This window comes from Corynebacterium sp. HMSC05D03 (assembly GCF_001807205.1).
In the GTDB taxonomy this organism is placed as follows: domain Bacteria; phylum Actinomycetota; class Actinomycetes; order Mycobacteriales; family Mycobacteriaceae; genus Corynebacterium; species Corynebacterium aurimucosum.
The window spans coordinates 1-115343 of sequence record NZ_KV788177.1; the positions used below are offsets into that span (position 1 = coordinate 1).

The following is a 115343-nucleotide window of genomic DNA, read 5'->3' on the forward strand; positions in this document are numbered from 1 at the left end:
AGCGGGGGCAGGATTCGAACCTACGACCTCTGGGTTATGAGCCCAGCGAGCTACCGAGCTGCTCCACCCCGCGTCGAGATGTACTTCCAAACATCAAGCGCTCTGCACACTGTCCCGTGTGCTGGCGACGGATGTAACTATACAGACACCTTGGCGCCTACCCAAATCCCCTGGGCAGGCGCCATTTCATAGGTGAGGCGCCGAGTTTTCGCCGGCACCTATCCGGACTTACTGAGACTGCAGGGAGCGGTAGTCCTCCACTGCCTTATCGAGCTCGTCCAGGGCCTTGCCATACTCCTCAAAGGAGCCGTTCTTGGCCTTGTCTACACCATCGAGAGCCTTGTTGATGGCGTCGATAGCCTCACCCTCGTCAGATGCCTTCGGAGCGGAGGCCGGTGCGGAAGACTCAGAGTCCTTCTCTTCGTCCTTCTTATCGGCGGCATTGGCCTCCTCGTCATCCTTCTCCGTCTGCTTACCGGAGTCACCCTCAATTTCGGTGATGTCCTGGGCGGCCTTCGGGTCGATGCCGACCTGCTCTAGGGCCTCACCAATCGTCGGCGCATAGCCCACCCGCCCCTTGTAGGACACCAGCACGCGCAGCAGCTTCGGGAACGCAGACTCCTGGCCCTTGCGCTGCGAGTAGATCGGCTCCAAGTAGAGGATCTCTCCCCCACCCACTGGCAGGGCCAGCAGGTTACCGTTCTTCAGGTCATTCGAGCCCTGCCACAGTGTGCGGTCACGAGCCACCTGATCAGAAGACATCATGGCGTCCTGCGCCTGCTTAGGGCCTTGGGTCTGGGTATTCGTCGGCAGCACGCGCACGGTGATATCACCGTAGGTCTCCGGATCAGAAGACACCGCCATGTGTGCAGAGAGGAACTGACGGTTCAGACCGCGGTAGGAGGTGATGAGTTGGAAGCTCGGCTTGTTGGCCTCCGGGTCGGAAGCCAGCACGTAGTACGGCGGCTGGTTCAGCCCCTGGGATTCACCGGCAGTCGGATCCTCCGGCACGGACCAGAAGGCGTCGTTGTTGAAGAAGACGCCCGGGTCATCTACGTGGTACTTGGCCAGCAGGTTGCGCTGCACCTTGAACATGTCCTCCGGGTAGCGCATGTGCTGACGCAGCTCGTCGGAGATCTCCGACTCGGGCTTGACGACGCCCGGGAAGACACCCTCCCATGCCTTAAGCACGGGGTCTTCGGTGTCGAACTCATAGAGATCGACGGTGCCATCGTAAGCGTCGACAGTCGCCTTCACCGAGTTACGGATATAGCCCACCTGATCGTTGACCAAGCGCTGCGTCGTGCCCGTCGGGTTCTGTGCGTCCTGGGTGGTCTCCGTCAGGGAGGTGCGCTGCGAATACGGCAGGGAATCCAAGGTGGTGTAGCCATCGACAATCCACTTGATGCGGCCGTCGATGACCGCCGGGTAGGTGGAGGAATCCGTCGTCAGCCAGGGAGCAACCTTCTCCACGCGCTCGCGCGGGTCGCGGTCATAGAGCAGCTTGGACTCCGGCCCCACGCGGTCCGAGAGCAGGAAGTTGAGTTCCTGGTACTTCAGCGCAAAGGCAGTGCGGTCAACAATGTTGCCGATGTCGACGCCACCCTTGCCGTCATAGGTGTAGGTGGAGGTATCGGTGTCGTATTCGACGGACTCATCACCCGTCTTGCCCACGATGGCGTAGTCCATCCCATCCTGGGCGCTAGCGATCACCGGGCCGAAGTAGGTTCGCGGCTGGTCCACCTTGATACCGAGGGATTCTTCAGCATTCTGGGTTTCGCCCTCACCCTCGGCGTCCTTGCCCGCCTGGGTCTGCAGGTCCGCCACCGTGAAGATGGGGAAACCACCACGGGCCGAACCGGCATCACGAGCTACCTCATCGACTGTGTTGGCCTGCGCCGCAATGAAACCATTGCCGTGGGTATACACGGTGTGGCGGTTAATCCAGTTCTGCTGGTTCTCCTGCAGCTCGTTCGGGTCCAGCTCGCGGGCTGCGACCACGAAGTCACGGAGTTCGCCGTCGATCTCATAACGATCCATCGCCAGCGTCTCTGGGAAACCGTAGAAGTTCTTTAGCTGCTGCATCTGAGTAAACGTCGGCGCCAAGATGTCCGGGTCCAGCAGGCGCAGGTTGGAGATGGTGGAGTCATCCGAGGCAACCTTGTCATCGGCGACGTCCTCCGCGCCCCAGTTCTCCTCGTAGGTCACCTTGTCGTCTGTGAGGCCATAGGCAAAGCGAGTGGACTCGATGTTGCGGGAGATCGACTCCGCCTCTTTAGCCTGGCGGTTCGGGTTCACGGAGAAGCGTTCCATGATGAGCGGCCAGCCTTGGCCAATGACCAAGGAGGACAGCACCATGAGCACCACAGCAAGGCCGGGGATGCGCAGGTCCTTAATGACCACTGCAGAAAAGATCGCCACGGCCACGAACACGCCGATGATCATGAGGATGATCTTTGCCGGCAGGTAGGCATTGATGTCCGTGTAGGAACCACCCGTAAACAGCGAGTGCTGGTTGTACAGCAACTCGTAGCGCCCCAGCCAGTAGCCAGCCACCTGGAGCAGCATCCAAATGCCACCGGTGACGGCGAGCTGCGTGCGCGCTGCTTTCGACAGCGAACCACGCACGCCTGCGGCGCGATTGCCCAAGCGAATGCCGCCAAGAATGTAGTGCCCCACAAGTGCGATGAGGAAGCACACTGCGACCAGCATGGAAGCAGCGCTGACCAGCATTGACCACACCGGCAAACGGAAAGCGTAGAAGCCAAGGTCGTGGTTGAACTGCGGGTCGGCCACCCCAAAGTCATGAGAATTGAGGAAGAGCATGACGGTCCGCCAGTTGGCTTGCCCCAACAGGCCGGAAACGACGCCGACGAGCACCGGGATGACCTTGAGGAAGACACTCATCGTGCTCTCAATGGACTTGCGGTACTGATAAACGGGGGAATTGAAGTCCGCCATGTCCATCGAGTCACCGCGCCCCCGCCACACAATCAGGCCCGCAACGTACGTAACAGCCGCTGCTACGAGGCCGAAGAGGATGAAGAGGACGATGCGCGTCACCAGGGTCTTGGTGAAGACCCCACGGTACTCAATCGCGCCGAACCACTTCCAATCCGTGTAGAAGCCCACCAACATGGGGCCAATGAACAAGAGGACCGCGATGATGGCGACAACCCACGAGAGAAATTTGGGCGGACGTTTCATCGGGGCGGCGGGTCGGTTGAGTCCGGAAGCCAACTCCAGCTCCAATCAAGTGTCGTGCGAATATAGAGGTATCAAGCTTCTAGTCTAGAGAAGCACTATGACCGTCAACGAACAAGGACGCTTATGAGTTCCCAACCTTCCTCCCAGCCCGCTGTACACCGCGCGCTCAACAAGGCGATGCGCGAGGCCGTGGATTTCATCCACGCCGAAGGCTGGGATGCGCCTCCTACCCTTTTTGCTCTCGTCCCTACTGAGCTGGTGGCCGCCCAGCTTGGGGACGTCGATGACTCCTCTCCCCTCACCCTCGTGGTGCAAGAGTTGCCGGAAGGCATCGAACCGGGATCGGAGCACCTCGCGGACTACGTCTCGCGGCTAGCATGGCCGCGGGAGATCGCCGGCGTCATCCTAGCCCAGGAGATCATGTTTAAGGACACCTCAGACGCCGCGCTTGGCGACGCCCGCCCCGCCCGCCTCTTCTCCGGAGTCCTGCGGGCTACCGCCCTGGACGGAAGCTCCACAGCCGATGCAGAGAGTGTCGACAACGATGGCGCGGAGCTCACCCTGCTGCAATTGCGTCCGACCGAGGAGGAACTAGCGGAGGCCGGCCCCTTCGCAGAAGACGATATCCAATTGCGTGGCGGACCGAATGTGGCACCGGGGGTCATCGCTGCGCTGCGCTACGGGTTGGAGCAAGATCCGGAGGAAATGCTCTAATCGACTAAACTCAGAATGCAGTGGCCATTAGTGCTCAGCTCTCGGGGCTGGGCACGCAATTGATAGAGGAGTCTCTCGTGCGCTTGACATCCCGCTTCACCGCCGCAGCTTCGGCCGTGCTTGCCACCGGCTGCCTGCTCTCCGCATGTGGGAAGGACGATGCCCCCTCCCCTGACCCAGCGCCTGCGAGCGAAACAACCACCGCCGCCGCGGAGAAGACCAGCGCGCCGGCCCCGGCCACGTCCGCCGAGGAATCCGAGACGACCTCTCCTGCCGCCTCTGAGTCTGAGACCAGCTCAGACGCGAAGGATGAATCCTCAGCCCACAGCTCCGCCGACCGCAAAGACAAAGACAAGGACGCCAGCGAGTCCGCGGAGCCCAGCGGGGCGTTTAATGCTTCCGTGGAGCAAGCTTATGAGATCTTCGGCGGGCTCGTACCGGAGGGGATCTTCGCGCAATTCGACCGCTGCGATCCCAATGGCGTGACGGATTCTTTCAACTGCTCTGGCTCGGAGGTAGGCCAGTTCCAGTTCTTCAAGTCCAAGACCAAGGCTTCCCAAACCACCCAGGTGCTCACCGAGCTGCGCAGCTCCCGCGTCATCGAGGACAGCGGCAACCGCGTCGTGGGCTGGTCTATGCTGGGCAACACGGCCATCCTCACCGTCGTTGACAACGATGAGGGCCTTATCATGCAGCAGATGATCTCCACGGACCAGGACGATCCGGAAGAGCGCCTCAAGGAGCTAGGCCTGGTTTAGCGGGCTAGCCTTCGCAGGTCTCGACGGCGTTTCCTTCCGCAAAGTTCTGCATCGCCTCGATGGCATCATCCAGCGTGTGGACCTTAGCCACCACCATGTCTCCGGTATCGCGGCTGACTGCCTCCGCGCAGTTGTCGGCTGGGGCGAGGAAAAGCTCAGCGCCCGCTTCCTGAGCCGCGTGAACCTTGTGGACGATACCGCCGATGGGGCCGACCTCGCCGTCCTCACCTATAGTGCCGGTGCCGGCGACAAACCGGCCGCCGGTGAGATCTTCGCTAGAGAGCTTGTCAATCACCGCCAAGGTAAACATCATGCCGGCCGAGGGGCCGCCGACGTCCTGCAGGTTGTAATCCACCGTGATGTCCTCGGTGGGAACCGAGGTCATAAGGATGCCTAGCAGGGCCACGTCCTCCTGCTCGGGGTGGGAGCCGAGGGTGACCCCGACAGTCTTTTCCTTGCCCTTGCGAACAATGCCTAGCTCCACCTCATCGCCAGGCTGAAGAGCGCGAATCTTCTCTTGCACTTGGCCAGGCTCCGTGACCTTGTCACCGTTGACGGTGGTGATAATGTCGGCGTCGTCAAGCGCGCCTGCTGCGGGGCCGTCATCGAGTACTTGTGCCACCTCGATTCTCACCGGTTTGTCCAGATAGTCCATGGCGGCGACCGTGGCCGCCGACTCGGACTGGGTAAAGGCCTGCTGATTGGCCTCCTGGACCTCCTTATCTGTCTTGCCCTGCGGGATAACAATCTCGATGGGGACGATGGTGTCATCCGTAAATAACCACCGCCCCAGGGCCTGGGCCAGCGTCATGTTGGTGCGCACGGAGACCGTTGTCATGTTGAGCTGCCCCTCCGGCTGGAACGTCTCTGGGGCTTCGACGTTGACGACGGGTTCCCCATCCACCTCGCCCAGGGTATCCACGGTAGGACCTGGCCCCTCGGCGGCATAAGGCACCGACAAGGTGATATCGGTGCCGGGAATGTGGTCGATGCTGAGCAGGGCTCCCGTCAGCACCACCGGGATGGCTCCCCACGTCAAAGTGGACAAGCGGCGGGTTCGGGGGTTCTGCGGAGTTTTCACGGAGGATCAGCCTACAGCCTTGTGGAGCTTGTTCGCTCTCAGCGTTGCCGTGGTCCTAGAATCCGCGCTAGGAAACCTAGTAGATTGGGGTCCATGAGCAACGGATTCGGTTTTTCCTTCCCCAATAACGACGATGACGATGATAACGATCGTCGCGACCAGAACCCGTTCGGCGCCTTCGGCTTCAGCGCGGGCAACGGTGGCCTAGGAGACCTGTTGAATCAGTTCGGCCAGATGCTGTCCGGCATGGGTTCCTCCATGAACTCCCCGGAGGGTTCCGGCCCGGTCAACTATGACTTGGCCAAGCGCATCGCGCACCAGCAGATCTCCCGCGATAAAGAGGTCAGCGAGCAAGACCGCACCGCTGTGCAAGAAGCCGTGAGGCTAGCGGAACTGTGGCTAGATGATGCCACGATCCTGCCCACCGCATCCGGCACCGTCACCGCGTGGAATTCCGCGCAGTGGCTGGATGAGACGCTGCCGATGTGGCAGCGCATGGTCACCCCGGTTGCGGAGCACATGAACTCCGCGCAGCTGGAATCCCTGCCGGAGGAAGCCCGCGAGATGATGGGCCCGATGACCTCGATGATGAACTCGATGTCCGGCATGAACTTCGGCATGAAGCTGGGCCACGCGCTGGGTGATCTGGCTGCGCAGGCATTGACCGGTTCTGACTTCGGCTTGCCTGTCTCCCCCGCAGGCACCACTGCACTCCTGCCGCACAATATCCAGGCCATTGCGCGCGATCTCAACGTTCCGGGCCAGGAAGTGCTCGTCTACATCGGCGCCCGTGAAGCCGCCCGCCAGCGCCTGTTCAAGCATGTGCCGTGGTTGGTCGAGCGCCTCGTCTCCTCCGTTGAGGAATACGCCATGGGCTTGGTTATCGATACCTCCCATATCGAGGAGGCTACCCGCGAGCTCAACCTGGAATCCGGTGACCCTGAGGCCATCCAGGACGCGATGAGCAAGCTACAGGGCATGGACCTGTCCCCGCGGATCACCTCCCGCAACGCAGTCGCGGCTTCTCGTCTGGAAACCCTCTTAGCACTCGTTGAGGGCTGGGTTGAACACGTGGTGACCGAGGCCCTGGGAGAGCGCATCCCGTCTACGAAGGCAATGACCGAGGCGTGGGCGCACCGCCGCTCCACTGGCGGCTCCGCAGAGAAGGCCTTCTCCCAGGTCGTCGGCATCGAGCTCAATGCCCCGAAGGTGGAGGCCGCCGCTGAACTCTGGCGCCGCGCCACCGTCGCGGTGGGCGCCGACAAACGTGACTCCGCCTGGGACCACCCGGATCTTCTGCCCACGGCCGAGCACCTGGAGAACCCTGCGTCCTTCATCGACGGTTTGCTCGATGACACCCCTGATGAGGGCTTTGAAGCGGAGTTCTCCAAGCTGGAGGAGATGCTCCGCCAGCAGGATGCCGGGGGCGATGCCAGCGATAACACCGGCGACAGCGCTGGCGAGGACACAGACGCCGACGGCGACGACAATAGAGAGGACAAGCCGGGCGAAGAGAACTAGCGGAAACGCTGGTAAGCCTCGAGGTATCCTTTCGCGCGCTCGGCTTTGGGCGCGCGGTCAGCCCACTCCCAGAAGTCCGGACCATGACCCGGGATGAAGGTGTGCGTTAACTCGTGGATGATGACCGCGTCGAGGACGTAGTTGGGAACATCCTGCAGCCGGTCAGAAATCCGAATATCGCCCGTTGAGGTAGTGCAGCTACCCCAGCGGGATTTTTGGTTACTCACCCACCGGATGGAACCCACCGTGGCGCGGCCCGCCAAAAAGCGGGCATTCAGTGTGCGGGCGCGGTCGGCCAGGGAATCGTCGGAAAGCTGCGAAGAGGTGTGCTTTTTGCGCACCTTCGCCACGATGCCATCCACCGCTTCGCGCTCTTCCGCCGCTGACATCCACGCGGGGATGCGCACCTCCAGAACACCGTCGACCACGCGGGCTTGGACGGTGCGACGGCGCCGTGCCGAACGGATGACACGTACCTCGGGATTGCTCGACATGACAGGGCATTCTACCTGTGGTGCAATGGTGTCTACACACACCTGGGGTGGGGCACAACGGGGAGGACAGTCTTGAGTGCACAGACGTACATGCTGGCGCCGGAAACCACGATTCTTAAGCGCGAACCTGGAATGCTCCAGTGCGGGATGGATGCCACGCGCGTCGGCGTGTTTGAAGCCCACCCGCAGCTGGCGGGCTTGCTCAACAGGCTGCGCACGCCGCTGACCCGACAAACTATTGAAAAGTCCATTGAGAATACGGGCATGAGCCCCTCAGCTGCCCGCAGCTTAGTGGAGGATCTGATTAGCTACCGAGTTTTGTGGCCGGCGCCCCGGCCGCAGCGTGTGGCTGTGCTGGGGACCTCCGCCCTGGCCAATGAGCTGCGCGACGTCCTGCTTGGTGATTCCTTCCAACCACGCTCTCCTCTCCACAGCGAAACCCCTGCCGAGTACATCGCAAACGTGGCCGGGCACCTGCCTATCGTGGCTGTCGACATGCTGGATGGCGCCACGGAATGGGCACAAGCCCTGCGCAATTCCCCAGCCACCTGGTTGCCGGTATCTATGATCGATGCCCGCGGCATCATCGGACCAGTTCGCATCGACGGGGCTGGCCCCTGCCCGCTGTGCGCGCATCTGCACCGCATCGAATCAGACGAGCTATGGCACGAGGTGGCCCACCGCGCCGCGACAGTGGAAGCGCCGGGCGACCCCATCGTGCGCACTGCGATAGTGATGCATGCAGTGGTGATTATTCGCCGGCTCTTGGGAAGGCCGGCCCCGCCAGGAGCGCCCGGTGGCAAGCCGCTCGCCGGCGAACTCACGGAGATAGACCTCTACGGCCTAGAGCAACGGAGGCTTCTCATGGAACATCCTCGCTGCACGTACTGCGCTGCTTCTTAGTTCCTCTTAGCCGCGGGAAGAAGCAATGATCTGCAGAACCTCCGCGCCATAGCGCTCCAGCTTGGAGGGGCCCACCCCGGAGATATCCAGCAGCTCCGCCTCGTTGGCTGGAAGAGCCTCCGAAATCGCTTGCAGGGTGGCATCAGAAAAGACGACGTAGGCAGGAACCTGAGAGTCCTTCGCCACCGACGCCCGCCACGCGCGCAGCGCGTTGAAGACATCCTCATCACCCTCATACTCGCACCACTCGTGGCGGCCGAGGACCTTCTCTGCCGGGCTGCTGAGCTGCCCCGAGCACACTCGGCAACGGCGCGGGCGATAGCGACGGTTCGAGGACTGGCTTTCCTCGATTCCCGGGACCACGCCGTCCAGGAAGCGGGTTCGCTCACGTGAGGCCCGCGAACCAGTGGTCTTAGCCAGCGCCCACGACAAGGCTAGGTGCTCGCGTGCACGGGTAATGCCGACATAAAACAGCCGGCGCTCCTCCTCCACGTGTTCATCGCCGGCTTTGATGGCGTGGTTAATGGGCAGGAGTTTTTCGGTGAGACCTACGAGGAACACCGCATCCCACTCCAGGCCCTTGGCAGCGTGAATGGTAGCGAGGGTCACGCCCTCCATCGTGGGGTTGTGCTTGTTTTCGGAGCGGCGGTGCAGCTCTCCTAGCACGCCAGGCAGGTCTATCCCCTCGTGGTCCTCCACGATCTGCGCGATGAGGTCCACCAAGGCCGTGAGCGACTGCCAGCGCTCGCGGGCCTGCGCGCCCTGCGGTTCCGTGGCGGACAGCCCCAGCTCCACGAAGGCCGCACGTGCCACAGCCACCGGATCATTCGGCAAATCATCGCGGCGCGTGGCAGCGATGAGCACGCGGATGGCCTCTAAAATCTCTGGGCGGCGGAAGAAGCCTTCGCCACCGCGGACTTGGTAAACCACTCCAGCGTCAGCAAGCGCCTGCTCAAACTGCTCTGATTGCGCGTTGATGCGGTAAAGAATTGCGATTTCGGAAGCCTTCACTCCCTGGTTCAGCAGGGTCAGAACCTGGCCCGCGACCTCCTTGGCCTCAATCTCCTCAGACTCATAGGCCTTAAACGTGGGCTCGGGTCCAGGCTCGCGCATGCCCTGCAACTCCAAACGGGTCCCCGCCGCGCGGCCCGTGGCCTTCGAGATGACCTCGTTAGCCAGGTCCGTCACTTGCGGGGTGGAGCGGTAGTCTCGCTGCAGCTTGACCACGGTGGCCTGCGGGTAGGTGCGGGAAAAATTCAGCAGATACTCCGGGGAAGCACCGTTGAAGGAATAGATGGTCTGGTTGGCATCGCCCACGACCGTCAGGTCATCGCGCTCCCCCAACCAGGCCTCCAGTACTCGCTGCTGCAAGGGGGTGACGTCTTGATACTCGTCCACCACAAAGGTTCGGTACTGCTCACGGAAGACCTCCGCCACCGCAGGCACGTTCTCGATGGCGCCGGCGATGTGCATGAGCAAGTCATCAAAATCGAGGTACATGAGATCCGGGGTGGCCTTCATGTCCTCATAGCGGCGGAAGACCTCCGCCACCTTGGCCGGATCCCCCGGCGCCTCGCGGTCCGTGGATTCGATGACACCGGGATAGCCCTCGGGGCTAATCAGTGAAGACTTTGCCCATTCGATTTCCCCCAGGAAATCACGAATCGTGTCCTTGTTGTTGTCCAAGCCAAGCGAGCGGACCGCGCGGCCGACCAGGCTGAACTTGTTGTCAATGAGCTGCCAGGGCAGATCCCCAGCAACCTGCGGCCAAAAGTACTTCAACTGGCGGCGCGCTGCGGCGTGAAAGGTTTGGGCTTGTACTCCCCCAACGCCCATCTGGTTGAGCCGCTCGCGCATTTCACTCGCGGCGCGAGAGGTGAAGGTGACGGCCAGAACGCGCTGCGGGTTGACGAAACCCTGGTCCACCATGTGAGCGATGCGATAGGTAATCGTGCGGGTCTTACCCGTTCCGGCACCTGCCAGGATGCAGACTGGGCCGCGCGGCGCCGTGGCTGCGGCTCGCTGGTCTTCATCGAGCAGGGACAGATCCGGTCTCATCACCGTGGAACCACTCCATAATCATCGTGTGTGCAATTGAACCCTTGCGGGCAATGGTCAGTTCTGGCAGCTCAGCGCGGGACACCCACCGCACTTCTGCGAGCTCTTCGTCAGTATCGCACACGGGCTGGACATCCTCCGTGACCGCGGAAAAGCCCACCATCAAAGAGCCACTAGGCGGCCAGGGCTGCGAGCCCCAATAGGAAACTGACTCAACGCGACGACCGGTTTCCTCAAGTGCCTCGCGGATCATCGCTTCTTCAAGGGTCTCGCCGGGATCGACATAGCCGGCGATGAGTGAAAAGAATCCTGGACGGTGACGGTTGCGAGCCAGCAGGATACGGTCCGACTCCGCGTGGTGAATGATGCCGATGACGGCGGGATCCAAGCGGGGAAAGACGAGGCGTTCGCCATCATGTCCCACGCCCCCTGGCGCAGGGTAGGACAGCTCCCGCCCAGTGCGTGGATCAAAGCGCGCTTCCCGACGGTTACGGATCAGATGCAGGGCTTTGAGAATGTCGCGCTGACCGTTAAAGAAGGTGGCATCGCGCAGTGTACCGAGCCGCTCGGCGGCCTCGGACTCCACCAGGAAAGCGTGAATATCCCCGGCCGCAACCACGATCTCCCCCGCCGGCTTAGCCAGAAAGACCGGCTGGCCTTGTGGCGATACCGGGACAAGGCCAGTCTCGGTGACGGGCAGGAACATTAGTTGCCTTCATCCTCGTCTTCATCGGTATCTTCCGCAGCCTGCTGCATCTCATGCTTGATATAGAGCAGGCGGTCACCAGGCTTGAGTGCATACGCGTCTGCCGTATCGACGCGGTGTAGCTCGTTGTTGCGCAGAACCGCCAGAACAATGTCGGCGAGGTGACGTGGATTGGAGCCCACTTCGAATTCGCGCACCGCACGCTCGGCCACGGAAAAGCCCTCGTTCGGCGAGAGGAGGTCCTCCATCATCTCCACCACCGTCGGTGTCACGGTGGCTAGGCCCAGGAGACGTCCGGCGGTCTCCGCGGAAGTGACCACCGAATCGGCACCGGATTGGAGGAGTAGGTGGCGGTTCTCGGATTCACGCACGGAAGCGACCACCTTGGCCTTGGGGTTGAGCTCGCGCACGGACAAGGTACACAGCACCGCGGTATCGTCCGTGGACGGAGTCACCACCACCGACGAGGCGTGCTGCGCGCCGGCGATGCGCAGCACGTCTTGCTTGGTTCCGGAGCCGTAAATGGTGACGAGGCCGTGGTGCTCGGCGCTGGCTAGGGCCGCGCGGTTGTTGTCAACAACCACGATTTGGGAGGCGGGAACGTCATCGGCGATGAGGGCGGCGACCGCACCAGCGCCCTTAGTGCCATAGCCGATGACAACGGTGTGGTTACGCAATTGCTTTCTCCAATTCTGGATTTCAAAGGTGCGGCGGGCTCGATCCGTCAGAACCGACAAGGTAGCACCGACCAACAAAACAAGGAAGAGCAGGCGGGCCGGGGTAACGATAATGAGGTTGATGAAGCGCGCGGTGGGGGTGACGGGAACGATATCGCCATAGCCCACAGTGGTCAACGACACCGCTGAATAGTAGGCGGCATCGAGGAAGGACAGGTCTTCGCTGTAGCCATCACCGTCGAAAAAGACGATGATGGTGACAAAGACCATCAGCCCCATAGCCCAGATAACTCGGCGCGCCAGTTGCTTCCACGGGCTGGTGCTCGCGGTACGCGGAATCGTGATGACGTCAAGCAGCGCATGGTCAGGCTGCGAGGTCAGCTCTACCTGCGACAAGAAACGCGACGTAATGCGTTTGCCTAAGTGCTTGGGCACGAAGCGCCAACCTCCCTAGATGATGCGGATTTCCTCGTGAGACTACCTTAGACTCAACCCTGGTGGCGTGGAAACTGCAGAGCTTAAAAGCTCAGCCAACCGTGGCCCGGTGGGCAAGTCCTCCGGCTCCAAAAGATAGTTCTCATGCACGTAGAAGAAAGCCGCGCGGACAGTCTCCACGCCATGGATGCGCCGCCATGCCTCCGCGTAGACGGCGAGCTGAATCTGCGCCGAGTACAGAGCAGCACCCTGGGGGCGGCGGCCAGTCTTCCAGTCCACGATGAGCCACGAGCCATCCGGCTGTTGGAATACCGCATCCATGCGGCCGCGGACGACGGAATCGCCAATGGTGATCTCGAAAGGGGCCTCTACGAAAGCCGGCGTGCGCTGTGCCCACTCCGAAGCTAGGAAGGACTCCTTGAGGGACTCCAAGTCGTGGTCCGGTTCATCATGAGAACCGGGCAGCTCATCCTCCCCCAGCAAGGCAGGCGCGCCGAAACGATCCTCCAGCCACGCGTGGAAAGCAGTGCCGCGCTTGGCGTAGGAATTAGGTTTGAAGGGGATGGGGCGGCGCTGGCGGCGTGCGAATTGGGTGGGGTCTGCCGACATGGCCACCATGTCAGAGGCCGTCAGCTCGCCGGGTAGTTCTACATCGACCACCGGGGCCTGCAGCGCTTTGTGCTCTTCAATGAGCGCGCTCGCCTCTTGTTCCCAGAGACCGAAGACTTCGCCATCGCGCAGCGGAGGGAGGTTCTCCATTGCCGCGCGTACCGCCTCTGCTGCCTGCAGCGCTTCCGACTGCGGGTTCAAAGAAGGGAAAGAGGCCTCAACTGCACCTCCTTCCTCCTCTTCCACAGGGATGTCGGGGATATCCCAATGGACAATCAGCTCCGGATGCTTATCCGCTAATAACTGCAGGTAGGAATAGGGGCCCTTCTTGCTCTTTCCCTTGAGTCTATTCGTGCCGGAACCAGTCACCGTCAGCGTGGACTCGGTGCGGGTCATGGACACGTAGAAAAGACGCGCCGCTTCCTCTGCTTGGAACTCGCGGTTCTGTTCTTTGAAAGCCGTGCACGCCTTATCAAAGTCAGAGCGCGTCACCGCATCCTCGGGCACATCGATGACGTCCTCGTCACCTGGGGCCTTTTCGATCTTGGTCAGGAAGGTCTCCGCCTGCGCCTTGTAGCTCGAGGAATCCGCATGCGCCACGCAGACGTGTTCCCATTCCAAGCCCTTGGCCTTGTGCACCGTCATGATCTGCACGCGGTTGCGCACAAGCGGGACCTCTCCCAGCTCGAGCCCGTCTTCCTTCTCCTTAGCCAACTCAAGATAGTCCAAAAGGCCAGCCAAGCCATCACCGTGGAAGCCCGCGACAAAGTCGGCGAAGGCGTCGAGGTGCGTTGCCCCGCCCGGCTTGCCTGAGGCGAGGACTTCGGTGCGCAAGCCGAAGAGAAGCTCAATATCGGCCACGATGTCGTTGAGAGTCTTGCCCAAAGAATAGGTACGGAGGTAGCGCAGCTTAGAGGAGACCTCCTCCATGCGCTCCAAGCCTTCGGTGCTGTAGCGATCGCGTTCGCCGAGGTCTGCGAGGGCGTCGGCAAGCCCCAGCATCTGGTCCGGCCCCTCCGCGGTAATCTCCTCAACCTGGGCGGCTAGGTGCGCCAGGGGATCACCGCCTTCCCACCGCGTGCGGCCTTCGGTGGCGCCGGCGAGATTACGCTGACGCGAATGCAGCGCCTGGATATCGGCGATGCCCAGACCGCACATCGGTCCGGTCAGCACACGCAGCGCCGCGGCGGTGTCTTGTGGACGCACCAAAAGCGTGGCTACCGCCACAAGATCTTGGATCTCCGGCTGCCAGAGAAGTCCACCGAGGCCGAAGATCTCGTTGGGCACACCGACCTCATCCAAGGCAGCGGCGATCAACGGCGATTGCTTATTGGTGCGCACGAGTACGGCGGCATTGAAATCCTCGCCTTCCGGCGTGGACTCATAGAGCTGGCGGAGATGCTCAGCGATGAAAGCGCGCTCCTCGTCCTCAGAAGCGAAATAGCCCAGCTCTACCTTGCCGGCCGGCGCGGTGGGCTTGGGCGACAGCTCATCTACTGGGCGCTCGCCGGGGCTTGAGGAGAAGAGCTTCGACGCCACGTCATTAGCCAAGCTGAGTACCGTCGAGGGATTACGCCAGGAGGTGGTGAGTTGATCCTTCGGGGCCGGGGTGCCGTCCGGCTGCGGAAAGTCCGTGACAAAAGCTTCCAGGTTTTCCGCCGTCGCGCCACGCCAGCCATAGATGGACTGCATGGGGTCACCCACCGCAGTAACTGATAGACCCTCACGCTCGCCACCGAAGAGCGAGCGCAGCAAGATGCGCTGCGCATGGGAGGTGTCTTGGTACTCATCCAGCATGATGACGCGGTAGCGCGCGCTTTGTTGCTCGCCTAAGAGCGGGAAGTTCTTGGCCAGCGTGGCGGCGATGGACATCTGCTCACCGAAAGTGATGACCCCGCGCTCCGCTTGTTCCTTCTTGAGAGCTTCCACCAAGGGCAGGTACTCCAGGCGCAGGCGTTGGGTATCCAGGTATTTCTGCAAGTCCTTGCCGAACTCGCCTTTGGTCCTCTTGCTCTTTTCTAGGTCCTCAGCGGTCTTGCGGAAGATGTCCTCGTGCTCATAGAGATCCTGCGGATTCTTAAGCTCTCCGTCCATCGTTTCCGCGAGCTTGAGCAAGGTAGCGGTGACCGTGGACACCGCATTATCTGTGCTGAGCGAACCCGAGTAATTGCTGACCACCTCGTGGGCGATGGCATAGCGTTCCGCCTCGGTGATGATGCGGGCATTCGGCTCGACCGGCATGAGCAGGCCATACTCGCGGACAAGATCACCCGCATAAGAGTCATAGGTGGACACGTTTGGCGCGATATTTTCCACTGCTTCTGCCGCTGGGCTGCCCGGGGCAAGGATTCCAGAGGAACGCAGGGTTAGCAGCTGGCGGCGGATGCGTTGCTCTAGTTGCTGGGCTGCCTTGCGGGTAAAGGTTAGGCCAAGGACTTGCTCAGGCCGCACGAGCCCATTGGCCACGAGCGATACAACACGCGAGGCCATCGTCTCCGTCTTACCAGCGCCTGCGCCGGCCACGACGAGCTTCGGTCCAAGCGGGCCATCAATAACGGCGGCCTGTTCCGGGGTGGGCGGAAAGGGCTTGCCCAGCGCGGCAGCCAGCTCCTCAGGGCTGAAGTGTTGAGCGGGATTCTTAGGCATCGGTCACCAGACCTCCTTCGTTCATCACAGGGCAGATAGAGCGGATCCGGCAGCGATCACAATCAGCGTTTTCACGTGCGGTCAGGTCCGGACCACGCAGCTCAGCCACGAGTGCGGGCAGCGACTGCGCAAATTCTTCGAGCTCTTCAGGAGGCTTGGTGGCTTGCTCCCGGGTGGACACGGCGGCAGTACTGGAGCGCGGATACACCAGAACACCTCCGCCACGCGGCAGGCCATCACCGGTCCGGATAGACACAGCCTGCGACTCGCCGCCAGGCCCCGGGGGTGCTGTAACAAGCGCGCCGTGTGCTAGCGCCAACTGATATGTCATGAGCTGGGTATTGTCTTGGGCGCGGGCCGCCGACGGGACTTTTGTCCCCGTCTTGAGATCCACCACGACATAGTCTTCCCCGGCCTTCGCCAACCGGTCAATGAACCCGCGAATGGTGACATCGGAGCCGATGTCCACGTTGACGGGGACCTCAACGCCAACGGGTTCAAGTGATGTAGAGCTCGAGAGCACCCAACTATGAGTGCGGTCGATAAGGCGCTCAAAGTCCACACGCTCAGCCTCACGGTGCCACGCTGGCCCCTCCACAAGCGCATCGAAGGCATCGAGCACTAGCCGCTTCGCAGGCTCGGCGGCAGCACCGCGCCCCAGCGCTTCCAGGAAAGCATGCGCCAAATTACCACGTAGCAGGTTGATGTTCGCAGAATCATCCTCCACGAGCTGCCCGAGCACCGCGTTGAGCGGACACGTGAGCAAGGCATCGACCCGGGATGGCGACACCGTGCTCGAACCACGCAGCGGCAATTCCGAAGCCACGCCGCGCGCGGCCCACCACTGATCCGGATGCGCCCCAGGGACCCCAGCCTCCGCCAAACGGGCCAACTGCCGGACCGCCTGGGAACGTTCCGCCTCATTGGTCTCCGGATCAGTTGCACAACGGCGCAGTTGCGCCACAAACGCGGGCACCGAGAGTACGGAGACATCGAGAGGATCGAGCTCTTCCTCCCCACTAGCAGCACTGGGCAGCGTCACCGGATTCGGCTCCGGCACCTCGAGGCCCAACTCACGTGGCCAGGCCTGGCGTGCGAGGCGCTTGCCCGCCTCCCGGCGCGCTTGTGCGCCGGGAACATCAACGCCGCGAGCGGAAAGGAACTCGTCGATGAAACGCGAGGGTTCTTCCACGACATCGCTCTCCGGTGAGTCCACCGCCACGATGAGCAGCCGTTGCCGGTGACGGGTAGTGGCCACGTGGAAGAGACGGCGCTCCTCCGCCAAGCGCCCCGACACGTGGCTGACTGGGGTGCCGGGAGTGATGCCGCGATCCAGCACATCGATGAGATCTTCTTGCCCAAAAAGAGATCCGGTCTCCCCTACCGAGGGCCATGTTCCTTCCTGAACGCCCGCCACGATGACGGTGTCCCACTCGCGCCCCACTGCGCCGTGCGCGGTGAGGATTTCTACTGCATTGGGCAAGGCCGAGCGGCGATCCCGCACGCCGGTGGGCAGTTCTTGCTCCGTGATGTGCAGAATGAAGGACTCCAACGACGCCGCCGGACGACGCTCGGCGTAATCGCCGGCGGCGTCGAACAAGGCCATCATCGCGTCCAAGTCACGGTCCGCCTGCGAACCCGCGGCACCGCCGCGCAGGGCTGCTGCCTGCAGGCGCGTATCCAAACCGGTGGCTTGCCACACTTCCCACAGGACTTCCTCAACGGCAGCGCCTTGCTGCAAGGCCACGCGCCCGGCAGACAGCACCCCGCGAATACGCGCCAAAATCGCTTCCTCGCGCTCGGTGAGGAGGTTATTGAAGTCCGGCAATTCACCGTCCAGCAACTCCCGCAGTGTATTCATTCCGCGCTGCTCCGGCTTCCAACGGCGCAGGCCGCGGATGAGCCTCCGCAGCGTCACCGGATCAGCGCCGCCCACGGGACCGGTAATCAGGTCCTCGAGTTCCACGGGCTCAAGCTCATTTTCCAGAGCACGCAAAGCCAGAAGTACTGCTTTGACCAAGCGCTGCTCAGCGAGCACCACGTCCGTGGGGTTGATGTGCACCGGCACGCCAGCAGAAAGCAGCGTGCGACGGGCAGATCCAATATCCCCGGTAGAGCGCACGATCACTGCGATATCACGCCAGTCCACGCCGTCTTCTAAGTGCCGGCGGCGAACCGTATTGGCCAGGACATCACGCAAGGTGCCGCCGGAATCCACGACGCTCACGCACGCCGGGGACGGCCTGCGGTACGTAGAACTCAGGCGAAGTTCGTTCTCTGCTTTCCAGGTGGTGAGGAATTCCGAATTAGCACCACGGAAGGCGAAAACCGCTTGGTCGGGGTCACCGCCGATCACGGTGAGGCGTGCAGTTTTCGCCAGCTCCGCGATCAGCTGGCCGGAGGTCGGGTCCAGCAACTGCGCGTCATCGACCACGATGGTGTGCCACGGGTGCTCGCGCAACAGCTCTGGGCGCAAAAGCACTTGGCTGACCAGCTCCGCAGCGGAATAGGAATGCGAACCCGCCAGCGCCTGAGTGCGCTCATACTCGCGCAGGAAGTCTCCGGCAGCAACCCACATGGGCCGGCCGTAGCGTTGTCCCAGCTCCTCCAAGTCCGTCGGTCCCAGCCCCCGTTCGATGGCACGCAGCAACAAATCACGCAATTGGCGCGCAAAGCCCACATACTCCAGGGCCGGGCGCATCTCCTCTGGCCACGCGCCCCGGCGATCGGCCGCATGGCCCTGCAGCAGCTCACGGATCACTGCATCCTGTTCCGCACCAGTGATGAGACGCAGCTCCTCCTCGCTACTGTGGCGCAGAAGCGCAAAAGCCAATGAGTGCACCGAGCGCACCATCGAAGTCTGTGCGGCGTAGTCATCGAGGTTTTCTGCTAACTCCCGGCGCAGCAACGAGCCGGATTCCTTGGATGGGGCGACGACGAGGATGCCGGAGGCATCGGCTCCAGCATTGAGCTGGGCCAAGACAACGTCGATCAGCAGGCTCGACACCCCTGATCCCGCCGCACCCAGCACCCGCCAGGTACCTTGCTGTGGCAAAGGAACATCCCACTCGCGCGACGTGGCGCGGCGGCATCGGGGAATGAGGCGGACTTCCGGCGAGGGAGGAAGCGTGACGCCGGTACGTGTGGGGGATTCGCTGCTGTACTTCACGCCCTATAGTGTGTCAGATGCTGCGGACACGAGGGCCTCTTCGACCCTCTCAATATTCGAACGCACGGTCGCTTTGGAGCGCGGGTGCAGGCTATTGACGTAACGGCGATACGCCACTGCACGCAAGAGCAGCTGCTGTATGCCGGGAACCGACGCAAAGCGGGCAGAAATATCATCATCCACTGCGCCTGCGATGAGGCCATCCACCATGACCAGCGCGGCGGACCAGCCAACCGGGCGCGGTGCCGCGGAAGGTACGATATCGGTCAGCGCTGGCGGGTTCGCCCCAGAGAAAACCGTGGTACCCAGCACGTCCATGTGGGCGGTGACAAGTGGGAGCTGCGCAAGCTCAGCATCGGAATAGGCCTCGCCGCTCTCCTCCCACGCTGCCCGTTCTGCCCGTGCGAACACATCATCGCGCCGGTCCACCGTCGGCAACGGCGCCAACTCGAGCGCTTCATCAAGGCGCAGTGCCATCTGCGCAGTCTCATCGATGCGCCCCCGCAACTGCCCCTCCACGAACTGCGTGGCTTTCCACCCGGCAGCAGTGTAGCGCCCATCCGCCGTCAGCACCGGCCGGGCAATACGTGCTCCCGGCAGGCTGAGCTTCTCGCGGACCTTGGCGGACCAGCCAGTCCACGGCCGAGCCTCGGCGAAGACAATATCGCCCACGCGGATCCCGTTATCCCACGCAGGGCCCACAAGCTCACCCTGTGTTCGGCGCGGGTGAAACTCGGCGTTGAAAGCGGCAAGAACGGGCTCAGGTGGCAATGGCATGGGAAAACAATCCTTAGGTTTGGGGCGACCTACTCGGGCTTAGCGTGATCAGAATTAGCCGGGTTCGGGTAGGGCCACGGGTTCGGCTCGCACGTGACATCCTCGTCCGGATAAACCTCGTTGGGTTCCTTCTCAAAAAGCTTGGCGTTGTTCAAGCTCAGCGTTTGCTGCATCATGACCGGCGCGAGTTTACCGTCCCCGCCGCAGGGTTGATGGGCCGCAAAACCGATAGCATGGCCAAACTCATGGTTGATCAGGTACTGACGGTAGTTGCCCAAGTCTCCTTCAAAGGGCGTCGCGCCACGCACCCACCGAGACTCGTTGAGGTTGACCGCGGACTCCCCCGTAATGGTCGTGTGACAGGAGGTTTCTGATTCCAACTGCGCGCCGCACAACTTCGCCGTGGTTCCCAAGGACGTCAGACGGATGTGCGTATCAGGGTTGTCATCGGCTTTGACGTGGATGAATTCAAAGTCACCGTTGGCCGTCCACCCGCGAGGGTCGGCCAGAGTGGCGTCAACAAGCGCAACGACAGCACCGTCCCCACCATATACGGAGGTGTCGATGCCGTTTTCAATCTCAACGGAAAAGCGGATGGTTTGCTTCCCGCCCTTGCCCGCGTGCATGGTGGACGGCCCTGCATCGCGGTAGGTTTCCTCACCTTGCTCGGTGAAGTCACCGCCGGCGGGCAAACCATCCTTGGCGGCAGCCACCGCGCTGGCATTGGCGGGATCCGGCCCCTTACGCGAGGAGGCGGATACGGCTGTGCTGCTTGCCGACGTCTCCCCTGCCGCCGTCACCTCCGCCTCCTGGGCGGGCGAGCGGAAAACATCAACCAGCACCCACACAGTGATGACGACCATGACGGGGATCGCCACCACGCGCCACCAGCCGTACTCGCGCGCGAAGCGCTCCACCGCTGAAAGGCGCTGTGGGTGCTGCTTAAAATCCGCGGGATTCTCCATGGCCATTTAGGCTACCCGCTGAGCCAGCGCGCGCGTACTTAGCCCGCAAATCCGACGGTGTGTGCGCGCGCAGTGCCGATCTCTACGTAAACAACTCGCTCAGTGCGCACGATGTAGGAGCGGCCCTTGGTGTCCTTCAATTCGAGGGTGGAGTTGTCTGCCAAGGCGTTGTTGATGGTCTGGGTCAGTTCTTCGCGCTCACCTTCCGCGTGAATAACCAGCTCACGGGCGGTATCGGCAAAACCAAACTTGATATCCATGTGGTGTATCTCCCTTAAATCGTGTTCTTTAATCGGTGCCGTGAGAACTGCGCCCCGGCGCTCTAATGGCCCCACTATAGCCACGTCCTCTACTATCAAGGTGTGCTTGCCCCGAAATCATCCCGCGAATCCCCTACCTTTGCCGAACTCGGCGTCGCTGTAGAGATCTGCGATGCCCTCGCTGACAACGGGATTACGCACACCTTTGCCATCCAGGAGCTCACCCTGCCCATCGCTTTGAATGGCCAGGACCTCATCGGCCAAGCGCGCACCGGCATGGGTAAGACCTATGGCTTCGGTGTCCCGCTGCTGGATCGCGTGTTCGATGACGCCGACATCCCGGAACTCGACGGCACTCCCCGCGCACTGGTCATTGCACCGACGCGCGAGCTGGCCATCCAGGTCAGCGGGGACCTGGAGCTCGCCGCCGCAAACCTTCCGCTCAGAGTGGTCACTCTGTGTGGCGGGCGCCCCTATGAAGAACAGATCAAGGAGATTGAGTCTGGTGCGGACGTCGTCGTCGGCACCCCAGGCCGTCTGCTCGATCTCTGCCAGAAGAAGCATCTCTCTTTCGACCACGTCAGCGTTTTAGTTCTGGATGAAGCCGACGAGATGCTGGACTTGGGCTTCTTGCCGGATATCGAGAAGATCCTCTCGCTCCTGCACGGCAACCCACACCAGACCATGCTCTTTTCCGCCACCATGCCTGGGCCCATCGTGACCTTGGCACGTACCTTCCTGGAAAAGCCGGTCCATATCCGCGCCGAGTCTGGTGACGCCCAGCAGACGCATGCCTCCACGCGCAAGGTCACCTTCCAGGCACACCGTATGGATAAGATCGCGGTCTTGGGAAAGGTCCTGCAGGCAGAAGGCCGCGGACGCACCATCATCTTCACGCGTACGAAACGCTCGGCCGCCGCCGTCGCGGACGAGCTGGCGCAGCGCGGCTTTCGCGTGGGCGCGGTCCACGGCGATTTGGATCAAAAAGCACGCGAACGCTCGCTCGATGCCTTCCGGAAAGGCACCGTGGAGATTCTCGTGGCCACAGACGTCGCCGCTCGCGGCATCGACATTGACGATGTCACCCACGTCATCAACTACCAGGTGCCCGATGACCCGATGACATTTGTCCACCGCATCGGACGCACTGGTCGCGCGGGGCACACGGGCACGGCCATCACTCTCGTCGGCTACGACGAGCTGGGTAAATGGCAAGTCATCAACGATGAGCTCGATTTGGGCCAGCCAGAGCCACCGCAGTGGTTCAGCACCTCCCCGGAGCTTGCGGAAGCCCTCGATATCCCAAAGACGGTTGCTGACACCGTCGGCCCACCCACGAAAGTGCTGGGTGCACCGCGGCGCTCTCACTCACGCGGGGAGTCGCCGCGTGGAGGCTCACCACGTTCCTCCACGGCATCTGCCCGTGCCTCCCGCCGCACCCGTTCCCGCACGCGCAAGCCCCGCCAAGGAGGACGCCGATGAGCACCGAGCAGGGCCCGGAGTCTGCGAAGAAGGCTCCCATCTTGCGTTCCACCAAGGCAGACTGGCTTGCAGTGGGCGCGATCAGCGCGGTCTGTGCCATTGCTATTGGCGGCGCGGTGATTACGGCACCGATCCACAAGTCGGAGCTCACTCCCGCTGTCGATGCCGCGTCTGATGCCAAGACTCAGACTCTCGATACCGTCCCCAACTCCCTCACTGAAACCTTCAGCCTCCCCAACACTGTGGTGCCGGGACAGTCCCGTGCGATATCCACGAAGGGGATGCTGATAACCCATGACGGCGATACCCTCCGCGCTTCGGATACCTCCGGCGATACGGTCTGGACTTACCAGCGCCGCGATGCCGACCTCTGTTCGCTCGGCACGGCGTGGAACAAAGTCGTTGCCACCTATGACGTGGGAAATGGCTGCGGCGATGTGGTAGCCATCGATGCGGTGTCCGGCCAGTACTCAGATACCCGCAGCGCCCGTAATTCCGAGCAGGTGGTCCCCATTATGTCGAATGACCGCGTGGGGACCGTTTCCGCCGAGCGCGTAGAACTATGGCGCTCTGACCTGGTGCGCACTGTTGAATATGGCGATGTCGAAGCCAAGCAAGAACCGAACCTCCAGCCCCACGAAGACTGCGCCATCTCCTCAGCACTGACCCGCACCGAAACGATGACCGTCACCGAATCCTGTCCGGATTCTCCAGACTCCACGTGGTTGCGCATCCAAAACGCCACACCAGAGGATGCGCGTTCGCCTGAAATCTCCAAGGATATCGAGATTGATAACCCAGGCGCGCGTCTCATTGCCTACGGTCAGGAGGCCGCTGCGGTCTTTCTGCCGGGCGATGCGCCACGTATCGTCTCCTATAACTTTGAGGGCGAAACGCTCTCCTCCACGGACGTGGAGCCATCGAAGGCCATCACGAATTCCGCTTCCCCCTTCGCCCCTGCGGTCGCTGATCTGCCCCACCACATGACGTGGTTCGACGGCGAACGTCTTTATCTCTTTACCCCAACCGAGCTCAAAGTGGACCATGTTCTGGAGCAGGCAGTTGGCACCGGCATCGCCGTCGGCGAGCGGTTACTGGTGCCCACGGAGGAAGGGATCGACGTGGTGGACTGGGCTACCGGAAAGACCGAGCACAGCATTCCCGTCGACCGTGACGGCTATAACGGTCCAATTTCGCTGACTCTTGCGGGCACTGTCATCATCGAGCAGCGTGGAAACACCGCCGTGGCGCTCACTGCCTCTTAACTTCTTAGTTGTTTAAGAAACAGCTTGCCTAGAAGTGGCTTTCAGCCCATTGCGCTGCCTCAGGGCGCACCATGAGCAGGTAGAGCACCAACGCTGCGCTGGCCAGCGTCACGGCGCCGAGCGCTGCTGAGCCTCCGCTGAACATCTGGAAGGCGATGGCACCCAAAATAAACTCCACGAGCACGATAGCTCCGCGGCCCCAGCGCTTGCCCTTAACAAAGGCCCACGAGGCGACGATGACAAAGCCGAAGACGATAAAAATGAAGATGGCCGTCCCTAGGCCGACGAAGCCCGTCGCCCCAGAATCGGACACCATGGAGTCGTTCTCAGCACCGGTTAGCTCACGGACGATGAGGAAGATTCCGAAGATAATTACCACGATGGACTGGAGCACGGCGATGCCGGCAGCCGCTACCACCGTTCCCGGGGGACGGCCTCCCTCAGTTTGGGCAGGCGTGGTCGAGGACTGTTTCTGCTTCTTATTCACGGAGATTTAGTCTACTTCTCAGCCCTGTACTTAGGACGACTCCACGCCATAACCCGCGCGCACCCACATGCTTCAGCCTAATCCTCCTCCGCCGCGGTGTTCCTCGGCTTCCTCCATCCGTAATTTCGGGGGCAGAGGGATGAACCCGGATTTGACGCGATCCAGGTCACCACACTCACCACCTTACCCTTATCACCGCAGGTGGAAGCGTTTCTGACAGGGTTCTTACAGGAGCCAACCCATAACAATCATATGAATTGGCCGAATTTATTTAGTGACTTTGGACACTTTTTAGCCTCTATCCCTAGCGGAGTTTGAGTAAACGTGTCATTATTCTCAGGTAGCAAAAACAACGAGCTGTTAAATCAGTTCTTAACTCGGAGAAAACTCCAAGTTAACCAAAAGTGAACCATGGCGGCGGCGACGCTGGCCCCAACTCGAGACAGGGCCCCACTGACCGCAGACCAGTTCACTTAAACCCCGTAGCACTCGGAACAGTTCACTGTCGTGAACTGCCCTTGGTGCGCCTGCTTTCAACTACTGCTGTCAAAAATTTGTTAGGAGATATCAATCATGGATTGGCGCCACGAAGCTGTTTGCCGCGACGAAGACCCGGAGCTCTTCTTCCCTGTCGGTAATTCCGGCCCTGCACTCACCCAGATCGCTAAGGCCAAGCTGGTCTGCAACCGCTGCCCGGTCGCTTCCTCTTGCCTCAAGTGGGCCCTCGAGTCCGGCCAGGATGCCGGCGTGTGGGGCGGCCTCTCTGAGGAGGAGCGCCGCGCTATCAAGCGCCGTAACCGCAGCCGCGCTCGCGCCCGCGTTTCCGCTTAAGAAACCCACAGTAGGCGCACCCCCGATTAACACCTCGGCATACCCTGCCGCTACAGTTGAATAAGTTCATTTCCCTTTAACAGAAGGAGCATACGATGAGCAAGCGTGGCCGCAAGCGCAAGGATCGCCGTAAGAAGCCCGCTAACCACGGCAAGCGTCCTGGCGCATAACGTCAGTAATTTAGGGCTCGTTTCTTCCCCTCACGAATCGAGGGAGGGAACGAGCCCTTTTGCATATCCTGAGCCGGTTTTAAGCGCTCGAGGCCCTATCCCCAGGTAATCTCAGTCCGCGTAATCTGCACGCTAATGCGCTGGCGCAGTGACTGAGGTGCGACCTGTCCCCCACAGCATTTGCGCACGAGTGCGCGGACTACTTCTTCGCTCTCGACGCGCTGCTGACAGGTATCGCACTGCGCGAGGTGCTCGCGGATTTCCAGTGCTCGCGCATAGCTCGTTGATTCATCGAATAGCTCCCGAAAGAGCGCTTCAACCTCGGGAGAGTTACACGCACCGCAATTGCGTCCTGTTGCGCGTTCCATTACTTCTCCTCCATCTCTGGGTGGTTGCGACCAATGCCTTTGTCTCGTGCTACGTCCTTCAACGCCGCACGAAGCAATTTTCTTCCGCGGTGAAGGCGGCTCATGACCGTCCCCAACGGAGTGCCCATCACTTCCGCGATTTCCTTATAGGCCAAACCCACCACATCCGAGTAGTACACCACCATGCGGTAATCCTCCGGCAGGTCATTCATGGCCTCGGAAATCTCCGAATCCGGCATCTGCTTGAGCGCTTCGACCTCCGCTGATTCCAGGCCCGTGGAGTCATGTCCGGACGTGGTATACAGCTGAAAGTCACTAAGCTCGTCCGCTGAGGATTCCACTGGGCGGCGCTTGGCCTTCCGGTAGGAGTTGATGTAGGTATTCGTCATGATGCGGTACAGCCACGCCTTCAAGTTCGTCCCCTGTTTGAAGGAATCGAAGTTGCTAAAGGCCTTGAGGTAGGTCTCTTGGATCAAATCCTCCGCGTCTTGCGGGTTGCGCGTCAGACGCATCGCTCCGCCGTAAAGCTGGTCCAGCAAGGGCAAGGCTTGCTCCTCAAACAACCGCTGTTTCTGAAGCGTCTCGCTCGTCGTTTCTGTGGCCATACCGACCATCCTAGCGCTCAGGACTAGGGTGGTTTATATGTCCAAGAAGACCCCGCGTGCCGCTACCCCCGCTCTCAAACTCCTCGAAGAGGCAGGTATTGACCACCACGTCTCCACCTTTGATGGCGGTCGCGAAAACTTCGGCGAGGCAGCCGCTGCGGCCCTCGACGTTACTCCTGAGCGTATCTTCAAAACCCTCGTCATTGATCTGAGCGCCGGCAAAGGCCCCAAACGCCAACTCGCCGTCTGCGTCCTTCCGGTCACACACCAGCTCAGTCTCAAGAAGGCCGCCGCAGCTTTCGGTGCGTCCAAGGCCACAATGGCCGCGCCTGCCGACGCCTCCAAGTCCTCCGGCTACATCCCCGGCGGCATCTCCCCGTTAGGGCACAAACACGTCCTGCCCACTGTCGTTGACGCGACCGCGCTGCTCTTCGATACCATCTTCTTCTCCGGCGGCAAGCGTGGCCTCGACATTGAGATGAATCCGAAAGATCTCCCCCGCGTGCTGGAGCTCTCCTTCGCCGACGTGCTCGCCGACTAGCTCTCGTGCACTAGAACAAGGCAGTGGCCGGTGGTTCGTCGATAAGCTCTGCGTAGTCGTTGCGCACGTTGCCCACCGCGGGGTCGGCCGGGCGTGCCTGAAAGCCGCGCACAGAGCTCGGCTCCAGCAGCGCCTCCCCCGCCAGCCAGGGCGCGATTTCATCTGCAGTTAGAAACTTGGGCAAGCGGTGGTGCAGCCACGCCATCTCCTCCGTGGCATCCGTGGTCACCATCGTGGCCGAGAGCCTCTCCAACCCCGTGGCCCACAAACCAGCCGCCCACAGCAGGCCATCGGGCCCGGTCACATAATAGGGCTGCTTCTTGGCCTTCTTATCCCCACCGGCTTTCCACTCGTAGTAACCATCCAGCGGGATAACGCAGCGCTGTGCTTTGAAGGCATCCCGGAAGGAAGGTTTCTGCGCCACAGTCTCCGCGCGGGCATTAAACAGCGGTGGGCCGTCGAGGTCCTTCTTCCAGTGCGGGATAAGCCCCCAGCGCGCTGGCTCCACGCGGACGGTCTCCTCCGCAACCCGCACGATGGCGATGGGCTGGGTCGGAGCAATGTTATAGCGTGCCGGCGGCAGGCCTTCCGGCGCATGAACTTCCGTAATGGATTCCCACGCTCCGACTTCCTCCAGTAGGGACTCGGTGAACAGAACAAATCTTCCGCACATGCCCTTTATTATGGACTACATGTCTGCTTTCTGGTGTGCTCCCCAACCCGCCGGCCCGTTGTCCTGGACTCAGGAAGTTCCCGGGTCAAAGTCGATGACCAACCGCGCCCTCATCCTCGCTGCGTTGGCCGACTCACCTTCTATCATCTACAACCCGCTGGTCTCCCGCGATACTGACCTGATGAAAGAAGCTTTGAAGGCCATGGGCGTAGGTATCTCCGAGTGGGGACCGCACCTGCGCGTGAGCCCGGGGACGCTGCATGGCGCGACCGTCAATTGTGGCCTGGCTGGCACGATCATGCGCTTCTTGCCTCCGGTGGCAGCGCTGGCCGATGGGCCCGTTGTCATCGACGGTGACCCTTATGCCCGCAAGCGCCCCATGTCCACGATGACCATGGCCTTGCGTGAGTTGGGCGTCGACATCGAAGGCGATAGCCTGCCACTTAGCATCACGCCCCATGGCATTCCGGAGGGCGCCGAAGTCACCATTGATGCCTCCGCTTCTTCCCAGTTCGTCTCCGGCTTGCTCCTGGCCGGGGCGCGCTACCGCAACGGTATCAGCGTGCGCCACGAAGGCGGCACCGTCCCTTCCCAACCACATATTCTCATGACCGTTAGTATGCTGCGTGAGGCCGGCGTGCATGTGCTCGCGGGCGAGGATAATTGGGTCGTACGGCCTGGAAAGATTGAGGGACGCGAGTGGTACATCGAACCAGATCTCTCTAACGCCACGCCCTTCCTGGCTGCAGCGACAGTCGCCGGCGGCAGCGTGAACATTCTGAATTGGCCGGAGGAAACGACCCAACCAGGTGATGCTTTCCGCGGCATCCTGGAGCACATGGGGGCACAGGTTGAGTACGTCCCGCAGGCCCCTCGCCAAGATCCCTACCTGCAGGTCACTGGCCCACAGGAGGGTCTAGCATGCCTGCGCGGCATCGATCTCGATATGGGAGATATCGGCGAGCTCACCCCGACCGTAGCCGCGCTGTGTGCTCTGGCCTCAACGCCGTCAACCCTGACCGGCATCGCGCACCTGCGCGGCCATGAGACGGACCGTCTGGCGGCCCTCGCTACAGAGATTAACGGCTTGGGCGGCAACGTCACTGAGCTTGACGACGGCCTCCGCATCACCCCTGCCCCACTCCACGGCGGCCAGTGGCACTCCTACGCCGACCACCGCATGGCCACCGCTGGCGCCATCATTGGCCTGGCAGTCGACGGTGTCGAGGTCGAGGACATCGATACCACGTCCAAGACTCTGCCCGGCTTCGCCAAGATGTGGGAGGCCATGATCCATGGCTAGGCGCGCGAGCAGCTACGACGAATCTGATGTCCGTATCCGGCCGGGCAAAGGGTCGCGCCCCCGCACGAAGGACCGTCCGAAGCACAAGGATGCCAAGTTCGGCATGGTCATCACCAAGGACCGCGGGCGCTGGGGAGTTGCCCTTGATAATGATGGCCCAGTCGTCACCGCTATGCGCGCCCGCGAAATGGGCCGCACGCCCGTCGAGGTCGGTGATCGGGTCGGCGTCGTGGGCGATACTTCTGGTAAGAAGGACACCCTCGCGCGCATCGTGAAGCTAGCGGAGCGCACTTCCGTCCTTCGGCGCACCGCGGATGACACAGACGCTTATGAGCGAATCGTGGTGGCGAATGCGGACCGCCTGCTGATCGTGAGCGCTGTGGCGGATCCACCGCCGCGCTCCGGATTCGTGGAGCGTGCCCTCATCGCGGCCTTCGCCGGCAATATCCAACCGGTCCTGTGCCTGACGAAGACCGACCTCACCGACCCCACTCCGTTCGCCCAAGAGTTTGCGGACTTGGATGTCACCGTGGTGGAAGCTGGCGTGGACGATGGACTGGAGCAGGTCTGTGCCGCAATTGATGGACATGTCACGGCCCTCATCGGCCACTCCGGTGTGGGTAAATCAACCTTGGTCAACCGGCTCGTCCCGGATGCCAACCGCGAAACCGGCGAAGTCTCCGCCGTGGGCAAAGGCCGCCATACATCGACGCAGTCGGTGGCGCTGCGACTGCCGGCGGAAGGAAGCACCCCGCATGGCGGGTGGATCATTGATACCCCAGGCATCCGCTCCTTCGGCCTAGCCCACATTGATGCGGAAAACGTCATTGAGGTCTTCGATGATCTTGCCGAAGCGATTGAGGATTGCCCGCGTGGCTGCACGCATGCCGGGCCACCCGCGGACCCCGAATGCGGGTTGGACCTCAGCATAGAGGAAGGGACAGCTTCTGCACGCCGCCGTGATGCGGTTCGCAACCTGCTGGCTTCCCTGCGCACCAACGTCGATTGGGCCTAAGGCCTAAGGGCCTTACTCCTAGCGCAGGAAAGGCCTTAGGCGCCCTAACGGGGCCTAGTTTTAAAGCGGAAGCATTGCTGCCAGCTGCGGCGGCAGGACGGTCTTAAGGAAGGGGCCAGCCGCGCGGAGGACCATCAGGATCACGGCCAAGCCGCCGGTAACACCGAGGATAACGGCTCCGCCGGTATCGATATTGGAGGAGGTGTTGGCACCGCTCGCCTCCCTCTTATTGAACTCTTCCTTCTTCGCACAGGCGTTGAGCGCCTTGATGTACTCCGGTGCGATGCCACGGAAGGCCTTTACCACCGCAATGTTGTTCTTGGCGCGCTTGACGGCGTTCTCATCACCGAACTCGACCTCCGCCTCGTAACCTGCCAGTGCACGGAAGAGCTCTTCCGACTGGTCCTCTACGGCGCGAGCACGCTTCTCCGCGTCCTTGGGCGAAATCTTAAGGCCATTCTTTAGCAAGCTGCTGTCGACATCATTGGCCTTCGACTCCGCATTCTTCAGGTCGCTGGCTTCCTCCTCGCTCAAGGTGATGGTGCACTTCTCATCCTTGATGGTGGTGCTTACCGCGCCCGCCGTGGGGGCTGCGACACCACCGGCAAGAACCGCAACCGACAAGCTGGAAGCAGCAACTACGCGGCGAAGGCGAGAGGAAGACATACTGAGGAAACCTTTCGATCGAGCTAAAGTTTTACCCCCGCAGATTATCAATAATTAGCCCAACTTGGGCAGGTAATCACCAAACTCCTTGTAGGCGGCGAAGCCAATGCTGATGATGCCGAAGAGGACGGAGATAATGACGGCCGCTGGACCCTGGGATGAACCTTCCAGGATGCGCAGCCACGGGGTCGTGGGCTTCACGGCCATATCAGGGTCTGGGTTCCCAGGTTCCGGCTTGCTGCGATCCGCGTGCACCTGCGCGATCGGTGCTGCAGGCTCCTCTGCGCCGGCAACTGGTGCGGCGACAAGCGCAGCGGTGCTCAGGGCAGCGGCGGTGACAAGGCTAGCAAGACGGGATCTCTTCATGGTGGTGCTCCTTCTAAAGCGATGGCGTTAGAGGCTTAGACTAGCACCACGCGTGAGGCACCGGTGATTATTTCCCAGTAGATCCTTAGAGAAGCTCCACGAGGATGGGTAGTTCGGTGGGGTCATAAAATGCCATGAAATTGTCCAAAGCATCACCCACTGCGAGCTCAGCGTCCTCATCTCCGAGGTCAGCGTTGTCGATAGCGTCTATAGCCTTGGCCGTAGCGGCTTCGGATTCCTCGATATCCACGTGGATAGCCTGCAGGTTAGCCTTCGTGATCGTGGCAGGGTTGAGGGCCACGACGGGCTCACCCATGTCTGGCTTCGGAGTCACCACGGACTCATCCACGTCGACGGAGATGACCACGCGTCGGTGGGGAAACTTTTCTTCGTCCCCGATAGCCAGCAGGCGCAATGAAGCCATGGAAGCTTCAAGGAAGGCAGAGTACTCAATTTCTTCCTCGTCGCCTTCGGTATAGAACTCACGCAACGCGGGTGTTAGCGCAAAACCCCAACCACTGCGGGCAGCGAGCTGGCCGGTCTCCTCAAGCTCAGCCAGCATACCGAAGGTAGCCGGCAGGAAGACGCGCACATCCTTCGACACTTAGAACTCACCTTCAATGTCGAAGACTGCCTGAACCTCAACGCTCGTGCGATCGAAGACCGTGTAGAGCATGCCCACCATGCCGTTCTCCACAGCAGCGCGCACGTTAACGATGGAATCATCCACCATGACGCAATCATTAATCGGCAGGTCAATAGCATCTGCCGCGGCTTGGAAGGCAGCACGGTCCGGCTTCTCAGCGCCAACCTCGCCAGAAAGCACCACGGCATCCACGATGCCGCGGTATTCCCACTCTCGAATGTGCTCCGCACCTGGGCCGCCCGGATCGTTCGAAAGGATAGCGGTGGCAACTCCGTTGGATTTCGCGGCGGCGAATAGTTCCCGCCAGCGCTTGACGTCCTCTTCGGTGCCGTCAAGCACGCCTACAAAATCGACGATGAGTCCACGCATATTATCTACCCTTCGCATTGAACTGTGTTTATCGTCCGAAAGTATAGCGAACATACCGCCCGCCTGCTCTCACCGGCCAATGCGCTGCAAAGCTCTAGCCGCAGACGGGGCTGCCATGGCACAATGAACGTACATCCAGCTTCCTTCTCTGTGCCATCCCCCGATCCTTGCTTCAGCGCTTTCCTCCGTACCGCGCACTGCGGAAGAGGACGCTATTCACATGTACACCCCCATCCCCGGCATGAGCCACCTACAACTGTATGTTGCCCCGCAACGTATCCGCTATGAGCGCGAGCCCACAGCTCGCGACCTGGCCACGCGGGAAGAGATCCGTGGTCTCGTTGTCATAGTTCTCGAAGTCGCCGCCGCCTTGCGGCCTTTGAGTCATCTCAATAACCCACGCTTCGCCCCAGAAATCACTAAGCATGTGCGCGCCTGGAGGAAAGCCCAGGCAGCTGCAGAATCGCACGGAGGAATGACGCTGCGCAGCTTGCACGCGCGCTCAAATGGTGAGTTCTTCGGTTCGGTGCTCTTAGGCTCAACACGGCGCGCTTTTACCGGCGCTGCAACCGGCCGACACCTGCGGTCTTTCCGCTTACTTTCGGGCGGCCTGCAAACCCACTGACACAAGAGACAGAGGTTCTGAAAAGATGAGTTTGCGGCCTTGAAGAGCCCTAGAAATCACGCCTATGACTTAGCGCTGGTCTTAAAACATCGATCCCAGCTTGATCAGGATGGGTGTCCAATCGATTCCGGCGAAGGCTGCAGAAGCGCTCACCAAAGCTAGGCTGATGCCGCCAAACATGGTGGCCCCCACCACGGGAAGCTTCGCAGTAGCTTCATCAAGACTTTCCGGTTCAGACACCGCGCCACACTGAGTGGAGACAACATCCTGCGAGCTGAGTGCAGCGCCCTTCAGGGAGTCATCGCTTTGAGAGCCCAATACGGAGGCCAGCTGGCACTGCTCTTCTGGGGCTAGTTCCACAGCCGAAGCAGCTGCGCCGCCACCCAGCAGGGTGGCAGATGCGAACACGGATAGACCTACTCGCAGAGACAAGCGGCGCATACTGACTCAACCTCCGAAGAACAATAATTAATGTTCTGACAGTATATACCTAACTACTTCCAATAAAAAGACGCCGTGGGGAATGATTCCCACGGCGTCCTGCGTTGACTAGCGCTGGCGCATCAAGGTTGCCCTAGGCTTCCGCTTCATTCACTGCGTTTGCCTCTTCCTGCGCCTTGAACTGCTTGCGCAGCATAAACAGCTGGCGCACGGTTTCTTCCTTGACCGCGTCGTTCATGGCATTGAACATGTCGCCGCCTTCCTTCTGGTACTCCACCAGAGGATCTCGCTGCGCCATGGCACGCAGACCGATGCCTTCCTTGAGGTAATCCATCTCATAGAGGTGCTCGCGCCACTTCTGGTCAATAACCGGCAGGATGATCATGCGCTCGGTATTGCGCATCTGGCTCTCACCACCGATAGCGCTCACAGCTTCTTCGAGTTGGTCATACTCGGAATTCGCATCAGCCAACAGTGCATCGCGCAGCTGCTCCGCAGAAATCTCGCCGGCGGAGCCGTACTCGGTACCGGCGACAAGCTCCTCGTGCGTCATGGTCGGCCCGTAGAGGGATTCCAGCGCATTCCACAGCTCGTCTAGGTTCCAGTCCTCCACGTAGCCGGTAGCCGTCGCACCCGCCACGTAAGCAGACACGGTGTCGTTGATCATCTCGCGGATGTTGTCCTTGATGTCGCTGGCCTCGAGGATGTCGTGGCGGGTGGCGTATACCACCTTGCGCTGCTCATTGAGTACCTCATCGTACTTGAGCACGTTTTTACGCATCTCAAAGTTCTGGTTTTCCACCTGTGCCTGTGCACCCTTGATGGAGTTAGAGACCATCTTGGCCTCGATCGGCACATCATCTGGCACGTTGAGGCGGTTCATCATATTCTCCATGGACTGGCCCACGAAGCGCACCATGAGCTCATCACGCATGGACAGGTAGAAACGGGTCTCACCCGGGTCACCCTGACGGCCGGAACGGCCGCGCAGCTGGTTATCAATACGGCGCGACTCGTGGCGCTCGGTGCCCAATACGTACAGGCCGCCGGCCTCGCGGACCTCGTCGCCCAGGCGCTTGGAGCGTTCCCTCTCCTGATCGATCTCGGAATCCCAGGCCTCCTGGTACTTCTCTTCATCCTCAAAGGGATCGAGGCCGCGCTCGCGCAGCTTCTCATCCAGGATGACCTCGGGGTTACCGCCGAGCACGATATCGGTACCGCGGCCGGCCATGTTGGTGGCGACGGTTACGGCGCCCGGGCGGCCGGCACGGGCGACGATCTGTCCCTCTTCCTCATGGTGCTTCGCATTGAGTACCGAGTGCTTGATTCCGCGCTTGCTCAACAGTTGCGAGAGGTACTCGGAGCGCTCCACGGAGGTGGTACCCACCAACACCGGCTGGCCGTCGGCAACGTGTTCCTCGATGTCATCCACCACCGCAGCGAACTTGGCTTCCTGGGTCTTGTAGATGCGGTCGGAGTGATCGGTACGCTGGTTCGGCTTATTCGTCGGAATCGGCACCACATCTAGCCCATAGATGGAGTGCAACTCAGCAGCCTCGGTTTCTGCGGTACCGGTCATGCCGGAAATCTTGTCGTAGAGGCGGAAGTAGTTCTGGAGCGTAACGGTGGCGAGAGTCTGGTTCTCGTTCTTGATCTCCACCTCTTCCTTTGCCTCAATGGCCTGGTGCATACCTTCGTTGTAGCGGCGGCCAGCCAGAACACGGCCGGTGAAGCTATCCACGATCAGCACTTCGCCATTGCGGACAATGTAGTCCTTATCGCGGGTGAAGAGCTCCTTCGCCTTCAAGGCATTGTTGAGGTAGGACACCAACTGGGAGTGCTCTGGGGCGTAGAGGTTTTCAATGCCCAGCTGATCCTCGACGAATTCGACGCCCTCCTCCAGCACACCAATGGTGCGCTTCTTGTGGTCCACCTCGTAGTGGATGCCCTCGCGCATCTTCGGCGCTAGCTTGGAGAAAACGCCGTAGAACTGGGAGGAGCCGTCGACCGGTCCGGAAATAATGAGCGGGGTACGGGCCTCGTCGATCAGGATGGAGTCAACCTCATCCACAATGCAGTAATTGTGGCCACGCTGGACCGTGTCATTGAGCGAGCGGACCATGTTGTCGCGCAGGTAGTCAAAGCCCAGCTCATTGTTGGTGCCGTACGTGATGTCGCAAGCATAAGCTTCCTTACGCTCCGCAGGGCGCATTTCGGAGAGGATGACGCCAACGGTGAGGCCCAGCCAGCGGTGGACACGGCCCATCATCTCGGCGTCACGCTTGGCCAAGTAATCGTTGACCGTCACGATGTGTACGCCCTTGCCCTCCAGCGCATTGAGGTAGGCCGGCAGCAGCGAGGTCAGGGTCTTGCCCTCACCGGTGCGCATCTCAGCGACGTTGCCGAAGTGCAGGGCGGCACCGCCCATAACCTGCACCTTGTAGTGCTTCTGGTCAAGCACGCGCCAGGCAGCCTCACGCACGGTGGCGAAGGCTTCGAGAAGGATGTCATTCATCTTTTCGCCATCCGCCAGACGCTTCTTAAACTCGTCAGTCTTAGCCTTGAGCTCGTCGTCCGACAGCGCCGCGAATTTATCTTCTAAGGCAATAACATCATCTGCAATTTTGGCCAGGCGCTTGACGGTGCGCCCCTCACCGGCACGGAGCAGCTTGGAAAGTCCAAACACGTCTAGATAGTCCTTCTTGTCGCGACAAATAAGTTAACTCGTCGCCATTGTACTCACTAGCTTTTCTCTCACGATTCGCCACCCAACCCAAAGCGCAATTCTGTCCCCACCCCGACGTTTGCAGGACGCTCCCCTCGGCCGTCACGAAAAAAGATGATCGAAGATTAACAATGCCTAATAGGGACATAAGAAGGCTCCCTGTCTCGCTGCGCGTGTGCGCTGCGGTGCAGGGAGCCTGTGTATTAGGCCCTACGGCCTTTAAGGCTCAGGCCTTAAGCATCAGCATCCGTCAAGGAAATAAGACCGTAGTCGAATGCGTGGCGGCGGTAAACCACAGAAGGCTTGTTGTTCTCCTCGTTGATAAAGAGGTAGAAGTCGTGGCCGACCAGCTCCATCTCGCTGAGCGCATCATCAACAGACATCGGGGTTGCTGGGTGCTCCTTGAAGCGGACAACCTGGCCCGGACGAACATCCTCGACAGTCTCGGCGTAGGGATCGATGTAGCGCTCTTCCTTAGCGGGCTTAGCTGCCTCAGCTTCAGCGACCAGCTCAGCGGCGATCTGACCAGTACCCTTCTGGGCGCGGTGGCCGGACTTCACGTTCTCACGGCGCACCTTAACCTTGCGCAGGGAGCGTTCCATCTTGCCCAGAGCGGTCTCGAGTGCCGCATAGAAAGAATCTTCCTTCGCCTCGGCGCGAGCGATGTGCCCCTTACCGGTAGCGGTGATCTGCAGACGCTCTGCCTCGGACTCGCGGCGCGGGTTCGGCTCGTGCTGCAGCTCCACGTGGAAGAAGGTCAGGGTCGGATCAAGGCGCTCGATCTTGGCTAGTTTTTCAGTGACACGTTCCTGGAAGTGCTCCGGAACCTCCACGTTACGGCCGGTGATGGTGACCTGAGCGTTGGTCTGCTGGGACATGAAATGCCTCCCTATACTCGTGGGGACTGAATGACTGCACATTCTGCGGACTTCTACAAGCCTGTGATAAGGAGCCGGAAGCCCGCTTCCCTGTGACACCCCTCATGTTACCACTGGTCATAACCTACACGATGACTGGCCCCTACACTCATGCATGATGATGGCCCGCCCTACGCATCTGCCAGCACAATCGCGCCCGCGACGTCACCCCCGATAGCCCATACACGCGCGGCGCTAGCACGCAGAGTTGCGCCGGTGGTGATGACGTCGTCGACAAGCATCACGTTCTTCCCCACCAGTTCGCGGGCGGCGGGACGCAACAGCACGGCTGTCCGCATGTTATCGGCGCGCTCCACGGCGCTGAGCTCTGATTGATCCGCACTGCTTTCAGCCGTGCTCAGGGCATTAACCACAGCCCAGCCTGGAAGCCTGGCAGCCGCTGCCTGGCACAGCGCGGCAACAGGATCGCCACCGCGGCGACGAGCCGAGGACACGCGCGTCGGCGCTGGCACGAGCAACCCAGTCTCCGGGATATCACCGCGGGCGCGCAAGTAATCGATGCCGGCAGCGAACACCGCCCCGAGGTGAGCACGCACTGCGTGGTGCCCGTGTTCCTTCATGGCGATGATGACACCACGGCGAGTATCGGAATAGGGACCAAGAGCCCATGCCGGAAACCCCAGGGGCCGCGGCCGTTCCACCCGGCGTGGAACCTGCCGCAAGTGTTCCTGGCAGGAAGCGCACAACACCCCGCCCGCAGCTGTTTCTCCCCCGCACCCAGCGCAGGGGCGTGGCAAGAAAAGCTCCACGAGAGCGGCCGTGACCTCCCCTATCCCCCGATTCTTCGGCATGCGCCCCACTTTAGCGCGACTCTAGCGCGCGATGATGGGTGAGGATCGCACTCCCTGCAGGCCTTCGACTTCACGCCAATACGAGCGTTCAGATCCGCCTGCGGGAAGCTGCAGTAGAGCATGCGCATCGGTGACGTAGTGCGTCGACGGCGAGGAAGCCACCGCCACCACCGGCGCGGTGATATTTCCGGTAGGTAAGGTGGTAGCAGAGGAACCGTCTTGCTCAATACGCCACACGGGCGAATTCGACGCCGAGGTACCCACGAGCAAAGAACCATCCGTCTGCCACTCCACGGACAAGGCCGAGCCGGTCAGCTCTGGACCAACTTGGTGGATGTTGACGATACGCCGCTCGCCCGAGGTCGCGCGGGCCACCACGCCTGTGTAAATGCTGCCGTCGATGATCATGGCGATACGGGCTCCCGTGAGGGACAGTCGAATGACCGAGATCTCTCCCTCCATGTTCTCCAGTGCAGAGGTGTCCACCTCCGCGGTACTCAGTTCGCCAGTCGCCGGCGAACGCGTCACACGGACTACATGTTTGCCGTCAACAACGGTCCACGCCACCTGGCCGCCCACCTCAAAGGTGGGGCGGGCTAGGGTTTCGCCCTTGACCGAACCCTTGAGTCCGTGGCCGAGCTCGCCCATCGCCAGCTGCGATTCCTTCTCAGAACGCTTACGCACCGCGGCCACCATCCCCTCATCCGAGATATCGGCGGACTGGATGTCATGGATCTGGCCGGCCATGCCCTGTACCTCGGTGCTACCTTCGCCCTTGACTTCCAGCAGGGAGCCGTCGTTGACGGCGTAGAGCTTGGGCACGGATTGGGCAGCTACCTCTGGGTTAAACTCGGCGAAATCATCGATGGTCATCTCCTCCATGTTGTCAACCAAGGGGCTGCCATCGATGGTGGCGCGAACTGAATTAGTGATCTCCGCGTTGTTGAGAGTCCAGACCAACTGGGAGGCAAATTTAAGGCGCTCCTCCTGGCTCATTGCTGACATCCCACTGAATTCATACACACCATCGTTGATGCCTAAGAAAGTGGCATCCTTCGGGATCAAGGTGGAGGTCGCCGGAGCGATATCGGAAGACGGACCCTGTAGCAGGAGGGTGACCAACTCTGAAGCGATCGAGTCCTTTCCCGAGTAGAGCCACCGACGGTCCGCCACCAGTAGGCGCTGGGTTGTACCGAAGAAGTACAGCGACTGCGGGCGGTAGCGGTTGCGCAGTTCCGTGCGCTCGATCACCGCGCCAGTAGGCAGGTCGGTAATGCGCCATTGCCCATTGAACTGGCGCAGGCGGACAGTCGCCTCAAGACGCGAGTTATCCGGGACATAGGCCCCGCCATTCGCCAGACGGCCGATAATGTTGCCGCGCACTGAATACTCGAGGGCACCGTCTTCCATGTTTGAGGTCACAAGGTCGATGGAGTCCACGACGAGCACGGTATCCGTGGGATCCCAGGAATTAGCGATTTCGGAGGCAAGGAAGGTGCGGGCAGCAGCGTAGTTGCCAGTGGGAATCGCCACGGCCGAATAGAAGTCACGGACTAAGAGGTCCGGTTCGCTATCGGTGCGGGGCTCCACGACGGCATCGTCTGCCCGCTCATGAGGTTCAAAGGTGCCGATCACCTGGGGATCAGTGTTATGCGGCAAGGTCGAGCACCCGACGAGGGTAGTAAGCGCGACGCAGCTGAGCACTGCGAGTGAGCGGCGGGCCGGAATCATCGCTGGGCCTCCTCGTCGAAATCGGGGACGATGTCTTGATTGAACGGCGCTTCCGCGCCACGCGCTTCGCGCTCCGAGGGCCACACTATCCCGTTATCCGGCTCTGCCTTTACTGCAGGGGCTCCTAGTTCAGTGCTCACGTCGAGCGCGGACTGTTCCTCCGCTTCGACGGGCTTCGGAGCGCCCGGGACCTCGAGGGCAATGGGCTCAGATTCCACCGCTTCCCCCGGGGTGCGTGGCAGGACTAGACGGAAGCGCGAGCCGATGCCGAAGTAGCCGATGGCATCCAGAGTGCCTCCATGGAGCACGGCATCCTCGCGAGCGATGGCCAAGCCTAAGCCGGTTCCGCCTGAGTGGCGCTTGCGCGAGGAATCCGCGCGCCAGAAGCGGTTGAACACCAGCTCCTCCTGACCTTCCTTGAGTCCCACGCCAGAATCGGTGACGGCGATGCCAACGGCATCCTCAGTCGCGCCGATATCCACGGTAACGGGGTTGCCTTCAGAGTGATCAATGGCGTTCGCGAGCAGGTTACGCAAGATGCGCTCGACGCGGCGCGAATCGCATTCCACAGCCACGGGTTCCTCTGGGGCATGAACGATAACCTCCACCCCCAACTCGTCGGCGAGGTGTTCCACCTGGCTCAGTGCGGAGTCCAAACAGGAGCGAATATCAAGGGAGGCCGTGGACAAATCAGCCACGCCTGCATCGTGGCGAGAGATCTCCAAAAGGTCCGCGAGCAAGTCCTCGAAACGGTCCAGCTCCTTGATGAGCAACTCCGCCGAACGTTTGGTGTAGGGGTTGAACTCTTCTGCGTCTTCCGCGATGACATCCGCCGCCATGCGCACCGTCGTCAGCGGCGTGCGCAACTCGTGAGAGACATCGGAAGTGAACTGCCGCTGGAGGTCGCCATATTCCTCCAGCTGGGTAATCTGCTTTGACAGCTTGTCTGCCATGTCATTGAAAGAGGAAGCAAGGCGGCCCATCTCATCATCCGAGTTGACCACCATGCGCTCGCGCAGGTGGCCGGCGGCAAATCGTTGTGCAATGCGGGATGCGGAGCGAATCGGGACGATCACCTGCTGGGTGGCCAGCCAGGCAATACCTACGAGGAGGACCACGACCACCACTCCGGCGGCCGAGAGCAGACCACGCATAAGCGCCATCGTGGATTCCTCGGACTCCATGGACAATACGAGGTAGACCTGGGTATTCGGGATATCACTTTCAATGGGTGTGCCCACCATCAACGCGTTATAGGTCGCCCCCGACTGCTGGTCCACCGTGGCATATTGCTGGACAACCTGACCGCGGCTGACGAGCTCGCGCATCCCATCGGGAATACGGTAGCCCTCCGGCGAGGTCGTGGCCGTGCCGTCTGAGTTTTCCACGACGATGACCGGCTCATACACGGCCTGGGCATCGGGCTGTTGCGCCGACATTTGGCCCAAGGCGGCGCGCGCAGAGTTGATGCGCACCTGCGTTGAATTTGCTGTGCCGGTGGCATCGATCTGCTGCTCCACGGCCACACGAGCGCGGTCGAGCTCCTGCAGTGCGGTGTCTTCCTTCTGGCTCACGAGCTGTTGTGTCAACACCGACACCAGTGCATACGCCAGGATGATCATGACCACCGTGGAGGCGACCAGCATCATGCCCAAGACACGTGTCTGCAGGGACGTGCGCCAGCGCTCGACGACGCCATCCCGGGCTCGCCTTAACCAACCAAAAATAGCGGTAGTCCTTTACTCGGCGATTTTTCCAGTCTTGTATCCCACACCGCGCACCGTGAGCACGATGTGTGGATCTTCTGGGTCGTGCTCGATCTTTGCGCGCAGGCGCTGAACATGCACGTTGACCAAGCGAGTATCGGAAGCGTGGCGGTAACCCCAGACGGATTCGAGCAACGCCTCGCGGGTGTGCACCTGTCCGGGCTTTCGAGCCATCTCCAGCAGGAGGTCGAACTCTAGCGGGGTCAGCGAGATCTCCTCGCCGCCCTTACGGGTGACGGTGTGCTCGGGGACGTCGATAAGCAGGTCCCCTACCTCAATTATTTCGCTCGTACCCCCGTCAATCCGGCGCAGGCGCGCACGGATACGGGCGATGAGCTCTTTCGGCTTGAAGGGTTTGGTGATGTAGTCATCCGCCCCCGATTCGAGGCCAAGGACCACATCGACGGTATCGGTCTTTGCGGTGAGCATCACGATAGGCACCGAGGACTCGGTACGGATGGCACGGCAGATATCAACGCCGTTCATACCCGGAAGCATGAGATCCAACAGGATCAGATCGGGGTCATGCTCGCGGAAGGCCGGGATGGCCTCATTACCATCGTTGACGGCAATAGGTTCCAGCCCTTCCGCCTCGAGCACGATGGTAAGCATTTCGGCAATCGCCGGATCATCATCCACGACCAAGATTTTCGGTGCCACGTTATTGTTCTCCTACAAGCTCCTTGACAGCTTGGATAATCATATCGGCATCCGCGGTGGCGATCCACCGCCCTGCCCACTGCTGCTCCGCCAACTGACGGTAGGCAGCCGCCGTGCGTGACTGCAGCGCGGCATCGCGTTCATAGCGGTCGCGGTTGCGTCCCTCATCCTCTGCTGCACGGGCCACGGCACGCTGGCCGGCAAGGGCTACGTCGGTATCCAAAAAGACCTGCAGTTGCGGCACCGGCAGGCCGAAGCGCTCGAATTCGAGCTCATAAATCCAATCAACAATGAGCTCCCCTCCCACCCGCGCGGAAGAGTACGCGGCGTTGGAGGCCACATAGCGGTCCAGAATGAGCAGAGAGTCCGAGGACGCAGCGGCGGTGAGGAGCTGTTCCTTGGCGCCCCGCCGATCCAGCGCAAAGAGCGTGGCCATCCCGTAGATCGAATCGGTGAGGTCACCCATACGCCCGTAGAGCGCCTCCTGCGCGAGCTGGGCATGGATGGAGTCTTCGTAGCGCGGGAAGCTTAAGACTTCGACATCGCAGGCTAGTTCTTCCCGCAAGCGCTGGGTGATGGTGTTCTTACCCGCGCCGTCAATTCCTTCAATACTGATCAGCATGCTTGGTGTATCTGGTGCTCGAGCTGTTTCTAGGAAAGCTGGCTCTACGACAGAGCCTCAATGAAGGGCTCAAGGTCATAGTCCTCTTCCACACCTTCGATCAGCTCGAGCGCGTTTTCGTTCAGGTTCTCGCTGCCGGAGCCGGCGAGATCCCGGATGAAGGGGTAGTCCTCAACGACCTCCCCGGCACTGAACGGAGCACCTGCCCAGATGGCAGCAATCGTGGCCGCCGCTAGGGCGTTGCGCTGCTCCTCTTCAGTCTGCGCCTCACCTGAAGCCGCAAGCGCGCAGGCATCATCGACCGCAGCAACGATCTCTTCATCCTCTAGATCAGCCAGTTCATCCAAGAAGTCGACGTTGGCCTCGTCAGCGAAGATGTCTTCATCCCATGAGCTCATTGTTTTCTCCTTTATGCTCTGGTGAATTAGGGGTCTGTGTTCTTATATCCACGGTGGGCCGGTGCGGATTCGCAGGCGGGGCACGCCGCGCAGCCGCTATCTAATCCAAGTTCTACCATTCTTTAGGCGCACGTATGCAAGGCTTGCTCCCGCGGGCCCGTTTTATTACGGCACTAGCTATTTACCTTTCCTTCCTCTTTCACATTTCTCTCTCCTTCTACAGCGCACCGAAGACCGGCTCACATAAGAAGCGCGTGGGGATTATTGCCCAGCCCATTTACTATCCTCAGTTTCGTGTTATCGTTGTTACCGTCTTGTGACATTTGAGCAGGCTTTTGCGCAGCAATTTGAGTAGGAAGGAGAGCGCCCCGCATGACGAGCACCCCTCGCCGCATTGTGGCTTTCGTCGTGGCAGGCCTCCTATGCGCCGTCGCCGTTGGCATCGCAGTTTGGCGCATGAGCGCGCCGGATTCCGTGGTATCCAAGCCCTCCGCCGCCACCGCTGCCTCAAGCGCTCCGGCCACGTCATCTTCGGCAACGCACTCCTACACCACCACGGCCTCCCCGACCTCGACGCGCTCCAAGCAGTCCCAGACTCAGGTTGCCGCACCCGCGGAGGATCCGTATTTGGCACCGAATGCCGTAGTGAACCGCACGGAACCGGCTGCGCCCACGGCTGTCTACCGCCCTGATAATGTCTCCTCGCTGCAGAACCAGCAGCCGCAGGTAACGCCGAACACGCAGTACCCGCAGGCTCCGCTCAGCACGGCTCCCACTGCGCCGCCATCTGAAGGTTCCGCTACGACGGCCCCTGGGTCGCCAGTACCGGGCTCTCCTCAGCCGAGCTCAGAGCCGACGCAGCCGCCGACCACACCGGAGTCACCGACGATCGTTCCACAAGAGAGCCCAACGGAGGACCACCACGCTGGCCCGCAGTCCTCCGGGCAGCCACAGCCTGAAGAACCTTCTGACTCCCCTGAGTCCTTCAATCCGCGGCCAGCTGGGTTCACCCACGAAGCTCCCGCACCTGATGCTGAGACCCCCGCAGAACCCCGCGAAGCAGGCAAGAAACCGTGGGAAGGAACCGCCCCACTAGTCGGCGATGGCGCGAAAACTCCGGGGCGCGACGCCGAGACTCATCGAAGCAACGAGGCTCCCACCCCAGCGGCGCCGACGGATGATGCCCCCGTTGCCGAGGAACCTTCTGCAGCAACCCCCACCGCCACTGCTCCGGCTGAAAGCTCCCCCGAGCCAACCGCCGGACCGGCGATCACAGAGTCGGCTTAAATTCTCTCACACTTAAATCCCCTCACAGCTGCCCAGGCGCACACAAAGCCTGGGCAGCTGCGCAGTTTTAAGGCTGGCCGCACGCCATGGGCTTAGACGCGGGCGATGAATACCTCAGCACCCTCGGCGCCGGCAGCGCGGACGGTAGCAACAGGGTCGTTGGCAGGGAGCCACGCAGCGTGGCCCGCGCTTAAGTTGAGGCTCTCTGCCTCCGCGTTGCTCAACGCAGCTGCGCCGGAGGTACACAGCAGAATCATCGGGCCATCGCTGTCGACATCGACGCTCTCCTCGCCGGAAAGCTCTACACGGTCCAGCAGGAATTCCTCAATCGGTACCGGATAGGACCATGCCTTCGCGCCCTTCACGTTTCCGGTTTCGGAGGCATCCACTAACTCCACTCGCGGGTCTTCAGCCGCCTCGTAGGTGAGGACCTTGACCAGTTCAGGAACGTCAACGAACTTCGGGGTCAATCCGCCGCGTAGCACGTTATCGGAGTTGGCCATGATCTCTACGCCTAAGCCGGAGACATAGGCATGCAACTGCCCGGCGTCGAGGTAAATCGCCTCCCCTGGCTGCAGGACAATGTGGTTGAGCAGAAGCGCTCCCAGAACGCCGATATCACCTGGGTACTGTTCATTGAGCTTGGCCACGGTACCCATCACGGTGGTCATCCACGGCTCACTTGCCTGGGTGCTGCGCAGTCGCTCACCAGCAGCCACCACCGCATTGATCAGTTCCTTGCGCTTGGGGCCAGGGATCGTAATCCAGGTGGTAAACAGCGCGCGGAGACTATCGCCTTCGGCGGCTGGATCCGCATCAAGCATGCCTTCATAGTGCGCTAGTTCTTCGCATTCCAAAGCCGCGAAGAGGCTGCGGGTCTGCGCAAGGGGGCGGAATCCCGCCATGGCGTAAAACTCGGTGAGCGCCACGATGAGTTCCGGCTTGTGGTTGTCATCCTTGTAGTTGCGATTAGCTGCCGTGAGATCGATTCCCGCCGCGTTCTCGCGGGCAAAGCCTTCCTCGGCCTGCTGTTTCGAAGGATGCGCCTGCAGCGATAGCGGTTCGGCGGCTGCCAGAATCTTCAGCAAGAAGGGCAGGCCGGCACCATACTTGTCAGCCACCCGCTGTCCCAGCTGTCCTTGGGGGTCGGCCGCGATGATCTCATCCAGCTTCTCCTCCCCAATCGTTGAAGGGTCAGCCGGATGCGCACCGAACCACAGCTCTGCTACCGGGCTGTGGGCTTCCGGCTCGCCGAGCAGCGTCGGGATAAGCGTACGCGAACCCCACGAATAATTGCGGGCAGCGCTGGTGAGCAACTTCATTGAAATCCTTTATTTCACGTCGTAGGCGGTCGCGGCATAACTGCGCGTAATCAGCTGCAGCGCGCGGGCCAATTCCCCACAGGAGGTGTCGGCGCTCGCTGCTGCGAAAGAGTGGGGAAGGTTCGCCTCTTCCTGTCCCCATAAAACAATTTTCAAGGGTACCAAAGGCTCGTCCGCTTCAAACGGGTCGTAGAAGATGTCAGTCGGGTCTGTCTGCAGAATCGGCCCTAAGCCTTCCGCATCAACAACGGTCCCTCCCAGTCCGTGGGCTGCCCACAGCGCACCGGCCATGCGGGCAACAAGCGCGTCAAGGTGCACGCGCGTGCGCTCCTCCGACAACGCATAAGGATCGGGCCCACAGCTGTGGATGACTCGCCCGCCCTCTACGAATTCACGCAACGCGCGCCCAGGGTTCGTCGTGGAGTCACGTTGCGGGGATAGTGCTTCCAGCTCACGGTCCACTGCATCGGCGACGTCCTCCACACGGCGGGAAACGAGAACTGGGTCTTCGCTCAGCACCGCGTACACCGCGTGCACAGCTGTAATCACGCGCACCGGGGAGATCCCTTCGGCGGTGGGTAGGTTGTCAATGACGATGGTGTCCTCGGGGGCGTCGTCGATCTCATTGAGAAGGACTGTCGTGGCACCCCGGCGCGCAGCAGTATGCAGCGCGCGCTCCACCCACGGGCTATCCCCCACCACCACCACGACATCGAGGGCACCGGTAAAGCGCGGTAGTGACTCGCTGACCATGATGGGGACTTCAGCGGGCTCAGCTAGGCCCACAGCAACGTGAGCGGCAGCGCGAGAAACTTGGTCGGCGGCAAGGATGACGACGCTGCGCGGGCGGAGTCCGCCCAGCACGCGAGCAAGCTCCGGCACGGATGCAGCCACCACGCGCGCCTGGGCGCCTTCGTGGGCAATGTCAAAGAAGCCCACGGTTTCGGGGTCATAGGAAGTCATAGGCCCGAGCATAGCTAGGATTAGTGGCCATGAGCATTCATCCGGTAGTCCTTGTCGGCGGCGGCCCTGGCGCGTGGGATCTCATCACCGTGCGTGGCATGCGGGCGCTGCAGGAGGCCGAGGTCATCGTGGCAGATCACCTCGGTCCTACCGCCCAGCTGGATAAGCTGTGCGATATAGGCACCAAGGAACTTATCGACGTCTCCAAGATCCCCTACCGCGCCCAGGTGGCCCAGGAGCGCATCAACGAGATTCTGGTTGACAACGCCCGCCAGGGGCGCCGCGTGGTCCGCCTCAAGGGTGGGGATCCTTATGTGTTTGGGCGTGGTTTCGAAGAACTCACTGCGCTTACGGAAGCGGGCATCCCGGTGGAAGTGATCCCCGGGGTGACCTCGGCGGTCGCGGTGCCCGCACTGGCGGGAACGCCGGTGACGCACCGTGGCGTCGTTCATGCCTTCACGGTGGTCTCCGGGCACCTGCCGCCAGGCCATCCCAAGTCTTTGGTGGATTGGGCAGCACTGGCACAATCTGGGGCTACGTTGTCTGTCATCATGGGTGTCAAAAACGCGGCCGCTATCGCTGCTGCGCTGATCGACGCCTCCCTGTCGCCCCACACCCCCGTGCGCATCATTCAGGAAGGCTCCCTCGATGGCGAACGAGCATTCCAGTGCGAGTTGGCTGAGCTAGGGGCCACGATGGAAGAGAACTCGGTGGCTCCCCCGGCGGTCATCGTCATCGGTGAAGTTGCCGGGCTCTAGCGCCAAGTTCTACTCAACTCCGACGCGCTCGTCCTCCGAATCCGCGGAGCTTCCTGCATGGGCGGCCTCGCGGCCGGTCGGCTCCGCTGTTTCAACGACGCGGCTGCCGGTGCGCTGCTGCGAAGTGCTATCCCCCTCCGCGCCCTGCGCGGATCGAGCCCGGCGTTGATTCGCCCAGACCGTGAGAGCAACTCCGAGGACCAGCGCAGCGACCTGCAAAAGAAGGATCTGCTGATGCGCCAGCGCCCACCCTAGGGCCCTAGGAATGTTGAGCGTCACGATAGCCGTGCCCACGAATCCCCCAAGGAGCGTGGGGTTGATGCGCGAGATGAGCCAGGCTGCAATCGGTGCGGTAATCACCCCGCCGATAAGCAACGCTACAACCGCGGCAGCGTTAGCCACGATCTCCTCCCAGAGGCCAACGATGAAGCCCGCCGTGGCACCAAAAGTAACGAGGAATTCTGCAGTGTTGACCGTGCCGACGATGCGCCGCGGCTGCTCACGGCCGACCGCCATGAGCGTCGAGGTGGAAATCGGGCCCCAGCCACCGCCGCCTGAAGCATCGACAAAGCCTCCCACCACGCCGAGCCCCGCGAGAAGAGGAGTGGAGTGCTGTCGAGTTTCCTGCGATGTGCGGCTCCGTGGGCGCGAGAAGCGCCAGACGAGGTTGATGCCTAGGACCACGAGAATCGCAGACGTTACGGGCGCGGCAGCTTCGAGAGAGAGGTTAGACAGAACCGTCGCTCCGATGAAGGCTGACAGGCCTCCCGGCACACCGAGCTTGAGCACCGTAGGCCAGTGCACGTTGCCAAAACGCCAGTGGCTAATTCCGGAGACCAAGGTGGTACCCAGCTCCGAGGCGTGCACCACGGCGGAGGCCGTCGCGGGTCCCAAGCCAGCTAACAGCAGGATGGTGGTGGAGGTGACGCCGAAGCCCATGCCGATGCCACCGTCGACAAGCTGCGCGGCGGCACCCGCAACCGCGATGAGAATGAGGCTACGCATGGGCCACCTCCGCATAACGGTGGGAAACAATGCCGGCGAGTGCCTCACCCAGCGGAGGGAGAATCTGCCGAGTCTCCCCATCGCTGCGCCCTGCATCCTCGTCGAGGCGATCTAAAAGCAGCCCCGGGCTCACAAAGAGCGGCACGACGACCTCCCGATTGCCATCTGGGTCAAGTGGCTGGCGCTCACCGCATGTGGCATAGGCAACCTTCGCTGTGCAACCGGCAAGCTCACCGACACGACGCGCTAGACCAGCAACGGCGGCGTTGGCACGCTCATCGGAGGAGCCGACAGAATAGAGCACAACGGTATCTGTTCCCTCTGGAACTCGCTCTGCCAGCAGACGCGCCATGTCCTCACCGGTACCGAGTCCACGGGCTTGGTGAAGGCGCACTCCAGATGCCGCAGAAGCCTGGGCCACAGCTTCAGGAACGTCGATGCGTTGGTGGTAACCCTCGGTAAAGAGCAAAGGCACAACGACCGCCTCGCGTACCCCTTGCGCTGCCAAGCTGCACGCCGCCTCATCGAGTGGCGGGTTATTGAATTCTAAGTGTGCGGCGGTGGCCGGCACACCGGCCAACTCGCCAGCGGCGTGGGTCAGGGCCATAACGTTCGCTGCGGCCTCGGGGTGGCGCGAGCCGTGTGACAAGGTCAGTAATGCGGTTGCGGCAGTCGGGGCGGTCATGGTGCGTCTCCTTAGTTCTGTGCTTTCGCAGCGGAATGGCCGCGGCGAGCGAGAGAGCGCTGCAGCGCCTCCGCGGAGGAGACCGCCGGCGCGGGCGCTACGGGGGCATCGTCTTGGCCGTGGAAGCGTACAGAAAAGATGCGGAGGCACTCTTCGCACTTCCAGGCAAAATCATCTTCCTCATCTGGGAAAAGGTTTGTCCCAGCGCAATAAGGGCAAAAGGCTGGGTGATTGCGGTTGGGGTTAGGTTGACGGCGAAAATTCACTGCAGGTCCTCCTCGTCCGCGCGCAAGACCCAGTGGCGGAACTGTTCGCCGTCTTCGCGCTGTTCCTTGTACTTGTTGACCAAGCGAATGACATAGTCCGGAACCTCATCCGCCACCACCTTGTGCCCACGCAGCTTTCTGCCCCAGTCCGGAGATAGCCCGAGGGCGCCGCCAAGGTGGACCTGGAAACCTTCAACGCGGTTGCCATCGGCATCCGTCACGATCTGTCCCTTGAGCCCGATATCCGCTACCTGCGAACGCGCACAGGCGTTGGGGCAGCCGTTGAGGGCAACAGACAGCGGGACGTCGAGGTCACCGAGGGCATCTTCCAAGATGTCGACGAGCTCGATGGCGCGGGCCTTGGTGGTCACGTGCGCGAGCTTACAAAACTCCAGACCGGTGCAGGAGATGACGCCGCGGCGGAACTCCGAGGGCTGGGAGTATAGGCCCGTCTCATCCAAGGCGCGTGACAGCGCGGGAATGTCCTCTTCTTCCACGTCGAGGAAAAGCAGCTCCTTCATCGGTGTCGTGCGAATGCGGCTGATGCCGAATTTCTCGGCCACGTCGGCAATGGCAATGAGCTGCTCGCCAGTGGCATGCCCCACGGTGGGTTTCACGCCGACGTAGAACTTGCCGTCCTGCTGGCGGTGCACGCCCACGTGATCGCGGTTGCCGGGGGCGACGGGTAGCGGGAGGCCGTCGAGAAGCGGCGCGTCGAGGTATTCCTCCTCCAGTACCTTGCGGAACTTCTCAATGCCCCACTGCGCCACCAGGAACTTCAGACGCGCGCGGTTGCGGTTGCGACGGAAGCCATAGTCGCGGAAGATACGCGCCACACCGGCCCATACCTCCGGCACGCGCTCGAGCGGAATCCACGCGCTGAGGGATTGCGAGAGCATCGGGTTCGTGGACAGTCCTCCGCCCACGAAGCAATCGAAGCCCGGGCCGTACTCCGGATGCTCCGTACCCACGAAGGCAACGTCCTGGATCTCGTGGGTCACGTCCTGACGCACGTTGCCGGAGATGGCGGACTTGAATTTACGCGGAAGGTTATGGAATTCATCGCGCAGGAGGTAGTCATTCTTAATCTCCTCGATGGCCGGGGTGGCGTCGATAATTTCGTCGGCAGCCACTCCCGCTACCGGTGAGCCAAGAATGACGCGGGGCACGTCGCCGCAGCCCAACAAGGTATCCAGCCCCACAGAGCGCAGTTTCTCCCAAATGGCGGGGACATCTTCAATCTGAATCCAATGCAGCTGGATGTTCTGGCGGTCCGTAAAGTCCGCGGTGGAGCGCGCATAATCGCGCGAAATCTCTCCCACCGCCCGCAGCTTGGCGGGATCCGCGCGGCCGCCGTCGAAGCGCACGCGCATCATGAAGTATTCATCCTGTAGCTCGGCGTTGCTGAGCTTGGATGTCATCTCCCCGCCTAGGTTCTGGTTGCGCTGGGTATATAGACCCAACCACTTGAAACGTGGGGCAAGGTCCTCTGCGGGAATCGAGGAAAATCCTTGCTTGGAGTAGATATCGATAACGCGCTGACGCACTGCTAGGGCGTCGTCGGCCTGCTTGATTTCCTCGTCGGAGTTCAGCGGCGCGGTGCCGTCAATCTTCCACTGGCCTTCCGGTTTCTTCGCACGTGACTTTCGCTGTGTGGCGGTGGTCATAATTTGCTGCCTTTCGTCGGTTAGTGAAAACCTACCGGTCTAGCAATAACAGACAAAGCGGTCTTTTTTATTTTCTCCCGAATATGCAAAGCACGCTGGGTTTATGCCACAATGTTCTCCGAATGTAATTAGGCCCAGTTGCCCTACAGCAGACAAGCCGGTTCAATGAAACCCACGCTTGTTTAGACCTAAGCTTTCGTTAGTTACTACAACATTCCGAAAGGCCATCATGACCCAGCAGCCCCTGAAAGTAGCCGTCATCGGCGCCGGCCCAGCCGGCATCTACGCCTCCGACATCCTGGTGAAGAAAACCGGCGGCAACGTTCAGATCGATCTCATCGAGCAGATGCCCGCCCCCTTCGGGCTCATCCGCTATGGCGTGGCTCCGGACCACCCGCGCATTAAGGGAATCGTTAACTCCCTGCACCGAGTGCTCGACACCGAACAGATCCGCCTTCTGTCCAACATCAACGTGGGCCGCGATGTCACCGTCTCCGAACTCGAGGAGTACTACGACGCCATCGTCTTCGCCACCGGCGCCGTCGGCGACTTGGGCATGCAGATCCCCGGCTCCGATCTCGAGGGCGTCCACGGCGCCGGCGAATTCGTTGGCTTCTACGACGGCAACCCACGCTTCGAGCGCTCCTGGGATCTCTCCGCTACCGACGTCGCCGTGATCGGCGTGGGCAACGTGGGCCTCGACGTCGCCCGCATCCTGGCCAAGACCGGCGATGAGCTCAAGGAATCCACCGAGATTCCCGACAACGTCTATGAGTCCCTGGCCAAGAACCAGGCCATCACCGTCCGCGTCTTCGGCCGCCGCGGCCCGGCGCAGGCCAAGTTCACCCCGCTGGAGCTCAAGGAGCTCGACCACTCCCCGACCATCAACGTGGTGGTGGACCCGGAGGATATCGACTACGACGAAGCCTCCCTCAAGGCCCGCGAAGAGGCCAAGTCCTGCGACCTGGTGTGCCAGACTCTGGAAGGCTACGCCATCCGTGAGCCGAAGGATGCCCCGCACACCCTACAGATCCACCTCTTCGAGCAGCCGGTGGAGTTCATCGGTGAGAACGGCAAGGTTACTGCCGTGAAGACCGAGCGCACCGCACTCAACGGCGATGGTTCTGTCTCCGGCACCGGAAAATTCACCGAGTGGCCGGTACAGGCCGTGTACCTGGCCGTGGGCTACCGCTCCGATGCCATCGAGGGCGTTCCCTTCAATAAGCAGAAGAACGTCATCAACAACGACGGCGGCCACGTGGTTGACCTCGACGGCGATATCGTCCCGGGCCTCTACACCACCGGCTGGATCAAGCGCGGCCCGGTGGGGCTCATCGGCAACACCAAGTCCGATGCCACGGAGACCATCGGCATGCTGCTTGCCGACGCCGAAGCAGGCAACCTCTCCCACTCCCGTGACGAGGACATCGTCGAGCTCTTCAAGTCCAAGGGCCTGGAGCACCTGACCTGGGAGGGCTGGAAGAAGCTTGACGCCGCCGAGCGCGCCCTGGGTGAGGCCGAGGGTCGCGAGCGCAAGAAGTTTGTCGAGTGGGAAGAGATGGTCAACCACTCGCGCGACTAAGCCGGCTCGTCCCAATTAAAACTGCCCTATCTGACGAAGTTATCGCTCCCGCCGCAATGAACGCGGGGAAAATCGTCAGATAGGGCAGTTTTCGTCTCAAGGCTCGAGGCCTTCGTGTGAAGGCACGTGCCTTCACACGCTAGGCGCGGATGATGCCGAGGACCTCGTCGACGATGGCCTGCACCTCGTCGGCAGTCTTGGCCTCAACGTTGAGGCGCAGCAGCGGCTCGGTGTTGGAGGCGCGGACGTTGAACCAGGCGTCAGTGCCCTTGAGCTGTACGGTCACGCCATCGAGCTCGTCGACGGACTCAATCTTGTCCGCCAGCTCATCCAGCACGCGCTGGGTCGTTGCCTTCTGATCCTCCACGGTGGAGTTAATCTCTCCCGAGGCTTCGTAGCGCGAATACTGGGCCATCAGCTCGCTCAGCGGCTTGTCCTGCTCACCCAGGGCTGCCAGCACGTGCATGGCCGCGAGCATGCCGGAGTCCGCATTCCAGAATTCCTGGAAGTAGTAGTGAGCGGAGTGCTCACCACCAAAGACCGCCTTCTCCTTGGCCATCTGGGCCTTAATGAAGGAGTGGCCCACGCGGGTGCGCACGGCCTTGCCGCCCTTCTCCGCGATGAGCTCCGGAACCGTCTTCGACGTAATCAGGTTGTGGATGACTGTGGAGCCTGGGAACTTGTCCAAGTAGCGCTCCGCCACCAGTGCACAAATAGCAGACGGCGGCACCGGCTGGCCCTTCTCATCCACCACGAAGCAGCGATCCGCATCGCCATCAAAAGCCAGGCCGATATCCGCCTTCTGCTCAACGGTGAACTTCTGCAGGTCCACCAGGTTCTTCGGATCTAGCGGGTTCGCCTCGTGGTTGGGGAAGGTGCCGTCCAGCTCGAAGTAGAGGTCACGCACGTCGAAAGGCAGCCCCTCAAAGACCGCCGGGACGGTGTGTCCACCCATGCCGTTCGCGGCGTCGACAGCCACGACCAGTGGGCGGGAGTTCTCCAGCGGCACCAGGCCGCGAAGGAATGCCGCGTAGTCCGGCAGAACCTCACGCTCAGTGACGGTGCCCGGCTCGCCGTCGAAGGCCGGGATGCCGTCGATCAGCATGTCCTTGATCTGCTCCAGACCTGTCTCCTGGCCCACCGGAACAGCACCCGCGCGGCACAGCTTGATGCCGTTGTACTTCGCCGGGTTGTGGGAGGCGGTAAACATAGCGCCCGCGCAGTTCAGGTGGCCGGCGGCAAAGTACAGCTCATCGGTAGACGTCAGACCGAGCTGGATAACATCGAGGCCCTGCGCAGCAGCGCCCTCCGCGAAAGCAGCGGCCAGCTGCGGGGAGGAAGGACGCATGTCATGGCCCACCGCCACGGTGCTCTCCCCTTCCCCACGGAGAATCGCGGCAAAGGCCGCACCAGTATCACGCACGAGGTTCTCATCGATGTCCTCGCCCACGACACCACGGACGTCATAGGCCTTGATCACTGCATTGAGCTGTTCACGAGTTCGCATAGCCCACAAGCATACCCCCGTCGGACGCGGTGATCTGCGTCCGACGGGCTAGAAAGCGCCCGAATGGCTACTCTGCGTCCGGCACCACAGTCAGGTGAGCGCGGCGGCGCTGGCGGGCATCGTGCACTCGGCGGGTGCGGAACACAGGGTGGTTGGAGTTACGCGGATCGGCGCCGTCGAAGGTGGCGGAATAGTCAATGGGATCGGCACCGGAACCAGCAGTGGAATCATCCACCAAGCCTGTGGTCACGCGCCCGGCCTCGCGGACAGCTTCCGCGAGCGCGGTGAGGTCATCATCCTCATCGAGTTCGATGCGGTCAACGCGCACCATCTCCCAACCTTGCGGGGCGGTGATGCGGGCGCTGTGCTTTTCGCACAGGTCCCAGGCGTGGGGATCGGTTTCTTCAGACAGTGGGCCCACGACGGCGGTTTGCTGCGCGTAGGCATAGGTCAACGTCGCCACGGCGGGACGGCCGCAGCCGGGGCGGGAGCAATGGCGAGAGCTATTCACGGGCCCAAGTCTAAACCCTAACTTGAGATTTAGATAGTCCAGCGCGGCGCGTCTCGCCGCAAGCCCTGTTCCGGGCGGCTTAAACTAAGCCGCATGAGCACGCCCCGCCCGCATATTCGCCCGGCCCGCCACCGCCATGGCCGCGGTGCACGCGGACCCCTGCTCCCCCACAACACACCGCGCTATCGCAGCAGCGCTGAGCGCTTCGACATGGCCGTGCTGGAGGCCTACGCACCCATCCACAATGCTTTCGCGGAACAGCTCACCGGGCTCGATCTCGCGGTCGATACCGTGCCCCGAATGCGCCTATCCGTGGATATGACCGTGATGCCGGATGAAATCATCGCCGATGGCCCGGTTCCGCTCGGACGCATTGTCCCCGCAGGGGTCGATTCCGATGGGCAGCCCACACGCGCACGGTTGGTCATCTTCCGCATGCCCGTGGAGGAGCGTGTGCATTCTGCCCAGGAGCGCGAAGAACTACTGTCCACAGTGCTCACCGCGCTGGTGGCAAACTATCTCAATGTCGATCCAGGAGATATTGATACGCGCTTTACCTGGTAAAACCACTGCTTCCCCCTTGTTTTGAGCTTAGTGCCCATAGCAAGGGGGAAGCAAGATTGTGCGCTGCTTTCGCTACGCTTTAACCAATTTCACGCTTGAGGCGGCGACGCTCACGGTCTGACAGTCCACCCCAGATTCCGAAGCGCTCATCATGCTCCAGGGCATACTCGAGGCATTCATCACGCACCGCACAGGCCTGGCAGATGCGCTTAGCCTCGCGGGTAGATCCTCCCTTTTCGGGAAAGAATGCTTCCGGGTCCGTTTGGGCGCACAGCGCCTGGTCTTGCCACTCCTGCTCGACGGCACCAAAGAGTTCATCGAGCGACATCTCTGCAGCAGCACCGCCACGGAGAATAGCGCCGTTATTCGTTGTATTGTCCACGCTGCTTCCTTTCTCCGAGGTCGTTTCTCTCTTAATTCGGTGGCACCGACCCTACACCGAAAAGATTTTTCGGTGCCGCGCCCGCCGTGCCGTTTATTACACTGATGTCATTTCACACCGAATCACTAAATATCGTCAACCTGTCGCGGAAGATTTTTGCGCAGCTCCAGCGAAAACGCTGTACAGAGTCCCCAACTTTCACATCAGTCACAGATCTCCTAGTCGGGGGGTAATCGTCGGGGGTACTACATGTAGTACCCTCCCCCTATCCTGTGAACAATTCCAAGGTTTCTTCGGCGTGTCGCCACCCAGTCCGGCAAAACACATGGATCTCATTCGCACCACGAAAACCACGAGTCACGGCCACGTGTATCGCTTAGCCTTCGGCGCCGTTACTCATACACAAGAAAAGGAAAGCGCCGAGAGACACCCCCTGCTCTCCGCGCTTTCCTATCGCTTTATTCCACTGCGCGGCAGCACTTAGGCGTCGGAACTAAAACGCACGCCCGCGTCCGGAATGCTCACACCTGGGAAGACGCGCATGCCGCCCTGCAGTTCGCAGCGCGCGCCAATAGTGGCGCCTTCACCGATAACGCAGCCATCGATATGCGCGTTGGCGCCGATGTGCGCACCCGAGGCGATGATGGAGTTATTGATGATGGCACCCGGCTCAATGGTCACGCCATCAAAGACCACCGTGCCATCCAAACGCGAACCCGCCCCAATGACGGAACCGCGGCCCACCGCCGTACCAGACAGAAGGAGCACGCCACCGGCAATACCCGCGGACTCATCCACCACGGACTCACCCGTGCGGCCCACCAACAACGGCGAATGCGCAATACCGCGCACCAGATCAGAGGAACCGCGGACGAAATCATCCGGACGGCCCATATCGCGCCAGTAGGAGTTGTCCACGTGTCCGACCACAAGGCGGCCCGACTCCAACAGCTGCGGGAAGGTTTCGCGCTCGACAGAAACCACGCGGCCTGCCGGGATGGTCTCGATAACATCCTTCTTGAACACGTAGCAGCCAGCATTAATCTGGTTCGTCGGCGGATCCTCAGTCTTCTCCAAAAAGGCCGTCACCCGGCCCTCAGAATCCGTCGGAACACAACCAAAAGCGCGAGGATCAGCAACGTTGAGCAGGTGCATCGTCACATCCGCATCCTTGGAGTGATGCGTATCGAGGATGCCGTTCAGATCCATTCCGGACAAAACGTCACCGTTGAACACCATGACCGTATCCTGGCGCAACTTGTCATAGACATTGCGGATACCGCCACCAGTGCCCAGAGCGGTCTCCTCCACCACGTACTCAATCTCCAAGCCCAACTCGGAGCCGTCCCCGAAGTACTCCTCAAAGACCTCCGCCTTATAGGAAGTAGAAAGCACCACGTGCTCGATTCCTGCTTCCTTGATACGAGCAAGCAAGTGCTGAAGGAATGGGTAGTTGGCCGTGGGCAACATCGGCTTCGGCGTGCCAATCGTCAGCGGGCGCAGACGGGTGCCGCGACCTCCCACCAGAATGACGGCATCGGCCGTCGATCCCCACTGGGGCGCTGATTCAGTCATATCGTTCCTTAATCTCTTTTCAGATAAGCCACCGTTAGTGTATAAGCGCCCCAGCCCTAGGAGCCGTCGCGGCACGCGCTTAAAACCAGCCCGCGCACCCGCAACCCCAGCCACAAAGCCGCGCGCAGTGGCGCTTGGTACCAGTACGGGTGCCTATCCGCTTGGAAGCGATAGGCGGAGTCATGGTGGGCACGCAGCATCGCGCCGCGATGGGCCTGCGTCGAATGGCCCTTGGCGTGGGTAATCACCGCCGTGGGGCAGAAGATATTGCGCCAGCCGGCGCGGACAAAGCGGTCACCTAAGTCCACGTCCTCCAAATACATGAAGTAACGCTCATCAAAGCCGCCAATCTGCTCAAAAGCCTCCCAGCGCACCAACAGACAGGAGCCGGATAGCCAGCCGGCCGGGCGCTCGCTGTCCATGTCGGCATCATCGCGGTAGGCGCGCGACCACGGATTGGAAGGCCAGATTGTGCCAAAGAGCGCATGGCCAACACCCGTCAGCAACGTCGGCACCGCGCGAGCAGAGGGATAGTTGCTACCATCCGGCTCCACGATGCGCGGCCCCACCGCCGCGGCATCTGGGTGGCGGCGCGCACACGCGATCAGCTCATCCAGAGAACCTTCGCTAAACGTCACGTCCGGGTTAGCAATGAGAAAGAACTCTTCATCGACGCCCTTCGCCCGAGCGAAACGCGCGCCGGCATTCATTCCGGCGCCATAACCGAGGTTTCCCCCGGTATCGAGGAATTCCACGTCCGCGTGCTCCCGCGCGGCAGCTTCCGGCACCCCATCGGTCGAGCCGTTATCGGCGAGGATGGTGAGGGTTGGACGGGACGTCGCCAAGCGCAGCGAGGACAAGAAATCGCTGAGGTAACGGCCAGGAGAAAAGGTCACGGTGACCACGGCCAGGGGTTTCTGTATATTCTTCACGATAAATTTGAGCGTACCCAACGCCAGTGCGCGCACGCGCCCGCGACACTGCTTCACGTTTTTGCAGCGAGCTCACCTAAACTAGTCCCGTGACTTCCCCGAACTCCCCGCGCGCCGCCCGCCATATCCAGGCCGCGCCCTCGCAGTCCGCGCCCACCGCCCAACGAGGATCGACGCCGGTGAAAGCCGTCGTCGCGTTCCTGTCTGCTGTCGTCCTGGTGCTCTCCGGCGTGGGCTACTTCACCGTGGGAAAGCTGGGAAATGATATTTCCTCCGCCTCCAACCTGGCGCTGGGTAACCAGGGTGGTTTCAAGGACAGCAGTCTCGATGGCGCGGTCGATATCTTGCTCGTGGGCAAGGACTCCCGCACCGATGCCAAGGGGAATCCGCTTTCCGAACAGGAGCTGGCAGACCTGCATGCCGGCGTGGACGAAGGTGAAGAAAACACGGACACCATCATGGTGATCCGTATTCCCAACGATGGCTCGCGCGCCACGGCAGTATCCATTCCGCGCGATACCTATGTCCACGACGAAGACTTCGGAAACACGAAGATCAACGCAGTCTTTGCGCAACACAAGGTAGCCAAGATGGAGGAGCTGCAGCAGGACAACGCGGAGGCTGAAGCAGCGGGCAAAAAGGCACCTCATACGGACAAGGAGATTGAGAAGGAAAGCACGGAGGCCGGCCGTTCTGGCCTCATTTCGATGGTGCACCAACTCACTGATGTCAGCGTTGATCACTACGCAGAGGTGGGATTGCTGGGCTTCGTGCTGCTTACCGACGCCGTCGGGGGCGTCGACGTCTGCCTCAACGACGCCGTCGATGATCCGATGTCGGGCGCCAAGTTCCCGGCCGGGCGCCAAACCTTGCAGGGATCCGAGGGCCTCTCCTTCGTGCGCCAGCGCTATGATCTTCCGCGCGGTGACCTTGACCGCATCGTGCGCCAGCAGGCCTACATGGCATCGCTGACCTCGAAGGTGCTGGACTCGGGCACGCTGACCTCCCCTGGCAAACTCAACAAGATTGCCGATGCCGTGGAGCGCTCCGTGGTCATCGATGACGGTTGGGACATCATGGGCTTCGTCACCCAGCTGGCCGGGCTGGCCGGCGGCAACGTGACCTTTACGACGATCCCGGTGACCTCAATTACCGGCGTGGGTGACTATGGCGAATCGGTGGTGACCATCGATACCGCAGAGGTCCACCGCTTCATGGAAGATTTGGCCAAGTCCCAAGAAGAAGCCGAGGAAGAAGAAAAGTCTGAGGATGCCGCCTCGGACGAGGGCGGCGACAACGGCGAGAAGCCCGTGGCTGAAAACCTCAACCTGCACGTCTTGAACGCCGGCAACGTCGACGGAATGGCCGGCGGAATCGGCGCGTGGCTGAAGAACGTGGGCTACACAGTTGAGCGCACGGCCAATGCGCAGTCGGGCCTGTATACCGAGTCCCAGATTGTGGCCGCGGATGCTAACGATGAGCGCGCCCTGGCCCTGGCTGAGCAGCTCGGCGGACTGCCGGTCACGGCCAACGAAGAGCTCGAGCCGGATACCTTCATCGTGGTGGCTACTGATGATTACTCCGGCCCGAAGGATGACTCCGCGCAGGAAGAAGAGGCTGCTGCGGAGCCCAGCCAGGGTGGCGACACTCAGCAAGTTGGTACCCCGGGCGATGATTTCGGTACCGCGGAGGTTTCGCCTGAGATCGACGCTGGCGGCGATGGCCCGCGCTGCGTGAACTAGTCTGCTGCGAGGTGAACTCGCAGTAGACTCAAGGGCCTAGTCACCGGTCGTTCGTGGCGGGCTGAGCGCCTGCCACCTACGATGGGCGGACATGGAACTCCTACAGCATCTCCTGTCCGCCGATGCCTCTGCTCCCCGGCTCAGTGTTTATAACGAAACTGACGGCACCCGCATGGACTTCTCGGCGCAAACGCTGGAGAACTGGACCTCCAAGATTGCCAACATGCTGTTGGAAGAGCTCGACCTCGAACCAGACACGGATTCTCGCATCCTCATTGACCTTCCGGTGTCCTGGCAGGCTGCCGTCATTGCGCTTGGGGCGCTCGCCGCCGGAGTCCCCTTCGACATTAAGAATGGTGCGGTTGCTACAGAACCGCACGCCGACGATATCGCCGTGGTTTTCACCTCCCCGGAGACCTATCTCAAGGCTGCGGCGGGCGCCGACTCTGCGTCAGCCCCACTGGTCGATACGGTGCTAGTCACGCAGGATCCTTTTGGCCGCGGCGTTGTCGAAAGCGGCGGCGAGCTGCCGCTGGGCACCATCGACTTCGGCCCCACCGTGCGCTTCTATGGTGATCACTTCTATGGCACCACGACCCCACTGCCGGAGCTTTTCCCCACGGATTTGGGCGCTGAGCGCGTGCTTTCACAGGGCTGGACGGACACCGCTTCCTTCCAGCGTGCAGTGCTCGAACCGCTGGCCGCGGGCGGCTCCGCCGTCATCGTGGCGGGCCTGTGCTCAGCCGACCGTTTGCAGGAAATCGCAGACAACGAGAAGGTCACCGTCCGCTCCTAAAAGCCTTCATGAGATAGTAGAGCAATGTTCAGCTGGCTCTACATCTTTATCGGCGTGCTCATCCTCGTGGGGACAATCTGCCAGGGCACCATCGGATTTGGGCTGGGCACCATCGCCACCCCCATCTTGGCGCTGATCAAACCGGAGCTCGTTCCCACGCTTATCCTCCTGCTGGCTTTTGTCATTTCCACCACGACGATGCTCAAAGCGCGCTCGGCGGTGTCCTGGGACATCGTGGCCATCTCCTCCATCGCGCGAATACCCGGATCCCTGCTCGGCGCGTGGGCCATTGCTTCCCTCTCCCACCGCGGGCTCTCCCTATTCATCGGCTGCGCGGTCATCTTTGCCATGACTTTGTCCAGCCTCGGCTGGTCCCCCAAGCGCACCACCACCAACATTGCGGTGGCAGGCGTTGCCTCTGGGTTCCTGGGAACATCCACCTCCATCGGCGGCCCGCCCATGGCGCTGGTACTCAAGGGCTATGACCCAGCCCGCATACGCGGCACCCTGTCGGGTACCTTCATCATCGGCTGCACCATCTCGCTGGCGATCTTGGGCTTAAGCGGGCAAATCACCAGCCTGCAGCTCACCGCTGCCGCGGCTTACCTGCCGGTAGCCATCGTGGGCCTCATCGCCGCCAGCTACCTCAACCGTTTCATCAACGCCAAGGTGCTCAACCGCATCGTCATCGTCGTGGCTATCAGCGCGGCCCTGGCGCTCATCGTTGAGGGGCTGGTTGCTGCCTAGCGTCAGCCGTATGCTGCCGGGCACAACTGCCAGGAACATGCCCCACACTGCCCGTCCTGCCAAAGTTTTCGCCTCTGACTCAAGATCTGGCAATAACTTCGTCACCTAGGGCAGTCGGGTGGCTCCGGGAAGTCGGGCGGTTCTGGATAGTCGGGTGGTTCCGGCGGCACAGGCGGCACATACCCCAAGTGCTCGCTGTATTCCCACGGTTTCGGCTTGGGCGGCAACACTCCCTCGTGCCAGAAACCGATGAACTTGAAGTAACGCTTCTCAAAGTCCGGATTCCTGGCATTAGCTATCTGGTCAATGACATAGTCCAGATGATGCGCCACGCAATGACCTGTATAGCGCAGCGTTAGCCACCCAATCAGTGCGCCCTCGTTGTTCTTCCAATGGTCCCGCAACCATGACTCTTGCTGGGAATGGAATTTCATCCCGTTGATTTCTACCGCAACTTTGAGCTCTGGGAGCACGATGTCCCAGGTGTAGTGGCCGATAACAACGTTGCACTCGACCTTGAGCCCACGCCTTTTCAGCCCCTTGGCTACTTTCACCTCCGCACCAGAATCCGTGAACAACGCGGCCTGCTCTAGCATTCGTTGGCTTGCAACAGGGGTGACATTGAGTGCTTCGCGGTGACTATCCAGTCGGGCGCGTCCGGCCTTCGAGGAGTAGATGGACTCAAACACGCGAATCCCCAGTTCAGGACTAACAGATTTCATGGCGACAAGAGGATTAAGGACCCGGATCCCAGACGAGGTAACGAAACTCTCGACGCTCACCCGCGAGTGCACATAAAAGGTTGATGTCGGCATTCTCTCCACACTGGCGAGCCGCAGTGGAAAAGTCACGGTCTCGCCAAGAAGCACCTGGGCAGCCGTTGTTCCTGTCGCCTTAAGGAATGGCCTGTACTCCTGTAATAGCTTTAATAGTTCTAATGGCTCGGGCCTGCCCCAGACATAAAGCCCCTTGGCAAGTCGCGTAATCTCTCCTCGGCGCACGCGAGTTGCAAGCGCACCTTTAGATAGGCCGCACACAATGCCATGTTTCATGTCATTCCCCCCGGAAAGTTAGGCTCCAAGGTAACACGGCACGCCGCTGTGTGCTGCGCAACCGCCCTACTCGCCAAAGTTATTGTCTCCGCCTCAAGATCTGGCCAGATCTTTGGCAACTGGGGCAGTTTTGTCGACTGCGAAACTAGGCGCGCGAAGCGCCCAGCGCCAAGAAAACGCCCTAGCGAAGCGACCCCTCAATAAAACTGCGGAACCGTTGGGCAATCTGCGCAATCTCTTCCCCCGCATAGTGTCCCGGGGACCAGGCCGCGACCAGCGGTACCCCTGCCAGAGCGCGCTCACCATCGACCACGTCGAAGCCCACCAGCCGCACTGGTTGCAGCTCCGTCATGAGCGCTACGGCTCGCCCAGCACGCGCCAAGGCGCATAACGTTGCCGTATCATCGCACTCCACGTGCGAGCCTAAGGCGTAGCCAGCCGTGCCCACGAAGGAATCCACCACCCCGCGAGACACACTTCGCCGCGAGGGCAGCGCCACATTTTCCTGCAATAACCGTTTAACCTCCACGCTGGTCGAACCCGCACGCTCCAGTGCTAAGGGATGCGTCGGCGGCACCCAGGCACGCACCGGAATCGTGCCCAAAGCCAGCGAGGCCACGTCATTGCCTGGCGGAATGGTAGCAATCACCACGTCGGCGGCGCCTTCCAGCGCGTCGAAAACGTCATAGTGCGTGACCGGGGTCGTGGTGAGCAGAGGGATAGTTGAGCCAGCGGCCTCAATAAAAGGGGCAAGTAGCGTCGAAATCGTCGTCGGCGTAGCCGCCACACGCAACGCCGGGACACTGCCCGCCCGAAGTGCCTCCACCGCCTGCCCGGCGCGCGCGGATTCCGCGAGGAGGCGGCGGCAGGTCGGGATGAGGGCATGCGCCGCATCGCTGAGCGCTAGCGAGGAACCAGCCCGCACGAAGAGCTCCAGGTCCAGTTCTTTCTCAAAGCGCCTAAGCTGCCGGCTTAACGCCGGCTGAGTTATTCCAAGGCGTTCCGCAGCAGCAGTCACCGTGTCGGAATCCACAATCGCAAGGAAATATTTGGCCTTCACCATGTCCATTTCCCTACTTTTACCACCAACCATGCCCTGAGGGTATGCCTTTCCAACTTTCTAGACATTAGACAACATGACATCACCAAAGAATAATGAGACCACCAACACAACTACTTCAAGGAGGTTTCCATGTCACACGTCGGCGCCGCCATTGCCGAATCCCTCGCCGCGCACAATGTGCCCCGCGCATTCCTCGTACCCGGCGAAAGCTTCCTTCCCGTGCTGGACGGACTCTACGATTCCCCCGTCGAAGCCATCGTCACCCGGCACGAAGGCGGTGCCACCTACATGGCTGAAGCCCACGGCAAAGCCACCGGCCAGCCGGGCGTCGCCATGGTCACTCGCGGCCCCGGGGCGGCCAACGCCTACGTGGGTATCCACACCGCTTGGCAGGACGCCACCCCGCTCGTCCTCTTCGTGGGCCTCATCCCCACCTCCGACCGCGACCGCGAGTCCTTCCAGGAATTCGACCCTAAGGCCTGGTTCGGCACCCAGGCCAAGCAGGTCTTCGTCCTCGATGATCCGGAGCGCGCCTCCCGCGTTGTGGCCGAGGCATTCTTCCAAGCCCAGCAGGGCCGCCCCGGTCCCGTCATCGTGGGCTTGCCAGAGGATGTTCTCCACCAGGAGTTCACCGGCAGCATCCACCCACCCATCCCGGTATCGGAGGGCGCGCTTTCCGACGATCACCTGGACCTCCTCTCCCGCGAGCTGAGCCACGCAGAGCGTCCACTCATTTTTGCCGGCGGTCCGCGCTGGACCCCGGAGGCCGCAGAGAAGATCACTCGCTTCGCCGAAGAGCACCGCATCCCGATCATTCAAGACTTCCGCGCCGCTGACCGCGTGCCTTTCGACTCCCCCGCCAACGCCGGCTGGCTCGGATATGGCCGTGATCCGCACGCGGCGCAGCTACTCGAGGACGCCTCCCTGGTCATCGAGGTAGGAGCTGTGCTGGGTGACGTCCCCACCGACGGCTATACCTTGCGCCAGTCTCCGCAGGCACGCAACATCGCCATCAATCCCGATACCAGCCTGCGAGGCCACTCGGTGGCGCTGCTAGAACACATCGTGGCAAGCCCCGTGGCCTTCGCTAACACGCTGGACCGCCTAAACGTCGAGGGCAAGGATAAGCGCGGCGAGTGGTTTGATACCGCGCACGCGAACCACCTCGACTTCGCCACCCTCCCCGAGCCAGCGAACTACCGCCCCGGAAAAGACGGCACCGCCCACATGGAGGCCATCCTCGCAGCACTCCACGAGCAGCTGCCCGAGGATCCCATCTACACCTTCGGCGCCGGCAACCACTGCATCTGGGCCCAGCAGTTCCTGCGCTCGCAGGTCTACCCCTCCCAGTTCAGCGTGCGCAACGGGTCGATGGGCTACTCCATCCCGGCCGCGGTAGCCACCAAATTGCAGTTCCCGGAGCGCACCGTCGTCACCATTGCTGGCGACGGCGAATACCTCATGAACGGCCAAGAGCTAGCCACCGCGCTGCAGTACGGCGCGCCCTTCCTCATCATCGTCATGTCCAATGGCGAGTTCGGAACCATCCGCGATCACCAGAAGAAGCACTTCCCCGACCGCGTCTCCGGCACGCAGCTTATAAACCCGGATTTCGCGGCCGTCGCCCGCGGCTTCGGCGCGCATGGCGAGCTCGTCACCGATGACTCGCAGGCACAAGAGGCGGTAGCCCGGGCCTTGCGTGCCATCACCGAGGACGGCGTACCGGCGCTCATCAACGTCATCACCGACCAGGACCACTCCCTGCCCATCGAATAGAGGAGGCTCACCATGAGCTCTGCCAATACTCCACCAACACCATCCACGCCGCCCACCACTGATCTGAAGGAGGGCGTGCACATTGTGGGCGAGGGGGACGCTGCCAAGCAGCGCCCCGCCGCCTCCACCGCATCGTGGATCATTACGCTCTTCGGCACCGCGGTGGGTGCGGGCATCCTCTTCCTTCCGCTCAATGCGGGCGGTTTCGGTTTCTGGCCGCTCGTCTTCGCTACGGTCTTCATCCTTCCGCTGGTGTATTTTTCACACCGCACCTATGCACGCATCGTTGCGGGCGCACCCAAGGAGGACCATGGCAAGGACATCCTCGAGCTGGTTTCGCAGTACCTGGGCAAAGGCCAAGGAATTGGCTTCGCGGTGCTGTACTGGATCACGGTCTTTTCCACCGTCCTGATCTACGGTGTCTCCATCACCAACGCAGTGGATAGTTTCATCGTCAACCAGCTTGGCGGGCCCTCCATCGACCGCTGGCTGCTCGCCACCATCTGCGTCGGAATCATGACCGGCGGCTTCGCCATCGGCCGCAAACCCATGATTTGGCTGGCCCAAGTGCTGGTCTACCCGCTGATTATTGCACTGGCAATCACCTCCATCTACCTCATTCCGCGCTGGGACCTGCACAGCTTCATCCATTTCGACGATGGTGCCGATGGCTGGGGCCAGATGCTCAAGGGCATCTTCCTCATCCTTCCGGTGCTGGTCTTCTCCTTCTCCCACATGGCGGCGCTTTCGCAGTTTGCCATCGACATGCAGCCGCAGTACGGCGAGAAGACCGAGAAGCGCGTCTCCCGCACGGAGTTCTACACCGCCATCCTGCTCGTCGTCTTCACCATGTTCTTCGTGTGGTCCTGCGTCCTCGCACTTGGCGCCGACGGCATGAATGAGGCACTCGAGCAAAATATTCCGGTGCTCTCCTACTTCGCTAACGTCACGGGCACTCCGTTCATGGCCTACATGGCCCCCATCGTGGTCATCTGCGCCATCGTTTCCTCCTACTTCGGCCACATGCTCGGTACCGAAGAGGGAACGGAATACCTGCTGAAGAACGCCGCGCCACAGCTGGCGGAAAAGGTCTCGCACCGCACGCTGCTCAACATCATCTATGTCATCGTCTTCGTGTGCACCACGCTAGTTGCCATCTTTAACCCCTCCATTATTTCGATGATTTCCGTGGTCTCCGGTGTCTTCGTGGCGTTCATCGTCTATCTGGTTCCGGTGTACATGTTCAAGAAACTGGACGTGTACAAGCAATTCCGCAATGACCCGTGGAACTACTTCGTCTTCGGCATGGGCCTGCTGATCATGGCCGTGACCATCTGGGACATGATTTAGAAAGGACGTGATTATGCTCCGTAGTGATCTCTCAAGCTTCCCCGAGTACAAGGTGGGCAAGGATTTCCCCAATGCCCTGAAACTTTCCTCCAACGAGGTCCCCTTCCCTCCCGCCGAGGACATCATTGCCGCGGTTGCCGACGCCGCCCGCACCACCAACCGCTACCAACAGCCCGGCAGCTTGGAGCTCACCAATGCCTTGTGCAATTACTTAGATGTTCCGGCGGATAATATCTTCGTCTCTGCGGGTTCCACGCCCATCCTGCAGGCCACCATCTTGGCTTCTTGTCAGACGGGTGATGAGGTCATCGTGCCCTGGCGCAGCTTCGAGGCCTACCCCCTCTACGTGCGTATGGCCGGAGCGGAGCCAATTCTGGTCCCGCTCACGGAGGATTACCGCGTCGATCTGGAAGCAGTGCTCGATGCACTGACAGACAAGACCAAGCTCATCATCCTGTGCAATCCCAATAACCCGACGGGCACCGTCATCACGCGCGGTGAATTCCGCGCTTTCATGGAACGGGTGCCCCAAGACGTCGTCGTACTGCTCGATGAGGCCTATTGGGAGTACAACGACGCCTCCGATACCCCGGATTCGGTGGAGGAATACCAGCGCTACCCCAATCTGCTCGGCGTGCGCACCTTCTCCAAGGCGTGGGGTTTGGCCGGCATGCGCGTGGGCTACGCGGTGGCAGGACCGGAAATCATCAACGCGCTGCGGCTACTCTCCCTACCGCTGACGGTGACCGCCATGGCAGAAACTGCCGCGGTGGAGGTGCTCAAGCGCCACGACGAGCTTGACGACGCCGTCGAGATCACCAAAGCACAACGCGACCGCGTCTGCACAGAGCTGGGAGCCGAGAAGTCCTACGGCAACTTCGTCTGGCTGCCGCGCCCAGATGCCGAAGAGGTGGAAACGAAGATGCTTGATGAAGGCGTGGTCATCCGCCGCTACCTCGATGAGGGCGTGCGCGTGTCTATCACGGACGAAGCCGAGACCACCCAGTTCTTGGAGGCCTGGCGCCGCGCAGGGATTCAGCCTTGGAGAAACTAACCAATTTTCTCCTCTGGAAGGTCCGCAAGGAGAGCTTCAAGGCCCAAGCGGAACGGCTCATCTGCATAAGGGTTGCTTTCCTCCGCGCCTTTCTCGGCAGAGGCAGCCGGCAAGAAAGCACCGCGCGCATCGGCTAGTGCCGGTGCGCGAGCTTCGCTATCCATTGGTAGATCAAAAATGTCCTCGGGGGCGTGGACATCGTAGGCGCTGCCGTAGATGAAGGATTCCAGCGCCACGATGCGGGGCATAATGGCCGAATTCGGCAAGCCTGTTTGTTTTAGGACTCGGGCTAGCACCTCGTACATCTCTACTGTGCGGGGCGCTCCGGAAATGGGGGTCAACGCAATAATCCGTACCAGCGGGACATGCCGTGCGCAGACGTCACGGTAGGACGTCGCCCAGCTAACTAGAGCATCACGGGGTGAAATCTTCGGGTCACTCTCAAGCGCGGCATACAAGGAACCACACTCCACCTGCTCCATAACCGCGTCTTCGATGAGCGCGAGCAAGTCCTCCTTCCCCGAAAGGTGGTTATACAGGGCACTGGTTCCCACATTCAATTTGCGTGCAATACGAGCCATTGTGAGCTTTTCATAGCCATCCTCCCCCACAATGGTTAGCGCAGCTTTAGCAATTTTTTCACGAGTGACCAGCGCTTTATGGGGCCGTCCTTTGGGGCGATGAGAACTCACAGCGTTTAAACCTTGTCTTGCGTTACGTTCCTTCTGTACAGTGATACGAGACACAAAATGAATGTTGTTCATTTTGCCGTATCTACCCTTCTATCGTCCCATAGGAACGGAGACACCTTCATGACTTCCCCCGTTAATTCCGACAAGGCCGTTATCGAGCGCGATGTCGTTGTCATTGGCGCTGGCCCCGCCGGACTCATGGCTGCCCACACCCTCAAGAAAAAGGGCTTGAGCGTAGCCGTCCTCGAGGCTCGCGAGCGCGTCGGCGGCCGAACCTGGAACGGGAAGGTTAAGGATGCGCAGGGTGTCGAGCACTTCGTCGAGTTAGGCGGCCAATGGATCTCCCCTGACCAGACCCGCCTCATCGAGCTCGTCGACGAACTTGGACTTGAGACCTTCTCCCGGTACCGCGAAGGTAAATCAATCTATGTTTCCCCGGATGGCACCCGCCACGAGTACGAGGGCACCGTATTCCCCGCTGATGAGAAGACCATTGCTGAAATGGATCGTCTCATCAAGATCATGGATGAGCTTGCGGCAGAGATGGACCCAGCAAACCCCTGGTCACACCCTCGCGCGAAAGAGCTCGACTCCATCTCTTTCCGCTCTTGGCTTGAGGAGCTTTCCGACGATACCGAGGCCATCGACAACGTTTCGATTTATGTGGCGTCCGGCATGCTGACCAAGCCTTCCTACACGTTCTCCACTCTTCAAGCAGTGCTCATGGCTTGTTCCGCAGGCTCCTTCAGCAACCTTGTGGATGAGGACTTTATTCTAGATAAGCGCGTCGTCGGCGGTATGCAGTCCGTCTCCTTAACGCTTGCCAAGGGCTTGGGCGACGATGTCCACCTCGGCACACCTGTGCGCGAGCTTCACTGGGCGGAGCCGGATGCATCTACCGCGGACGAACTCAACAACATCAAGGCAGATGTTCGCAACGGTGTCGCGGGAAATGGCGAGGCCGGAAACGTTACCGCCATTTCGGAGAAGGTCACTGTAAAGGCCCGTTTCGCTGTACTGGCTGTTCCGCCAAACCTGTACAACCGCATCTCCTTCGTCCCGCCGATGCCGCGCGACCAGCAGATTGCGCACCAGCACATCTCCATGGGACTGGTTATCAAGGTCCATGCCATCTACGACACCCCGTTCTGGCGCGAAGAAGGACTCTCCGGCACCGGCTTCGGTGGCGGCCGCCTCGTTCAGGAGGTTTACGACAACACCAATTACGGCAAGAATTTTGCCGAATCGACCGCAGACAAAGAAGACACCTACGGCACCCTCGTGGGCTTTGTCTCCGACGTTTATGCAGAGGAGATGTGGCACCTGCCGGCTGAAGAGCGCAAAGAACGCATTCTCGACGCCATGGCAGATTACCTTGGGCCCAAGACCAAGGAGCCCATCGCTTTCTACCTGTCCGATATGGCAGCCGAGGAATGGACCCGTGGCGCCTACGCTACCTCCTACGACCTTGGTGGACTCTCGCGTTGGGGACACCTTCAGAATCAGCCGACTGGTCCTATTTACTACGCATGCTCCGACATCGCTGCGGAAGGTTACCAGCACGTCGACGGCGCAGTACGCCAGGGCGAGATCGCCGCACTGGCTATCGCAGAGCAAGCGGCGAAGGCTTAAACATGGCTCCCGCAAGTTTCCCTCGCCGCAACACTAGTGGTTGTATCCTCGTGGGTTACGTCGCTACCGATTTCGGCAAAGACGCGTTGCGTTTAGGAATTGCTCTCGCAAAAGAGCGCAACGTGCGCCTCGAACTCGTTATGGTAGCCCCCGCTCATAGCTCCTTCTCGGGCGTTTATCCGCACGACCGTGGCTATGACTCCATTGTGGAGGAACAAATCGCTGGATGGCTGGAGGAGGCTCTCGCAGAGGTTCCTGAAGCAATCACTGCAACCGCACGCATCGTGACGGGGGATTCCGAAGCTGCCGCGCTCTGCGAAACTGCAGAGACCCTTGGTGCCGACTTGCTCGTCGTTGGTGCCCGGAAGGGTGGCCTCTTCGGACGTTTCCAGATGGGTTCCGCGGTCAATGCGCTCTTGCACTCTGCCCCCGTTCCTGTCGCGCTCGCGCCGCGCGGATACTCCTACCAAGGCCCTATCACTCGAGTCACGACCTTTTTTGGCCCTCGCCGTGGCACCTCCGACGTCATTGCGATCGGCCTTGATCGTGCACGTCGCCGTGAGATTCCCTTGCGCCTCGTCTCGCTCGTCCTAAGCGGTGAGTCTGACATGCATGGGCTCGGAACCGACGTGCCCAGCGCGCTCAATGCTTATGCCAACCGTAAACTGGCTGACTCCGCTCAGCACATGCTTGACGCCGGGCACGCCACCACCGAGGTGGCGTCTGGCAAAGACGTCAGCACAGCCTTGGAAAAGCTGAGCTGGCAAGACGGGGAAATCGCCGTTGTCGGTTCCTCCCGCATGGCCGTTCCTGGGCGTCTCTTCTTAGGCTCGACTGCGTCTCGAATGCTCCGCTTGATCCCAGTCCCCATGATTGTTGTGCCCGCCGGCTATATGCAGGCCGGCGAAGAGAACAATCTTCTATCGAAAGGTGGTGACAGCTCATGACCACCACGACCCCTTCGACGCCAACCACCCACTCTGTTAAAGAGACAGCATCAGACAAAGGGCTAGCTACGGGCCGCGTCGGATTGCTTGGTGCAGTAGTTATTGGCATCAGTTGCATCGCCCCTACCTATACGCTGACCTCCGGTATTGGCCCAACGATTTCAGCAGTGGGTCAATACGTCCCGGCAGTACTGTTGCTGGGCTTTATCCCCATGCTGCTTGTAGCGTTTGCCTACCGCGAGCTCAACAACGCAGTCCCTGATTCCGGTACTTCCTTCACGTGGGCTACGAAAGCCTTCGGCCCGTGGGCCGGCTGGATGGGAGGATGGGGACTTATCACCGCCACGATTCTGGTGCTATCAAACCTGGCGGCAGTGGCCGTAGATTTCTTCTACCTGCTTCTTGGCCAGCTCTTCAACAACCCGGCTATTAGTGATCTGACTCGGAACCTGTGGGTCAATATCCCCACTACCTTCGTCTTTATCGCTATCGCGGGCTACATCTCTTACCGCGGACTCGACTCAACGCAAAAGCTGCAGTATGTACTCGTTGCGATTCAGATTGCTGCCATTGTGCTTTTCGACGTCGTTGCAATCCACAACACCTATAACAACGGCGGATTCGACTTCACACCGATTTCGCTCGAGTGGTTCAACCCGGTTGGCATAGGAAGCTTTTCCCTCATCGCGGCGGGCATTTCACTGTCTATCTTCATGTTCTGGGGATGGGACGTAACCCTCACGATGAACGAGGAAACGAAGAGCCCCGAGAAGACTCCCGGTCGTGCAGCTACGATTACGGTACTCATCATCATCGCGCTGTACATCCTCACCGCGCTGGCAGTTATCTCTTGGGCCGGCACAGGTGACACGGGCCTGGGCGCTGGTAATCCAGAGAACCAGGAATCAATTTTCGCGGTGCTTTCAGAGCCTGTCTTGGGCAAGGCCTCGATTCTAATCTATATCGCGGTCCTGTCCTCTTCCTTCGCCTCCCTGCAGTCCACGATGGTGGGCCCCGCCCGCACCTTGCTGGCTATGGGCTACTACCGCGCATTGCCGCCGGTGTTCGCCAAAATTAGCCCACGCTTCCGTACACCGTCGACGGCCACCATTGCGTCCGCTGCAGCGGCAGCCGTGTTCTACGCGGTAACCCGGCTTATTTCGGAAAACGCGCTATGGGACACCATCGCTACGATGGGCCTCATGGTCTGTTTCTACTATGGAATCACGGCCGTGGCCTGCATCTGGTACTTCCGAACTGAATTGTTTAGCTCGATGCATAACATCGTGTTCAAGTTCCTCTTTCCCACTGTGGGCGGCGGATTCTTGCTCATGATGTTCTTCATCACTGCATTCGATTCCATGGATCCGTCCTACGGATCCGGGTCTGAAATCGGTGGTATCGGCATGGTCTTCATATTGAGCGTCGCTGTCTTAGGGCTCGGCGTATTCATCATGCTGTTCACTCGCTTTGCCCATCCAGGATTCTTCAAGGGCGAAACCCTCACGCGAATTTCCTCGCGCGACGACGACCAGCAACCGCTGGTCTAACTACACACGAGAAAAGGAGTAATCAATGTCCAACACCTATCGCGTACAGAACCCCGTGACCAATGAGGTAGTCGAAACCTTCGATACCGCTACAGACGCTGAAGTCGAAGCAGCACTGGCAAAGTCCGCCGCGGCTTATAAAGACTGGTCTGCACGCCCCATCTCTGAGCGCGCAGAAATCATGACCCGCGTCAGCGAGCTCTTCGAGGAGCGCAAGGAAGAACTAGCCCAGATTGCCGGCGAGGAGATGGGCAAGTTCCACTCCGAGGGCATCGAGGAAGCTGAGTTCTCGTCTGCCATTATCAAGTACTACGCCGATAACGGCGCAGACTTCACCAAGGACCAGGAGATCCCGACTGCTTCCAACGGCACGGCAGTCATTCGCCGCTTGCCTATCGGCCCGTTGCTCGGCATCATGCCGTGGAATTTCCCCTACTATCAGATCGCCCGCTTCGTGGCGCCCAACCTGATGCTGGGCAACACCATCATTCTCAAGGATGCGGAAATCTGTCCGCGCTCAGCCCTTGCCGTTCAGAAAATCATGGATGACGCTGGCGTTCCTGAGGGCGTGTACAACAACGTCTTTGCTTCCCACGACCAGATTTCCACCATCATCGCGGACTCTCGCATCCAAGGTGTATCTCTTACCGGTTCTGAGCGCGCAGGTTCCATCATCGGCGCGCAAGCCGGCGAACACCTCAAGAAGGCAGTTCTCGAGCTCGGCGGCTCTGACCCGTATGTCCTGCTCGATACTGACAACGTCAAGGCAGCTGCGGAGCTGGCATGGGGCACGCGTATGTACAACACCGGACAGGCTTGCAACTCGAACAAGCGCATGATCGTTATGGACGATATCTACGACGAGTTCGTCGCTGAGCTTGAGCGTCTTGCGAACGCAGCCGTTCAGTCCACGCCGGACAACCAACCAGAAGGAGCATACTCTGCTCTTTCGTCCCGCGAAGCAGCAGAAAAGTTGCGTGACCAGCTAGACCGCGCTGTAGCGGCTGGCGCCAACTTGCGCGCCGGAGGTGAGCTGTCTGAGGTAGGTGCCTACGTCTCTCCTGCTGTCATCACCGATATCCCGGTAGGCTCCGACATCTACTACGAGGAGTTCTTCGGCCCGGTCGCCACTGTTTACAAGGTCAGCAATGATGAAGAGGCCCTCGACTTGGCCAACAACACCCAGTATGGCCTCGGTGGCACTGTCTTCTCCCAAGACACCGAACGCGCCGCTGCCATCTCTCGCCGCTTGGAGTGCGGCATGGCAAATGTCAACACCCCTGCTGGCGAAGGCGAGGAAATGCCTTTCGGCGGCGTGAAGCGCTCTGGCTTCGGCCGTGAGCTGGGCCCCCTTGGCATGGATGAGTTTGTCAATAAGCAGCTCTACTACGTAGAAAAGTAGCCTGAAATAGAGACTAAAAGGCGTTGGACTACCTTTCGGTAATCCAACGCCTTTTTCAATGTCTAGCCACGGAAACATCGGGCGGAAACTTTTCTGCTTTTACATACAAAGGAAAACCACCCACTCCACCTTATCCCAACGTCATCCTCTGATATCACAAATCAGACGAAACGGACATCACATAAAGCCATTCCCACAACATCGACCATCATAGTATTTGCATGTAAAAACAATACCCGATCACAACATGTCGACCCTGCCACCTCAAGCAACACACGATTATATCGTTCAACAAAATATTGTCACGCCGCGACAAAACACCCAATAAAAGGGGTGCCACATCCATTTTCAACCAATTGACAAAGTCTATCGTACCGGTAATTAAACCCTCTAGACACAGGTCAGATCGAAAAAACATTCACTTTCCAAAACATGCAAAATATACCTTCAGAAAGAAGGCTACCTATTACTGTAATAGCACTCAGAAACGTCTCCTAAATCACATTTTTTCAGGTACTGTTTCCTTCAACACCAGCCTGAAAGAAAGGATCGCAAATGAGCGCTAAAAAGCACAATAAAACCTCTGTGGGGTACCTCTGGGATACGCTCTACGGGTGGCATGACACCGGCACGGGAGGAAATACACCAGCCAACCCAGCCCTCGGTCTGCAACCGGTAAACCGCCATTTCTCCTCGCCAGAGCCTAAGCGGCGTCTGCATGAGTTGGTGCAAGTCTCCCAACTCCGCAATCACCTCACCACCCTTTCTGCGAAGCCCGCTTTGCGAGAACAACTCGAGCGCATTCACTCCAGCCAGCACATCGATTCCATGCTTGAGCAATCTCAGCTACCTAAAGGTGGTGACTGCGGTGACGGGGGCTCGCCGTTCGGCCAAGGAGGCGCCGACATTGCGATGCTGTCAGCTGGCGGCGCAATTGAAATGACACGGGCTGTACTTGATGGTGAAGTCGACCGCGGATATGCACTCATCAATCCTCCAGGTCACCATGCCGAGAGGAATCGCGGTTTAGGTTTCTGCCTTTTCAACAACGCTTCAGCAGCAGCCTCGTATGCGCTTGAAGAGCGCGGACTTGAACGAGTTGCAATCGTAGATTGGGACGTTCACCACGGCAATGGAACCCAAGACATCTGGTGGGAAGACAACCGCGTTCTTACAGTGTCTATTCACCAAGATAGAAACTTCCCAGTCGACAGTGGCTTCGTCGAAGAAAAAGGCGCCGGAAAGGGCGAGAATTTCAACCTAAATATTCCTCTGCCTCCGGGAAGCGGAGATCTCGTGTACGAAACTGCGCTAGCTGAGATTGTCATTCCAGCACTTGAGGATTTCAAACCAGAATTGATCATCCTAAGCACCGGCTACGACGCTGCGCTGATGGACCCGCTGGGCCGCATGATGGTGACAACCTCTGGGTACTACAACATGACAAAGGCGCTCGCAGCCACGGCAGACACTCTTTCTGAAGGAAACCTTGTCGTGGTTCAAGAAGGAGGATACTGCCAATACTACGTTCCCTTCTGTGGTCTAGCCGTCCTGGAAAGCCTAACTGGTGAAAGCTCTGGTTTTAAGGATGAGTATGCCGACATTGTGGATGGCCAAATCCGAAAGACCTTCACTCAGGAACAAATCGCCTATCTTCAGAAGGCCTATACATCGCACTTTAACGACAGCAGCCCGGCTTTAAACGCTCTCGTTGCAACAACTAACGATGGTGCCGTATGAGCGACCAAATCCGTACACTTAAGACACACAACATCGTCTTCCTTGTAATCGCTGCCGCCGCGCCTTTAACCGTTGTGTCCGCCGGCGTGACAGCGGCTTACGCTACGTCAGGGATGGCAGGAGTTCCACTGGGCTATCTGCTGTGCGGAGCACTCGTTGCTTTCTTTTCGGTTGGCTTCTGCGCTATGGCTAAGCAAATTCCCAATACAGCTGCGTTCTTCTCCTATGTATCAGCTGGCCTTGGGAAAAGTCACGGTTTAGCAGCATCGTCGCTGGCCGTCGTCTCGTACACTGCCATGCAAATCGCTCTATACTGTCTTCTTGGATACACAGCATCCAGCCTTATAGATTCACTTTTCGGCATCTCTATTCACTGGGCAGTATGGTCCTTCATTGCATTAGCTCTGGTGGCATTTCTAGGCATTAAATCTGCCGATGCGACATCGAGGATTCTCGGAGTTCTTCTTCTTCTAGAGTCTTGCGCTATAGCATTCTTCTGCGTTCTCGCAATTCGCAACCCTGTGGACGGCCTTTCAGTTGACACGCTTTCCCCAACAGCACTGATTGGTGCTGGAACAGGCACGCTACTTGCTTTCACCATTGCTGGGTTCATGGGCATTGAGAGCAGCGCTATGTATGCCGAAGAAGCGGTCAATCCAGAGAAAACAATTCCAAAGGCAACCCTCATATCGATCTTGGTTATCTCTGCCTTCTATGGATTTTCATCATGGTCAATCGCCCAAAGCACTGGAGAGTCTCAGGTAGTCAGGGCAGCGCAAGAATCAGGATCAGACCTATTCTTCAATTTTATTGCGAGCCAAGGATACCAATCCATCGTTCCACTAATTCAGCTTCTCTTGGTTACGTCCCTCTTCGCAGCAGTTACTGCCTTCCATAATTCGATATCCCGTTACCTCATGGCTCTAGGACGAGAATGGGTTATTTGGAAGAATCTCGGCGCTGTCAGCGAAAATGGCGCCCCTGTTACGGCGTCCCTTTTCCAATCGTGCTTCGGTTTTATCGCTCTGTCCGCAGCCCTAGTCGCACAGATACTTTCGGGCTATGACGACAGTTTCCCATCAGCAATCGTGTTCTCTTGGATGAGCAATGCTGGCGGTTTCGGACTCGTTTTCTTGCTCTTGATCACTTCAGTATCGGTCTACTTCTATTTCAGAAAGCACACTGGCCTGTACCCCGTCTTCGTCACAAAGATTGCTCCGACCATTGCCATTATCGGATTCGGAACAATGTTCGTCCTAATCTTGGCCAATTTCGAGAATCTCATTGGAGATGCCGAATTATGGTACTTGGTCTTTGTTATTCCAACCATCATCCTCTTGTGTGGTGTAGCTGGTTTTGTCCGGGGCGAGCTGCTCAAGCGGTCTCACCCCCAGATTTACAGCAACATCGGTTCAGGCCACTCGCCCACTGAACATACGGCACAGGGCAAGGAAACCTCTCCTTCGCGGACCACTCCCGTGCCTGCAACAGCAAACGACTAGGCCACTAGTGAGGCTCGTGTGCGGCACACATCCTGCAAGGCAATTACGTCACAAATGCACACAGTCCGCAGCAATGGTTCGACAGGGACGACGAAGGCGGTGATGACGATTCGTACAGTATCGTCATCACCGCCCACTAGGATTTCTAGCCCCCGTCTCGGTTCCAGTTCGTTAGCTCAACGCTCGTCGCTCGCTCTAAGCCCAACCCGCCGGCACTAAACCGAGAATCGAAATGATCGAGTAAATGAAGGCCAGAACGTAGACCACAATGATCGTGCCCTGGATTACCGGGTGTGCGAGTCCGCCCACGTTCCAGCCTGGGTCGCGGTCGCCCTTCTTTCGGGAGGCGTGCAACAGCATCACCGGAATGACGGACATGATGGCGCCCGCGAAACCACCAGCATAGGACAACGCCGCAACGAAGCCGCCGAGACCAGCAATGGAAATCACCAATGGCGGAACAACCGTCAGCGCCACCGCCACGATGCGCTGTCCCTTCACGCCTTCCCAGTGGAAGATGTCCAAAACGTTGCGCATGGTGGTAAAACCAATCGCCAGGAACGAGGTCAACATAGCCGCCAGGGCAAAGATATTGGCCATGTAGTAGGCCACCGGGCCAAGGGCCTCGCCCCACGCGATGGTTACTACTTCGGTGACCTCCATGCCGAGCAGACCCAGGGCAGCAAAAGGAACCAACGCCAGGGTAAAGCCCGTGATGACCATGCCCATAACGATTGCCCGCGCGGTCTGCTGCGGCTTAGCCGGGTCCATGCCTTGCACCAGCTCCGGAACCACGTACTGCGCCAAGAAAGAAAACACCGCCAGGTTCAGAATCGGGACGATGAAGAAGGGGTGAAGAACCAAAAGGTTCTCAATCTTGATTCCCGGGCCTAGGATCGTCCATCCGCACAGGACAGCGATGATGATGGCCATGCCTGCGGTGATGGCTCCTTCAGTCTTACCCGTGGTGTGCAGCCCGCGGTACATCACCCAGGAACCGAACCCAAAGAAGATCAGCGTGCCGAGGAGCGGCGACAACCCGAAAATATTGTTGATCAGGTCGCCCGAACCAGCGGCATAAGCAATGAGCGCGCCGATGCCGTTGACGATGATGGCCACGAAAACCAACCACCGGCCCCATTGCCCCAGGTAATGTTCCGCCAATCCGGAAACCTGTAGCGGCGCCTTGGTGCGCATGGCAGACTCCGCCACGTACAGCATGGAAATGGTCGTGAGCGTACCGGCCACGAGCAAGGCGATAACGAGTGCGAGGAATCCTCCGTTGCGAGCGGCATAAGGAATGGAAAGGACTCCAGCACCGATGTTGGTGCCGAAAATAAGGGCGATGCCCTGCACGAAGGACAGCGCGGGTTTGAATTCCGCCGTGGACTCATCCCTCTGCGGCACGGAAATGTTGTTGGACAAAGACTTCTCCGATAACTAAGGACTAATAAAACAGGAGCTCACCCGGAAAGATCCGGGTGAGCAACAAGGAACTACTTGTATTCGTTGAACTGCTTCACGACGACCTGCAGCGCTTCACGCCACAGATCTTCCGGAATAGCCAGGGAAGGTAGGAAACGGATGACGTTGTGGTCGAGGCCGCAGGTCAGCAGCAGGACGCCTTCGGCCTTGGCGGCGTCGGCAATCTTGTGCACCAGCTCGGAGTCCGGCTCACCCTCAGCGGTGACGAATTCGAGGGCGAGCATCGCGCCGCGGCCGCGGAATTCGGCCACGCGCTCATCGCCCAGGATGGGCTCCAGCTCCTCACGGGCAACCTTCTCTAGGTTCTGAGCACGCGCGCCGAAGTCCTTCTCTTCGAATTCCTTGAAGGTTGCCAGCGCAGCAGCACAGGCCACCGGGTTGCCGGTGTAGGTGCCGCCCAGGCCACCTGGCTGCGGGGCATCCATAATTTCTGCACGGCCAGTTACCGCAGACAGCGGCATGCCGGAAGCAATGCCCTTCGCAATGGTCACCATGTCCGGCACGATTCCCTCATGGTCGGAGGCGAACCACGTACCGGTGCGCATCATGCCTGCCTGGATCTCGTCGACGATGAAGACCACATCGTTCTCGTTGCACCACTGCTGGATTGCTGCGAGGTAGCCCTCGGCAGGGACAACGAAGCCGCCCTCGCCCTGAATCGGCTCAGCAACAACGCAGGCCAGGTTGGCTGCGCCGACTTCCTGCTCAATCATGGTGATGGTCTTCTGGGCTGCCTCAGCACCGCTCAGGCCGTCACGCAGTGGGTAGGACATCGGCGCGCGGTAGATCTCCGGGGCGAAGGGGCCGAAGCCATTCTTGTAGGGCGACTGCTTGGCCGTCATCGCCATGGTCAAGTTGGTGCGGCCGTGGAAGGCACGGTCCATGACCACGACACCGCGCTTGCCGGTGTAGTTACGGGCAATCTTCACTGCGTTCTCCACGGCCTCTGCACCGGAGTTGAACAGCGCGGTCTTCTTCGGGTGATCACCCGGGGTGACCTCGTTGAGCTTTTCCGCCACGGCGACGTAGGACTCGTACGGGGAAATGGTGAAGGAGGTGTGGGTGAAGTGTGCAACAGCATCCTGCACCGCGGCCACGACGGCCGGGTTCGAGGCACCAGCGGAGGTCACGGCGATGCCGGAGGCAAGGTCGATGAAGCGGTTGCCGTCGGCGTCGGCGAGAATGCCGCCATCGGCATCCACCACGTAGCCCGGAAGCGAGGGCGCCATGCCCGCGGGGAGGGCGTTCTTGCGACGCTCATCCAAGGCGGCGCTCTTCGGGCCCGGGACCTGCTGGCCCAGGTGGCGGGACTGCTCAATGTGGTACTGAAGTTCCTGCATGGTCTTCCTTTTGTGTTCGGATGAATAGGATGCCACTTAGTGTGGCCCCTACCACCCTGGAACCACTATGGACAGGGTGTATAAATTTTCTATCCATAGCTGTGTACCCTGTCTACCATGCGTGAGATAACCTTTCGCTGGCTGCTCAACCAGCGCTCGTTGAACCTGCGAAACATCGTCACCGGTAGCGCTACGTTCAACACTATCCACGCCTCCGAGCTCGCGGACCCCAGCGAGTTCACCTCCCCCGGCGCGCTCATGCTCACCCTGGGGCTTGCTTTTCAGGAAGAACCGGAGGGGTTTGAGCGCTATGGCGCGGCTCTGGCCACGGCCGGCGTGCAGGGCATCGGCTTCGGTACCGGGCTGGCCTTCAGTGAGGTCCCCACAGAACTTATCCGCGCCTGCTCCCAGCACAATCTCACCCTTTTTGAGGTCCCACGCGCCACCCGCTTCGTATCCATCACCACAGCCGTGGCTCAGGAACAGGCCCGCTTGGACAACAACGCGCACTTTGCACTCCACCGCCAGCAGGAACGCCTCAACCAGGCGGCAGCCACGAGCATCGACGCACTCATCGCACAGGCAGGCAAGGAACTCGGCGCCGCGGTAGCAGTAGCCAGTTTCTCCGGAGCGGTGGTCAGCCGCAGCGATCGCGGTCGGATCAGTGCGGCCGGCGCCGCGGTTGAGGCCGCGGAGCAGACGGGGCGGGGAACGGGGACGTCGACAAGCGCAGGCGCCACCATCACCAGCATCTTCGGATCGGCGGGACGACGCTGGGCCATCGCGGTAACGCGTGCAGAGAAGTTCGACTCCTACTCCCGCGCGCTCATCCGGCACCTCGCGGGCCTGGCCAGCCTGCTCTTAGATCATCCCGACACGACTGCGCACACGATCCTCGGAGCGTTGGCGCTTGATGCCCAGCTGGCCGGCGTTGACTCCCCCGCCCTGCAGGCGGCTTTTCATATGGTCGATAGCCATGATCTCATCGATGTCCTGTTTCTCACGGCAGCTTCCCCCTCCCGCCTCGCGCGGGCTTTGAGCGAGATCGGAAAAGCCGAGCCTCTCAGCCTCATCCGCCCAGAACACGATTCGGCGCTTATCGCGCTTCCCCCGGGCACCGCACACCCAGGTTTAAGCGGGAAACACACTCGCTACCTCCGCGCATCCATCCTGCAGCGCATCCAATGGCAGGCGTTGACGCCGGCGCTCTTGTCCTCTCTCCAGAGCCACGCGCGCAGTCTGCCGCTCGGCGCTGTGGCGACCTTCAATTCGGCTGCCCCTACCTGGCTGTCAGAACCCGGAGTACCCGAGGCCCTCGCTGCCCGGCGCGCGGCGACGGTCAGCCGCCTAGCCGAACACGATGTTCAGCACAATACGGAGTTGCTCGCTACTTTGCGCGCCTTCCTCGTGGGCAACGCCAACCTGGCTACTGCTGCCGCGGAGCTTGGGGTTCACCGGCACACCGTGCGCGCTCGGCTGGATAGAGTAGAGCAACTCTGCGGCGTGGACCTGGCTAACCCCGTCACCCGCGCAGAACTCCTCTTACTCAGTATTGATTCTTAACTGACCGTTGAGGACTCAGTTCGGAACGCTGACCCCGAGGATGAGCAGCTCCGCCGCCACGAGAGGATCCTTGAGGTCGACTTCGAGGAGAGCCTCCAAGTCCGCGATGCGCTTGCGAACGGTATGCCGATGCGATTGCAGTTCCTCAGCGGTGCGGCTCACGTGGCCACCCGCGCGCAGGTAGACCTCCAGGGTTTCCGCCAATTCGGTGCCGTGCTCCGCGTCGTACGCGCGCACCTTGCCCCAGGTTTCTTCGGCGCGATTGTGCACCGCACCCTTGACCCTGGGATCCCTGGTCCAGCTCAGCGTCCGCGATTCTGGTCCCGCCAACATTCCTGGCTGCAGCCCAAAGGCGAAGGATTCCAATTCACGGACAACTCCTACTCCCAGCTCGCCCCATGGCATGGGTTGCCCCACGACGATGCGCTTGCTTCCCCGAATATCACGCAACAAGTCTTGCAAGTTCTTCATCGAACGACTCCCCCTAAAGAGCAGGAGGCTGGAGGAGTTATCCAGCGCGTACTCGAAAAGCAAGCGCCCGTGCTCCTGCAGGCGAGCGTCCAAGGCGTGGAGGAAGCGCTGGTGGGCGCGCTCGCCTTCTGACTTCACTAAGACCGGACGTACCCGACCCTGCGCATCACCCACCATGTGGAAGATGCGGCGCATGGGATCTTCCGGCTGGTCCATGCCCAACTGAATGGCCATGGCCATGGAGTTGAGTTCGTTTTGGGTGCGCCGCAGCTCCTGCGGGCGCTTCACGGTGAGTTCCGCGAGACCTGCAGCCTGTTTGAGCAGTGCGCGCTCGTTCACACCGAAACTCTCACGCGCCACCGCCAGCAGCCCGAAGGAGCGCGCACCGTGATCGGCCAAGCGCTGGGCCAAGACGTTCCACCCGCCGACGCGGCGTGCGGCGTAGAAGTTCTGCGCGCGGGTATCGGTAATTACCGGGCCCCACTCCACTGGGGGCAGGCCGGGGTGACTCGACTGCGCGAAGACCCGTCCGTCCTTATCCACGAGGCAACAGTGCGCCCCCAACAGGCGTCCGGCCTTATCCACGAGGGCATCGAGACCGGCGATGGCGGCGTCGTTAAGCGCACCCTGCTGCGCAATGAAGAGTTCCAGGCCTTCCTCACGCTGACGCTGAAGCTCGTCGTGGAGACGCGCGAGCACCGAAACGAAGGGAACACGCCGCGCCACCGTGAAGAGCGAAATATCGCATTCCCGGGCGGCCTCCACCATGGCGGGCGGAACCTCGGCAAAGGCAATCCCAACGCCGAAACCCACCCCCGTTACCCCGCCTTCGGCCACCCTGTGGATGTACTCCGCCAGCTCTTCCGACTTCCCTTCAAAGGCCATGCCGGTAAGCAGGATAACCACCCCAGACCCCACAAACTCACGGGGATCGCGCAGTTCACACGGGTGCATTACGGAAAAAGGGCGCCCACAATCGTGCAGAATTTCTATCCCCAAATCAGGCTGATTAGCCAACCATCTCAGGGAAACGCTCCCCTCTTCCAGCCCGACCGCTACCCCCGTATCCATTGTGGACAAATTCTCACCATTCTTTCACCAGATTGTCTATGGCCCTTCTGAAGTTTAGCCATAAGAATGACCCACGTCATAAAAAATTCCGAGTATTAAGGAGCAGACAGCATGCAGGATCTCAAGCACCGCCTCCCCCAGGAGCGGAATGTCTCCACCGCAATCCCTGGTCCTCGCAGCCAGGAGCTGAATGCCGCCCGTGAAGCAGACGTCGCTGCTGGCGTCATCCCGGGCTACCCCTCCTACATCACCGACGGTGATGGTGGCGTGCTTGTCGACGTCGACGGCAACACCATCGTCGACTTCGCATCCGGCATCGCCGTGACCTCCGTTGGCGCCTCCAACCAGCGCGTTGCCAAGGCCGTCGCCGAAGCCGCCAGCCACCTGACCCACACCTGCTTCCTCAACGCTCCCTACGAGGGCTTTATCCAGGTGGCCAAGAAGCTCAACGAGCTGACCCCGGGCACCCACGAGAAGAAGACCTGTCTCTTCTCCACCGGTGCTGAGGCAGTGGAGAACGCCATCAAGATCGCTCGCCGCTACACCGGCAAGAACCGCGTTGTGGTCTTCGACGGCGCCTTCCACGGCCGCACCAACCTCACCATGACCATGACCGCCAAGAACAAGCCCTACAAGCAAGGCTTTGGCACCCTGGCCGCTGATATCTACCGCGCGCCGATGTCCTACCCACTGCGCGACGGCCTCGACGGCAAGCAGGCTGCAGCGCGCACCCTGCGCTATATCGAGCAGTACGTCGGCACCGAAGAACTGGCTGCCGTCATCATCGAGCCGGTGCAGGGCGAGGGTGGCTTCGTCGAGCCTGCCAAGGGCTTCCTCCCGGCACTGCAGGAATGGTGCACCGACAACGGCGTTGTCTTCATCGCCGATGAAATTCAGGCCGGTATCTGCCGCACCGGATCCTGGTTCGCCTGCGACGATGAGGGCATCATCCCGGACCTCATCACCACCGCCAAGGGCGTGGGCGGCGGCATGCCGCTGTCCGCTGTGACCGGCCGCGCCGAGATCATGGATGCCCCGGACCCGGGCTCCCTGGGTGGCACCTACGCCGGTAACCCGGTGGCCTGTGCTGCTTCCCTGGCAGCTTTCGAGGAGATGGAGGAGCTGGATCTGGCTTCCCGCGCCCGCGAGATCGAGGCCATCACCCGCGAGGAGCTGGAGCCGCTGCTCGAGCTCACCACCGTCGCCGAGGTCCGCGGCCGCGGCGCCATGATCGCCATCGAGCTGGTAGACGACAACAACCAGCCGAACGCTGACCTCACCGCCAAGGTAGCCAAGACCTGCCGCGAGCAGGGCGTGCTCATCCTCACCTGCGGCCTCGACGGCAACGTCATCCGCCTCCTGCCCCCGCTGGTCATCAATGAGTCCACCCTGCGCGACGGCCTCCAGGTCCTGGCCGAAGCCATCCGCGCAAACTAATCCACACCACCACCGTCTAAAAGGAGACACACCACTATGAAGATCTACGATTGCATCATCCTCGGCACCGGCTACGGCGGACTGGGCATGGGCGCCCAGCTGGTCCGCGACGAGCAGAAAGACTTCCTCATCCTCGAGGCTGCCGATGAGGTCGGCGGCGTGTGGCGCGACAACACCTACCCGGGTGCTGCCTGCGATACCCAGGCTCTGATCTACTGCTACTCCTACTTCCTCAACCTTGGCGTCTCCCGCATGTTCGCCGGTCAGGACGAAATGCAGGGCTACCTCAAGGCTCTTGCTGAGGAATTCAACCTCTACGACCACATCAAGTTCAACCACCGCATCACCAACGCCGAGTGGAAGGAAGACCTCAAGGCCTGGGAGATCGAGGCCAACGGTGAGACCTACTACGGCCGCGTCTTCGTCGGTGCGTGGGGCCAGCTCTCCAAGCCGAAGGTTCCGAACTTCCCGAACCGCGAGGCATTCCAGGGCGTGCAGTTCCACTCCGCCGAGTGGAACCACGACGTTGACCTGGCCGGCAAGAAGGTCGCCGTCATCGGCAACGCTGCTTCTGCAGTTCAGCTGGTTCCGGAGGTAGCAAAGGTGGCGGAAAAGCTCTCCGTGTTCCAGCGCTCCGCTAACTACATCCTGCCGCGCAACCAGGTCATCTTCACCGATGAGGAACTTAAGGAGTTCCAGGAGAACCCGGATTCCTACCGCGCTATCCGCCAGGAGATCCACGAGGTCCGCGAGGAGGGCTTCGACCGCACCCGTAAGGGCACCGATTCCGCTGCCGAGGGTGTCGAGCAGGCCATGGAGCACCTGCGCTCCCAGGTCAACGACCCGGAGCTGGTGGAGAAGCTCACCCCGACCTTCGCCTTCGGCTGCAAGCGTATTCTGCGCTCCGATGACTTCTACCCCACCTTTAACCGTGACAACGTAGAGCTCATCACCGCTGGCATCGAGAAGTTCACCGAGACCGGCATCCGCACCGATGACGGAGCAGAGCACGACTTTGACGTGGTCATCTACGCCACCGGCTTCCACTCCCAGGAGTTCCAGGGTGATTTGCCGATTGCTGGCCGCGATGGCGTCGACCTGCGCGAACGCTGGGGTAACTCCCCGGAGGCTTACCTGGGCATGACCGTGGACGGCTTCCCGAACTTCTTCATGCTCTATGGCCCGAACACCAACCTCAACCACCACTCCGTGGTGGCCATGCTCGAGGCACAGGACCGCTACATCTCCCAGGCCGTTGCTTACCTGCGCGAGAACCCGGAGGCAGCCCTCGACGTGAAGAAGAACGTCATCGACGAGTTCAACACCAAGATCCAGAAGGAGCTCGAGGCATCTGCGTTCTCCGCTGACTGCTCCTCCTGGTACAAGAACGAAGAAGGCCGCGTCATCAACAACTGGTCCGGCAACGTCGCTGAGTACTACGAGCTGACCGACAAGCTCGAGCTCAACGACTACGAGCTGGTCTAGGAGGTAGTTCACAATGCACACTCTGCACGACGATTTTTCCGGGCGTCCCGTCGCTGAGGATGCGTGGAAGGCGCTGAAACCTTTCCGCGATGGTGGGGCGAAGTCCTTCCATAACTTCCCCATCCCGCAGGTGCGTGAGAACTACGTAGCCTCGGCCCACGCCAACCCGCTCCACGAGGAGAAGGAACCCGCGACCACGGATTTCCAGGTTGACCAGTTCCAAGTTCGCCTCTACGACCCCCGCCCGGAGGCGGAGCGCGGCCAGGAGACCCCAGCGGTGCTCTACATGCACGGCGGCGGCTGGCTCATGGGCAACCTGGAGACCCACCACTCCTCGGTACGCCGTATCGCGGTGCTGACCGGTCTCCCGGTCGTTGCGGTGGACTATCGCCTTGCCCCGGAGCACACCTACCCGGCGGCTATCGACGATTGCCGCGCTGCCTACCGCTGGTTGTCCAACCCTGAGGCCGAGCACGGCCTGACCGTGACCTCCATCGCGGTAGCGGGTGACTCGGCCGGCGGCCAGCTCGCCGCTACCCTGGCGAACGAGTTCGTGGGCGAAGAAGACGTCGCCAAGCTCAGCTCCCAGATCCTGCTCTACCCCATCACGGATTGCTCCCGCGAGCGAACCGAGAACGGTGCCTCCTACAAGCGCTTGGAGGAGGGCTTCCCGCTGGCATCTGACACCATGCGCTGGTTCATCGATACCTTCGTCACGGAGGAGGCACAGCGCACGGCAACGGATCTCTCCCCGCTGTTGCTAGAAGAGCTACCGGAGGGCCTGCCCCCGTCACTCGTGATCACGGTGGATAACGATCCGCTCGCGGACGAGGGCATCGAGTACGCCGGCAAGCTGGCGAAGGCGGGCGTCGACGTCACGCACAAGCACCTTCTGGGCTACCACCACGGGCTGTTCACCTCCGCCGGTGTCATTGACCGCGGCGAGGAAGAGCTCGCAGTCGTCGCCGAGTTCATCAAGGCGGCAGCGAACTAGAAGCTTCCGCTCCATCACGCACGGGGCAGGCACCTTCAAAGGCAGCCTGCCCCGTTTGCATAAGTAGCTATTTCTGTCCACCTAAAGTTAGGTTCACCATGCTTAAACGCTCATTCGGCATCGCGATGGCCTTCATCGGCGTACTCGCGGGTGCCTCCTTCGCTTCCGGCCGCGAGGCCCTTCAATACTTCGTTGCCTTCGGCAACATGGGCATCGTCGGTGCCATCGTTGCTGCACTGGCCATGACCATCTCCGGTATCACTATTCTCCAACTAGGTTCTTATCACCGTGCCAAGGAGCACACCTCCGTCTTCAACGCGGTGTCCACCCCCATCGTGTCGAAGGTCCTCGACTTCGCCACGCTGACCTGTCTCTTCTGCATCGGCTTCGCCATGTTCGCCGGTGCCGGCGCCAACCTTAACCAGCAGTGGGGCTGGCCAGTATGGATCGGCGCGGTCCTCATGCTCGTGCTCACCCTGCTAACTGGCCTGCTTGACGTGGACAAGGTAACCATCGCCATCGGCGCTATCACCCCGTTCATCATCGTCCTGCTCACCATCGGCACGGTCTATACCGTGCTCACGTCCAACCCCGATTGGTCGCACCTCAACGAGCAGGCACAGCAGCTGCCGACGACGCTGCCGAACTGGTGGGTCTCCTCTATCAATAACCTGGGTCTTAACGTCATCGTCGTGGTCTCCATGATGATCGTTATTGGCGGTAACTTCCTCGATGCTAAGGAAGTGGGCTACGGCGGCATCCTCGGCGGCCTGTGCTTCCTGTTCCTGCTGGCGGTCCTCGTCGGTGGCCTCTACGTCTCCGTGGGCCCGATCACCGAGGCTGAGATGCCAACGCTGGCCATGATTGAGCAGATTCACCCGTGGCTTGGTGTCGCCATGTCCGTTGCTATTTACGGCATGATTTATAACACCTCCATCGGCATGTTCTATGCCTTTGCCAAGCGCCTCACCCGCGGCAAGCCGCAGCACTTCTACAAGGTCTATGTCATCTCCGTGCTCATCGGCTTCGTGCTCTCCTTCATCGGCTTCTCCAACCTCATCGGCTGGGTTTACCCGATTCTGGGCTACATGGGCATCGCCATCATGTTCATCATCGGCTTCGCCTGGCTGAAGAACCGCGGGGAGCTGCAGTCCGAAGCGGACCTGCGCCGCCGCGCACGCGAGCTCCTCAAGAAGCGCTTTGAAAATGACAACCACCTCTCCGATGAGGAGATGCGTGAACTCGTGGCCATTGCTCGCAACTCCTCCATCCCGGAGTCTGACTTCATCAAGGAAATCATGACGGAGGTTGATTCCGCGGATCTCCCAGAGGACATGCAGATTGGCGATGGCAAGCTCCACGCGCTCATTACCGGCAAGCCCATCCCACGCAGCAAGAAGAAGGTGTAGTTCTCTCCACTCCCCCTCTCTGCCCTCACACCTTCTCCGTGCCCCCGCATCCAGCCGCCTAGCGCTGCATACGGGGGCGCAGCGCTTTCCACAGCGCCCACAGGACCAGGTCTGCATCGGAGAAGCGAATACGTTCCGCCAGTGCCTCCAACCGGTGCCGGACCGTATTGGCATGTACACCCACGACCTTGGCCGCGCGGGCGACAGAAAACCCTTCGGCCTCATAAGCGTGGAAGATTTCTTCCCCATCTTTAATGGAGCCGATGGCGCGGTCGAGCTGCCCCACTGCATCTTCGAGGCCGCGCTGCCCCAGGTAGGCCGCTGCCTTCTCAATGGCACTGCACTGAGAAAACTCCATGCTTTGCAGGTGCAAGGAATGTTTCCGCTCCACCACCACAGCGGCAAGCAATGCCTGCAGCCACGCCTGCGGGCCTTCCTCGACGGTATCGAAGCCGTCGGAAAGCCCCACTGAGCCGAAGAGCACATCCGCAATCTTGGTCTCCGTACCCGATTGCGTCGTCAGCACGCAGGTACGGCCAGCCACATATCCCAGCACCAGTGGCACGCCCGCATCTTGGGCCACGGCGAAAGCTTTGTCGCGCACATCACTGCGATAGGAATCCTTGATGGAATCGGAAACGATGAGGCGCATTTTCGCGTGTTCCGAAAAGCCCCGCCTGCGCAACGTGGTGGCCACTTCTTCCCTATTCGAATTCTCATCGCACAACGCCACCATCAACGCGCTCGATTCGGCAACGTGGTTGCGCAGGATGTTTCTCTGCGCCATGAGGGAAGCGGTGAGCAGTTCCTCCAGCGCTGCGAAAGCGGGGTCATCGAAGTCTGCATCCTGACTGGTCTGCCGCCCCCGGATCAGCCAGTAGCCATGGTCGAAGGAGGGGCTCTCACCAGCAATGTCAAGCCACCGGGCAAAGACCTTCCAACGCCCCACGTGCATGCTCGTGGTGCTGTGGTTGACCACCACCGACAGGGAACGAGCGATACTACGCGCGGGCAGTTCGCCGGCGGCGGCAATAACCCGACCATCAACGGTCAACAACAGCAAGGAATCTCCACTAAACCTGGCAAATCGCGCGAGGATCTCGGACTCCGGCGCCGGGTTAACCAACCCGGGGCTTAATTGCCCGATGGTGCTGAGCTTGCGCCAGGACGCCAGGTTGGGTTGGCGCCGCAAAAGCTCATCCACCGCGCGCCGGATATCTTGGCGCGTGATCCCATCGGTGCCGTACAGGAGGGCGCCGGTTCCCTCTACCGAGTCCAGGACTTCCTGCTCATCGAACTCGGAGTCGAGGAAGATGACCCCGGCGGCGTCGACCAGCCGGCGCTGGATGGTGCGTGGGCTTCCCTCCGGCTGGGGAAGGACTAGCCAGCCCGCCACGTCCCCATCGCCCTCGGCGCACAGCCCCACAAAATTCTCATCCTCAAGCGGCTTGCTCAGGCGCCGCAGCCGCGGCTCCATCACGACGAGATCGGCGATCCGCAACACCGGACTTTCTTGTGACGCCACTTAATCCTCCAAAAAATAGTGTCCTATCTTACTTTTAATCAGGTAATTCTAGCGCCCTGCAACCTGGCTTTTTGGAGTTTCCTCCACCGTTTTCCATCTTGATTCACTGTTTCTCCATTGCTCCCCTCCTCGTGCCATATCAAGATTCCTCTCAACCGAATTCACCATCTTTTGAAAGAGAGGTCCACACCATGACGGAGACCAAGCCTTTTCGCGTATCCGTTGACGTCGGCGGAACGTTCACCGACGTCGCGATTGTTAACACCGAGACCCACGAGTTGTCGGTAGCCAAGGTTCCCTCCACCCCGGATGACCCGATGAAGGCGGTGATGAACGGCCTCAAGTCGGCCGACGTCCAGCTCAACCAGGTCGAGGTGTTCTCCCACGGCACCACAGTGGCCACGAATGCGTTGATCCAGCGCCGCTTCCCGCCGGCAGCGCTCATCACCACGAAGGGCTTCCGCGATGTGTTGGAGATCCGTGACGGCACCAAGGATGAGCTCTGGGATGCCTACCACGACGTTCCGGAGCCCTATATCCGCCGCCGCGACCGCTACGAGGTCGAAGAGCGCATCGACTTCGACGGCGCAGAGGTCACCCCGCTCGATGAGGCAGAGGCACGCCGCATCGCCGGCATCCTGCGCCGCAAGAAGATTGAGACTGTGGCGATTTGCTTCATCAACTCCCATGCCAACGCCTCCCACGAGGAACGCATGGCCGAGATCCTGCGCGAGGAGCTTCCCGACGCCGCTATCTCCACCTCCTCCGAAATCCTCCCGGAGATCTTCGAGCACGACCGCTTTTCCACGACCGTCGCCAATGCGGTCCTAGCCCCGCTCGTCTCCGGCTACGTCAACCGCCTATCCCGCCAGCTGGAGGAAGGCGGCTACGACGGTGACCTGCTGCTCCTCCACTCCGGCGGCGGTTCCATGACCCCGGAGATGGTCTCCCGCTACCCGGTCCGCCTGGCCGCCTCCGGTATCGCCGCCGGCGCCATCGCGGTGCAGGACATCGCTACGCGCTGCGGCTACTCCAACGCCATCGGCCTGGAGATGGGTGGTACCTCCACCGACATCGCCTTGGTCTACGAAGGTGATATTCGCATTACCAAGCAGTGGCAGGTCGAGTACGGCTTCCCCATCTGCTTCCCGTCCATTGAGGTGGGCACCATCGGTGCCGGTGGCGGTTCGGAGGCCTGGATCGATGAGGCAGGATCCCTGCGCAATGGTCCGCAGTCGGCCGGTGCGGATCCGGGGCCGGTCTGTTACGAGCGCGGCGGCACCGAAGCCACGAATACCGATGCCAATGTCACCCTCGGCCGCCTCGGCACTGAGCTCATCGGCGGCGCGCTGAAGTTGAACCCGGATGCCGCGCGTGAGGCCGTCAACAAGACCGTCGCCGATCCTCTGGGCCTCGATACCGAGACCGCCGCGGAAAACATCGTCCAGGTGGCCAACGCCAACATGGCTGACGCCGTTCGTCTACTGTCCATCCGCCGTGGTTATGACCCGCGTGACTTCGTCCTCGTCGTCGGCGGCGGCGCCGGCGCGCTGCACGGTGCCGAGGTGGCCCGCGACCTCTCCATCCCCACCGTCGTGGTCCCGCCGCACCCGGGCGTTACCTCCGCACAGGGCTGCCTGCTCGTGGATATCCGCCACGACATCACCAAGATGTACCAAGCACCCGTGGACGAGGTAGACACCGCGGACCTGCGCAAGGAATTCCAAGCGCTCATCTCCGAGGCCCGCGAGCGCCTCCACAAGGAGCACGTGCCTGAGGAGCGCATGAAGTTCAAGCTGACTGCGTCCATGCGCTACCGCGGCCAGTGGCGCTCCCTGACGGTGGAAATCCCCGAGTCCGATAACCCGCTCGATGATGCCGTCGCCATGTTCCACGATGAGCATGAGCGCGAGTACTCCTTCGCCGACCGCGAAGGCGCTGTGGAGTTCTACCAGATTGGTCTCATCGCTATCGGTGAGCTGGAGAACCCGCCCTTCAAGCACTATGACGTCGAAGAGCACGAGGCAGAGCTCCCGGAGACCACCCGCCCTGTGTACTTCTCCGCGCACGGCGGCTGGGCCGATGTCCCGATTTACCACCGCCCGGATCTGAAGGCCGGCGCAAAGCTCAACGGCCCCGCCATCATCGATCAATTCGACGCCACCACCGTCATTCCGCCTGGTGACCGCGCAGAAATTGATGAGTGGTCCAACATCCGCATCCACATCGGCAAGGCGACCAACGCCTAAGACGCTCGCCTAAGACTCTCCTTTGAAAGGAATCGACATGACTACTACTCAGACACAGCCACAGAAGCCGTCGCCGTCTTCTTCCAGCCGCCGTACGCTCGACCCGGTTACCTTCGAGGTGCTCAAGAACGCCTTTGCCACCTCGGTCAACCTCATGTCCGAGCAGATTCTTCGCACCTGCTATTCCTTCGTTATTTATTCGCGCGACTTCTCCTCCGCGCTCTGCGACGCCGAAGGCAACACCGTCATGCAGGGTGACCAGGACATCGCCGTCCACGTCGGCACGCTGCACTTCCAGTGCCAGGCCGTGCTCGAGGAATTCGGCGATGACATCCACGAAGGCGATGTCTTCGCCATCAACGACCCCTACCAGGGCGGCACGCACATGAATGACGTGTCCTTCCTACGCCCCATCTTCTACGAGGGCACGCTTCTGGCCTTCGCGCAGAACAAGGGCCACTGGGCTGATGCCGGCGGCTCCGTCCCGGGCTCCTTCGATGTGTCCGCCACTAACTACTACACCGAGGGCCTGCGCATCACTCCGGTGCGCGTGTGGTCCAAGGGCGTGTTCCTCAAGGACGTGGCCAAGCTCCTAGCGGGCAACACCCGCAGCCCAGAGATCGTCATGGGTGACCTCAAGGCCCAGGCCGAAGCCACCGCGGTCTGTGAGCGTGAGATCCACCGTCTCGTGGACAAGTACTCGGTCGACATCGTGCGGACCGCGCTGCGTGAGGTCCAGGACTACGTGGAAGACATCGTCAGCGCCCGCGTCGCCGACTTGGAGGACGGCGAGTGGTCCACCACCGACTACATCGACCTCGACCCCGCTAAGGAAGAAGGCCTGGTTCCCATCAAGGTGACGATGCGCATCAAGGGCGGGCGCCTCTCTTACTCACTAGATGGTTCCGCACCGGCGGTCGCCAGCTTCCTCAACGCCGGCTATGGCTCCGCGTTCTCTGGAATCGTCGCCGGTACGAAGACCTTCTTCCCCGACGTTCCGCTGAACTCCGGTCTTTACCGCGCCATGGACATCGACCTCGGCCCAGAGGGAACCGTGGTCAACGCCGGAATGCCGCACGCGGTGACCGGCTTCTGTTCCGGCCCCTTCGAGAAGATCATGAACGCCGTCTTCGAGCTGTGGTCCCAGCTCATGCAGGAGCGCGCCATGGCCTGTGCGTTCAACCTGGAGTACCTGCTCATCGGTGGTTGGGATACGCGTGATACGAAGAAGCCGGAGGACAAGGGCGAGTTCTTCATGTGGTACGACTGGATGGCCGGCGGCTGGGGCGGTCGCGTCGACCGCGATGGTTCTTCTGCTACCGCGCCGGTCTTCGGCCCGGGCCTGGCGGTCCAGCCGGTGGAGGGGCAGGAGCGCCTCTCCCCTGTGATCACCAGCCACCACGCGCTGGTCACCGACTCGGCGGGCCCCGGCAAGTTCCGCGGCGGCGTCGGCGTATCCAAGGGTGGCGTGCTCACGGACGCGAACCAGACAGTAATGAGCTACTGCTGTGACCGTTCCCGTTCAGTCACCTGGGGTATCGAGGGTGGTCTGCCGTCTATCCCGCAGGGCGTGTGGCTCAACCGCGGCACCCCGGATGAGAAGTACCTCGGCGCGCTCTTCTCCAACGTGCCAGTCGGCCCGGGCGATACCTTCGAACGCCCCTCTGCCGGTGGTGGCGGATTCGGCGATGCCCTGGAGCGCGACCCGAAGGCTGTATTGGAGGACGTCATTGATGGCTACGTCTCCGTGAACCGTGCTGCCAAAGACTACGGCGTTGTCATCCACGCCATCGACCCCGAGATCGATGAGTACGAGCTCGATGAGGAGGAAACCACGAAGCTACGTGAGGAACTTCGCTCCTCCCGCCTGGACAAGCTGGCGGAGGACCCGGAATCCGTGGCAGAGCGCTACAACACGGGCGAGCTGGACCAGCTCGACCTGGTCCGCCACTACGGCGTCATCCTGGACTGGGCCACCGGTGAGCTCCTGCCCACCACCACTCAGCAGTACCGTGAGCAGATGACCAAGCGTTCCTCTTCCCACTGGAAGTAGGTGGCGCCCCGCCCAGCCTCCTAAACTAGGGAGCATGTCTCTCCTCGGCCCCGTACTCTCCCATCTCGCCAGCGGCACCCGTGTCCCCGACGAGCTGCGCGAGCAATTGGCGGCCGAGGAGCTTGGCGCGCTTCGGGCCATCGAGGAGACCATGCGCGCCAACCACACATGGCGGGTGATGTCGACCAAACTGCTCGACGTCTCCCACATGCTCAACTCCGGCCGCGAATCCACTGATATCTTCCAGGCCATCGTGCGCCACGCGCGCTCCACCATCGGCACCGACGTGGGCTATCTCAGCCTCAACGATGAGGACACCGGCTTTACCAAGGTGCTGGCCACCAGCGGTGTCGTCACGGAGGAATTCCGCACCATCAACATGCCGATGGGCTCCGGAGTCCTCGGCATCGTGGCCGCCACCAACCGCCCAGCGTGGACCTATGACCATTCCGCAGATCCCAACGTCACGCACGTGGATTACGTGGACCGCGCGGTAGAAGCCGAAGGAATCCGCGGAATCCTCGGCGCCCCGATCCGCATCGCCGGGCGCACGATTGGCGCGCTGCTGGTGGGCGACCGCCACCCCCGCCACTACACGCACGAGGAGATCGCGGCCCTCGAGGTGCTCGGCTCTATTACCTCCGTGGCGCTGGAGAATGCGCAAGTCATCGAGAGCCAAGGCGAATCCGTGGCCGAGTTGACCCGCTCCCAGATTGCGCTCAGCCGCCATGTCGAAGAACTGCAGTGGCTCAATGACGTCAACACGCAGCTGCTCCACGTGCTGATGAATAACGCGAGTTTTGAGGAACTCGAACGCGTGTTGGCTGAAAGCCTCGATGCACCGGTGATGCTGTGGACCACGGAAGGTGCCCCGAACACTCCCCCAACCAGTACCTTCCCCGTGGAGTTCAACGGGCGGGCCTTAGGCACGATTGGCGTGGACAAAGAGCTCAGCGATGCCGAACTGCGCGTCATCAGCCATGCCTCCGCTGCCTTTACTGCGATTGCTCTTTTTGCAGAAGCGCTTGTCGACGCCACCGCGCGCAAAGTCGATGACCTCGTCTACGCCGTGGCTCTGGGTAATGCTGGGCGCGAGGAGATCGCTCGTCTGCGCCACCTAACGGGAATCAGCCTGAATTCTTCGGTACAGCTCTATTTCGTCGGCTTACACTCGGCAAAGAGTTTGCCAACTCGCCCGCAACTAGAGCACCTTCTGCCGGGAAATGCCGCTATCACACACCACGACCAGCACGTGTGCGTGCTGTACCAGCCGGATCGAGCAATTGATAAGGCACTGGCCCCGCTGCTGTCTGAGTTTTCTGACTTGACGGTTTCTGCCATCGGCTTCGACGGGCTGGATTCGGCACGCAGCGCCCACGATTCCGCTATGGCCTACTTGGAGTCAGCTTTAGCGCTCGGCGTACAAGGCCGCTTAGTCACCGAAGATACCTTGGGCACCGTCGGCCTCATCTTGGGCGCGGACCCGCAGGCGTTGAGCGCGCTGTCCACGCGCACGATCGGCCCGTTGGTGCGTTATGACGCAGAGCATTCCACGGAGCTGACCGATACCGCGCACCACTACTTGCTCTCCGGCCACAGCATCCCGCAAACAGCTCGCGCCATGTTTATCCACCCCAATACGGTGCGCCAGCGACTCGACCGGATCGCTGAGCTCATGGGAGATGAGTGGGCCGTGGGCCAGCGCGGGCTCGATATCTTTGTGGCGCTGCGAGCCCACACACTCAGTAGGTAGAGAATTCTCCACCTGCGCATATATTGGGTGTAGTTTTTCCCATGCTGTTCTCGCCCTCTCCGACGTGACGTGGCGTACATTGCGATGCATTAACCCCATCCGATGTCTGGAGGTATCAATGTCTGACACGATTACCATTCGCGGCGCCGTTCTGGAGCGCTCCGGCGATGAGCGCCCCTACGCCGACTCTCAGCCCATCACCGTGAGCGAGCTCGAGCTCTCCGCTCCCGGCGAGGGCGAGATTCTGGTCAAGATCACCGCCGCCGGCCTCTGCCACTCCGACCTCTCCGTGGTCAACAACAACCGCCCCCGTCCGCTGCCGATGCTGCTAGGCCACGAGTCCGCCGGCATCGTCGAGGAAATCGGCCCGGGTGTTACCAACGTCAAGGTTGGCGACCACGTGGTCATGACCTTCCTCCCGCGCTGCGGCGAGTGTGCCGGCTGCAAGACCGACGGCAAGATGCCGTGTGAGGTTGGCTCCAAGACCAACAACGAGGGCACCCTCATCCGCGGCACCCGCCACCTCACCCGCAACGGTGAGACGGTTCAGCACCACCTCGGTGTCTCCGGCTTCGCCACCCACGCCGTGGTCTCCGAGCTCTCCGTCGTACCGGTGGGCTCCGATGTCCCGGCGGACATCGCCGCTATCCTCGGCTGCGCCATCCTCACCGGTGGCGGCGCCGTCCTCAACGAGATTGATCCGAAGCCGGAGGACAGCATCGCTGTCGTTGGCCTCGGTGGAGTAGGCATGGCCGCGATCATTACCGCCGCTGCACTCGGCGTGAAGGAGATCGTGGGCATCGACATGCAAAAGGACAAGTGCGAGAAGGCCCTCGAAATCGGCGCCACCTCCGCCATGACCCCGCAGGAAGCCGAAGAGTCTGGCAAGAAGTTCACCGCCGTCGTGGAGGCTGCCGGCCACCCGAAGGCACTGGAGACCGCTTACAAGGTCACCGCACCGGGCGGCCTGACCGTCACCGTTGGCCTGCCGGCACCGGGCTCCACCATCACCATCGACCCGCTCGTAATGACCGGTGAAGCACGCCGCGTGCACGGCTGCTACCTGGGTTCCTCCGTTCCGTCGAAGGATATCCCGAAGTACGAACAGCTATGGCGTGAGGGCAAGCTCAACGCAGAGGCCCTCATCTCTGATCACATCAAGCTCGAGGACATCAACACCGCCATGGACCGCCTCTCCGACGGTGCAGCCCTGCGCCAGATCATCGAGTTCGACTAAACAGAGCTCGGCTAAACCTCAACAAATCTCTCACCTTTCCTCACCAAGCCCCGCGCGCTTCACGCCCGCTGGGCTTGGTCCCTTTTCTTTGAAAGGAGGCCGTCATGGCCGAAACCACCGAAGCCACCGAACCTGAAGACCAGGGCATCGGTCAAGCTTCGCCCCACTGGAAGATGGGGCCTTTCGATGTCCGCCTCCCCTTCGTGCACTACCGCATGGAATGGCCGGACTTCGCCCAAGGCCTGTTTATGTGCGTGGTCGACCTGGGCGCTATCCCCCTGATGACCGAGGCCCTCGGCATGCCCTACGAAGCGGCGCTGGCCGTCGTCATGCTCAATGGCCTTCTCTACCTCACCCACCACATCCTGGGCGACCCAGTTGTCCCCGGCTGGATTACCCCGGCCATTCCACTGTTGACGGTCTACATCCAGACCTTCCCGGAGGGTGAGCAGCGCATCTGGGCGCTGATCAGCTTCCAGCTCATGCTGGGCATATTCTCCTTAACGCTAGGCATAACGGGATGGGCATCGAAGGTCGTCCGCCTCATCCCCTCTGGCTTGCGCTCCGGCATCGTCCTTGGCGCTGGTATCGCTGCCATCATCTCGGTGTTCCAGGAAGGCGGACGTTTCCACTCCTTCCCCATTACCATCACCATCGCGGTGGCCGTGGCCTTCTTCCTCATGTACTCCCGTGGCTTCCAAGCCCTGCGACAGAAAGCCGCCGGCTGGCGCTTCCTGGCTTCGCTAGGCATCCTGCCTGCTATCTTCGTCGCGGTCTTTGTCGCGCCGCTGGCGGGCGAGGCCCCCTGGCCGGACGTGGAGTGGGGTTTCTCCAAGCCGGACTTCATCACTCTGTGGTCTGAGTACACCGTCTTCGGCGTTGGTTTGCCGCCGGCGCACATGTTCCTTACCGCCATCCCCACGGTGCTGGCTGCCTACATCGTCGTCTTCGGTGACGTCCTGCAGGCCAACGCAGTGCTCAAAGAAGCCGACCACGTCCGCACGGACGAGGCCGTGGTCTACAGCCCGTCGCGCGCACACCTGCTTTTTGGTGGCCGCAACATGCTGATGTCCATTATCGGACCGGACGTCGCCATGTGTGGCCCGCTGTGGGCGGCAATGCACGTGGTCATCGTCGAGCGCTACAAGCAGGGCAAGCGCGCCATGCGCACCATCTTCGGCGGTGCGGGCTCCTTCCGTTGGGGCACCAACGTGGGTCTTCTGCTGCTGCCGATCACCTCCTTCGTTGAGCCCATCCTGCCGGTGGGTCTGGCGCTGACTCTCATCATCCAGGGCTTCGTGTCCGTGCGCGTGGGCATCATGGAATCCAAGAACCAAAAGGATCTTGGCATCGCAGGTGTCACCGCCGGCGTTCTCGCTACACAGGGAGCCGCCTGGGGCTTCGCTGCCGGCATCATCATGGTGCTCGTCGTCTACGGCAAGGACATGTTCAAGGACGAGCGCGACGGCACCATCCGCAACTTCGATGAAATTGATCCGGAGGAAGGCTTCGCCGACGCGCAGGCCGACTTCACCGAACTGGCCGAGCTCAACGATCTGGACGCTGACGGCCGCCCAATCGATCCGAACGCCCCGAAGCCGAAGGACACCAGAAGCTAACTAAACGCCTGCTCCCCCGTCAGCACGCGCCCCAGAATCAGCGTGTGGATCTCATCGGTGCCCTCGTAGGTGCGCACTGATTCCAGGTTGGCGGCGTGGCGCAGCGGCGAGTAGTCCGCGGTGATACCGTTGCCGCCCAGGATGGTGCGGGCTTGGCGGCAAATGTCGATGGCGGTGCGACAGTTAGCCAGCTTGCCCACCGAAATCTGATAAGACTCCAGCGTGCCTGCATCCTTGGCGCGGCCCAGGTTCAGTGCCAGCAACTGCCCCTTGTTCAGCTCCACCGCCATGTCCACCAGCTTCTGCTGGGTGAGCTGGAAGGACGCCAGCGAGCGGTCGAATTGCTTGCGCTCCTTGGCATAGGCCAGAGCCGCCTCCAAAGAATCACGAGCAGCGCCCAAAGCGCCAAAGCTGATGCCGAAGCGGGCCTCGTTCAAGCACATAAACGGACCCTTGAGCCCTGGATGCTTGGGCAGCAGTGCATCAGCAGGCAGAGTAACGCTGCCCAATTCAATATCGCACTGAATGGAAGCGCGCATCGACAGCTTGCGGGTAATTGGGGTGGCGTTAAAGCCTGGCGTAGACGTCGGCACGATGAACCCGCGCACGCCCGCTTCCACCCCGGCAGCCGCCGCGTCCTCCTCAGAAACCTTCGCCCAGATGATGGCTACCCCGGCCACGCTCGCCAGACCGATCCAACGCTTCGCACCATCAATGACCCATTCACCAGAGCGGTAGCGCGCCACCGTCGCCATGCCCGCCGGGTCCGAGCCCGCGGTCGGCTCCGTCAGGCCGAAACAACCAATGACCTCGCCGGCGGCCATCTTGGGAAGCCACTGTTGCTTTTGATCCTCCGAGCCGTGCTTATAAATCGCCGACATTGCCAGCGATCCTTGCACCGAGACCACCGTGCGAATCCCCGAATCGCCGGCCTCTAGCTCCTGCATGGCCAGCCCGTATTCCACGGCAGTGCGCCCGGCGCAACCGTAGCCTTCCAGATGCATTCCGAACAGACCGGCCTCCGCGAGCACCGGGAAGATCGACTCCGGCAGCACCGCGTCCTCGTACCACTGCGCCACGTGCGGGCGGATGTGCTCATCCACCAGTGCGGCCACGCGGTCACGCGTGGCTTTTTCTTCTTCGCTCAGAAGGGCATCGATTCCCAGCAGATCTGTCATGGCATTCTCCTCACGATTCGAGCAACGAACCACAATTCGCATGTATAGTAATGTGCATCACTCTACCCGTTCGCCCCAGGAGGAACAATGCGCGCGCCCGCCAACGCCATCCCGGTGCCCCTCGCTTTGCGGTGGTCCGACCAAGACGCCAACGCCCACGTCAACAACGCCACGATAGTCACCCTCCTCGAGGAAGCACGCGTCCGCGCAGCCGCCGCACTGACCGGCCCCGTCGCCACCGATACCTACGCTCACGTGGTGCGATCCCTCGAAGTACAGTACGAGGCCGAGCTCACCTACACCGATTCCATCGAGGCACGGGTGTGGATTTCCCGCATCGGCACCACCTCCTACCAGGTCGCCCACGAACTCATTCAGGATGGCACCCCGTGCGTGTTTGCCACGGCGACGCTGGTGCTTATCGACGTCTCCGCGCGCCGCCCCATCGCCCTATCCGATGACCTTATCGAGCGACTACGTTCCCATTTTTCCGAATAGCCATTCACCAACGTTTAGTTCAGGAACTCAGTCATCACTCCCCCACGCTTTCCCACCACGAAGGAGCACAACGCTCATGATTTCCACCCGTGTTACCGAGATGCTCGGCATCGAGCATCCCATCATCCAAGGCGGCATGCAGTGGGTCGGCCGTGCCGAACTCGCCGCAGCCGTATCTAACGCCGGTGGCCTCGGCGTCGTCACCGCGCTCACTCAGCCCACCCCGGAGGATCTGCGCCACGAGATTCGCCGCACCCGCGAGCTCACCGACAAGCCTTTCGGCGTCAACCTCACCATGCTCCCTGCAATTACCCCACCGCCCTATGCGGAGTACCGCGACGTCATCATTGAGGAAGGCGTGAAGATCGCAGAAACCGCCGGTAACAACCCCAAGGACCACATGCCGGCTTTCAAGGATGCTGGCATCACTGTCATCCACAAGTGCACCTCCGTGCGGCACGCGCTCAGCGCCCAGAAAGTCGGCGTGGACATCGTCAGCATCGACGGCTTCGAATGTGCCGGGCACCCTGGCGAGGATGATATCCCGGGCCTCGTCCTCATCCCCGCCGCCGCCGACCAACTGGACATTCCCATCGTGGCCTCGGGTGGCTTCGCGGACGGCCGCGGGCTAGCCGCCGCACTGGCATTAGGCGCCGAAGGCATCAACATGGGAACCCGCTTCATGGCCTCCACCGAGGCTCCAGTACACGAGAACGTCAAGCAAGCCATCGTGGAGCGCAGCGAGCTGGATACCCAGCTCATCCTCCGAGAATTGCGCAATTCCACCCGCGTGGCCAGAAACGCCATAAGCGACGAGGTGGCTGAGCGCCTTGCCCAAGGCGCTGAGTTCGAGGATATCCGCCACCTCGTCGCCGGTAAGCGCGGCCGTGCCGTCTACGAGACTGGTGATTTGGATGCCGGCGTGTGGACCTGCGGTACCTCGCAGGGACTTATCCACGATGTCGCTCCGTGTTCTGACATCGTCTCTCGCATTTCCGCCGATGCCGCACGCATCATTTCCTCCCTCACCGAGCTTGTTAAGGACTAATCCATGACCGACGCCATCCTCACCCACCGCGAAGGCTCAGCGCTCATAGCCCAGATCAACAACTCCGCGCGGCGCAATGCCATTGCCAAGGAGCATTGTCTCGCACTCTCTGCAGCGCTTGCCGCCGCCTCCTCTGACCCCTCCGTGCGCGCCCTCATCATCACTGGCGATGAGACCGCCTTCTGTGCCGGTGCGGACCTCGTGGCTGCAGCACAGGCGGCAGCCGCGGCAGACGCTGCCGGCGAAGCGCCGAACCCCGCCGAGTCAACCATGCTGCCCCAGCTCAATGCGCTCGTCACCGAAATCCAAGCCGCGAAGATTCCCGTCATCGCTGCGGTCGAAGGTGCTGCCGCTGGCGCAGGTGCCTCGCTAGCCTTCGCCTGTGATCTCATCGTCGCTGGTGAAGAATCCTATTTCACGCTGCCTTTCGGCAAGATTGGCCTCATCCCCGACGGCGGCGTGAGCCTCACCGCCCTCGCCTCCGTGGGGCGCCACCGCGCACTTGCACTGGCACTTCTCCAGGACAAGCTCGGCGTCGCCGAAGCGGAGGCAGCTGGGATCGTCGCCCAACGCGCGCACCAGGGCCACGCCCTCGAGGCCGCGCTGCAGCTAGCGCAGCACCTGCACATCGCGCCGCGCGATGCCCTTGCCAAGGCCAAGGAAGCCATCAACCGCACAGCCCTAGGGCAGCTCGATGAGCAGCTCGCGTGGGAGGAGCCCACGCAGTACGCGCAGATGGATTCGGACGGGCACAAGGAAGGCGTCATGGCTTTTCTGGAGAAGCGTCCCGCACGCTTTGATTAGGGCCAGTTTTGACTAGCAGAAAACTGCCAGGGAGAGCACAAGGTGATTCCAGCGCCGCCCGCCATACTTTGTCTTGTGCGTTTGAGAGAGCGCATGCGAGAGAGAGAACCCCTCACCCTCCAGAGGGCGGCCAATGGCTGATAGTTGGAGGGACTTGATAGAGACGCCGTTGGGCCCCTCCCCGAGGAATCGGAGGACGGGGCCCAACGGTGTTTTCACCTAGTCTGGTTCACATGAACTCCTGCTCAAGCGGCTCCAGCGCCCTGGACCTTCACTCCAGTGCCACCGCCCACGCCATGGAACTCCCTGGCGCCACGCTGACGCATCCTTTTGGACCAGACTGGGACGTGTTTAAGGTGCGCGGCAAGGTCTTCCTCCTTCTCACTGCGGTCACTGGCCGCCAGCAGGCCATCCTCAAGGCCGATCCCCTGGATGCAGAAGCGTTGCGTAGCGAGCACTCCTTCATCACGCCCGGCTACCACATGAATAAGAGACATTGGGTGTCGGTGCACCCAGCTCCCCAGCTGACCCCGAAACTTCTGGCCGAACTCGTGACGGACTCGTACCGCCTCGTAGTAGAAAAGCTCCCCCGTTCGCAACGCCCTATCGATCCCTCCACTTTTGGATAGAGTTGCCGCTATAAACATTTGCGGCCACCAACCCCGAGCTCTTAGGCTTGATCACGTGACGGATTTTGACCTCATCGATGAGACCATCGCGGAATACCGCCGCTTCGAGCGCGCCCGCGCGCGCTTCGATACCGAAGCACGCCGCGAGTACGGCATCACCGGTTCGCACCTTTCGCTCCTCCGGCTGATCGATAAAAAGAGCCCCATTCCCATCTTGCAACTGCGCAAGGAGCTGGGTTGGCAGCCCGCCACCATCGGGCAGGCGGTCAAGCGCTTGGTGCGTGACGATCTCATTGCCATCGACGATGATCCAGAGGACCTGCGCCGCCGCCTGTGCAGCATCACAGAGGAAGGCCGGCGCTTCCTGCTCCACGTCCCCCTCACCGGCCCGGCGCGCCTGCGCACCTATGAGTTCAGCGAGGAAGAGTTAACCACCATGAAGCGTGGGTTCGAGACCGCGCTGAAGGCTTTCGGGTATGTGCCGTGGAGTGATGAGGACTAGCGCGGATGACTAGTGCAGGGCCGCGCTAGGGGCCTAATCCTCCCCGCAACCGTTTTCCACGAGGCGCTGCGCCACGTGCGCCAGCACGTCCAGCCCAGCCACGCAGTCTTCCTCCGTGGTGAACTCTTTTTCGTTGTGTGAGATGCCGTCGACGGAGGGGATGAAGAGCATGACCGTCGGCACCACCTCCTTGAGGTTGGTCGAGTCATGGCCGGCCACCGTGTAGATCTCCTGGTGCGAGTAGCCCAGTTCCTCCACGACCTCCCGGGCCAGCGCCACGCCGGCTGCTGGGTAGGGGTTGAGTGCCCACTCGTGCGTTGGGGATAGCTCGACCGAGGTGCGTGATTCCTCCTCTGCTTCGGCGATGATCTCCTGCAGGCGCGCTTGGGCTTTCTCCAGCACCTCCGTGGAGGCTGAGCGCACATCCACGTTGAAGCGCACCTCGCGGGCGATGGTCACGGGCGAGTTCGGCTCCAGTGTTAGCTGCGAGACCGAAGCCTGCAGCTGGCCTTCGGCAAATTCGTGGGTGAGGCGCTCTACTGAAGCAATAATGAGGGAGGCGCCGAAGAGCGCATCCTTCCTATCGGCCATCAGAGTGGAACCGGTATGGCCCTGTTCACCGGAGACCACCGCCTGGAATTTCTTCGCACCCCACGTGGCGGTAACCAGGCCAATCGTGTTGCCGGCAGCTTCAAGTTCCTTACCTTGCTCGACGTGGATCTCCGCATAGGCCGCGAGCTTCGGGGCTTCACCGCGCGGGGCCCATCCGGCTTCCTCCTGGGCCTGCGCCACGGTGACGCCGGCAAGGTCGGTGGCGGAGTGGGCGCGGTCAAGCGCCAGCGTTCCCACAAACACGGAGCTGCCCATCATGGAGGGCGCAAAGCGCGAGCCCTCCTCGTTGAACCAGTTAATGACCGCCAGGTTATAGCGCGCCTTGGCACCCGACTGCGCCACGCGCCCGGCAGCATGGGCTGCAGCCAGCACGCCATAAGCACCGTCGAAACGGCCGGCCAAGGGCTGCGAATCCAGATGTGAGCCCAGGCCCACGTACTCGGCGCCGGGGGCAAGCTCGAAGAGTCCGTACTGGTTGCCAATCTCGTCATAGATGACGCGCGCCCCGAGGGACTCTAGGACCTCGTGGAACCAGGCGCGGTTGAGGTTATCGCCGGCACTGGCGGCTTGGCGCTCCACGCCACCGCCCGGGGTGGCACCGTTGGCGGACATGGCTTGGAAATCGGCCAGGAATTGTTCGTTGGTGGTTGCTCGCATTTCTACTCCTTAAAAGCTTCCGTAGCGCAGCTCGCCGCCCACGATGGTGGCGGCCACGTCGATGGTGGAAAGGTCATCAGTCTGCAGCGGGTCCTGGGAAAGCAGTACAAAATCCGCCAGCTGCCCCGGCATCACCTGCCCCTTGCGCCCGGCCCAGCCCGTCGCCGCGGCCGAACCGGCGGTATAGGCGTAGAGCGCCTCGGCTGGGGTCAGACGATCCTTAGGCCCGTAGTCCCGGCCCGAGGCGGTGCGCCGCTCCACGAAGGCTTGCATGACCTCCAGGGGCACGCCTGGTGCCACGGGTTGATCGGAGCTGCCGGGGAGGATGAGGGAGGCGTCGAGAAGCCGCTTGCCCGGGTAGCTCCACGCGGTGCGCTCTGGGCCGAGGGCATCCGCCATCGCGTCACCGAAGGCCTGAATGAACAGCGGCTGTGGCACCACCACGATGGGCTTGCCGCGCAGGCGCTCAATCTGGTCGGGGCGCACCACGCCGCCGTGTTCGATGCGGTGCGGCATGGCGGGCACGCCATGCTTGTCGACGGCCTCCTCCAGCGTCTCTATCGCAAAATCTACCGCGGCATCCCCAATGGCGTGGATGGCCAGTGACCAGCCAGAATTCGCCGCTTGCAACGCGCGGGTGCGCATCTGTTCTGGGTCACCCTGGAAGTAACCGTGGTGGGAGCAACAAGCATAGTTTTCACTCAGCGCAGCAGTGGTTCCCAGCAGGGAGCCATCGCTGAAAATCTTCACTGGCCCGATCTGCAGCCACTCATCGCCGAAACCGGTGCGCAGCCCGCCATCCAGTCCCCAGCCGGTCCCGTCGGAGGCGTGTCCGGAAATCTCGTGGAGCACATCCATGGTCACCATCACCTGCATGCGGGTGTGCAGGGTGGCGTTCTGATAGGCCGCAATCTCGCGCGGGCTGTGCCCAATCCAGCCGCCAGCCACACCGGCATCCGTGACAGAGGTCAGTCCACGTTCGAGGTAGCGGCGCGTGGCCAGTTCCAGGGCGCGGGCAATCTCCTCGCCGGATTCCGGCAGTGTCACCTCTTGGATAGCGCGCATAGCGTTTTCGTCGAGCAGCCCAGTGCAGTGGCCATCGGCATCGCAAACGAACTCGCCGCCTTCCACCTCCGGCGGGTTGGCGGGGTCAACGCCCGCCGCGTGCAGGGCCGCGGTGTTCACCGTGTAGGCATGACCCGAGTTGTGTTTGATGAGCAGCGGAGCCCCGCCGGTCACGCGGTCAAGCTGCTCTATCTCCACCGGCGCATCCAGCCCGGAGGGGCGAAACCCTGCGGCCACTACCCAACCGTCGGGGTTGGGCTCGGCCTCGTGCAATGCAGAGTAGACATCCTCTGGCGTTGTGGCCCGGGAGAGGTCGACTTCCAGCAGCGTTTGGCCGAACCACACGGTGTGGGAATGCACGTCATTAAAACCAGGGCTCAGCGTGCGCCCGCCGGCATCGCACACCTGGTCAGCGGGCAGGTCGCGGGCGGCCTGCCCCACTGCCAGGATACGCCCGTTGGCAAAGGCCACCGCATCCGTGACTGGCCGCGCAGGGTCTTGGGTCAGGATGTGGGCGTTGTCGATGCGCGTGATCATGCGTCCTCCTGTGTTCTCCTGTTTCTCCAACGAACTGCACGCGGTACGTGCTGTGTCTGCCCCCACAGGTTAAACGTAGAAGTGATACACCGCCCCGCAGTGAGGGCAATTCACCAGTGACCACCGTGTAGCGTTGTGCACATGCACGAACAACGCTGGCACGATATCGTTGCGGAGGTCCAGGGCACCATCCCCCGGCTGGTGGAGGATTTCCTCACCGCCTTTAGCCGCTCAGGGCGCTATGGCGACTCACTAGTGAGCGAGGACGAGCTACGCCTTACAGCCTTTGAGGTCCTCGCTCGCATCTCCGATGTGCTGGTCGGCGCGATGGATGAGGAGGAGCTGCGCGCCCACGCGCAGAGCCTGGGTCGGCGGCGCGCACACCAGGGTGTGGAATTAGCAACGCTGATCGACGCCATCCAGCTCGACTTCACGGTCCTCTGGGAGCATTTACGCCGGGCCGCCGGCGCGGACCAGGAAGTGCTCATCGACCACGTGACCCAGCTGCATTCCGTTGTGACGATGTACAACCTGGTGGTACGCGACGCCTACCGCCTAGAAGAAGCGCGCGGGCAGCACGACGTGCACCGCGCCCACGCCCGACATTTGGAAAGGCTCTTTGCGGCCGAATCACTGGGCACGCTCGGCATTGCGGAAATCACCCGCGCGCTCAACCTGGATGCCGATTGCCACTTCGATGTCGTGGTGGCCCACCCCACTGCGGCGGTGGAGTTGCGCGCACTTCTCGACGAACCCATCTCCTCCGGCAAGGCCTTCGGCCACGGTGTGCGCGGGATGTTTGTGGCCTTTTGGCCCAGTGAACAGTGCCCCATCAGCCATTCCACAGGACGCAGGACCAAAGAGTTGGCAGATATTTCCGGGGTGCTCTTTCGCAACGTCACCGGACTAGCCGGAGCGCGCGCGGCTGCACATCAGGCACCACACATCTTCGACGCCACCGGGCCGCTGAACCAACTCACCGTAGCGCCCGATGCACTCTGGGCCGTCGCCGGGGATGCCCTCGCAGACTTCACCGCCAGCGGCATGACGGAGCTCACCCAGACAATCGCCGAGTTACGGCTTCACCACGCGCCGCTCTACCTGACCATCACCACCTACCTGGACTGCGGGTCCATCAAGGATTCCGCGGAAGCGCTGCACTGCCACCGCAATACCGTGCTCAACCGCCTACGACACGTCAACGAGCTCACCGGTCTTGACATCACTCGCCCAAAGGATGCCGCGCGAGCTTTGCTAGCACTCCATCGCACTGCCCGATAGCACTTGTGCACAGACACAACCACAGCACTCGGCCAGTGGGGCAATGCATAGAAAACTCTCCGCCCCATTCACCCCAAGGTGACGCGCACCTAATGTTCCATAGAAAGGTAATGCATTTCACATAAGGAGCACCTCGATATGACTACCCATGCAGCGCCGGCCGCCTCGGCCCAATCCGGCGCCGAGGAAATCAAGGTCGACTCAAAGGACGTCTTCCGCATCGCCAGTTCCGCATTCGTCGGCACAGCCCTCGAATGGTATGACTTCTTCCTCTTCGGCACCGCCGCCGCGCTCGTCTTCAACGAACTCTTCTTCTCTGGAATGTCGGGCACCGGCGCCACCCTCGCCTCCTTCGCCACTTTCGGCGTAGGCTTCCTCGCCCGCCCACTCGGCGCGGTTATTTTCGGGCAAATTGGCGATAAGATGGGGCGCCGACCAGCCCTTATCATCTCCATCGTCGTTATCGGAGTAGCCACCGGAGTCATTGGCCTCCTGCCCACCTTTGACAGCATTGGCATCTGGGCACCTATCACTCTGGTCATCCTGCGTCTGCTCCAGGGAGTCGCCGTCGGCGGCGAATGGGGTGGTGCAACAACCATGGCTATCGAACACGCGCCGGCAGAAAAGCGCGGCCGTTACGCAGCCTTCGTGCAAATCGGCTCCCCCGCCGGTACGTTGCTCTCCTCCGGCGCCTTCGCGCTTGTACTCATGCTCGGTGATGACGCGGTGAGCTCATGGGGCTGGCGCATCCCCTTCCTCATCGCCTTCCCCTTCCTGGCAGTAGCACTGTGGATTCGCTCGAAGGCTGAGGAATCCCCGGTCTACAAAGCACTCGAAGAGGAGGCCGAGGCAGACGAAGCCGCGCACCAAGGCTCCCTGAAGGAGCTTTTCACACAACACTTCCCACAACTATGCCTCGCCTCTGCGGCAGCTTTCCTAGGAATCGGCGGCTTCTTCGTCATGAGCACCTACGTCCTCTCCTATGCCACAACCACGCTGGACTTCGAGCGCCAGACCGTCGTGAACGCCACCCTCCTCGGCGCTGTGTGCCAGATCTTTATCAACATCATCTTCGGCCGCCTCGGCGAAAAGATTGGCCCCGGTCGCGTTATCGGATACGGCGCGCTTGCCACCGCCATCATGGCGTGGCCGCTGTGGGCGATGATCGATACCGGCAATGCTGTACTACTCACGCTTGCTGTTTGCATTGGACTGTCCCTAGTTACAATCACCTATTCCGTGTCGGGCGTCCTACTCTCAGAGATCTTCCCGGCTAACGTCCGTTATTCCGGGGTGGCCATTTCTGCCAATATCGCGTCGGCAGTATCGGGACTGCTGCCTTTCCTCGCTACCGCGCTGAACGCCTCCAATGACACGCCTAGCTCTACACCGGGAATTATCATCCTGGCCGCCACCGCGCTCATTACAGCCTTCGGTGGCTTCGCCGGCGAAAGGCACCGCCGCGAGGACGACGTCACCATCGTCGACTAATACACAACCGCTCATAAGAAAAATAAGTTTGGACTCGGCGCCGCAAAGCAAGCTATGGCCTAGCCGGACTCATCCTGATTCCTGCCGTGGCATCCTATGCCATGGCCATATGGAAGATCGTCACTGGCGCCGTGCCCGAGCCGCTCACGCTTTCCGGCACGGCCGTAGCCGCCATGCTCATCAATCTGCTCTGCGCGGTGTTATTGCTGCAACTGCGTCACGGCAGCGCGCTCACGCGCGGTGCTTGGTTGGCCGCGCGCAACGATGTTGCCGCCAACATTCTCATTCTTGGCGCCGGCCTTCTCATGCTGGCATGGGCAAGCCCGTGGCCGGATATCGTAGTCGGCCTCATCATCGGCACCATTAATCTGCGCGCCGCGGCAGAGGTCTTCGAGCAAGCCCGTTCGGAAGACCCGGAGATCGAAGAAGAATGACGCAGCCCCTTTAAGAAATCCCTTAATTCAGAAGCCTACGGCTGCGCCCACATCCCTGCCCCCTCAGGGCCAAACCACCCGCCGCCCATCCCTAACGCACCCCTTAAGCACCCCTCGATGGGGTCATTCTTTAGTTTGTGAACGAACGGTCAAAGAGACGTTTTCCCAGAATACGGTCTACTGTGACAAAACCAAGGTTGGCGCAAATTTCTTAGTGAAATGTTCACTTCAGACCCACCCGATCGAAATGTACTTCCATGGGCAAAAATATTAACAATTCTAAGGGTGCGCGATCCTGAAAAGCGTCTTATCGTTGCAACACGTCACGCACTGGGCACAACAGCGCTCCTACAGCGCCACCGCAGTGCGTCACCACATTGCCCCAAAAATTTTCATCCAGGAGAACAACAATGACCAAGCGTCGTCGCACCGCCGGCCTCATCGCCGGCCTCGCGATTGCAGGCACTGCCCTCATCGCGCCGGCTGCCTCCGCAGCTACCCAGACCGAGTCCTACCCAGAGACCCCGGCTGTGAACGCCAAGCTGCCCATCGTTCACACGTCCCACGGCTCCGACCACATGAAGGCCAACGTGCTCAACCCGCGCCCGGTCTGCAACCCGTGGGAGGACCACCGCACCGTGGTCTACAAGGTGACCGATAACTTCATGCCAGCAGGCACCATCTCCACCACCAACCAGACCAAGAAGGACATCCCGCTGCAGCAGGACCTGTCCAAGTCCCAGTCCATCACCCTGTCCGTCAACGGTGACCGCACTGAGACCACCTCCATGAACGCAGGCGGCAAGGGCTCCGGCAAGAACTCCGAGGGCTCCTTCGGCGTCTCCCACGAGATTGCTACCAAGCTCGGTGCTTCCGCGTCCTACTCCCTGTCCTGGGAGGCTGGCCAGTCCATCGGCCCGTACGATGTTCCGCCGAACCACACCGGTGAAGCTACCTACGGCTTCCGCGTTCTGAACATGACCGGTACCCAGCAGTACTGCAAGCCGAACGGCACCTGGTCCACCCCGACCTTCTGGTCCGCAATGCAGCCGATGAAGAACGAGGTTCGCGTCAAGCTCTACGACGACATCGCTGATTCCTACGCTCCAAACAAGGACGCTCAGAACACCACCGACGTCAACGACCCGAAGGTTGTTGAGGAAGAGAAGTCCCCGGAGGCTGACGCCGAGGTCATCAAGGACAACGAGGTCGCTCCGGAGGAGAAGGCCGTGTCCGAGGCTGAGGGTAAGAAGGAAGAGGAAGCCGACAAGAAGGTCCAGGAGGACCTTGATAACGGCAAGACCGATGAGGCCAAGCAGAAGCTGGACCTGAAGCCGGTTCTGACCACCTCCGGCGCTAAGCACGCAGGCTTTGCCGGCACCGTTGCTCTCCGCCTGGAGAACGTCGGCACCGAGCGCTACTACGGCGACTTCCCAGCTGTCCAGTACCGCGTTGACGTCAAGACCGCTGAGGGCCCGAAGGGCGTTGACCGCCTCATCACCCCGCGCTCCTCCAACGGTGCGCACATCCGCGACTTGGGCTTCGATGAGAAGACCTCCACCCGCTCCTTCGAGGTCACCCTGGCCAACCCGATTAACGCTGGCGAGAGCGCTCGCGTTGCCAACCTGGACTTCGGCGACGGCAACACCAAGGAAGGCCGCCTGAAGAACTACATCGAGGTGACCCAGATTTCCCGCCTGAAGGGTGATAACTCCACCGACAACGACCAGAACGTTGACTCCCGCGAGATCACCGTGAAGGACACCGGCAAGAAGGCTGAGGGCCTGTTCTAAGGAACACCCCACGCCCGCTTCACAGAGAGTGCAGCCCGCCGGCGCTTAGTCCGGCAGTGAGAGAGTGAGAGGACCCCGACCGCCATACGCGGTCGGGGTTTCTTTGTGCCCAGCGGCTCTTTCACGAGGCTCTCATATCGCAGACGGCATTTCGCGGTACACAATTAGTTGGCTATTGTGAACCAATGCATTTCTCTCGCACCGCACTAGCGGGCCTTCTTTCAGTGGGGCTGATCCTTTCCCCCACTCACGCTCACCCGGCGCACGCACAGGCGCCAGATGCGATGAGCAGCGATATCGCCAACATCGATCAACACTCCAGTGCCCTCGATCCCATAGCCCTGGGCCCACTAGCTCCAGTACTCTTTGCCGATAATATCTTCGCTGCTTGGGGGAAGTTACTTCAGCAAGTGAGAATCCCGACGGTCGCACCAGAAGCTACGCGCCCACCCGCGACCACCGCACCGGCACAACTGCGCGAACTGCGGCATATCCAAGACAACGTGTGGGAGCTTAAGGCCTATTCACCGGCCATGGACCGCGTGATCACCAACGACATCATTCTTCCTCTGGGAGGATTAGAGAATACTCAGCCTCGCCCGACCTATTACCTGCTGGGCGGCGCCGGCGGAGGCGAGGACGCACTGTGGTGGGACGGTGGCGGAGCTTCCGAGTTCTTCCGCGACAAGCACGTGAATGTCGTATCACCCCGCGGTGCTTATGGCTCGATGATGTCCGACTGGGCGCAGCCCCATGACACCCACGGAAAATACAAGTGGGCCACCTATCTCACCAAGGAACTCCCGCAGCTTATCGACGCCGAGTTTCACGGCAACGGCCGCGACGGCATCGCGGGCGTGAGCAACTCGGGCGGCCCAGCGCTGGAGCTTGCCACTTTTGATCCGCGGTTCAAGGTTGCTGGTTCCTTCTCCGGCTGCCCTTCGACCACAGGTATCCTCGCGCAGTCCTTCGCATGGGTAAGCGCGGCTTTCTACGGTACGGACCCAGCTCGTTCTTTCGGCGCGCCGTGGGATCCGGCGTGGGCGCAGCATTCGCCGGTTCTCAACCTCGATCACCAAAAGGGGCGGAAGACCTTTGTCATCGTCTCCCGCGGCGGCCCGGCAGACTTTGATGTCGATATTGAGGACTCACCGCTCCCAGCCTTGGGACTCAACGAACGCTTGGATTACTGGTGCAGTTCCTTTTACGCCAAGCGTGCCACCGCCGCTGGCGTTGATCTTGACTACTACGAGCTTCCGGCTGGACGCCACACGTGGGGGCTCTTCCGCCGGGAGCTAGCCATCAGTTGGGCCATGGTGGGCCCGGCACTCGGCGTGGACTAGCACCGTCAATCACGCGCACAACTACAGCGCGTGAGCTCTAGATCACCACGCACCGCGCACGTAAAATCAACATTCATGAATGTCATGGACACTTGGGAGCCCACGCTGGGCACCGGACCTCTATTAGGAATTGCGGTGGCGGCCATCGCCGTCATCCTCATCCTCGTCATCCACTTCAAGGTGCACGCCTTCGTCACCCTTGTCACGGTCTCCGCGCTGACTGCTTTGGCCGCCGGAATCCCGCTGGATGGCGTGGTTCCCACCATGACGAGCGGCTTCGGTTCGACTCTCGGTTCCGTAGCCTTGTTGGTGGGCTTGGGCGCCATGATCGGGCGCTTGGCAGAGACCTCCGGCGGAGCCAAAACGCTTGCCGACGCCCTCGTGAAACTCTTCGGCGAGGCCAAGGCCCCTTTGGCACTCGGCGTGGCTTCCCTCATCATGGGCTTTCCCATCTTCTTCGATGCAGGCCTCATGGTGATGCTGCCGGTCATCTTCGCCGTTGCCAGGCGCTTGGATGGCCCAGTCCTGGCCTATGGCATTCCTGCGGCCGGTGCTTTCTCCGTCATGCACGTCTTCGTGCCACCGCACCCAGGCCCCGTCGCAGCAGGTGAGTTCTTCAGCGCGAACATCGGCCTGATCCTTATCTTCGGCCTCCTCATCGCGTTGCCCACGTGGTATCTCTCCGGCTACCGTTTCGGGCTTCACTTGGGCAAGAAGTACCCCTACCGCCTTGAGAAGGCCATAACCGGTGCGCTGGTCAGCGATGCCGAATTGCCGGATCGCCCGGCCTCCCCGGCTTCAGTAATCAGCATCCTGCTCATCCCCATGGTCCTCATCTTTGGCAATACCGGGTTGACCACCTTGGGCACGGCTGGCGTTGTCGATCCTTCCGCCGCCTGGGTGCGCTTCTTCATCTTCTTAGGCCAGACCCCGATCGCGCTGATCATCACCACGCTTGCGGCGATGGCCGTGCTGGGCCTGCGCCGCGGGGAAGGCAAAAGCGCCATTGAGAAGACCATGGAGTCTGCGCTCGGCCCAATTTGCTCCGTCATCCTCATCACCGGTGCCGGAGGCATGTTCGGCGGGGTGCTGCGTACCAGCGGCATTGGTGATGCCCTCGCGGATTCTATGTCCGGCCTCGGCGTCCCCGTTATCTTGGCCTGCTACCTCATCGCGGTCGCCCTGCGCCTGGCGCAAGGCTCAGCCACCGTTGCCCTCACCACGGCCGCCGCGCTCATGACGCCTGCAGTGGAGGCCGGTGGCTTCAACGAAATCCAACTGGTCCTCATTACGCTGGCCACCGCGGCTGGCTCGGTCTTTGGCAGCCACGTCAATGACTCGGGCTTCTGGCTCGTGGGCCGCCTCATGGGCATGGATGTGTCGACCACACTGCGGACGTGGACAGTAAACCAGGCACTCATTTCCTCTATTGGCTTCGGCATTGTCCTTATCTTCTACGGTGCTGCCGCGCTGCTCTAGTGCCGCAGCTGGAGCAGCGGCAGGATCTCGAAAGCACCAGCTAACCCTGAAACCTGACTTGGCCATTTTAGTGCGGAACAATCCTACCCCACCGCCGAAAACCACCAGGTAGCAGTGTCGAGAGAAACGTTGCTCACCCGCCAATGACCTAAGCCGGGTCACTACGGCCGTTTCCGAAGTGCACTGCACGTATCTGCCTTTGCGAAACGGAATGCCTTCTTCGCTCCCCTCGCAACGTGCAACATTTACGTGCCTTCATTGACATGCTGGAGGCGTCTGGCAAAAGGCATCAGTCCTAAGGCGTTTTCACGGCTGAAAACGCCATTTACTTATCGCAGATGGCGTTTTTAGACCCAAAGATGCCTTTTGCCAGATGCCTTCTGCAGGACGCCCTTCAGACTTAGGCCATTTTAGTGCGGGAACAATCCCACCCCACCGCCGAACAACACCAAGTAGCAGTGCAAGAGTGGCGTTGCTCATCCACCCATGACTTAAGTCAGGAAGCACCAGCTAAGCCCGCAAGTACTCGGCCGCCGCGGCGGCAAGTTCCTCCGGCGTAGCGCTGACATCGAGCATCACTCCTGCTTCCTCTGGGCGCAGTTCCTCCAAGGTCTCGAACTGCGAATCAAGCAGGGATACAGGCATAAAGTGCCCGGAGCGCTGACTCATGCGCTCTTTGAGCAGCTCATAGGAGCCGTGCAAGTGCACGAAGACCGTATCCGGCGCTGCGGTGCGAATGAGTTCGCGGTAGGAATGCTTGAGCGCGGAGCAACCAACGATGGCGCCACCTTCTTGGTCTGCGAGGAAGCGGCCGATGGATTCGAGCCAGGGTTTCCGGTCATCGTCGTCAAGCGCCTGCCCCGAGGCCATCTTCTCGATGTTGGCCTTCGGGTGCATATCGTCCCCATCCTGGAAGGGCAGGCCGGTGTGCTGCGCTAGCAACTCCCCGACCGTGGACTTACCGCAGCTTGAGACTCCCATGATCACAACGTGCTTGTGCATCATCCTCCTTCACACGCCACCCGATTTATGCGCTACGCACTACGTGACGTAGCGCGGTTCAATACGGCGCGGCTTAGCCCAGCGGCGCGTAGCCAAAGTCACCGCGCTGCACCTGACTGCGGGCATTCCGGTCGAAGGTTGCGCACAAGGCAGCCGCCACGTAGCGCACACCGCCTGCCGGCGAAGAGGAGCCGACGCGCTCGGCGCAGTTCTCCAGGGCTGGCAGGCCGATACTCTCCCCAGGCGAAGTCATGGAGAAGAAGGACGCGGCCATCATGGTGTTGCCATCGGCACGCACGTATTCCGAGGAGCCCTTAATAGCCTGCCAAGCAATCGCCCCGACGGGATCGGTGCGGAACTGGTCCCGCTCAGTTTGGGTCAGCTCAGCGTTGGCGGCGGGCACGGACAGCGTTGTGATGAGAAGTGCAGCGGATGCGGCGAGTAGAGGAAACTTTTTCATAGGAACACTCTATCTCCCGCGCCACAGTTTTTCTCGGCATTGCCGGCCCCGGCTTAACTGATGACGCTGCGCAACTGCCGAATCTCGGCAGGCCCCACACGGCAACAGCCGCCCAGCAAGCTAACGCCTGCAGCCTGAAGCTCCACCGCTGCGTCGGTCAGTTTCATAGCGCCGACGGGAGCAGGACGCCAGTCGCAAGCGCCGTGGTCCCAGATCTCCCCGCTGTTGGGGCAGGCCAGAAGCGACTTATCGGTCCCGCTTCGCAGTTGCTTCACCACCGCGCATGCCCGTGATGGGTCGACGCAATTTACGCCCAGGGCTCCC

The 115343-nt window shown here is 61.0% G+C and carries 101 protein-coding genes and 1 tRNA gene (1 of these 102 running past the window's edge); 49 read left to right on the forward strand and 53 right to left on the reverse strand.

Annotation, left to right across the window (positions count from 1 at the left end; all coding sequences use genetic code 11):
• Together HMPREF3147_RS06340 and HMPREF3147_RS06345 are read right to left on the reverse strand one after the other, a co-directional pair.
• Nucleotides 1-73, reverse strand: a tRNA-Met gene (locus HMPREF3147_RS06340).
• Between the two features lie 155 nt (nt 74-228).
• Nucleotides 229-3207 carry a UPF0182 family protein gene (locus HMPREF3147_RS06345; RefSeq protein WP_070446102.1) on the reverse strand — a complete coding sequence of 993 codons (2979 nt, stop codon included), beginning with the start codon at nt 3205-3207 and terminating at the stop codon, nt 229-231.
• A 123-nt stretch (nt 3208-3330) separates the two neighbouring features.
• Here HMPREF3147_RS06345 and HMPREF3147_RS06350 point away from each other — a divergent pair, with 123 nt between their 5' ends.
• Complete coding sequence (locus HMPREF3147_RS06350) at nt 3331-3921, forward strand: PPA1309 family protein (RefSeq protein ID WP_070446104.1); 591 nt, start codon at nt 3331-3333, stop codon at nt 3919-3921.
• A 77-nt stretch (nt 3922-3998) separates the two neighbouring features.
• A complete protein-coding gene (locus HMPREF3147_RS06355; RefSeq protein ID WP_070446105.1) occupies nt 3999-4679 on the forward strand; it encodes a prolipoprotein diacylglyceryl transferase in 681 nt (226 codons plus the stop codon).
• 4 nt (nt 4680-4683) lie between these two features.
• Here HMPREF3147_RS06355 and HMPREF3147_RS06360 read toward each other — a convergent pair whose 3' ends face one another.
• Nucleotides 4684-5760 (reverse strand): YlbL family protein, encoded by a 1077-nt coding sequence (locus HMPREF3147_RS06360; protein WP_070446107.1) that lies wholly within the window; start codon nt 5758-5760, stop codon nt 4684-4686.
• Between the two features lie 93 nt (nt 5761-5853).
• Between HMPREF3147_RS06360 and HMPREF3147_RS06365 the strand changes: the two genes are divergently transcribed.
• Nucleotides 5854-7281: a zinc-dependent metalloprotease gene (locus tag HMPREF3147_RS06365; protein ID WP_070446110.1), complete on the forward strand. Its 1428-nt coding sequence runs from the start codon at nt 5854-5856 to the stop codon at nt 7279-7281.
• On the opposite strand, the gene HMPREF3147_RS06370 is transcribed toward HMPREF3147_RS06365, so the two are convergent.
• A complete protein-coding gene (locus tag HMPREF3147_RS06370) occupies nt 7278-7775 on the reverse strand; it encodes a M48 metallopeptidase family protein (protein WP_070446112.1) in 498 nt (165 codons plus the stop codon). The two genes, HMPREF3147_RS06365 and HMPREF3147_RS06370, sit on opposite strands and share 4 nt — an antisense overlap.
• A gap of 72 nt (nt 7776-7847) precedes the next feature.
• Between HMPREF3147_RS06370 and HMPREF3147_RS06375 the strand changes: the two genes are divergently transcribed.
• On the forward strand, nt 7848-8678 hold the full coding sequence (locus HMPREF3147_RS06375; RefSeq protein WP_070446114.1) for a hypothetical protein: 831 nt from the start codon (nt 7848-7850) through the stop codon (nt 8676-8678).
• A 6-nt stretch (nt 8679-8684) separates the two neighbouring features.
• Here the strand turns inward: HMPREF3147_RS06375 and HMPREF3147_RS06380 are convergent, their stop codons facing one another.
• The 8 genes from HMPREF3147_RS06380 to HMPREF3147_RS06415 are packed head-to-tail and all read right to left on the reverse strand — an operon-like array spanning nt 8685 to nt 20980.
• Nucleotides 8685-10736 (reverse strand): ATP-dependent DNA helicase UvrD2, encoded by a 2052-nt coding sequence (locus tag HMPREF3147_RS06380; protein ID WP_201829624.1) that lies wholly within the window; start codon nt 10734-10736, stop codon nt 8685-8687.
• The gene (locus tag HMPREF3147_RS06385; RefSeq protein ID WP_070446118.1) at nt 10708-11442 is read right to left on the reverse strand and encodes an NAD(+) diphosphatase; all 735 of its coding nucleotides are present in this window, start codon (nt 11440-11442) and stop codon (nt 10708-10710) included. The genes HMPREF3147_RS06380 and HMPREF3147_RS06385 overlap by 29 nt, the downstream gene beginning before the upstream one ends.
• Entirely contained in the window at nt 11442-12554 is a 1113-nt protein-coding gene (locus tag HMPREF3147_RS06390; RefSeq protein ID WP_070446120.1) for a potassium channel family protein, read from the reverse strand. The genes HMPREF3147_RS06385 and HMPREF3147_RS06390 overlap by 1 nt, the downstream gene beginning before the upstream one ends.
• Nucleotides 12555-12596: 42 nt before the next feature.
• Nucleotides 12597-15809 (reverse strand): ATP-dependent helicase, encoded by a 3213-nt coding sequence (locus tag HMPREF3147_RS06395; RefSeq protein ID WP_070446122.1) that lies wholly within the window; start codon nt 15807-15809, stop codon nt 12597-12599.
• Nucleotides 15802-18978, reverse strand: a complete 3177-nt coding sequence (locus HMPREF3147_RS06400; protein WP_371325736.1) for an ATP-dependent helicase — start codon at nt 18976-18978, stop codon at nt 15802-15804. Before HMPREF3147_RS06400 ends, HMPREF3147_RS06395 begins: the two co-directional genes overlap by 8 nt.
• Before the next feature lie 3 nt (nt 18979-18981).
• Nucleotides 18982-19755, reverse strand: coding sequence for a hypothetical protein (locus HMPREF3147_RS06405; protein ID WP_070446126.1), 774 nt, complete (start codon nt 19753-19755; stop codon nt 18982-18984).
• A gap of 29 nt (nt 19756-19784) precedes the next feature.
• On the reverse strand, nt 19785-20726 hold the full coding sequence (locus HMPREF3147_RS06410) for a DUF3152 domain-containing protein (RefSeq protein WP_070446128.1): 942 nt from the start codon (nt 20724-20726) through the stop codon (nt 19785-19787).
• 32 nt (nt 20727-20758) lie between these two features.
• A complete protein-coding gene (locus tag HMPREF3147_RS06415; RefSeq protein WP_012714903.1) occupies nt 20759-20980 on the reverse strand; it encodes a DUF3107 domain-containing protein in 222 nt (73 codons plus the stop codon).
• Nucleotides 20981-21082: 102 nt separating this feature from the next.
• Between HMPREF3147_RS06415 and HMPREF3147_RS06420 the strand changes: the two genes are divergently transcribed.
• The gene (locus HMPREF3147_RS06420; protein WP_070446130.1) at nt 21083-22462 is read left to right on the forward strand and encodes a DEAD/DEAH box helicase; all 1380 of its coding nucleotides are present in this window, start codon (nt 21083-21085) and stop codon (nt 22460-22462) included.
• Nucleotides 22459-23727 (forward strand): Rv3212 family protein, encoded by a 1269-nt coding sequence (locus HMPREF3147_RS06425; protein ID WP_070446132.1) that lies wholly within the window; start codon nt 22459-22461, stop codon nt 23725-23727. Before HMPREF3147_RS06420 ends, HMPREF3147_RS06425 begins: the two co-directional genes overlap by 4 nt.
• Before the next feature lie 28 nt (nt 23728-23755).
• Here the strand turns inward: HMPREF3147_RS06425 and HMPREF3147_RS06430 are convergent, their stop codons facing one another.
• On the reverse strand, nt 23756-24214 hold the full coding sequence (locus tag HMPREF3147_RS06430; RefSeq protein ID WP_070446134.1) for a hypothetical protein: 459 nt from the start codon (nt 24212-24214) through the stop codon (nt 23756-23758).
• Nucleotides 24215-24787: 573 nt separating this feature from the next.
• Here HMPREF3147_RS06430 and HMPREF3147_RS06435 point away from each other — a divergent pair.
• Both HMPREF3147_RS06435 and HMPREF3147_RS13130 read left to right on the forward strand, forming a co-directional pair.
• Nucleotides 24788-25045 carry a WhiB family transcriptional regulator gene (locus HMPREF3147_RS06435; protein ID WP_042529827.1) on the forward strand — a complete coding sequence of 86 codons (258 nt, stop codon included), beginning with the start codon at nt 24788-24790 and terminating at the stop codon, nt 25043-25045.
• 95 nt (nt 25046-25140) lie between these two features.
• Nucleotides 25141-25215, forward strand: coding sequence for a 50S ribosomal protein bL37 (locus tag HMPREF3147_RS13130; RefSeq protein ID WP_371325741.1), 75 nt, complete (start codon nt 25141-25143; stop codon nt 25213-25215).
• Nucleotides 25216-25310: 95 nt separating this feature from the next.
• Here HMPREF3147_RS13130 and rsrA read toward each other — a convergent pair whose 3' ends face one another.
• Both rsrA and HMPREF3147_RS06445 read right to left on the reverse strand, forming a co-directional pair.
• On the reverse strand, nt 25311-25583 hold the full coding sequence (gene rsrA / locus HMPREF3147_RS06440; protein ID WP_070446136.1) for a mycothiol system anti-sigma-R factor: 273 nt from the start codon (nt 25581-25583) through the stop codon (nt 25311-25313).
• The gene (locus tag HMPREF3147_RS06445; RefSeq protein WP_070446138.1) at nt 25583-26188 is read right to left on the reverse strand and encodes a sigma-70 family RNA polymerase sigma factor; all 606 of its coding nucleotides are present in this window, start codon (nt 26186-26188) and stop codon (nt 25583-25585) included. Before HMPREF3147_RS06445 ends, rsrA begins: the two co-directional genes overlap by 1 nt.
• A gap of 37 nt (nt 26189-26225) precedes the next feature.
• On the opposite strand from HMPREF3147_RS06445, the gene ybaK reads away from it, so the two are divergent.
• Complete coding sequence (gene ybaK, locus HMPREF3147_RS06450; protein WP_070446140.1) at nt 26226-26729, forward strand: Cys-tRNA(Pro) deacylase; 504 nt, start codon at nt 26226-26228, stop codon at nt 26727-26729.
• 10 nt (nt 26730-26739) lie between these two features.
• Here ybaK and HMPREF3147_RS06455 read toward each other — a convergent pair whose 3' ends face one another.
• Complete coding sequence (locus HMPREF3147_RS06455) at nt 26740-27402, reverse strand: SOS response-associated peptidase (protein ID WP_070446142.1); 663 nt, start codon at nt 27400-27402, stop codon at nt 26740-26742.
• Here HMPREF3147_RS06455 and aroA point away from each other — a divergent pair.
• Together aroA and rsgA are read left to right on the forward strand one after the other, a co-directional pair.
• Nucleotides 27401-28705 (forward strand): 3-phosphoshikimate 1-carboxyvinyltransferase, encoded by a 1305-nt coding sequence (gene aroA, locus HMPREF3147_RS06460; RefSeq protein ID WP_070446145.1) that lies wholly within the window; start codon nt 27401-27403, stop codon nt 28703-28705. The genes HMPREF3147_RS06455 and aroA overlap by 2 nt on opposite strands.
• Nucleotides 28698-29720 (forward strand): ribosome small subunit-dependent GTPase A, encoded by a 1023-nt coding sequence (gene rsgA / locus HMPREF3147_RS06465; RefSeq protein WP_070446147.1) that lies wholly within the window; start codon nt 28698-28700, stop codon nt 29718-29720. Before aroA ends, rsgA begins: the two co-directional genes overlap by 8 nt.
• A gap of 60 nt (nt 29721-29780) precedes the next feature.
• On the opposite strand, the gene HMPREF3147_RS06470 is transcribed toward rsgA, so the two are convergent.
• From HMPREF3147_RS06470 to HMPREF3147_RS06485, 4 genes are all read right to left on the reverse strand, one after another.
• Entirely contained in the window at nt 29781-30386 is a 606-nt protein-coding gene (locus tag HMPREF3147_RS06470) for a hypothetical protein (RefSeq protein ID WP_070446149.1), read from the reverse strand.
• A gap of 54 nt (nt 30387-30440) precedes the next feature.
• A complete protein-coding gene (locus tag HMPREF3147_RS06475) occupies nt 30441-30752 on the reverse strand; it encodes a hypothetical protein (protein WP_070446152.1) in 312 nt (103 codons plus the stop codon).
• A gap of 85 nt (nt 30753-30837) precedes the next feature.
• Nucleotides 30838-31344, reverse strand: a complete 507-nt coding sequence (locus HMPREF3147_RS06480) for a DUF6912 family protein (RefSeq protein ID WP_201829629.1) — start codon at nt 31342-31344, stop codon at nt 30838-30840.
• Between the two features lie 12 nt (nt 31345-31356).
• The gene (locus tag HMPREF3147_RS06485; protein WP_010189184.1) at nt 31357-31767 is read right to left on the reverse strand and encodes an HAD-IA family hydrolase; all 411 of its coding nucleotides are present in this window, start codon (nt 31765-31767) and stop codon (nt 31357-31359) included.
• 220 nt (nt 31768-31987) lie between these two features.
• Here HMPREF3147_RS06485 and HMPREF3147_RS12575 point away from each other — a divergent pair, with 220 nt between their 5' ends.
• Nucleotides 31988-32392: a hypothetical protein gene (locus HMPREF3147_RS12575; RefSeq protein ID WP_083276453.1), complete on the forward strand. Its 405-nt coding sequence runs from the start codon at nt 31988-31990 to the stop codon at nt 32390-32392.
• Between the two features lie 81 nt (nt 32393-32473).
• Here HMPREF3147_RS12575 and HMPREF3147_RS06490 read toward each other — a convergent pair whose 3' ends face one another.
• The 9 genes from HMPREF3147_RS06490 to HMPREF3147_RS06530 all read right to left on the reverse strand — a co-directional run bounded on the left by HMPREF3147_RS06490 (nt 32474) and on the right by HMPREF3147_RS06530 (nt 42464).
• Nucleotides 32474-32833 carry a hypothetical protein gene (locus HMPREF3147_RS06490; protein ID WP_070446156.1) on the reverse strand — a complete coding sequence of 120 codons (360 nt, stop codon included), beginning with the start codon at nt 32831-32833 and terminating at the stop codon, nt 32474-32476.
• Between the two features lie 133 nt (nt 32834-32966).
• On the reverse strand, nt 32967-35519 hold the full coding sequence (secA, locus tag HMPREF3147_RS06495; RefSeq protein WP_070446158.1) for a preprotein translocase subunit SecA: 2553 nt from the start codon (nt 35517-35519) through the stop codon (nt 32967-32969).
• Between the two features lie 272 nt (nt 35520-35791).
• Nucleotides 35792-36436: a ribosome hibernation-promoting factor, HPF/YfiA family gene (gene hpf, locus HMPREF3147_RS06500; protein ID WP_010189188.1), complete on the reverse strand. Its 645-nt coding sequence runs from the start codon at nt 36434-36436 to the stop codon at nt 35792-35794.
• A 170-nt stretch (nt 36437-36606) separates the two neighbouring features.
• Nucleotides 36607-37287 carry a ComF family protein gene (locus HMPREF3147_RS06505; RefSeq protein ID WP_070446159.1) on the reverse strand — a complete coding sequence of 227 codons (681 nt, stop codon included), beginning with the start codon at nt 37285-37287 and terminating at the stop codon, nt 36607-36609.
• Between the two features lie 21 nt (nt 37288-37308).
• Nucleotides 37309-39018: an MtrAB system accessory lipoprotein LpqB gene (gene lpqB, locus HMPREF3147_RS06510; RefSeq protein ID WP_070446161.1), complete on the reverse strand. Its 1710-nt coding sequence runs from the start codon at nt 39016-39018 to the stop codon at nt 37309-37311.
• Nucleotides 39015-40688, reverse strand: a complete 1674-nt coding sequence (mtrB, locus tag HMPREF3147_RS06515) for an MtrAB system histidine kinase MtrB (RefSeq protein ID WP_305764403.1) — start codon at nt 40686-40688, stop codon at nt 39015-39017. Before mtrB ends, lpqB begins: the two co-directional genes overlap by 4 nt.
• Nucleotides 40689-40757: 69 nt before the next feature.
• Nucleotides 40758-41444 carry an MtrAB system response regulator MtrA gene (gene mtrA / locus HMPREF3147_RS06520; RefSeq protein ID WP_070446165.1) on the reverse strand — a complete coding sequence of 229 codons (687 nt, stop codon included), beginning with the start codon at nt 41442-41444 and terminating at the stop codon, nt 40758-40760.
• Between the two features lies 1 nt (nt 41445).
• Complete coding sequence (locus HMPREF3147_RS06525; RefSeq protein WP_070446167.1) at nt 41446-42066, reverse strand: dTMP kinase; 621 nt, start codon at nt 42064-42066, stop codon at nt 41446-41448.
• 44 nt (nt 42067-42110) lie between these two features.
• Nucleotides 42111-42464 carry a DUF4259 domain-containing protein gene (locus tag HMPREF3147_RS06530; RefSeq protein ID WP_070446169.1) on the reverse strand — a complete coding sequence of 118 codons (354 nt, stop codon included), beginning with the start codon at nt 42462-42464 and terminating at the stop codon, nt 42111-42113.
• Between the two features lie 372 nt (nt 42465-42836).
• Between HMPREF3147_RS06530 and HMPREF3147_RS06540 the strand changes: the two genes are divergently transcribed.
• On the forward strand, nt 42837-43751 hold the full coding sequence (locus tag HMPREF3147_RS06540; RefSeq protein WP_070446174.1) for a DNA-directed RNA polymerase II: 915 nt from the start codon (nt 42837-42839) through the stop codon (nt 43749-43751).
• A gap of 92 nt (nt 43752-43843) precedes the next feature.
• On the opposite strand, the gene manA is transcribed toward HMPREF3147_RS06540, so the two are convergent.
• Nucleotides 43844-45073: a mannose-6-phosphate isomerase, class I gene (gene manA, locus HMPREF3147_RS06545; RefSeq protein ID WP_070446176.1), complete on the reverse strand. Its 1230-nt coding sequence runs from the start codon at nt 45071-45073 to the stop codon at nt 43844-43846.
• A gap of 9 nt (nt 45074-45082) precedes the next feature.
• The gene (locus HMPREF3147_RS06550; protein ID WP_246815736.1) at nt 45083-46036 is read right to left on the reverse strand and encodes an exopolyphosphatase; all 954 of its coding nucleotides are present in this window, start codon (nt 46034-46036) and stop codon (nt 45083-45085) included.
• Nucleotides 46037-46065: 29 nt separating this feature from the next.
• On the opposite strand from HMPREF3147_RS06550, the gene cobA reads away from it, so the two are divergent.
• A complete protein-coding gene (cobA, locus tag HMPREF3147_RS06555; protein ID WP_070446179.1) occupies nt 46066-46794 on the forward strand; it encodes a uroporphyrinogen-III C-methyltransferase in 729 nt (242 codons plus the stop codon).
• Between the two features lie 9 nt (nt 46795-46803).
• On the opposite strand, the gene HMPREF3147_RS06560 is transcribed toward cobA, so the two are convergent.
• From HMPREF3147_RS06560 to HMPREF3147_RS06575, 4 genes are read right to left on the reverse strand one after another with little or no spacing between them, the layout of a single operon-like run.
• On the reverse strand, nt 46804-47799 hold the full coding sequence (locus tag HMPREF3147_RS06560; RefSeq protein WP_070446181.1) for a sulfite exporter TauE/SafE family protein: 996 nt from the start codon (nt 47797-47799) through the stop codon (nt 46804-46806).
• Nucleotides 47792-48484 (reverse strand): sirohydrochlorin chelatase, encoded by a 693-nt coding sequence (locus HMPREF3147_RS06565; protein ID WP_070446183.1) that lies wholly within the window; start codon nt 48482-48484, stop codon nt 47792-47794. The genes HMPREF3147_RS06560 and HMPREF3147_RS06565 overlap by 8 nt, the downstream gene beginning before the upstream one ends.
• Nucleotides 48485-48495: 11 nt before the next feature.
• Entirely contained in the window at nt 48496-48750 is a 255-nt protein-coding gene (locus HMPREF3147_RS06570) for a hypothetical protein (RefSeq protein ID WP_070446185.1), read from the reverse strand.
• A complete protein-coding gene (locus HMPREF3147_RS06575) occupies nt 48747-50417 on the reverse strand; it encodes a nitrite/sulfite reductase (protein WP_070446189.1) in 1671 nt (556 codons plus the stop codon). The genes HMPREF3147_RS06570 and HMPREF3147_RS06575 overlap by 4 nt, the downstream gene beginning before the upstream one ends.
• Before the next feature lie 229 nt (nt 50418-50646).
• On the opposite strand from HMPREF3147_RS06575, the gene HMPREF3147_RS06580 reads away from it, so the two are divergent.
• Nucleotides 50647-51999, forward strand: coding sequence for an FAD-dependent oxidoreductase (locus HMPREF3147_RS06580; RefSeq protein ID WP_070446191.1), 1353 nt, complete (start codon nt 50647-50649; stop codon nt 51997-51999).
• A 139-nt stretch (nt 52000-52138) separates the two neighbouring features.
• Here the strand turns inward: HMPREF3147_RS06580 and HMPREF3147_RS06585 are convergent, their stop codons facing one another.
• Together HMPREF3147_RS06585 and HMPREF3147_RS06590 are read right to left on the reverse strand one after the other, a co-directional pair.
• Nucleotides 52139-53506 (reverse strand): phosphomannomutase/phosphoglucomutase, encoded by a 1368-nt coding sequence (locus HMPREF3147_RS06585; protein WP_070446193.1) that lies wholly within the window; start codon nt 53504-53506, stop codon nt 52139-52141.
• A 67-nt stretch (nt 53507-53573) separates the two neighbouring features.
• Nucleotides 53574-54017 carry a DUF3499 domain-containing protein gene (locus tag HMPREF3147_RS06590; RefSeq protein WP_012714896.1) on the reverse strand — a complete coding sequence of 148 codons (444 nt, stop codon included), beginning with the start codon at nt 54015-54017 and terminating at the stop codon, nt 53574-53576.
• 93 nt (nt 54018-54110) lie between these two features.
• On the opposite strand from HMPREF3147_RS06590, the gene HMPREF3147_RS06595 reads away from it, so the two are divergent.
• Complete coding sequence (locus HMPREF3147_RS06595) at nt 54111-54581, forward strand: metallopeptidase family protein (protein ID WP_070446195.1); 471 nt, start codon at nt 54111-54113, stop codon at nt 54579-54581.
• A 79-nt stretch (nt 54582-54660) separates the two neighbouring features.
• On the opposite strand, the gene HMPREF3147_RS06600 is transcribed toward HMPREF3147_RS06595, so the two are convergent.
• The 3 genes from HMPREF3147_RS06600 to HMPREF3147_RS06610 form a co-directional block, all read right to left on the reverse strand.
• Complete coding sequence (locus HMPREF3147_RS06600; protein WP_005528147.1) at nt 54661-54909, reverse strand: WhiB family transcriptional regulator; 249 nt, start codon at nt 54907-54909, stop codon at nt 54661-54663.
• A 534-nt stretch (nt 54910-55443) separates the two neighbouring features.
• A complete protein-coding gene (locus HMPREF3147_RS06605) occupies nt 55444-56538 on the reverse strand; it encodes a mannose-1-phosphate guanylyltransferase (protein WP_070446197.1) in 1095 nt (364 codons plus the stop codon).
• Nucleotides 56539-56594: 56 nt separating this feature from the next.
• Nucleotides 56595-57470, reverse strand: coding sequence for a glycosyltransferase family 2 protein (locus HMPREF3147_RS06610; RefSeq protein ID WP_070446586.1), 876 nt, complete (start codon nt 57468-57470; stop codon nt 56595-56597).
• 89 nt (nt 57471-57559) lie between these two features.
• Here HMPREF3147_RS06610 and HMPREF3147_RS06615 point away from each other — a divergent pair, with 89 nt between their 5' ends.
• The 3 genes from HMPREF3147_RS06615 to HMPREF3147_RS06625 all read left to right on the forward strand — a co-directional run bounded on the left by HMPREF3147_RS06615 (nt 57560) and on the right by HMPREF3147_RS06625 (nt 60755).
• A complete protein-coding gene (locus tag HMPREF3147_RS06615) occupies nt 57560-59212 on the forward strand; it encodes an LCP family protein (protein WP_210384575.1) in 1653 nt (550 codons plus the stop codon).
• Nucleotides 59213-59303: 91 nt separating this feature from the next.
• Nucleotides 59304-60008, forward strand: coding sequence for a TIGR03089 family protein (locus HMPREF3147_RS06620; protein WP_070446201.1), 705 nt, complete (start codon nt 59304-59306; stop codon nt 60006-60008).
• Nucleotides 60009-60032: 24 nt separating this feature from the next.
• Nucleotides 60033-60755 carry a sulfite exporter TauE/SafE family protein gene (locus tag HMPREF3147_RS06625; protein WP_070446203.1) on the forward strand — a complete coding sequence of 241 codons (723 nt, stop codon included), beginning with the start codon at nt 60033-60035 and terminating at the stop codon, nt 60753-60755.
• A gap of 101 nt (nt 60756-60856) precedes the next feature.
• On the opposite strand, the gene HMPREF3147_RS06630 is transcribed toward HMPREF3147_RS06625, so the two are convergent.
• Nucleotides 60857-61807, reverse strand: a complete 951-nt coding sequence (locus HMPREF3147_RS06630; protein WP_070446205.1) for a type IV toxin-antitoxin system AbiEi family antitoxin domain-containing protein — start codon at nt 61805-61807, stop codon at nt 60857-60859.
• 181 nt (nt 61808-61988) lie between these two features.
• Nucleotides 61989-62870 carry a LysR family transcriptional regulator gene (locus HMPREF3147_RS06635; protein WP_246815737.1) on the reverse strand — a complete coding sequence of 294 codons (882 nt, stop codon included), beginning with the start codon at nt 62868-62870 and terminating at the stop codon, nt 61989-61991.
• 129 nt (nt 62871-62999) lie between these two features.
• Here HMPREF3147_RS06635 and HMPREF3147_RS06640 point away from each other — a divergent pair, with 129 nt between their 5' ends.
• The 3 genes from HMPREF3147_RS06640 to HMPREF3147_RS06650 are packed head-to-tail and all read left to right on the forward strand — an operon-like array spanning nt 63000 to nt 67050.
• Nucleotides 63000-64646, forward strand: coding sequence for a thiamine pyrophosphate-dependent enzyme (locus HMPREF3147_RS06640; RefSeq protein ID WP_070446209.1), 1647 nt, complete (start codon nt 63000-63002; stop codon nt 64644-64646).
• Nucleotides 64647-64658: 12 nt separating this feature from the next.
• Nucleotides 64659-65996 (forward strand): aromatic amino acid transport family protein, encoded by a 1338-nt coding sequence (locus tag HMPREF3147_RS06645; RefSeq protein WP_070446211.1) that lies wholly within the window; start codon nt 64659-64661, stop codon nt 65994-65996.
• Nucleotides 65997-66009: 13 nt separating this feature from the next.
• Nucleotides 66010-67050, forward strand: a complete 1041-nt coding sequence (locus tag HMPREF3147_RS06650; RefSeq protein WP_070446213.1) for a histidinol-phosphate transaminase — start codon at nt 66010-66012, stop codon at nt 67048-67050.
• Here the strand turns inward: HMPREF3147_RS06650 and HMPREF3147_RS06655 are convergent.
• Nucleotides 67047-67796: a TetR/AcrR family transcriptional regulator gene (locus HMPREF3147_RS06655; protein ID WP_371325742.1), complete on the reverse strand. Its 750-nt coding sequence runs from the start codon at nt 67794-67796 to the stop codon at nt 67047-67049. The genes HMPREF3147_RS06650 and HMPREF3147_RS06655 overlap by 4 nt on opposite strands.
• A gap of 66 nt (nt 67797-67862) precedes the next feature.
• Between HMPREF3147_RS06655 and HMPREF3147_RS06660 the strand changes: the two genes are divergently transcribed.
• From HMPREF3147_RS06660 to HMPREF3147_RS06685, 6 genes are all read left to right on the forward strand, one after another.
• Nucleotides 67863-69374: a flavin monoamine oxidase family protein gene (locus HMPREF3147_RS06660; RefSeq protein WP_070446219.1), complete on the forward strand. Its 1512-nt coding sequence runs from the start codon at nt 67863-67865 to the stop codon at nt 69372-69374.
• Between the two features lie 2 nt (nt 69375-69376).
• Nucleotides 69377-70321: a universal stress protein gene (locus tag HMPREF3147_RS06665; protein ID WP_070446221.1), complete on the forward strand. Its 945-nt coding sequence runs from the start codon at nt 69377-69379 to the stop codon at nt 70319-70321.
• Nucleotides 70318-71871, forward strand: a complete 1554-nt coding sequence (locus tag HMPREF3147_RS06670) for an APC family permease (RefSeq protein ID WP_070446223.1) — start codon at nt 70318-70320, stop codon at nt 71869-71871. The genes HMPREF3147_RS06665 and HMPREF3147_RS06670 overlap by 4 nt, the downstream gene beginning before the upstream one ends.
• A 25-nt stretch (nt 71872-71896) precedes the next feature.
• Complete coding sequence (locus HMPREF3147_RS06675) at nt 71897-73273, forward strand: NAD-dependent succinate-semialdehyde dehydrogenase (protein WP_070446225.1); 1377 nt, start codon at nt 71897-71899, stop codon at nt 73271-73273.
• A 555-nt stretch (nt 73274-73828) separates the two neighbouring features.
• The gene (locus tag HMPREF3147_RS06680; protein ID WP_070446227.1) at nt 73829-75013 is read left to right on the forward strand and encodes a class II histone deacetylase; all 1185 of its coding nucleotides are present in this window, start codon (nt 73829-73831) and stop codon (nt 75011-75013) included.
• Nucleotides 75010-76515, forward strand: a complete 1506-nt coding sequence (locus HMPREF3147_RS06685; protein WP_070446229.1) for an APC family permease — start codon at nt 75010-75012, stop codon at nt 76513-76515. The genes HMPREF3147_RS06680 and HMPREF3147_RS06685 overlap by 4 nt, the downstream gene beginning before the upstream one ends.
• A 195-nt stretch (nt 76516-76710) precedes the next feature.
• Here HMPREF3147_RS06685 and HMPREF3147_RS06690 read toward each other — a convergent pair whose 3' ends face one another.
• Nucleotides 76711-77940 carry an aromatic amino acid transport family protein gene (locus tag HMPREF3147_RS06690; RefSeq protein ID WP_070446231.1) on the reverse strand — a complete coding sequence of 410 codons (1230 nt, stop codon included), beginning with the start codon at nt 77938-77940 and terminating at the stop codon, nt 76711-76713.
• 71 nt (nt 77941-78011) lie between these two features.
• Nucleotides 78012-79340 (reverse strand): 4-aminobutyrate--2-oxoglutarate transaminase, encoded by a 1329-nt coding sequence (gene gabT / locus HMPREF3147_RS06695; RefSeq protein WP_070446233.1) that lies wholly within the window; start codon nt 79338-79340, stop codon nt 78012-78014.
• Between the two features lie 117 nt (nt 79341-79457).
• On the opposite strand from gabT (HMPREF3147_RS06695), the gene HMPREF3147_RS06700 reads away from it, so the two are divergent.
• Nucleotides 79458-80903 (forward strand): PucR family transcriptional regulator, encoded by a 1446-nt coding sequence (locus HMPREF3147_RS06700; protein WP_070446235.1) that lies wholly within the window; start codon nt 79458-79460, stop codon nt 80901-80903.
• A 15-nt stretch (nt 80904-80918) separates the two neighbouring features.
• On the opposite strand, the gene HMPREF3147_RS06705 is transcribed toward HMPREF3147_RS06700, so the two are convergent.
• A complete protein-coding gene (locus HMPREF3147_RS06705) occupies nt 80919-82445 on the reverse strand; it encodes a PucR family transcriptional regulator ligand-binding domain-containing protein (RefSeq protein WP_371325737.1) in 1527 nt (508 codons plus the stop codon).
• A gap of 111 nt (nt 82446-82556) precedes the next feature.
• Between HMPREF3147_RS06705 and gabT (HMPREF3147_RS06710) the strand changes: the two genes are divergently transcribed.
• The 4 genes from gabT (HMPREF3147_RS06710) (at nt 82557) to HMPREF3147_RS06725 (ending at nt 87770) form a co-directional block, all read left to right on the forward strand.
• Complete coding sequence (gabT, locus tag HMPREF3147_RS06710; protein WP_070446239.1) at nt 82557-83882, forward strand: 4-aminobutyrate--2-oxoglutarate transaminase; 1326 nt, start codon at nt 82557-82559, stop codon at nt 83880-83882.
• A 36-nt stretch (nt 83883-83918) separates the two neighbouring features.
• The gene (locus tag HMPREF3147_RS06715; RefSeq protein ID WP_070446241.1) at nt 83919-85367 is read left to right on the forward strand and encodes a flavin-containing monooxygenase; all 1449 of its coding nucleotides are present in this window, start codon (nt 83919-83921) and stop codon (nt 85365-85367) included.
• Between the two features lie 13 nt (nt 85368-85380).
• On the forward strand, nt 85381-86361 hold the full coding sequence (locus tag HMPREF3147_RS06720) for an alpha/beta hydrolase (protein ID WP_010189241.1): 981 nt from the start codon (nt 85381-85383) through the stop codon (nt 86359-86361).
• A gap of 98 nt (nt 86362-86459) precedes the next feature.
• Nucleotides 86460-87770, forward strand: coding sequence for a YkvI family membrane protein (locus HMPREF3147_RS06725; RefSeq protein WP_070446244.1), 1311 nt, complete (start codon nt 86460-86462; stop codon nt 87768-87770).
• Between the two features lie 58 nt (nt 87771-87828).
• Here the strand turns inward: HMPREF3147_RS06725 and HMPREF3147_RS06730 are convergent, their stop codons facing one another.
• On the reverse strand, nt 87829-89295 hold the full coding sequence (locus HMPREF3147_RS06730; RefSeq protein ID WP_070446246.1) for a helix-turn-helix domain-containing protein: 1467 nt from the start codon (nt 89293-89295) through the stop codon (nt 87829-87831).
• A 191-nt stretch (nt 89296-89486) separates the two neighbouring features.
• On the opposite strand from HMPREF3147_RS06730, the gene HMPREF3147_RS06735 reads away from it, so the two are divergent.
• The 5 genes from HMPREF3147_RS06735 (at nt 89487) to HMPREF3147_RS06755 (ending at nt 98206) form a co-directional block, all read left to right on the forward strand.
• Nucleotides 89487-91544 carry a hydantoinase/oxoprolinase family protein gene (locus HMPREF3147_RS06735; protein WP_010189244.1) on the forward strand — a complete coding sequence of 686 codons (2058 nt, stop codon included), beginning with the start codon at nt 89487-89489 and terminating at the stop codon, nt 91542-91544.
• A gap of 37 nt (nt 91545-91581) precedes the next feature.
• Nucleotides 91582-93597 (forward strand): hydantoinase B/oxoprolinase family protein, encoded by a 2016-nt coding sequence (locus HMPREF3147_RS06740; RefSeq protein ID WP_070446248.1) that lies wholly within the window; start codon nt 91582-91584, stop codon nt 93595-93597.
• 34 nt (nt 93598-93631) lie between these two features.
• Entirely contained in the window at nt 93632-95350 is a 1719-nt protein-coding gene (locus HMPREF3147_RS06745; protein ID WP_070446250.1) for a helix-turn-helix domain-containing protein, read from the forward strand.
• A gap of 118 nt (nt 95351-95468) precedes the next feature.
• Nucleotides 95469-96587 (forward strand): alcohol dehydrogenase catalytic domain-containing protein, encoded by a 1119-nt coding sequence (locus HMPREF3147_RS06750; RefSeq protein WP_070446252.1) that lies wholly within the window; start codon nt 95469-95471, stop codon nt 96585-96587.
• A 104-nt stretch (nt 96588-96691) separates the two neighbouring features.
• Nucleotides 96692-98206, forward strand: coding sequence for a permease family protein (locus tag HMPREF3147_RS06755; RefSeq protein ID WP_070446254.1), 1515 nt, complete (start codon nt 96692-96694; stop codon nt 98204-98206).
• On the opposite strand, the gene HMPREF3147_RS06760 is transcribed toward HMPREF3147_RS06755, so the two are convergent.
• A complete protein-coding gene (locus tag HMPREF3147_RS06760; protein WP_070446256.1) occupies nt 98203-99384 on the reverse strand; it encodes an acyl-CoA dehydrogenase family protein in 1182 nt (393 codons plus the stop codon). The genes HMPREF3147_RS06755 and HMPREF3147_RS06760 overlap by 4 nt on opposite strands.
• Before the next feature lie 87 nt (nt 99385-99471).
• Here HMPREF3147_RS06760 and HMPREF3147_RS06765 point away from each other — a divergent pair, with 87 nt between their 5' ends.
• The 5 genes from HMPREF3147_RS06765 to HMPREF3147_RS06785 all read left to right on the forward strand — a co-directional run bounded on the left by HMPREF3147_RS06765 (nt 99472) and on the right by HMPREF3147_RS06785 (nt 102865).
• Nucleotides 99472-99882 carry an acyl-CoA thioesterase gene (locus HMPREF3147_RS06765; protein WP_070446258.1) on the forward strand — a complete coding sequence of 137 codons (411 nt, stop codon included), beginning with the start codon at nt 99472-99474 and terminating at the stop codon, nt 99880-99882.
• Nucleotides 99883-99958: 76 nt separating this feature from the next.
• Nucleotides 99959-100930, forward strand: coding sequence for an NAD(P)H-dependent flavin oxidoreductase (locus tag HMPREF3147_RS06770; RefSeq protein ID WP_070446261.1), 972 nt, complete (start codon nt 99959-99961; stop codon nt 100928-100930).
• A 3-nt stretch (nt 100931-100933) separates the two neighbouring features.
• Complete coding sequence (locus HMPREF3147_RS06775) at nt 100934-101734, forward strand: enoyl-CoA hydratase-related protein (protein WP_070446263.1); 801 nt, start codon at nt 100934-100936, stop codon at nt 101732-101734.
• Nucleotides 101735-101967: 233 nt separating this feature from the next.
• Complete coding sequence (locus HMPREF3147_RS06780) at nt 101968-102363, forward strand: MmcQ/YjbR family DNA-binding protein (protein WP_236659315.1); 396 nt, start codon at nt 101968-101970, stop codon at nt 102361-102363.
• 55 nt (nt 102364-102418) lie between these two features.
• Nucleotides 102419-102865: a MarR family winged helix-turn-helix transcriptional regulator gene (locus HMPREF3147_RS06785; protein WP_070446267.1), complete on the forward strand. Its 447-nt coding sequence runs from the start codon at nt 102419-102421 to the stop codon at nt 102863-102865.
• A gap of 33 nt (nt 102866-102898) precedes the next feature.
• On the opposite strand, the gene HMPREF3147_RS06790 is transcribed toward HMPREF3147_RS06785, so the two are convergent.
• Together HMPREF3147_RS06790 and HMPREF3147_RS06795 are read right to left on the reverse strand one after the other, a co-directional pair.
• Complete coding sequence (locus HMPREF3147_RS06790) at nt 102899-104134, reverse strand: M20 family metallo-hydrolase (RefSeq protein WP_070446269.1); 1236 nt, start codon at nt 104132-104134, stop codon at nt 102899-102901.
• Between the two features lie 9 nt (nt 104135-104143).
• Entirely contained in the window at nt 104144-105736 is a 1593-nt protein-coding gene (locus HMPREF3147_RS06795) for an amidohydrolase (protein ID WP_070446271.1), read from the reverse strand.
• Nucleotides 105737-105877: 141 nt separating this feature from the next.
• Between HMPREF3147_RS06795 and HMPREF3147_RS06800 the strand changes: the two genes are divergently transcribed.
• The 6 genes from HMPREF3147_RS06800 to HMPREF3147_RS06825 all read left to right on the forward strand — a co-directional run bounded on the left by HMPREF3147_RS06800 (nt 105878) and on the right by HMPREF3147_RS06825 (nt 113557).
• Nucleotides 105878-107017 carry a helix-turn-helix domain-containing protein gene (locus tag HMPREF3147_RS06800; protein WP_070446273.1) on the forward strand — a complete coding sequence of 380 codons (1140 nt, stop codon included), beginning with the start codon at nt 105878-105880 and terminating at the stop codon, nt 107015-107017.
• 138 nt (nt 107018-107155) lie between these two features.
• On the forward strand, nt 107156-108508 hold the full coding sequence (locus tag HMPREF3147_RS06805) for an MFS transporter (protein ID WP_070446275.1): 1353 nt from the start codon (nt 107156-107158) through the stop codon (nt 108506-108508).
• Between the two features lie 77 nt (nt 108509-108585).
• Nucleotides 108586-108942 (forward strand): cation efflux transmembrane domain-containing protein, encoded by a 357-nt coding sequence (locus HMPREF3147_RS06810; RefSeq protein ID WP_256364860.1) that lies wholly within the window; start codon nt 108586-108588, stop codon nt 108940-108942.
• A gap of 410 nt (nt 108943-109352) precedes the next feature.
• A complete protein-coding gene (locus tag HMPREF3147_RS06815) occupies nt 109353-110735 on the forward strand; it encodes a hypothetical protein (RefSeq protein ID WP_070446277.1) in 1383 nt (460 codons plus the stop codon).
• Between the two features lie 410 nt (nt 110736-111145).
• The gene (locus tag HMPREF3147_RS06820; RefSeq protein WP_070446588.1) at nt 111146-112078 is read left to right on the forward strand and encodes an alpha/beta hydrolase; all 933 of its coding nucleotides are present in this window, start codon (nt 111146-111148) and stop codon (nt 112076-112078) included.
• An 84-nt stretch (nt 112079-112162) separates the two neighbouring features.
• A complete protein-coding gene (locus tag HMPREF3147_RS06825; RefSeq protein WP_070446280.1) occupies nt 112163-113557 on the forward strand; it encodes a GntP family permease in 1395 nt (464 codons plus the stop codon).
• A 510-nt stretch (nt 113558-114067) separates the two neighbouring features.
• On the opposite strand, the gene HMPREF3147_RS06830 is transcribed toward HMPREF3147_RS06825, so the two are convergent.
• From HMPREF3147_RS06830 to mmuM, 3 genes are all read right to left on the reverse strand, one after another.
• Nucleotides 114068-114559, reverse strand: a complete 492-nt coding sequence (locus HMPREF3147_RS06830) for a gluconokinase (RefSeq protein WP_070446282.1) — start codon at nt 114557-114559, stop codon at nt 114068-114070.
• A gap of 73 nt (nt 114560-114632) precedes the next feature.
• Complete coding sequence (locus HMPREF3147_RS06835) at nt 114633-115019, reverse strand: hypothetical protein (protein WP_070446284.1); 387 nt, start codon at nt 115017-115019, stop codon at nt 114633-114635.
• Nucleotides 115020-115072: 53 nt separating this feature from the next.
• Nucleotides 115073-115343, reverse strand: the end of a protein-coding gene (mmuM, locus tag HMPREF3147_RS06840; RefSeq protein WP_070446285.1) for a homocysteine S-methyltransferase. 608 nt of this gene lie beyond the right edge of the window; 271 of the gene's 879 nt are visible here — the last part of the coding sequence; its start codon lies off the right edge, out of view — the gene reads right to left on this strand; the stop codon is at nt 115073-115075.

Excerpts from the sequence above, each read along its gene's own strand:
- HMPREF3147_RS06475 (WP_070446152.1), bottom strand. The coding sequence starts at position 30,752 with ATGAAGAGATCCCGTCTTGCTAGCCTTGTCACCGCCGCTGCCCTGAGC.
- HMPREF3147_RS06645 (WP_070446211.1), top strand. The coding sequence starts at position 64,659 with ATGAGCTCTGCCAATACTCCACCAACACCATCCACGCCGCCCACCACT.
- HMPREF3147_RS06805 (WP_070446275.1), top strand. The coding sequence starts at position 107,156 with ATGACTACCCATGCAGCGCCGGCCGCCTCGGCCCAATCCGGCGCCGAG.
- HMPREF3147_RS06720 (WP_010189241.1), top strand. The coding sequence starts at position 85,381 with ATGCACACTCTGCACGACGATTTTTCCGGGCGTCCCGTCGCTGAGGAT.
- HMPREF3147_RS06835 (WP_070446284.1), bottom strand. The coding sequence starts at position 115,019 with ATGAAAAAGTTTCCTCTACTCGCCGCATCCGCTGCACTTCTCATCACA.
- rsgA (WP_070446147.1), top strand. The coding sequence starts at position 28,698 with ATGGCTAGGCGCGCGAGCAGCTACGACGAATCTGATGTCCGTATCCGG.
- HMPREF3147_RS06675 (WP_070446225.1), top strand. The coding sequence starts at position 71,897 with ATGTCCAACACCTATCGCGTACAGAACCCCGTGACCAATGAGGTAGTC.
- HMPREF3147_RS06600 (WP_005528147.1), bottom strand. The coding sequence starts at position 54,909 with ATGTCGCTCGATGAACTCTTTGGTGCCGTCGAGCAGGAGTGGCAAGAC.
- HMPREF3147_RS06370 (WP_070446112.1), bottom strand. The coding sequence starts at position 7,775 with ATGTCGAGCAATCCCGAGGTACGTGTCATCCGTTCGGCACGGCGCCGT.
- hpf (WP_010189188.1), bottom strand. The coding sequence starts at position 36,436 with ATGTCCCAGCAGACCAACGCTCAGGTCACCATCACCGGCCGTAACGTG.
- HMPREF3147_RS06540 (WP_070446174.1), top strand. The coding sequence starts at position 42,837 with ATGACGAGCACCCCTCGCCGCATTGTGGCTTTCGTCGTGGCAGGCCTC.
- HMPREF3147_RS06505 (WP_070446159.1), bottom strand. The coding sequence starts at position 37,287 with ATGCCGAAGAATCGGGGGATAGGGGAGGTCACGGCCGCTCTCGTGGAG.
- HMPREF3147_RS06660 (WP_070446219.1), top strand. The coding sequence starts at position 67,863 with ATGACTTCCCCCGTTAATTCCGACAAGGCCGTTATCGAGCGCGATGTC.
- HMPREF3147_RS06705 (WP_371325737.1), bottom strand. The coding sequence starts at position 82,445 with ATGGATACGGGGGTAGCGGTCGGGCTGGAAGAGGGGAGCGTTTCCCTG.
- HMPREF3147_RS06380 (WP_201829624.1), bottom strand. The coding sequence starts at position 10,736 with ATGAGACCGGATCTGTCCCTGCTCGATGAAGACCAGCGAGCCGCAGCC.
- HMPREF3147_RS06575 (WP_070446189.1), bottom strand. The coding sequence starts at position 50,417 with ATGACCACCGCCACACAGCGAAAGTCACGTGCGAAGAAACCGGAAGGC.
- ybaK (WP_070446140.1), top strand. The coding sequence starts at position 26,226 with ATGTCCAAGAAGACCCCGCGTGCCGCTACCCCCGCTCTCAAACTCCTC.
- HMPREF3147_RS06745 (WP_070446250.1), top strand. The coding sequence starts at position 93,632 with ATGTCTCTCCTCGGCCCCGTACTCTCCCATCTCGCCAGCGGCACCCGT.
- gabT (WP_070446239.1), top strand. The coding sequence starts at position 82,557 with ATGCAGGATCTCAAGCACCGCCTCCCCCAGGAGCGGAATGTCTCCACC.
- HMPREF3147_RS06425 (WP_070446132.1), top strand. The coding sequence starts at position 22,459 with ATGAGCACCGAGCAGGGCCCGGAGTCTGCGAAGAAGGCTCCCATCTTG.
- HMPREF3147_RS06595 (WP_070446195.1), top strand. The coding sequence starts at position 54,111 with ATGAGCACGCCCCGCCCGCATATTCGCCCGGCCCGCCACCGCCATGGC.
- HMPREF3147_RS06585 (WP_070446193.1), bottom strand. The coding sequence starts at position 53,506 with ATGCGAACTCGTGAACAGCTCAATGCAGTGATCAAGGCCTATGACGTC.
- rsrA (WP_070446136.1), bottom strand. The coding sequence starts at position 25,583 with ATGGAACGCGCAACAGGACGCAATTGCGGTGCGTGTAACTCTCCCGAG.
- HMPREF3147_RS06795 (WP_070446271.1), bottom strand. The coding sequence starts at position 105,736 with ATGATCACGCGCATCGACAACGCCCACATCCTGACCCAAGACCCTGCG.
- HMPREF3147_RS06605 (WP_070446197.1), bottom strand. The coding sequence starts at position 56,538 with ATGACTGAATCAGCGCCCCAGTGGGGATCGACGGCCGATGCCGTCATT.
- HMPREF3147_RS06395 (WP_070446122.1), bottom strand. The coding sequence starts at position 15,809 with ATGCCTAAGAATCCCGCTCAACACTTCAGCCCTGAGGAGCTGGCTGCC.
- aroA (WP_070446145.1), top strand. The coding sequence starts at position 27,401 with ATGCCCTTTATTATGGACTACATGTCTGCTTTCTGGTGTGCTCCCCAA.
- HMPREF3147_RS06530 (WP_070446169.1), bottom strand. The coding sequence starts at position 42,464 with ATGAGCTCATGGGATGAAGACATCTTCGCTGACGAGGCCAACGTCGAC.
- HMPREF3147_RS06525 (WP_070446167.1), bottom strand. The coding sequence starts at position 42,066 with ATGCTGATCAGTATTGAAGGAATTGACGGCGCGGGTAAGAACACCATC.
- HMPREF3147_RS06385 (WP_070446118.1), bottom strand. The coding sequence starts at position 11,442 with ATGTTCCTGCCCGTCACCGAGACTGGCCTTGTCCCGGTATCGCCACAA.
- HMPREF3147_RS06770 (WP_070446261.1), top strand. The coding sequence starts at position 99,959 with ATGATTTCCACCCGTGTTACCGAGATGCTCGGCATCGAGCATCCCATC.
- HMPREF3147_RS06765 (WP_070446258.1), top strand. The coding sequence starts at position 99,472 with ATGCGCGCGCCCGCCAACGCCATCCCGGTGCCCCTCGCTTTGCGGTGG.
- HMPREF3147_RS06755 (WP_070446254.1), top strand. The coding sequence starts at position 96,692 with ATGGCCGAAACCACCGAAGCCACCGAACCTGAAGACCAGGGCATCGGT.
- HMPREF3147_RS06350 (WP_070446104.1), top strand. The coding sequence starts at position 3,331 with ATGAGTTCCCAACCTTCCTCCCAGCCCGCTGTACACCGCGCGCTCAAC.
- gabT (WP_070446233.1), bottom strand. The coding sequence starts at position 79,340 with ATGCAGGAACTTCAGTACCACATTGAGCAGTCCCGCCACCTGGGCCAG.
- HMPREF3147_RS06630 (WP_070446205.1), bottom strand. The coding sequence starts at position 61,807 with ATGAAACATGGCATTGTGTGCGGCCTATCTAAAGGTGCGCTTGCAACT.
- HMPREF3147_RS06640 (WP_070446209.1), top strand. The coding sequence starts at position 63,000 with ATGTCACACGTCGGCGCCGCCATTGCCGAATCCCTCGCCGCGCACAAT.
- HMPREF3147_RS12575 (WP_083276453.1), top strand. The coding sequence starts at position 31,988 with ATGTACACCCCCATCCCCGGCATGAGCCACCTACAACTGTATGTTGCC.
- HMPREF3147_RS06665 (WP_070446221.1), top strand. The coding sequence starts at position 69,377 with ATGGCTCCCGCAAGTTTCCCTCGCCGCAACACTAGTGGTTGTATCCTC.
- HMPREF3147_RS06490 (WP_070446156.1), bottom strand. The coding sequence starts at position 32,833 with ATGCGCCGCTTGTCTCTGCGAGTAGGTCTATCCGTGTTCGCATCTGCC.
- HMPREF3147_RS06670 (WP_070446223.1), top strand. The coding sequence starts at position 70,318 with ATGACCACCACGACCCCTTCGACGCCAACCACCCACTCTGTTAAAGAG.
- HMPREF3147_RS06750 (WP_070446252.1), top strand. The coding sequence starts at position 95,469 with ATGTCTGACACGATTACCATTCGCGGCGCCGTTCTGGAGCGCTCCGGC.
- HMPREF3147_RS06345 (WP_070446102.1), bottom strand. The coding sequence starts at position 3,207 with ATGAAACGTCCGCCCAAATTTCTCTCGTGGGTTGTCGCCATCATCGCG.
- HMPREF3147_RS06775 (WP_070446263.1), top strand. The coding sequence starts at position 100,934 with ATGACCGACGCCATCCTCACCCACCGCGAAGGCTCAGCGCTCATAGCC.
- HMPREF3147_RS06550 (WP_246815736.1), bottom strand. The coding sequence starts at position 46,036 with ATGACTTCCTATGACCCCGAAACCGTGGGCTTCTTTGACATTGCCCAC.
- HMPREF3147_RS06485 (WP_010189184.1), bottom strand. The coding sequence starts at position 31,767 with ATGCGTGGACTCATCGTCGATTTTGTAGGCGTGCTTGACGGCACCGAA.
- HMPREF3147_RS06455 (WP_070446142.1), bottom strand. The coding sequence starts at position 27,402 with ATGTGCGGAAGATTTGTTCTGTTCACCGAGTCCCTACTGGAGGAAGTC.
- HMPREF3147_RS06725 (WP_070446244.1), top strand. The coding sequence starts at position 86,460 with ATGCTTAAACGCTCATTCGGCATCGCGATGGCCTTCATCGGCGTACTC.
- cobA (WP_070446179.1), top strand. The coding sequence starts at position 46,066 with ATGAGCATTCATCCGGTAGTCCTTGTCGGCGGCGGCCCTGGCGCGTGG.
- HMPREF3147_RS06435 (WP_042529827.1), top strand. The coding sequence starts at position 24,788 with ATGGATTGGCGCCACGAAGCTGTTTGCCGCGACGAAGACCCGGAGCTC.
- HMPREF3147_RS06700 (WP_070446235.1), top strand. The coding sequence starts at position 79,458 with ATGCGTGAGATAACCTTTCGCTGGCTGCTCAACCAGCGCTCGTTGAAC.
- HMPREF3147_RS06410 (WP_070446128.1), bottom strand. The coding sequence starts at position 20,726 with ATGGCCATGGAGAATCCCGCGGATTTTAAGCAGCACCCACAGCGCCTT.
- HMPREF3147_RS06405 (WP_070446126.1), bottom strand. The coding sequence starts at position 19,755 with ATGCCATTGCCACCTGAGCCCGTTCTTGCCGCTTTCAACGCCGAGTTT.
- manA (WP_070446176.1), bottom strand. The coding sequence starts at position 45,073 with ATGAAGTTGCTCACCAGCGCTGCCCGCAATTATTCGTGGGGTTCGCGT.
- HMPREF3147_RS06445 (WP_070446138.1), bottom strand. The coding sequence starts at position 26,188 with ATGGCCACAGAAACGACGAGCGAGACGCTTCAGAAACAGCGGTTGTTT.
- lpqB (WP_070446161.1), bottom strand. The coding sequence starts at position 39,018 with ATGATTCCGGCCCGCCGCTCACTCGCAGTGCTCAGCTGCGTCGCGCTT.
- HMPREF3147_RS06620 (WP_070446201.1), top strand. The coding sequence starts at position 59,304 with ATGGAACTCCTACAGCATCTCCTGTCCGCCGATGCCTCTGCTCCCCGG.
- HMPREF3147_RS06685 (WP_070446229.1), top strand. The coding sequence starts at position 75,010 with ATGAGCGACCAAATCCGTACACTTAAGACACACAACATCGTCTTCCTT.
- HMPREF3147_RS06815 (WP_070446277.1), top strand. The coding sequence starts at position 109,353 with ATGACCAAGCGTCGTCGCACCGCCGGCCTCATCGCCGGCCTCGCGATT.
- HMPREF3147_RS06580 (WP_070446191.1), top strand. The coding sequence starts at position 50,647 with ATGACCCAGCAGCCCCTGAAAGTAGCCGTCATCGGCGCCGGCCCAGCC.
- HMPREF3147_RS06650 (WP_070446213.1), top strand. The coding sequence starts at position 66,010 with ATGCTCCGTAGTGATCTCTCAAGCTTCCCCGAGTACAAGGTGGGCAAG.
- HMPREF3147_RS06680 (WP_070446227.1), top strand. The coding sequence starts at position 73,829 with ATGAGCGCTAAAAAGCACAATAAAACCTCTGTGGGGTACCTCTGGGAT.
- HMPREF3147_RS06560 (WP_070446181.1), bottom strand. The coding sequence starts at position 47,799 with ATGCGTAGCCTCATTCTCATCGCGGTTGCGGGTGCCGCCGCGCAGCTT.
- HMPREF3147_RS06800 (WP_070446273.1), top strand. The coding sequence starts at position 105,878 with ATGCACGAACAACGCTGGCACGATATCGTTGCGGAGGTCCAGGGCACC.
- HMPREF3147_RS06565 (WP_070446183.1), bottom strand. The coding sequence starts at position 48,484 with ATGACCGCCCCGACTGCCGCAACCGCATTACTGACCTTGTCACACGGC.
- HMPREF3147_RS06830 (WP_070446282.1), bottom strand. The coding sequence starts at position 114,559 with ATGCACAAGCACGTTGTGATCATGGGAGTCTCAAGCTGCGGTAAGTCC.
- HMPREF3147_RS06415 (WP_012714903.1), bottom strand. The coding sequence starts at position 20,980 with ATGGATATCAAGTTTGGTTTTGCCGATACCGCCCGTGAGCTGGTTATT.
- HMPREF3147_RS06625 (WP_070446203.1), top strand. The coding sequence starts at position 60,033 with ATGTTCAGCTGGCTCTACATCTTTATCGGCGTGCTCATCCTCGTGGGG.
- HMPREF3147_RS06740 (WP_070446248.1), top strand. The coding sequence starts at position 91,582 with ATGACTACTACTCAGACACAGCCACAGAAGCCGTCGCCGTCTTCTTCC.
- HMPREF3147_RS06790 (WP_070446269.1), bottom strand. The coding sequence starts at position 104,134 with ATGCGAGCAACCACCAACGAACAATTCCTGGCCGATTTCCAAGCCATG.
- HMPREF3147_RS06825 (WP_070446280.1), top strand. The coding sequence starts at position 112,163 with ATGGACACTTGGGAGCCCACGCTGGGCACCGGACCTCTATTAGGAATT.
- HMPREF3147_RS06780 (WP_236659315.1), top strand. The coding sequence starts at position 101,968 with ATGAACTCCTGCTCAAGCGGCTCCAGCGCCCTGGACCTTCACTCCAGT.
- HMPREF3147_RS06635 (WP_246815737.1), bottom strand. The coding sequence starts at position 62,870 with ATGGTGAAGGCCAAATATTTCCTTGCGATTGTGGATTCCGACACGGTG.
- HMPREF3147_RS06735 (WP_010189244.1), top strand. The coding sequence starts at position 89,487 with ATGACGGAGACCAAGCCTTTTCGCGTATCCGTTGACGTCGGCGGAACG.
- HMPREF3147_RS06715 (WP_070446241.1), top strand. The coding sequence starts at position 83,919 with ATGAAGATCTACGATTGCATCATCCTCGGCACCGGCTACGGCGGACTG.
- HMPREF3147_RS06470 (WP_070446149.1), bottom strand. The coding sequence starts at position 30,386 with ATGTCTTCCTCTCGCCTTCGCCGCGTAGTTGCTGCTTCCAGCTTGTCG.
- HMPREF3147_RS06760 (WP_070446256.1), bottom strand. The coding sequence starts at position 99,384 with ATGACAGATCTGCTGGGAATCGATGCCCTTCTGAGCGAAGAAGAAAAA.
- HMPREF3147_RS06365 (WP_070446110.1), top strand. The coding sequence starts at position 5,854 with ATGAGCAACGGATTCGGTTTTTCCTTCCCCAATAACGACGATGACGAT.